Below are 114,174 nucleotides of genomic sequence, written 5' to 3'. Positions count from 1 at the left end.
AATTTTCGACGATTTATAGAAAGCAAATTCTCTAGTAGTTGACTCATTCGCCATAGGATGCGATCAGCGCGACGGTGCGCTTCGGGAGTCGGACTTTGAATGGAGATGGGGTATAGGATGGCACCTTCAGAGAAGCCAGTACAAACCACCACCGACGGGCGCTACCTGATAATCGAGGGGCGGCGGTGGAGAGCCAGTGATCCCTCGATCCCTGCGAAATTACGACAAGAGCTGGTCAACGAGCTGATGTCAGCCCGCCGGGCAGTCAAGCAAGGCGAAATCGGCGCTAGCAAGCGTGTGAATAATGCCAAGCTCGCACTGGGCGAACGTGGACAGCCGTGGTGGGAGGAGCCGGAATCGGATTCAATGGGAGAGCGAATCCGCGCGACCATTCGCAGCTTGCTGAGCCATAGGGCAAACACGTCAATCTGCCCGAGTGATGTTGCACGCATAGTGGGCGGGCCGGACGAAGGGTGGCGTAAGTACATGGGCCAAGTGCGCCAGATTGCCGCGGCATTGGCCGTGCAAGGTGAAGTCGTTGCAACTCAAAATGGCGAGCCCGTGGAAGCTGACGGTGTCAAAGGGCCAATTCGGATTAGACGCCGACACCCAGGCGAATAAAATTGCCCGATCTCTAGGGGAAGAACCGAGAATATGCTGGTACCGAGGTTTTCATGCCCGGTGAAGAGGGAGTGCTTCGGGCAAGGAGTCGACCCTCTAGACGCCGTGCTCGGTGACCTTGAGCCGGCTGTGGTCGCTAAGCTATCGACCGTAATGCTGGAGCGCTTTAAAGAGGCAGTAGCTGTCGTCTTCGCGGTCAATATCGAGCATAACTCGGTAGGGGATGAACTTTTTCGCTGAGCTCCTGGAATCCGTCCTTAAATGTTTAACTGCCGAAGTTCCAACGAAAGGAGGCAGTTGACTGAAGTGGACGCTGCGTCCCAGGTAACTTTACGTGCTGATGGTGAGCATTTCTTAATGATTTTCACGAAAAGGCGTCATTGAAAGGGAACTGGCAGGCAGAAGATCCCGGTTCGAAGGCTACGAAAGGGGAGCATCATCGCTTCATGGGTAATGCCATCACGCTTTGTGCACTTTGTTGTGGCTTAGTGGCTGTTCTGGATCCTGGTATCCGCAACCCTGGATAGAGGACCGAGGCCAACAACTAGCCCCCAGAAGAAGCCCGGTTCTGGCCCATTAGCGGTCCAACCCAACATGGGTATTGACCAGCCATGAGAATGAGCCAGGACCGCTGGGCTGAAGGGCTTACTGGCTGGCGCCCGCCGCGACGGGCGCTTCTGCGTGGCAGCGTTCTGGGAGAGGATATCGAGCCGGTGAGGTGGTTCGCGACTGCATAGCGGGGCAGGCTGGGATCTTGTGGGCGACGGCAGTGTTCTTCCAGAATTTCACACGGAACTCAGCAATGAGCTCGGTCGCCAGGCGTTCGAAGAACTCTTCCATGGTGAGTCGATCAGCGCAGGCCCTGGTGACTTTCAGTGCTGCTTGGGGGACGGTGACATGCATCATGTGCAGTTCTTCGGTTTGCGGATCGAGCATGGCCACCAGCACTGCACGGCCATGGATTGATGCCATGCCCATGGCATCGTTGAGAGATTCGGCAGGCTGCGTCATGACGATCGGCATTCCCTGCGCCCAGCCGTAGTCGGACAGGTGGGACTTGCCTTCACGGGTGGCGAGAAAATCAGCGACTCTGACTGCGGTTCGGGTTCGTGCGATTCGACCTGGCATTTTAGATACTTCCCTTTCGTGCACTGCTCATGAAAAATATCGATGTGGACGTAATTCTCCGCAGTGAGATGCGCTTCGGAAAGGTCCCGTCGTTTTGGTGGTGCCGCTCTTGGCGGGCGGCGGGTGCTGCAGATCCTAGGCCATGCTCAAATCTGCATGGGATCCATCTGATTCACTTCCCAAACTGGTAGGTTCGGACCCTAAACCAGTGGTGGGGGCCAGCGAAGGTGCGGTGGAAGGCTGATCGAGCCAATGCGCGGGGAGTCCAGCTTCGGGCGCGTGCTCTGGTGCTGCGAGCAGGCTCTCCTTGCCGGCGACGGCGAACTGCAGATTCTTCACCTCGAATCGGACACCGAGCGCTGTCTCCATCTGCGGCATGAGGGTGTCGTTGACGTATTGCATCAGCGAGGATACGTCCCGTTCACTCTTCGCGGTGCAGGCCAAATTCACGACCAGCTGCTCCGGGGACCCGGTAATGGTGCATATTGCTGAATGCACCGCGTCCCGGCTCCGACACTCTTCAGAGGCGAAGGCGGCGATCTTGTGGATTCGCGTGGTCCACGAATTGGTGTCATGCATCGTTGTTTCTACGGGAACTGCTAAGGATTCTCTCATCTTTCACTCCGGTACTGATAGCTGTTTCGTAGTAGAATATCTTTAGACAAGCTAACTATTAGATAGTTTACATGATTTTTTCTGTGTCGAGCAAGCTGGACCTCGCGAAGAAGGGTATTGGAACCCCAGGGGTTGCGGGCATGGCGTTCGCATCCGGCGGAAGGAGTTGTCATGAGTAGGTATCAAGCCAGTGGGTATTGGTACGGCGAGGGCCGTTCGGTGCCCGAGGCGGTGGATTTGTTGAATCTGATGCGCAAGTACCGTGAGGCGGAGCGCAAGATGCGAGCTGCGACCCGCGGTTCGATGGGAATGAATGAGACCGATATGTCGGCGCTGCGCTTCCTGCTCGCTGCGCACCGTAAGGGGTTGGTTCCCCGCCAGCGGGATTTTGCTGAGGAACTGGGGATCTCCAATGCTTCGGTGTCGGTATTGATCGACCGGTTATGCCGCGATGGGTATGCCGAGCGTATTGTGCATCCTGCGGATCGGCGGTCTGTGGGAATTGTGCCCACTGACTACAGTGATACGGAAGTTCGTGGAACGCTGCATCGGATGCATGAGCAGATGATGGATGCCGTAGGCACGCTCTCCGAGGCCGAGAGGGTTGCGGTTGCCAAGTTCCTGAAGGCCATGATCCGCAGCGTCGAGATCGAGGACGAGCCAAGCCAGCCTTCCAGGGGGAAATCTGAGATGGCGGAGAGCACCGCGTCTTCCCGGTAGGTGCAGAGCGCATAGCACCGCTTTATCCACGCTGGAAGATCTGACCGATACCTTAGTTAGCAGACCGACCAAGGGATAGTTGTCCGTTTAGTTTCCTTCAGTGATTTTGATTCTCCACGTGCTCTAGTTGAGTGATCGTCTGACGCGCGAGGGGCCTAGTCCCTGTGTTTCTGAAGACAGGTTTCTGAGGAAAACCTTGTGGTAGCTGTCGCAGGCAACTTGGACGCGTAAGTTAGAGGAAACCAGAAAGTATTTAGCCTTTCTAACAAGTTAGGATGATGCAAATGCCACGAAAGCACGTTGATGTAAGTGTCAGCCATGCTGAGTTCGAGGATCTGAATAACGCTCTGGAGGACCATCGAGATGGTTTCAAGAAGATGGCCGAAGAAGCGACTAATGGCTTCGGCTTAGAGCCGGCCTACTGGGAAGGACGAGCCCAGGAAGTCGAGGGTCTACGCGAGACGATTCACGAGCACAGTACTGATGAACTGGAACAGTTTGAGTCTTCCACCAGAGAAGCGGACACTGGCCCCGAGGTTGATTCGGCTCGGGATCGGGACTTTGAATCCGATTCTCGCCAGTGAGCATCCGGCGCAGGCATGCGAGAGGCACTTCTTCACACGGCAACGGTCCACCACTATTCCGTGGTGGACCGTTGCTCTGCAGGTGCAGTTAGGCACGCTTGTGCGTGAGCAATCCCCTAATGACTAGTACGATCAGCGAACCGCCAATGGCCAGGACCCAGCTGGACAGGGACCAGAACTGGTCCACGCCTTCGCCGAAGACTGCTGAGCCGATCCAGCCACCTACGATTGCGCCGACGACGCCCAGCAGCAAAGTAGCGAACCATCCGCCGCCCTGCTCTCCGGGTTTGATGGCCTTGGCAATAGCACCGGCGATCAGTCCCAAAACGATCCAACTTAAAATATCCATGGGTTCTTCTCGACTAGTTCGTATTGGGTCTTGCCCGTTGGCGGCGACACTCGCCCCTTGTCCAGCAAGCTACCCGCAGGTGCCATCCAGCAGGCGCTCAGCGAACGGCACGTGGCGGCGATAGGATTGCAAGGAGCCGCCGAGGTGTACCCGGCGGGCGGGAAGGCATAGCAAAGCAGTGGACCCAAGGATTTCATCGCGCAAGGACAGGCAGAACTTTCCTGCCGCTGCGCTGCCCTCGGGCCGCGGCCTGCCTGCCCTGAGGCAGATCCTCGGTTTCCTGCTGCGCGTGCTGAAGCTTGGGCACGTGCGCGTTTTCCGCTACCTGGCGGTGATCACCACCCTGCAGGCAGCTAATGGCTTGCTGGTCATCCCTGCGATCAAGTACCTCTTCGGCCTGGCGCTGGAAATCAGCAAGCTGAACAACGTCACCGACCGGACCTACACCGTGCTGCTGGCCCATCCGGTCTCGGTGCTGCTCCTGCTGGCCATCGCGGTGCTGGCACTGGGCGCGGTGAGCGTGCAGTTCGTGGCACTGATCGTGATGGTCAACCGCCAGCAATCCGGGAAGCCTCCCAACCTGCGGGCCGAGTGCCGCGAGACCGCCGCCTGCCTTGGCCGGATGCTGTCCTACCCCTCGCCGCTGATGATGGTGTACTTTTTCCTCGCCCTGCCGCTGGGCGGCTTGGGCCTGTCTTCGGTGCTGATCCAGGGTGTGGGGATCCCGCCCTTCGTGACCCGCGAGTACCTCAAGGCGCCGCTGAGCACGGGGATCTACCTGCTGATGATCGGGGCGATCATCTACGCAAACCTCCGCCTGGTGCTCACCTTGCCGCTGCTGGCTGTCGGGCCGAAGCGGCCGCTGGCTGCCTTGGGCACCAGCCTGAAGGCCACGCACCGCAACAGCCTGCGCTACCTGCTGCTGATCGGGATCCCGCTGGGAGTCTGCGCCCTGTGCGCCTCGCTGCTGGTCGAGGCGCTGGTGTGGACCTCGGATCTGGCCGCCAGCCTGCTCGGCGTGCAGAACTCCGCGCTGGTGGCGACCCTGTGCATCGGCGTGGGACACACGCTCGGTTTCCTGCTGATCGGAGCCGCGACCGTGGTGGCGATCCAGATTGTGGTGGCCCTGAGCCGCGAGCACCTGGCACTGCCCGTCACCCTGCAGGAGCGCTCGCAGCGGCATCGCAGCGCGCAGTCGCGCGCACTGAAGGCCACCGCCGGGACCGCGGCCGCGGCCTTGGTGCTTTCAGCGAGCTTTGCCGCATCCCCTGCCTTGGGGCAGACCGCAACGGGAGCCGGGGACGCGCAGATCCTGGCCCACCGCGGCTACTCGGCGGGCGGGGTGGAAAACACCTTGGGAGCCCTGGAAGCCGCGGCAACGCATCAGGCCGACATCGTCGAGGCCGATTTCCAGGAAACCGCGGACGGGCATTTCGTAGCCAGCCACGATACCAACCTGCTGGTGGTCGCCGGGGTGAACCGGAACATCCACGAGATGACCCTGGCCGAAGTCCGGAAGGTCACCGTGCGCGAAGGCGGCTTCGCCGACCGCATCCCCACCATGCAGGAGTACCTGGAGCACGCCGATGAGCTGGGCATCCCGGTGCTCGTGGAGCTGAAGGTCACCGGCCACGAATCCAAGGGCTACCTGGAGCGCTTCCTGGCGCAGCTGGACGCGATCGGGACCACCACGCAGAACATCTACCATTCGCTCAGCCCCCGGGCAGTCAAGGAAATCAAGGCGCAGCGCCCCGAGCTGCGGGTCGGGCTGACCGTGGCCATGAGCGTGGGCGGGCTGCCGAAGGCGAACGCCGATTTCTACACCCTGGAGCAGGCCTCCTTCACCCGCGAATTCCTGGAGCAGGCCCACGCGCTGGACCGGGAGGTGTATGCCTGGACCGTTAATGACGAGTCCACCATCCGCGAGCTGCTGGGCCTCGGCGTGGACGGCATCGTCACGGACAACGTGGAACTGGCCATCCGGGACCGCTACCTGGTGGCCAACAACCCCGCCGCGGAGTATCGGGTGGGTTCCGCGCTGGCGTACCTGGACATCTTCCGCTAGATTCCGGCGCTCAGGGCGTCTCCGGATAGGTGCCATCGCCCAAATCCGGATTTGCCAGCGACTGCAACGGATCATGCAAGAACACCCGACGCCCTTCATTGCGCAGCCGGCGCAGCCCTTCCAAGGTCATTCGCCGGGCCACATCGGTGAAGGAGAAGACCCGGGAAATATCCACGTGCACGTCTCCGTCGAAACGCGACTCGGACATGATATCGAGCAGTTCGGCAGCTGCGGTGAACTGCACGTTGCCCTGCAGCGAGAAGGTCTCGCGCGTGCCGCCGCGCTGCACGTCGATGACATCGAGCCGGCCATGGCTCGGGGCCAGCAGGTGCATGCCCATGTCCGTGGACAGCCGCTCGAAGGCCCGCCGCGCCCGCTGGCTGTTGCCGTGCGAATCCAGCCGCGGCGAGAACGCGCCGATGCCCACCTGGTCCGGCAGCACGCCCACCAGCCCGCCGGCCACCCCGCTCTTGGCGGGGATCCCGACGCGGGTCAGCCAGTCGCCGGCCCCGTCGTACATTCCGGCCACCGCCATCACCGACATCACCTGGCGGGCCGTGGCCTCGTCCATGATCCGCTCGTGCGTGCACGGCTGCACCCCGCCATTGGCCAAGGTGGCGGCCATCGCCGACAGATCCGCCACGGTGACCAGGATGGAGCACTGGCGGGTGTAGCCGGTGACCACCTCATGCGGGTCATCGTCGATGATCCCGTGCTTGCGCAGCATGTGGGCCATGGACAAATTGTGGTCCGCGGTGCCCAGCTCCGAGTTGAAGACCGCTTCGTCGATGCGCAGCCGGCGCCCGGCCAGTGCGGAGAACAAATCCAGTGCCCGGTCAACGCGCTGCTCGCCGGTGGCGTCGGCGCCGACCATCAGGCCGTGGGCGGCGATCGCACCGGCATTGATCATCGGGTTCTTCGGCCGATTGGTGCCATCCTCCAGCGACAGCTCGTTGAAGGCCTCGCCCGAAGGCTCCACCCCGATATGTTCCAGCACATGCTCCAGCCCGCGGTCCATGATGGCCGCCGCGTAGGCGAAGGGCTTGGAGATGGACTGGATGGTGAACTCGATCCCGGCATCCCCGGCGCTGTAGGTGCTGCCCATGGCGGTGGTCACGGCCAGGGCGAAGAAATCCGGATTTGCGTCGGCCAGCTCGGGAATGTAGCCGGCGCGCTGCCCGGCGGTGTCGTCGCGCAGCGCATCGAGCACTTCGTGGAGGTAATCGGGAATCGGATTCTTCATGGTGCCATTTCCTCTTGGATCTTGGGTGGATTCTGCCATTGTTCCGGTTATGGCCCACCCTATCGGCAAGAGCGCCCTATGCCGTGTACCCATGCTTACGGCCGGTTAGAAAGTGCCTGCGGAAGTTGCTGGATTTCTGGGACGTTCAGCCGCGCAGGGCTTTGCCGTGCGGCGACTTCTATGGGGACAGAAAGCTGGCCCCGATCATAAGGAGAGAGATCATGAAATGCAGGCTGATCATGCGTGCAATTTCGGATTCATCCAGCCTTCTGGCGGATTTGCCGATGCCTTCGCGCATTGCAGTGCAATTCAGAGCTTCGGATTCATGAGCGTCGAAGAAGGCCAATCAGTCGAATACAAGATTGAAGCGGGACCGCCGAAGGATGCCGTGATGGGCGATGAGGATCTGGCCGGCAACCACTCGCTGCTGAGGCTGCTCTGATTTGGATTTCACTGCCACTATCGCGCCTGGAGTCTCGGACAGGATGGCTGCTGCAGGACACTGTTGTCCTCTTGGGATTGCCGCATTCTCGCCTGTCGATAATGCGTATAGGCCCAGCCGCGTGGCACCGGGGAAACTGGCAGTAGGCCCTGTTTCTGCAGGGATGTGCTGCTTACCGAAAGGACGTCATCGTGTACTTTATTGTCGTTAAATTCAAAGTCAAGTCGGATTGCTCAGACCGCTGGCCGGATCTGGTGCGCAGTTTCACCGAGTCAACCCGTGCGGAACCAGGCAACCTTTGGTTTGATTGGTCGCGCAGCCTTGAAGACCCCAACGAATTCGTTCTGGTTGAAGCCTTCCAGGACGACGCAGCTGGAGACCACGTGGGCAGCGACCACTTCAAGCAGGCCATGATCGACATGGCGCCGGCCCTGGTTGAAACTCCGCGCATCGTCAGCCGGCAGATCGAAGGCGATACCTGGGACCGCATGGGCGAATTGGAAATCAGCTAGCAACTTTTGCGATGAACCCTGAAATTGCTGGGGCAAGGCCAGCGGCAGCTGCGACTCATATTGAAGTTCCCAGCTCACCTCGACAAGATGGGGTTATGGGATATAACGATTCACTAGCTGGCCTTGCTTCAGTTCAAAAAGCATTCGCCTTGCTGGACGTGGTGGCCGCGCATAACCGGGGTATGGCTGCCAAGGAGATCGCTGCAGAACTGCAGATGCCCTTGCCTACCGTTTATCGCCTGCTCAAGACCTTGACCCTGTCGGGCCACCTGGTCCACCTGCGCGATGAAGGGCTCTATGCCCTGGGCTACAAGCTTCACGCCCTGGATAACTCGCTGCGCCGGCAGGTAGGCACCCCGCCTTCGGTGGCGCGCTTGATCCGCGAATTGCATGTGCGGGCCGATGCCGCCGCCTACTACGCAGTGCACCGCGGAGAAGATATCGTGGTGGCCCACGTCGTTGAGTCGCCACTGCGCCCGCGCATCACCCCCATGGGCTTCGGGTTCAACAATGGTGCCCATGCGACCGCCTTCGGCAAAGTGCTGTTGGCGGCCATGGATGCCGAACGCTGCCACGCCTACCTGGACAAGCACGGCATGCCCGGGATGACCTCCGCGACCATCTGCGATCCGCAGGTCTTTGCCGCAGAACTGGACGCCGTACGCGAGACCGGCATTGCCATCGAACGCGAAGAATTCATCCGAGGCGCCTCCTGCATGGCCGCCCCGGTAACCACGGGCGCCGGGCAAGTCATCGGATCGGTGGCAGTTTCCATGGACCCGGCCGAATTCCAGACCCGCCACCGAGACGTCTCCGTCCTGCTGCGCGATGTGGCTTCGCGGGTGAGCCGCGCGCTGCGGGGCACCTCGATGCTAGGCGCAGCTTGCGCCGACTAACGAGGTGCCCGGACAGCCTACAACTTGGCCTGGGCCATTTGCTCGACGATGTACTCGGCCTGGCGGATGGCCAGCGCCACGATGGTCAAGGTCGGATTGGCCGCGGCTCCAGTGGTGAATTGCGAGCCATCGGAGATGAACAGATTCGCAACATCATGGGCCTGGCCGAAAGCGTTGACCACCCCGTCTTCAGGACGCTGGCTCATTCGCGCCGTACCGAGATTATGCGTCGACGGGTACGGGGGAGTGTGGTGCATGGACCGCGCGCCCACTGCCTCGAAGAGCAGCGAACCCTGCTGGTAGCCGTGCGTTCGCATGGCGAGGTCATTGGAGTGGTCGTCAAAATGGACATTCGGCACCGGCAGGCCCAAGCGGTCGCTCACCGTGTTGTTCAGCGTGATTCGATTGCTTTCCTGCGGCATATCCTCACCGGTAATCCACATGCCCGCAGTGTTCAAGTAGTCGTCCAGCAGCGTAGTGAATTCCGGTCCCCAGCCGCCGGGCTCCACGAAGCTGGCGAGGAACGCCGGCCCCAACGCGATGGTTTCCATGTAATAGCCACCGCAGAATCCGCGATCCGGATCATGGCGGGATTCGTCGGCAATCAGCCCGGCCATCGTCTCGCCCCGGTGCATGTTCACCGGCTGGTCGAACTTGGCATAGACGCTGCCGGTGGTGTGGCGCATGTAGTTGCGACCCAGCTGGCCCGAGGAGTTCGCCAATCCATCGGGGAACAGCGGCGAAGCTGACAGCATCAGCAAGCGAGGGGTTTCAATGGCGTTGCCGGCCACCGCCACGATGCGTGCTTTTTGGCGCTGCGGGTTCCCTTCGGAATCTATGTAGATGACTCCGTCCACCTTGCCGGCAGCAGTATGGGTAACTTGAACAGCATGCGATTCGGGACGCAAATCCAGCAGGCCGGTGCGCAGCGACTTCGGGATTTCCGAGACCATTGTGGACCATTTGGATTTGTTCTTGTCGCCCTGGAAGTTGAACCCATCCTGGATGGATGCTGGGCGGCCGTCGTAGGGTTCGGCATTGGTTGCGTAGGGCCCGGTGGCATACTGGCGGTAGCCCAGGCGCTGGGCTCCATTGGCAAAAACCTTGTAGTTGTTGTTGGCCGGCAGCGCGGGACGCCCGTGGCGGTGGGTGCTGCCCATCTTCTGCTCGGCACGGTCGTAGTACGGTGCCAAATCGTCCAGGTTGATGGGCCAGTCCAGCAGGTTGGCCCCGTCGACCCGGCCGTAGGTGCTGCGCGCCTTGAACTCATGTGCCTTGAATCGCGGGGTGGCCCCGGACCAGTGGGTGGTGGTGCCTCCGACCGCCTTGACGATCCAGGCCGGCAGATTGGGGAAGTCGCGGGCCACGCGCCATGACCCCGAGGTGGTCCGCGGATCCAGCCAAGCCATCTGGTTGAAGGCGGCCCATTCGTCCTGGTGGTAGTCCTCATTCTTCAGATACGGGCCGGCCTCCAGCATGACCACCTTGACGCCCTTGGAAACCAGCTCATGGGCCAAAGTTCCGCCGCCGGCGCCGGAGCCGATGACGACAACTACCGAGTCGTCGTCATGGTCGTGCACTGCCGATTGCTCTTCGGTGCTCATCGGGTTGTCCCTTCCTCGAGGATTCCTGAATCACCCAGGACGTTGTCCACGGGCTTGCTGCTGGTTTCCGGTGCGTAGGCTTTCACGGCGTAGGGAAGCGGGCCCTGGTCTTGTACGGGCTCTCCGCTTTCCTCGATGCGCGGTTCGGGTAACCAATTCAGATCATTGAAACCGCGGTTCACGTAGCCGCCCTTGGAGAAGGATTCGCCTTCGTAGCCCAGGGCCTGATGCACTTCGGGGTCATCGTAGAAATTGAGGACTACGGTGCGGCGGATGAAGGCGAAGAACTCCAGATCCGCGATGCGCTTGAGCACCGCCAGTGCACGGTCATCGGGAAGATCCAGGAAATGCTCTTCGCTGAGCGTATCCAGGGTCATCAAGCCCTGGGTCAAAGCCATGCGGAACCAGCTGGATTCGGCTGAAGCCTCGATGATTTTCTCTGTCATGCGCTCGTAGGGCCCATCCGGGAACTGCGGGTGCGGAAACGAAACCCGAATGATCCGGGTCAAGATCCGCCGAGCCTCATCCGAGAGCTCCAGGGCGTTGAGAGATGAATATTTTGCTGGGAACACCATTGTTGTCACCTCGATTATTAGACGGTTAGGTCAGTTCCTGCGCTGATTCTGCAGGGAAACCGGCAGTGAAGCCTTACTTGGATTATGTAGTGCACGTCACAGTGCTGCCAGCGTCGTTATCGGCTGGTGAGAATGGCCCGGCAACGCGCTCGGCGCCACGTTGCGGGCATTATCGCTCTGCGAGAACGAAGCTATCCCCGCAGCGAGCGCGGGCCCCAAGCTGGGCAGACTCGACGGGCCAAGGGGCCGCTTCAAAGTCCGAGCAGCATCTAACAGGAGGAATCACCATGGCAGGATCCATCGCAGGGGTCGCACTCATCACCGGAGCAGGACGAGGGATTGGAAGGGCCATCGCCGAGCGCCTGGCTGATGATGGGCAGGACATCATCGTTGCCGATGTCCCGGGAGCCCAGGAGAACGTGGATGAGGTCATCGCCGCCGTCCAGCAGCGCGGGCGCCGTGCGGTCGGGGTGGCCGGAGACGTGTCGAACCCCGAAGACGTGGAACGGATGATCAAGGAGGGTACCGAAGCCTTGGGTGACCTGACGGTGTTCGTGGCCAACGCCGGCATTGCGCAGGTTGACGAGATCCTGGACGTGAAACCCGAGGCGTTGGACCGCATGCTCGACGTGAACATCAAAGGCGTCTTCTATTCCTACCAGCTGGCGGCCAAGCGCTTCATTGAGCAGGGCAGCGGCGGGAAAATCATTGGCGCGGCATCCATCGTTGCTTTCCGTCCGTTTCCCATCCTCGCCTCGTATTCGGCCACCAAATGGGCGGTGCGAGGACTGACCCAAGCGGCCGCCATGGAGTTCGCCAAACACAACATCACCGTCAATTCCTATGCGCCGGGCGTGGTGGGAACCGCGATGTGGGATTTGATTGACGAGCGGCTCACGGCGCGTGAAGGAACCCCGAGGGGCAGTGCCCTGCAGGCGCAGGTGGACAACATTCTGGCTGGCCGTGTTTCCGAGCCGGAGGACGTCGCCAAGCTGGTGAGTTATTTGGCAGGGCCGGACTCGGACCACATGACTGGCCAGACTGTCTTGATCGATGGCGGCATCAACTTCTCCTGACGCATGGGCATTGACGAGGTTCGCCATGGAGCACTGTAGCTCCGCGGCGAACCTCTTCGCTGTTGGGTGAGTCGGCAAACGGCCGGCTCAGTGCCCACCGCCCAGGCATTTGCGCATCTTCAAGCAAGCGGTAGTTAGCCCTTCGACGTCCGCATTCTTGGGAGCCGTGCCTGACGATGACGAAATTCTGCGGGTCTTCGGCCTAGTTGAACTGCGTGTCCAGGTCGTTGGAAGAAGCTAAGAGCAATACGCCAGTGAGCCACGCCCGTCAGGAACCGCCGAAGACGGTAGCGCCCGAAAATAGAGCTTCTCCTTCTTGGGCGCCATGCGCCGGACCAGCGTATTTCGCGGACTTAAAAGAAGCCAATGGATCTGAACCGAAGATACAGGTTTGTTGAATCTCCGGCATAGCCGATCAGCTCGGCTGCCGGTAATCTTGTGAAATCTCTATGCAAGAGCAGGGGATTGGGCAAACAATTGTACGGTTCAACCAATTTGGCGCGCAGCATGCCGGATAATTGATGGAACACAGCAGGCCGGAGGAAGATACTCCGGTCGGAAGGGAATGATGGACGCTTCAGGCGACAGTAGATCTCATAGTTCCAACCCTCTGCCCGGAAGGCATGCCGGTCAGGCTCCACAGGTCAGGGGGTGCATGTAATTGGAATGGATCTCGCTACTCATAGCGCTTCTCCTCATTCTCGGTTGCGGATTATTCGTTGCCGCTGAATTCGCGCTGATCACGGTAAACCGGAATCAGGTCAAGCAGGCCGCCGCGAACGGCGACCGCCGTGCCTCCGGTGTTCTCAAGGGCATGGAAACATTGTCCACCCAGCTTTCGGGCGCCCAGCTGGGCATCACGTTGACCAACCTCGGCATCGGCTTCCTCGCTGAACCGGCCATCGCGGCCCTGGTCGTCGGGCCGCTGCAGGACTTCGGTCTCGACGAAACCCTGGCCCGCTCGGTCTCCATTGCCATTGCGCTGATCCTGGCCACCATCTTGACCATGGTCTTTGGCGAATTGGTTCCCAAGAACCTGGCCATTGCCAAGCCTTTCGAAACAGCCAAGGCCGTGGTGGGGTTCCAGCGCGGCTTCAGCGTCGTGACCAAGCCCTTCCTTTCATTCTTCAACGGCAACGCCAACTGGATTGTCCGCCGCTTCGGCATCGAGCCGCAAGAAGAGCTGGCCTCGACCCGTTCGGCCGAGGAACTGGTGGCCTTGGTGGGGCACTCGGCCCGCGAGGGACTGCTTCCCTCGGAAACTGCCGAAATGCTGCGCCGGACCGTGGCCTTCGGCAACCGCCGGGCCCATGATGTGATGACCGCCCGATCGCGGATGATCACCGTGACCGCCCAGGAGACGGTGCACGAAGTGCTGGAGCTTGCCGCGCGGACCGGGCATTCCCGCTTCCCGCTGGTGGACGAGGGCGGGCACCGCGTGCTGGGCATGGTGCACATCCGCGCCTTGCTCGCCATCCCCTACGCGCAGCGGCAGCAGTCCGCGGCCGGGGACAGTGCAGAAGATGCCTTCCTGGTCCCGGATACCATCGAGCTCGATGAGCTGATGGACCAGATGCGCAACGGCGGGCTGCAACTGGCGGTACTGATCGACGAGACCGGCGACGTCGCCGGGATGCTCACGCTGGAAGACCTCGTGGAGGAAATCGTCGGCGAAGTGCGCGACGAGCACGACCCGGAGGATTCCACCATCCAGGTGCTCTCCGGGAACTCCTGGCGGCTGGATGCGGCACTGCGGCCGGATGAGGCCAATGAGCTGCTGGGCTGCCAGATCCCCGAGGACTCGGACTACGAGACCTTGGCAGGACTGCTGACCGTGCAGCTGGGCAGGTTCGGCGAGGTGGGCGATGTCGTGCGCCTCGTGGTCCCGGGCGAGCCCGGTGGACCGCATAAGGAACTTGAATTCACCATCCACGCCACCGATGGGCAGCGGATCGCCAGTGTCGATGTGACGGTGTCCGAGCAGGCAGAAGGGGAGGACGCGCGATGAGCGACCTTATGGGAATTCTGGTGACGGTCGCGCTGCTGGCAGCGAACTTCTACTTTGTCGGCGCCGAATTCGCGCTGATCTCCGCACGCCGGAGCATCATCGAGCCCAAGGCCATGGAAGGCAGCCGCAGCGCCAAGATGACGCTGTGGGCCATCGAGAACGTCTCGCTGGTCATGGCCGGTGCCCAGCTGGGCATCACCGTCTGCTCGCTGGCGCTGGGCTATGTCACCAAGCCGCTGGTGAAGTACGCGGTGGCCGGGCCCTTCGAAGCCATCGGCGTTCCGGCAGGCATGATCGACGCGCTGTCCTACGCGATTGCGCTGATCGCGGTGACCTACCTGCACGTGGTGCTCGCCGAGATGGTCCCCAAGAACATGGCCTTGGCCGGACCCGAGCGCATGGCGCTGATCCTGGGCCCGAGCATGGTCATCCTGGTCAAGGTGCTGCGCCCGGTGCTGTGGCTGATGAATGCCATGGGCAACCTGGTGCTGCGGATCTTCGGCGTCGTTCCGAAGAACGAAGTGGCCAGCGCCTTTACCCGCGACGAGGTCTCTTCCATGGTGGCCGAATCCCGGGAGGGAGGCCTGCTCGATGCGCATGACGAGCAGCTGCTGCTGGGCGCCTTGCACTTCGATGCCCGGAGCATCGATTCCGTGGCGATCAGCTTCGATGAGGTGCAGACCTTGCCGGTGGATGCCACGATAGAGCAGATCGAGGCGGCGGCCGCGCATGGCTTCTCGCGCTTCCCGCTGGTGGACGCCGGCGGCACCCCGGTGGGCTATGTCCACGTCAAGGACGTGCTGGGCGCCGACGCGCAAGCCCGGGCGCGGCCGCTGCAGCCCAGCGGCATCCGCGAGTTGCCGTCCTTCGGGCAGCAGCAGAGCGTGCGCACCGCGCTGCAGGAAATGCAGCTCTCCGGAGCCCATTTGGCTCTGGTGCGTGATGGCGAAACGGGCAAGGCCACCGGCATGGTGACCTTGGAAGACATGCTCGCAGAGCTGGTCGGCCAGATCAGGGACGAGCACCGCAGCGCAAGCTAGCCGCAGCCGCGCAATGCACGGGTCGAAGCCAGGACGGGATTCCGTCCTGGCTTCGGCCCTTTCTGGCATCGGGAACTAATCCGCCGTGGCGAAGGGCGAGTTCTTGCGCGAAAGCAGCAAGGACAGCATTGCCCCGAGCAGCGCGAAGCCTGTGGTCAGCAACCAGGTGGCATTCCAGCCGCCGGTGAGTGTCGCCATGGATGCCAGCAGCATCGGGCCGGTGAAGTTGCCGATGTTGAAGATCTGCTGGGTCAAGCCCATCGAGGCAGGGGCCGAACCGCCGGGCGGAGCCAGATCGACCACCACGCGGGTCATGGTGGTCGGGATGGCCGCTCCGGCCAGCGAGAAGAAGCCAACGCAGATCATCTGGATCCACAGCAACCCAGGCGGGTAGTCGAAGGCGAAGGTGCAAAACGATGCCAGGGACATCAGCGCGAAGCCGGCTAGCAGCAGCGTGCGCCCATTGGCGCCACGCTGGAGCAGCCCTCCGCAGATGATCGCGCCCACCGCGTTCAGCCCGCCCACCACGGCCGAGGCCAAACCACCGGCCACCGGATCCAGGCCGAATTCCTCGTAGATGGTGGGCAGGAACCCCACTACTGCCATCCATTGCACCGTGTAGCAGCCGAAAATCAGGCCGCTGATCCACACGCGCGATGCCCGGGCGGTGATGGCGATGCGCCGGGCGGCCTCGCGCAGGGCCGCCGATCCGGCGGGTTCATCCGCACCCACGAACTTGAGGATCAGCGGAATCGGCAGCAGGGTGATGAACGCGAGGATGCCCCACCACAGGTGCCATGACAGGTGCTGGAGCACCATCGCCGTGGAGAAGACCCCGATGAAGGTGGCCATGCCCATGTAGGCGGCCCACCACCCCACGGCCATGTTCAGGTTCCGGATGGGGGCATGGAGGCGCACCAGCCCCGGCCCCATGACGGTAGCCATGATCACGCCCGCCCCTTCCAGGACGCGGGTGGCCAGCAGCAGCGGCGCGCTGGGGGACAAGGCGCCCAGCGTGCTGCCCAGCACCAGCAGCAGCAAGCCGAGGATCAGCGTGCGGCGCTGGGAGATGACTTCCGAAAGCAGGGAAACGGCCAGGCCGCCGGCCATGCCGGCTACCTGCACCACGCCCAGCAGCACGCCGGAGAAAATCAGCGAGAAGCCCAGTTCGTCCTGGATCACGGTCAGCGCGGGGGCGAGCTTCCAGATGTGCAGGCCGGCCACCACGCCGGAGGCCACGATGATGATCCAGGCCGCATTGGTCCGTTGCTGGACCTGTTCCATTTTGGCTTGCACTGCCGCCGATGCCTCCTCGCATAGGACGCGCCAACTGGTGCTCGGCGCTACTGTCCACTTCGGATTGTGGCACGGGCCGGGCAGCGATCCGGCATTCGTGTCATTGAACGGGAATCCCTGCCGGCGGCACTCCGGGCTGGATCAACTTGCCCAGGGCGAATTCTCCTTCGGCAGGTTGCAGGAGCGAGCTGAGAGTTCGCCGATATTTCCCGGGCGTTGCATTGCAGCACGAGTCCTCGGAGTAGTTTGGAGGCCAACCCGGCCGATCAAGCTCAGGAGGAATGATGTTCCGGCACAGTTCGTCCCGCACCCGGCAAGTGAAGGCAGCAGCGGCTCTTGGATGCGTCTTCATGGCGACAGCCTGCTTCCCAGCGGTGCCGGTGGACCCCGAAGGAACCCTGGACACGGTTCGTTCCGGGACGCTTCGGGCCGGAGTATCTCCTGCTTCGGATTTCGTGGAAATCCGGGATGGAGTACCCCAGGGCGCCGAACCAGCGCTCATAGAAGACTTTGCCCAGCATGCAGGTGCCGAAATCCAATGGACCATTGGTGGCGAAGAACAGCTAGTGAAGCAGCTGGAAGCAGGCCAGCTGGATTTGGTGGCGGGAGGCATCACCTCCAAGACGCCGTGGTCGGAAAAGGCTGGAGTCACTCGTCCCTACACGACCGCCATTGACGCCAAGGGCAAGGAAAGGAAAATAGTCCTGCTCGTGCCTCCAGGCGAAAATGCTTTCCTGTCCGAGCTGGAGTACTTCCTGGACCAGACGCAGGAGATGCCATGAAAAACGCTGCCGGAACGCACTTGCCTCCCGCGCAACGCGAACTCATGGCGCGCGCTGCGAAGCTCGAGTGGATCAGCATCGGATACACGGCGCTCACCATTACCCTTGTGGCACTAGTGGTGGGAAATTCGCAGGCCATGCGCACAGCGTGGATCGAAGACATGCTCTCAGTCCTGCCGCAGCTGGCCTTTTTGGCATCACTGCAGTTCACCCGGAGGGCTCGTCGGCGCTCGCACCCCTACGGCTACCACCGGTCCATGGGAGCCGGGCATCTGGTCGCAGGAGTGGCGTTGCTGGTCGTCGGCGCGATGCTCGCGTACGAATCGGTATCGGCTCTGGTTAAACTGGAGCACCCGACCATCGGAACCATGAACCTGCTTGGCCATACGGTATGGCAAGGATGGATCATGATGGCGGTCATGGCGCTGATCGCGGCACCGGCCGTGGTGCTGGGACGGTTGAAAATCAAGATTGCCCAACCGCTGCACAATAAGCTGCTCTACGCCGACTCCAAGATGGCCAAGGCCGACTGGCAGACCAATGCTGCTTCGATCGTCGGTGTCGCCGGAATCGGCGTTGGGTTGTGGTGGCTGGATTCCACCGCGGCGCTGGTGATCGCTGCCGGCATTCTCAAGGACGGCTGGGACAGCACGAAGTCCGCAACCTCGGATTTGCTGGATCGCCGTTCCAAAGGTGTCGACGGCACGGATCCGCACCCGCTGATCCCGGCCATGGAGGAACAGCTCCATGCCCTGGATTGGGTTCGCACTGCGGGATTGAGGGTCCGCGAACTCGGCCAGGTCCAGCACACGGAAGCGTTCATCGTTCCGGAATCCGATACCGTGACGCTTGCCCAATCCGAGGAAGCGCGAAAAGTGCTAGAGGGAACCGACTGGAAAGCGTATGACGTGGTGGTGACGATAGTTCCCGAGCTGCCTGAGTTCCTCAAGCAGGACTGAAAACCGAGGCCCGGGCCCTTCGCTTGAAGCGCAGTGGAAGCACGGCGATCCGGCGAGGAGAACCGGCGAGGCAGGGTGCTGGCGCTGGAGCTAGCAGCCCGCCTTGGCTGCCCCGCCGGACTAGCCGATATCGGTGGGTGACGTGGCTACTTGGCCAGGCCAGTCACTGCGCACGAAGCAGGGAATCTCATGGATTGCCGCGCTATGGGACCAGAAAGCGACGCGAAAGGGCATCATTTTCTCCGTGTGCTGCCGGGAGCAGAGTTCGCTGATGGTGGTTCCAGCTGGCAAATGGGGAACTTTGGGAAACAGCGGGCTGGGTACCGTGATGTGCCATAGCTGCAGGTCGTCGGTTTGGTCATCGTCAAGGACCATGAGTACAGCCCGGCCATGGACAGATACGAAGCCCATGACTTCATCCACTGGATCAGCTCGTTGCGCGAATACCACGGGCATGCCCTCCATCCAGCCGTACGCAGTGAGATGGGTTCTGGCCTCGGGGCAATGCAAAAGTTTTTCGACGCGTTGCATGGCGCGCATATGTCGTTCAGGCATGTTCATGTGATCCTCCGCTGATGGCAGCTCTCCGAAAGGTGACCGCCCACGAAGTCCTGCGGCGTTGAGCCGCGGAATTCCCCGGGTTTCGCCTTTGGCGCTCGGTGATCATCGTGGAGTGTTCTTCAAATAATACATCCCGTTTCCAACCGCCGGGCGGAGCCTCATGTTGGCAGATGCCCGAGGCGGTGCAATTCGCAGGGTTTCAAATAGCATGTCCCTGCGCAAGCCGTGGTAGAAATATGCGTTTGGTAGGACGAAATTGGCCGGATAAGTAGAGTCGAAGAATTGAATGACCAGCGAATGGGCACTTTCCTGTTTCGCCTCTTAAAGCTGTGGATCGAAGTAATTCTGCACTCAATACCCAGAGCGTTTTGGACCGCGCAGGTCCCGGAAAAAGCTCAGATGCCTGAAGCGGCGCGTATCAACGAGCCGGTCAAGTGCTTGGAAGGAATATAACTGTAGGCTATATAACCCTCGTTGGTCTCGCTTTGCTTGAAATCTTTCGTTAGTCCGGCTCCTGATCGAAGCGTTGCGTCTAGCCCGGTGTTGGTCTTGCTCTTCAGGACCGTGTCGGGTTGCTGGGTGCTGATCTTTGGCGTAAAAAGGTACGGTCGTTGCAACGCCTGATTGTTCAGGATGTTGCAACGACCGTTAGAACCCGTCGACCGCCTGCCCCGCTTTTGGGATGATCGACCTAAACGCGCTTAGCGTGCCTGGATGTCTGCAGCCTGAGGGCCCTTTGGGCCGGATTCAAGCTTGTATTCGACCGATTGTCCTTCTTCAAGATTCTTGAATCCGAAACTCTGAATTGCGCTGTAATGCGCGAAAACGTCAGCGGATCCATCAGAAGGCTCAATGAAACCGAAGCCCTTTTCGGAGTTGAACCACTTTACAGTGCCAGTAGCCATGTGTATTCCTAAATCGTAATTCGCGGCATGCCGCGATTTGAGCTTGTGCCACCGTAGCAGCACTGAAGCCATTATTTTTGTTGCATCCCGTGACACTTAATCAAGCATGAATAGCTTGGAGAGCCAGAACATCGAATTCTGAGTTCTGGGGTAAGAATTCACTGGAGACGCATGTAATAGCGGTCGAAGAGGTTCTATAGAAACGCAGTTTCAAACCGACTGCCCCACCACGGAAGTGGGGACGAATATTTCAAGTGATGCGATTCGCTCTCATGGGAAAAATTCCGAGGAAACGCTTATTAAAAATCCAAGGGAGGAACAATAGGAATTTTCAATTTTCCTTATTGGCTCTAATATCTAGACTACCATGAGGAGCTCGCTTAATCTCGCCGGTTTGCTGTGAGGGGAAGCCGAAGCCCTGCCACGGGAGCTGATTTCGTTGTTCTGTGCCTGCAGCAAGACCGTTATGGGATTCGGTATCCGGAGATCATCGGGCACTCGAAAGGATCCCGGGCCGATAGTCCGACCTTGTTCAGGTAGGTGATCACCTGCGCGTAGGATTCGCGCACGCTGGCCACGGTGTACGGGACCTGGTGCTCGTCGCAGTACTGGCGCACGATGCGCGAGACGCCGGCCAGGTTGGCGCGCGGCATGGACGGGAACAGGTGGTGCTCTACCTGGTAGTTCAATCCGCCGTAGACGTGGGAGAGCACGCGGTTTCCCCAGCTGGACTTGGCCATGACATTGCGTCCGGTGAGTACCTGGCGGGAGAAGAAGTCGATGCGGGCGTCCTGGGGAACCATCGGCATGCCCTTGTGGTTCGGGGCGAAGGACGCACCCATGTAGACGCCGAAGACTGCCAGCTGCACGCCGAGGAAGGCGAAAGCCATGCCCACCGGCAGGAAGTAGAACACGATCGCCAGGTAGATGGCGATGCGTAGTGCAATGCCGGTCATCTCGCGCTTGCGGTTCTTGACCCGGCCGGCCTTGAACAGGTACTTGATCGAATGCATATGCAGATTCAAGCCCTCAAGGGTGAGCAGCGGGAAGAACAGGTAGCCCTGGCGGTTGGTGATCCACTTGAGCAGGCCGCGCTGGCGCTTGGCGTCCTCGGTCTGGAAGGAGATGGTGTCCCACTCGATGTCCGGATCCTTGCCCACGGTATTGGGGGTGGCGTGGTGCTTGTTGTGCTTGTTCATCCACCACTGGTAGCTGATGCCCACGACGATATTGGCCAGGAACTGGCCCAGCTTGTCATTGCGCTTGTGCGAAGCCAGGATCTGGCGGTGTGCCGCCTCGTGTGCCAGGAACGCGAATTGGGTGAGCAGCAGGCCCAAGGCTGCGGCCATCAGCAACTGGAACCAGCTGTCGCCTAGGAGGATGAAACCGGTAACGGTGCCGGCTAGCAGCAGCGTCAGCACGATGCCCAACCCGAGATAGTGCCCGCGGCGGCGGCCGACCAGTCCAGCTTCGGTGACCAACTTTTTGATATGGAAGAAACTTTGAGGATCACCGGGTTTAACGGTGGGTGCTGGAACGTCCAGCAGAGAACTGCGAGGCAAATATAATCCTTGATTGAAAGAGCTCGCTGCGTCGTGAACAATAAATTACCCGACCGAGCCTATTACCCCCATTCTACTCAGGTTCACGGCCGCTCTCGCTGTTCTTCCGCTGTCAGATTCTGCTCTTTCACATATTTCTTTGAGTTCTATCCAGCTTTGAGGGCCAGTGAAGCTGCGATGCGTGTGAGCGCTTCCTCGTTGCCGATCTGCAGCAGCTCAGCGATCATCGCGACCATTGCTTCACCTAGCCGTGCAAGGATCGCCACGGCTTGCGTGTTGCCTCCTTCCAGCTCGGAGGCGATGATCAGGAAGGCTTCTCGGTCTTGGCGGACCAGTGATGTCAGTAGTGCGATACCTAGTGCTGCTTCAGGGCTGCTGCCCATGAGATATTCCCATCGATGAAGATAAATTCGGATGTTTCTTCCGTACACGCGGCGCAACGTCGGCAGCATCTTGAGCCTAGCAGGGTATTGAGGGAGCAGCTTCTCGTTATACAGCGCCTGCCAAGCGCCCAGCGCTGGAGCCCGAATAATCGATCGCAGTAGGGCCCATGGAGCAACTGTAGTAACTCTGTGAAACTTCCAGTGCCTCTGAAGTGCCCGGGCCCACTGCTTCAAAGCTGTGATATTAGTGGCTTAGGGCATGACTCTCCTTGATTAGCGAGCACGGACCTGACGACCAGTGCGGCCCTGAAAGTTCGTTATTCGAAAGTGCGAGCGAGTGATTGATGCCAAGTAATTGGTCCCTTGCTGGAGTAGCAGACGGGCCTACTCGATACTAAAGTGGCAACGCGACAACCCTAGGGAACCTGTTTTTCATCTTGGGGAAATGAACGAGCCGACACCTTGCAGTTGGGTGTGGACATGGAGCAAAAGATTCTGGACCGGGTTTGTTGTCAGAGGTGCGAGCAACTTCTGGGCGCCAGTATTGTCGGCAGTTTTACACGGCATGACCTGCTTACTTGCCAGATTGAATGTGCCAGTAAGAGTGGGCGGCGACAGGCGCTCCCTGACGACTCCGGTAAGTTCTGCCTCTAATCGGTTGCCATCATGATCCCAACCCAATCCCGGTCGCAGCTCCCACTGGCTATGGAAAAGCTGGGACAAGACATCATGTCGAGATTGGCCGGCCGACAGCCCTATGTTCCTCAGGGATAAGGTGCTGTCGAGAACATAGCTGGGGAGCACGATCAGGGGCTACCTTGGCTTTTCCTCCCAATGGTGGTTATATCCCGAGGATGCTGGCACGATCATCCTACTGCCACTATTGCTGACCGTGCGATCAGTGTGAACGAAGGAGCATCATGCATCTACCCGTACCCCGCGGAGACCTGTCCCAAGCGCTGAACAATGCGTTGCTGTGCAACCCCTCGGAGGAATACGCGGCCTATCTGGCAACGGTCGCAAGAGATCGGTTGGCTGCGGCTTCGGATGTGCTGGATGACGGGGACCTGCAGCTGAGCCTTTTCGTGCTCTACGAACTGCACTATCGGGGATTCGAAGAAGTCGATGACCGCTGGGAATGGAACCCCGGGCTCATTTCGCTTCGGGCCCGGATCGAGGAGGGTTTCGAGCAAGCGCTGCGCGAGGCTGCAGGCCCGATTCCAAGCGTGGAACCCAGCTCCGCGAAGGTGGCCCAAGCCCTGTTCGAGCTCGCTGCTGATGATGCTGGACCATCGGTCTCGAAGTTCATCCAGCGCAAGGCTACTGCCGGACAAGCACGCGAATTCCTGATACTGAAGTCGATTTACCAGCTCAAGGAAGCTGATCCGCATACCTGGGCGATCCCGAAACTCGAAGGTCGTGCAAAAGCCGCCATGGTGGAGATCCAGGCTGATGAATACGGAAATGGGCAGCTGCCGCGAATGCATAGCGAGCTGTTCAGGCAGACCATGAAGGGCCTGGGGTTGCGTGATGATTTCGGCGCGTACGTGGACCGCATTCCGGCGGTGACGCTGGCGGCAGTGAACATGATTTCGCTCTTCGGCATGCACCGGCGCCTGCGGGGAGCCATCACTGGCCACCTGGCACTGTACGAGATGACTTCCTCGATACCCCAGGCGGCTTATGCCCGCGGGTTCCGGCGCCTGGGATATGAATCCCCGGTGACCGATTACTTCGATGAGCATGTGGAAGCTGATGCGGTCCATGAGCAAATCGCCGGCCGCGACCTGGCGGGCGGACTGGCTGAAGACGAACCGGATCTGGTGCCCGACATACTCTTCGGAGCCCAAGCCGCGGCAGCTGTTGACGCGTTGGCCGGCGCAAAGTACCTGGACGCGTGGGAAGCTGGCAGATCAGCATTGCATGCCGGAGCGGGGGCAGTGGTATGAGCGAGGGGCGCAGCGCTTCGGAAGCCGCCATGATTACCGTTTGCCCGCAGGGCCCCTTGCTGCTCAGGGGAGATTTTGAAATCGTGGATGCCGAGGGGCAATCCATCGAGGCCCGGAAAGGGCCCGTCGCGCTATGCCGCTGCGGGGGCTCTGCCATCAAGCCTTTTTGCGATGGCACGCACAAGCTCATGAAGTTCGAGCGCCCGAAGTAGGGCACTGGATCCTGAAATGGGCTATTGCGCATCCGGGACCTGCAGCGTTTGATGCCGTTCGCTGAGCTGCCTGCGCGGACGCGGGAATGCGGCTATTTGGTGGATCCCGGATGGCGCGATCCCAGCCGCCTGGAATGCAGTTGCGTCAAGCCTGTCTAGGGCTTGGCAACCAAGCTGGCGCCTAGGGATTCCAAAGCGCCAGGGACGACGGAGTAGTACGCCCACACCCCGCGCTTTTCGCGGTGCAGGATTCCGGCCTCCACCAGGATTTTCAGGTGGTGCGAGACCGTCGGCTGCTTGAGGCCCAATGGTTCGGGCAGGTCGCAGACGCACGTCTCGGCCGATTCGCTGGCGGAGACGATGGACAGGATGCGCAGGCGATTGGGATCGCCCAGGGCCTTGAAGCGCAGTGCCAGCGCGTCGGCCTCTCCTGCGTTGAGGATTGCCTCGCCTTGGGATGGCGTGCAGCAGGCGTCGGCTGCCGGTGCTGGGGAAGTTCCTCCGGCAGGATTCACGGTGGCTGTGCTCACGGACCTTGGCTCTTTTCTTGGCTGGCGCCAGAGATTGACAAACGTCGATATGTTTCATCATACTCAAAACATCGACAATCGTCGATGCCTATTCTTGGAGTGATGAATCAGTGGCACCCGCGCCTGCGCTAGACACTGCCCCCGTGGCGGCAAAACTTTCCTTCCTGGACCGCTACCTGGCCCTGTGGATCCTGCTGGCCATGGGCGTCGGCTTGGGTCTGGGCCGCATCTTCCCTCAGCTGGGCGAGCTGCTGGACCGCTTCACCGTGGCCGGGGTCTCGGTACCCATCGCCATCGGCCTGCTGGTCATGATGTATCCGGTGCTGGCCAAGGTCCGCTACAACGAAACCGGCCGCGTGCTGGCCGACAAGAAGCTGATGATCACCTCGCTGGCGATCAATTGGGTCCTGGCCCCGGCGTTCATGTTCGTCCTGGCCTGGGTATTCCTGGCAGACCTGCCCGAATACCGCACCGGCCTGATCATTGTGGGCCTGGCCCGCTGCATCGCCATGGTGTTCATCTGGAATGATCTGGCCTGCGGGGACCGGGAAGCGGCCGCGGTGCTGGTGGCCATCAACTCGGTCTTCCAGGTCATCGCCTTCGGTGCCCTGGGCTGGTTCTACCTGCAGCTGCTGCCATCGTGGCTGGGGCTGGAAACCACCAGCGCCGAGTTCTCCATTGCCGCCATCACCGCCTCGGTCCTGGTCTTCCTGGGCATTCCGCTGGTGGCCGGCTACCTGACCCGCACCCTGGGCGAAAAGGCCAAGGGCCGCGACTGGTACGAGAGAAAATTCCTGCCGAAAATCGGGCCGTGGGCACTGTACGGGCTGCTGTTCACCATCGTGCTGCTCTTCGCATTGCAGGGCGATAACATCATCTCCAAGCCCCTGGATGTGCTGCGCATGGCGATCCCGCTGCTGATCTACTTCGTGGTGGTCTTCGGCGCCGGAATGCTCATCGGCCACTGGCTGAAGCTGGGCTACCCGCGCACCACCACCTTGGCGTTCACTGCCGCCGGCAACAACTTCGAGCTGGCCATCGCGGTAGCCATCGCCACCTTCGGTGCCACCAGCGGCCAGGCCTTGGCCGGGGTGGTGGGTCCGCTGATCGAGGTGCCGATCCTGGTTGCCCTGGTCTACGTGGCCCTGTGGTCCCGGAAATTCTTCCCAGCTGCCAAGGCTCCCGCTACTTCTGCCTAAGGAAAAAACTCATGACTGCTATCGAAAAGCCTTCGGTTCTCTTTGTCTGCGTGCACAACGCAGGGCGTTCCCAGATGGCCGCCGCCTTCCTCGCCCACCTCTCCGGAGGGCGCATTGAGGTCCGCTCGGCCGGTTCCGCCCCAGCCGATTCGGTCAACCCGGCCGCCGTTGAAGCCATGAAAGAAGTCGGCATCGACATGTCCGCGGAAATCCCCAAGGTGCTGACCACCGAAGCCGTGCAGGACTCCGATGTGGTGATCACTATGGGCTGCGGAGATGCCTGCCCATTCTTCCCGGGCAAGCGCTACGAAGACTGGAAGCTGGAAGACCCCGCAGGCCAGGGCGTGCACGGCGTGCGCCCAATCCGCGATGAAATCCGTGCCCGGATCGAGAACCTCATCGCAGAATTGCTGCCAGCCAGCTAGGCGCAGACCGTCTCCAGAATTCCAGCAGCCAAGGAGAAGCCCATGAGTGAGCACCTTCCAGTCATCGTCATCGGCGCCGGCCCCATCGGCCTAGCCACCGCCGCCCACCTGCGCGAACGTGGGCAGGAGGTGCTCGTCCTGGAAGTAGGAGCCAGCGCAGGCGCCGCGATTTCGCGATGGGCCCACATCAAGCTCTTCTCCCCATGGCGCTTCAATATCGATGCCGCCGCCCGCCGGCTGCTGGAAACCCCCAGCGAGGGATACGCCGGAGGCTGGGAAGCGCCGCGGATCACCAAGCTTCCCACCGGCGCGGAGTTGGTCAGCGAATATCTCCAGCCGCTGGCCGCCCACCCGGACCTGTCACCGCGCATCCGCTACGGCCACCGCGTGGCGAAGATCAGCCGCGTACTGGCCGGCGGCCGCGGTGCCGACAAGGCACGCACCGCGCACCGCGATGAAGCCCCATTCCTGGTGCGCACCGAGACTCCTGGCGGCCCGGTGGATCTTCTCGGCCGTGCCGTGGTTGATGCCAGTGGCACCTGGAACCAGCCAAGCCCGGTAGGCCGGGCCGGAATCGAAGCCATCGGTGAAGCGCAGGCGCGCGAGCGCGGCTTCATCATCTGCGGGCTTCCTGATCCGCTGGGCGCCGATGAGCAGGAGCTCGCGGGCAAGAAATTGCTGGTGCTTGGCGCCGGGCATTCGGCGGCGAATACCGTCATTGCCCTGGGCCGGTTGCAGAAGAAGTTCCCGGACACCCGGATCCTCTGGGGCCTGCGCGGGGCGGCCAACCCGATCCGGCTCTACGGCGGCGGAGCTGCTGACCAGCTCCCAGCCCGGGGCCAGCTGGGCACGTCGCTGCGCCGGCTGGTGGAGAACGGCAACGTGGAATTGCTGGAAAATGTCGCCGTCGCTTCGATGAGCGCAGGGGAGCGGCTGTCCGTATCGCTGGCTGACGGACGTGAGCTGGGCGTTGACCGCATCATCGCGGCCACCGGTTTCCGCCCGGATCTGCAGATGCTCTCCGAACTGCGCCTGGACCTGGATGAATGCGTTGAAGCCCCGCGCCAGCTCGGGCCATTGATCGACCCGGAATTCCACAGCTGCGGAACGGTCAGCGCGCACGGCGAAAAGCAATTGGCGCACCCGGAGAAGAACTTCTACATCGTTGGAATGAAGAGCTATGGACGGGCTCCGACGTTCCTGATGGCTACCGGCTACGAGCAGGTGCGCTCCATTGCCGCTGCCTTGTCCGGCGATGCCGACGGGGCAGGCCGGGTTGAACTGGATCTGCCGGAAACCGGGGTCTGCTCCACGGATCTGGGCGGTTCCTGCGACGCCCCCGCGGACGGCGACACCGCCAGGGGAACCGAGCCCGCCGAAGCTGCCAGCTGCTGCGCCTCGCCGCAGCCGGTGAGCCTGGGATTGAGCACAGGAACACTGCACGGCAACAGCGAAGTAGCCGCCCAGTAAGCCAGATTGGGCAAGGGGCGATCGCCACGGAAATTCGATGGAGCCAAGGGGCAACGCGGCATATGCCGCGTTGCCCCTTGGCTCCATTTTTCTTTTCGAGGACCGGGATAGGACCGCGTTTCAGCTCACCGGGACTGGTGTGTTCCTGGCCGCCGGATCCTGCTGGGCTGCCGTGCCTCGGGTACCGGCACGCTGCGGGGCCGGGATTCCGGCGAGCGCCACCGCGCACACGGAAGTGAGCACCAGTGCGGTAGCTGGGGCGATGGCAGTCCACGGAGCCCGCTCGACATAGCCGATGCCTTCGGCCAGCAGCAGGCCCCACTCCGGGGTGGGCGGCTGCGCGCCGAGCCCGAGGAAGCCGAGGGCGGCCAAGGCCAGTGCCACCCCGGGCAGCCGCAGCATCCCGTGCCTCAGCAGGGCCGGAAGCACCGCGGGCAGCAGATGCTGGACCCAGATCCGGCCGCGCGGCACCCCGGAGAGCGGAAGCCAGCGGATATGCGGCATGGCCCTGGCTTCGTCGAGCAGCGAGGCAGCATGCGTGGCCAGCGGAGGCCAGCTCACCCAGAGCACGGCCAGCGCCGCACCGCCGACCGAGGGGCCCAGCAGGGCCGCGATGACCACTCCGGCCAGAATCGGCGGAGTCGCGTTGGCAATCACCGCCGGACCGCGCGAGATCTCGCCTGCTGCCGCAAGCAGCAGGCCAATCAGGATTGCGCAGGCCACGATCGCCAGTGCCGGGCCTACCGTGCCCAAAGTTCCATGGGCCACGCGGGCCAGCAGATCCCGTCCGCTGGAATCGGCACCGAACGGCAAACCGGCCCCCGGGGCTTGCAGCCTCTGGAACGCAAGGGTGTAGGGGTCGCGCGGCAGGCCGAAAGCCAGGATGGCCAGCAGCGCGGTGCAGGTGATCGCCGCAGTCCAGCGCTGGATCCTGCCGTTGCCGCGCGCCTCGGGCGGGGCTGGCAGCGACCCGGCGGGCAGGGCGCCGCCGCGCAGCGCGCGCCGGGCCGCTGCGGTGAGCATTCCGATCAGCAGCGCCGATCCCGCCATCAGCAGCAGCCCGGCCTGCAAGGCGGGAATATCCTGCGCATTGGCCGCCCCGAGCAGGTAGCGGCCAAGTCCGGGCACCGCGAAGACCTGCTCCACGGCCACCGCGCCGCCGAGCAAGCCGATGAACACCAGGCCGAGCTGGTCGATGACTGCCGCGGCGGCCCGGCGCAGCACCCCGGAGAGGATGGCAGGGGCCGGAGCTCCGGCCAGGTGCCAGATCCCGGCCCAGCGTTCGGCGGCCACCGAGGCGATGGCATCGGCCAGCAGCCGGCCCAGCAATCCGCCGGCCGGGATGCCCAGGGCCAGCGCGGGCAGGATCGCGGTGTCCAGCCCGGTCCACCCGTAGGGCGGAAGCCATTGCAGCTGCACCGCCACCAGTACCAGCAGCAAGCTGGCCAGCAGGAATTCGGGCAAGGCGGTCAGCGCCACGCCCAGCGGCCCGGAACCTGAATGCTGCCGGTTGCGCAGCACGCGCAGCGCGGCGGGCAGCACCAGGGCGAAGGCCACGGCGAGCGCGATGATGGTGGCGAAGGCGGTGAGCGTGGCGGAGACCGACAGGGCCCGCCAGGCGCCGGGAGCGATTTCTGCCCCGCTGACCCAGGAGTTGCCCAGATCCCCGTGCAGCACCCCGGACCACCAGTGCAGGCTGGTGGCCAGCGGGCCCTGGTCCAGGCCCAGCTGCGCGCGCACGGAGGCCAGCGCCTGCTCGGTGGGTTCCAGTTCGGCATAGCGTGCGCGCAGCACCGCGGCGGCCGGGTCCGTGCGCGAAAGCCAGGGCAGCGCGCCGGCTACCAGCAGCAGGGCCAGCGCGCTGAGCAGGCAGGATGCGAAGGACGGCCAGGAGAGGCGCCGCGCCTTCAGGGCGAACCAGTTCATCAGCGTTGCGGCTCCTGCTCGCTGTCCAGGCGGGTCTGCGCAGTGATCAGCTCGCGTTCGCGCGGATCCTGCGCGGCGTCGCGCACGGCGGGGCCCTCGCCCTGGATCACGCGTTCGTGCAGCAGCGCGATGGCCGCGTCGGTGCCCAGGATCCGGGCTTCGGCCAGCATGATCTGCTGCTGGCGCTGTTCCCCGGCTTCGGTTTCCGAGGCTCGGGCGATCGCCTGGTCCACGTCCTTGTCGCAGAGCTGGGCGATGGCGAAGCCGCCTTCGCAGGTGAAGTCGGAGGCGAAGTACGCAACCGGGTCCCCGGAATCAAGCACGGTGGCGCGCGAGAGGATGAAGGCATCGAAGGCGCCGTCCAGTGCGTCGGCCTCGATGTACTGGTATTCGCGCACATCCTGCTTCACGATGAATCCGGCCGCTTCCAGCTGCTGCTCCAGGATCACCGCGACTTCTGGCAGTTCGGCGCGGTCGGTGAAGGTGCCCAGGGTGATTTCCACGTCCTTGACCTTGGCTGGTTCGGCACGCTGGGCCAGCAGCTGCCGGTATTCTCCAGAATCGCGCAGTCCGGCGGCGTAGGGCAGGGCCGGGCCGAGCAGGCCCTCGGCTATATCGGCGCGGTTCTCATACACCGACTCCACGATGGCCGCCCGGTCGATGGCTTCGCGGGCCGCGGCGCGCACCGCCGGGTCGGCGAACGGGCCCTTCTCGGTGTTCAGGTACAGCGTGTTGGTGCGCGGCATCGGCACTTCGGTGAGCAGCTCCTGGTCCACCGTAGCGGCCTGCCCGGCGGGGATCGCCTCGATGACATCTGCTTCCGAGGTGCGCAGCGCGGCGGCGCGGGCGGTGCCATCGGGCACGAACTTCACGTCGATGCCCGAGGCTGCGGCCTTTTCGCCCCAGTAGCCCTCGTACCGGTCCAGGGTGGCCCCGGAAATCCCGTCTACGTCCACGATCTGGAAGGGGCCGGTGCCGTGGCCGGCCGGATCCACCCCGTTGGCGGTGTAGGCTTCGGCGGCGAAGATGGCCAGCTGCGGGCTGGAGAGCCGCTGGGGCAGCAGCGGGTCGGGGTCCGCGGTGGTGATCCGCAGTCCGTGCTCCCCGCGCACCGCGACCTTCAATGCGGTTCCGTTCAGGATGCGCGGCACCGGGGTGGAGTCGATGGCCCGCTGCAAGGAGTTCGCCACCGTTTGGGCGGTCAGTGGCTGCCCGTTGTGGAAGCTGACGCCTTCGCGGATCTCGAAGTCCCAGGCAAGCTCGCCGCTGCGTTCCCAGCTGGTAGCCAATGCCGGCTGGGCGTCCCCGGACGCATCGAGATTGACCAGGGTTTCGGCGGCGGACCAGCGCGAGAGCTTGAACGCGTCGTCGCTGAGCGGGCTGAGCCCGGAGCGGGGCGGCTGCATGTGGGCTACGGAGATGCGATCGGTGCTGCCGGCCTGCTCGGCGGCCGCGGAGAAGCAGCCGCTGAGGGCAAGTGCTCCGGCCAGCGGGATGGTGAGCAAGGCCAGGGTCTTGGGGCGGGGTCGATTCATGGGTGCGAGGTCCTTGGATGATGGGTGATGGGTGATCAGTTGGAGGGCGGGTTATCGGGACGGTGGGCGGATGGCGATGGTGCGCGAGCATTGCGCGGCCAGTTGCGGGTCGTGGGTGATCAGCAGCAAGGCAATGCCCGAGTTGGCGGCGGTGGAGAGCAGCTGGCCGGCGACTGCCTGGGCGGTGTCCGGATCCAGGGCGCTGGTCGGCTCGTCCGCCACCAGCACCGAGGGGTTCACTGCCACGGCGCGGGCCAGCGCGGCCCGCTGCAACTGTCCTCCGGAGAGCTGGTGCGGGCGCCGATCCAGCAGTGCCGTGTCGAATTGCGCCAGCTCGGCAGCCCGGTCGATGCCCGTTCCGGGGCCGGCTGGGGGAGCCAGCCGGTGGATGGCCTGCTGCAGCGAGGTGCGGATGCTCCAGCGCGGCACGAAGGCGGCGGCAGGATCCTGGGGCACGCCCTGGACCAGCCGGCGGCGTGCTGGCGCGTGGCTGCGCTTCGGTGCGCTCCAGTGCTGGCCCAGCACGCGGATTTCTCCGGAGTCCGGCAGTTCCAGGCCCAGCACGATGTCGGCCAGGGTGGATTTGCCGGCGCCGGATGGCCCGGTGACGGCCACCGATTCGCCCGGGGCCAGCGTGAAGCCAAGGGGCTCCAGGACCAGGCGGCGGGCTGCGCCGTGCCCGCGCAGTGCGCTGAGCGCGGATACTTCCAACGCGGGGATGCTCAAGCCGGTACCCGTTCCAGCCGGGGTGCGGTGGTGCTGGCGATCTTCCCGGAGTCCAGGACCAGGTGCCGGGTGGCCAGCGCTTTGGCGACTGCCGCGTCGTGGGTGACCAGCACCAGGGCCTGCTGCTGGCCCAGCAGGGTGCCCAGCAGTTCCAGGATGAGATCCCGGGCGGTGTGGTCCAGGGCGCTGGTCGGTTCATCGGCAAGGATCACCGGGGCCTGGCTGAGCACGGCCAGGGCTATGGCGGCGCGCTGTGCTTGCCCTCCGGAGAGCTCTGCGGGACGTCGTGCGAGCAGCTGCGGATCGCCCAGCCCAGCGCCTTGCAGAATGCCGCGGACCTGCTGCGCGCTGGCGCCGGTGGCCTTGCGCAGCTGCCGTCCCAGCGGCAGCAACGGATGCAGGGCGTCCTGGCCGCGCTGCGGGATGTAGCCGATGCGCGTTGAGCCGGGAGTGCGGGTTCCGCTGAATTCCAGTCCGGGCGCCCAATTCCCGGTGATCATCGACAGCAGCAGCGACTTTCCTGCACCCGAGGGGCCGGTGATGACCACGCGCTCGCCGGGAAGAAGCATGAACTCCTCGACGTCGAGCAGCGGGCTGGTGGCGCCGGGCAGTCCCAGGCGCGCATTGCGCAGGCACAAAACCGGGCTGGGCGGCAGCGGGGCGCGGGGCTGGCGGGCGAGCCCGGGCTCTTCATGGTTCATAATGAGAATCATTATCACTTAAGTTTTCTTGGCAGCGCAAATCAGCCTCCGGGATCGGCAAGGCGGACGTGGCGGGCCGCGGCCGCTGGCCAAGCTGGGTGAAGTCGCATAATTTTTCGTGGCCGTACCGAACCTCGGCGCATGTGCATACCGTGGAATCAGGGTGCGGCAACAAATGGAGCAAGAGGAGAAAGCGATGATGGAGTCGTTATGGCAGGCGAAGCGTGCTTCCGGTGGCACCGACCCATTCCAGCCGGGCGCAACCTATGACGCCATTGTCGTAGGCGCGGGGCTGACCGGGCTGGCCACCGCCGTGCTGCTGAGCCGGGCCGGATTGAGCGTCACGGTACTCGAAGCCAGGTTCGCCGGGGCCGGAACAACAGGAGCGAGCACCGCGAAGCTCAGCTTGCTGCAGGGCACGGTGCTCTCCGGGATCCGGGAGCATTGTTCCCAAGAGGTTGTGGACGCCTATGTCCAGGGGAATCTCGAAGGGCAGTCGTGGTTGTTGCGCTATCTGGAGGAGCGGGATGTCGCCGTGCAACGGCGGGATGCCTACACGTACACCGAAGCCGAATCCGGACGTGCCAGTCTGGAGAAGGAAGCCGAGGCAGCCCGCAGCGCCGGGGTGGAGGCCAGCTGGTGCGGCCCGGACATCGGATTGCCGTTTCCCGTGGCCGCGGCGCTGGCCCTGCCTGGCCAGGCGCAATTCAACCCCATGGAAGTGCTCCAGGCCTTGGCCAGCGACCTGCGCTCGCGCGGGGGCAGGATCGTCGAGGGTGTCAGGGTGCGTGATGCCAGCGCCGGCGCCCTGGCCACAGTGCATACCAGCCAAGGCGAGAACCGTGCCCAGCAGGTCATCCTGGCCACGGGTATCCCCATCCTGGATCGGGGACTGTATTTCGCCAAAGTCGAGCCATCGCGCTCCTACGTGGTCGCGTATCGAATTGATGCAGCCGCCGGTGCGCTGCCCCAGGGAATGTACCTGTCCATCGACCAGCCAGCACGTTCGCTGCGGACGGTTCCTCTCGACGGGCAGGAGCTGCTGCTGGTGGGCGGCAACGGCCATCCGGTGGGCCAGCAGCTCTCCGAGCTCGGCCAGCTCAAGGACCTGGATATCTGGACCAGAAGGCATTTCCCCGGGGCCGAACTCGCCGGGCAATGGTCGGCGCAGGACTACAGATCGGCCAATATGGTTCCGTTCGTTGGCCAATTGCCCCGCGGGGGAGGGAACATCCATGTGGCCACGGGCTACAACAAGTGGGGGATGGCCAATGCGATTGCCGCTGCCCTCCAGCTCAGCGCGAACATCCTCGGCGGAAATATCGCCTGGACGCAGGCGTTGTCGCAGCGCGCGACCACCCCGGCCGACCTGGTCGCCGGGGCGAAGATCAACTCCCGGGTTGCTGGAAAACTCGTAGAGGGATGGAAACGCTCGCTGCTTGGCGAAGCAGGCAAGGGCGCCGCGCAGGATGCAGGCGGCGTGTTTGGCGAGGAGCGGACTCCGCCCGCCGAGGGCCAAGGTCTGGTGCTGCGCGAGGGCCTGCGCCCGGTCGCCGTGTCCACAATCGGCGGGGCCACCTGCCGGGTGTCCGGGATCTGCACTCATCTAGGTGGCGTGCTGTCGTGGAATGACGCGGAGAAATCCTGGGATTGCCCGCTGCACGGGTCCAGGTTCAGTCCGGCCGGGGAAGTATTGGAGGGGCCGGCGACGCAGGACCTCGCTGCTATCGACTCGGCAACTGGCACCGGCGGGGATTAGGAGACTGGGAAACACAGTTCAACGCCCGCGGGCCCGCCGAGTATTCATCTGCTGTGGCCAGGGAATGATTTCGGAAAGTGCAGGGATGATGATTCACTGGAATTTCAAGTACACCCGCCGTTCACCTTGGACCCCAGGAGAAGTTTTGCGAACCACCGGACCTGCCCGGCCACCTCTGCCTCGAACCGCCGCTTTCACCGCGATTGCCAGCATGGGCCTGGTCCTGCTGCTTTCGGGCTGCGGGTCGGACTACCCGCTGGGAGAAGAGCAGCGCAAGGCCGCTGAATCGAATAGCTCTAGCCTCCAAGGCACGCTGACCGGCGGCGGATCCACCGCGCAGAATTCCGCCATGAACGCCTGGACCACCGAATTCTCCACCATGCACCCCCAGGTCCAGGTGCAGTACGCCTCGGTGGGCTCCGGCGCCGGACGCGCCGGGCTCCTGGCAGGCGGCACCGAATTCGCCGGATCCGACGCTTACCTGAAGGAAGAGGAAGTCCAGCGCTCCATCGAGACCTGCGGCCCGCAGGGCGCGATCAATATCCCGGCGTATATTTCCCCGATCAGCATCGCCTTCAACCTGCCGGGCATCAAGGAATTGAACATGGATGCCCCAACGATCGCCAGGATCTTCTCCGGTGAGATCCGCTCCTGGCAGGACCCGGCCATCGCCCAGCTGAACCCGCAGGTGCAGCTGCCCGACCTGCCTATCACCGGGGTGGCGCGCGCCGACGATTCGGGCACGACCGAGAACTTCACCGAGTACCTGCATGCGGTTGCTCCCGAAGCTTGGCCACACGAGCCGGATGGCGGCTGGCCGGACGCCACCGGGCTGGAGAAGGCCCAGGGCAATGCCGGCGTGGTGACCACCGTGACCCGCGCCGTGGGCGCGGTTACCTATGCTGATGATTCCCTGGTGGATAAGTCGCTGGGCAAGGTGAAGCTGAAGGTCGGCGAGGAATTCGTGGCAGTCAGCGGGGAATCAGCGGCCAAGGCCGTGGCCGAATCAGAGCGGGTCCACGGCCGCGGTGAGCATGACATCGCTTTGGAACTGGACCGCAAGACCACCGCCGCCGGCGCGTACCCGATGGTGCTGGTCTCCTACCTGCTGTTCTGCAGCGGCTACGAGGATCCGCAGACCATGGAACTGGCCAAGACCTTCGGGCAGTACGTCGTCAGCGACCAGGGGCAGAAGACAGCGTCCGACTCGGCCAAGAGCGCGCCGATGCCGCAGCAGCTGGCCGAAGATGCCCGCGAAGCCATCGATTCGATCACCGCGCGTTCCTGATTCGGGCGAACAGCCCTGCTGCATCCATCCGCAGGAAGGATGCAGCAGGGCTAGCTATGCAGCAGTCTTGGCCGCCGCGCGGTACGCGCGATTTCGCGACCCGAGCAGCGCCGCGCCGATGACCGCGGCCAGCAGCGAACCGCACAGCACCCCGACCTTCACGTACTGCGCTTCCTCGCCGCCCTGGCCGAAGGCCAGCTCGCCGACCAGCAGGGAGACGGTGAAGCCGATGCCTGCCACGAAGGACAGCCCCAGCACATCAGGCCATTTGATGCTGCCATCCAGCTTGATTCCCGGGAGCCTGGTGACCAGGAAGGTGGCGGCGGTGATGCCCATCGACTTGCCCAGCACCAGGCCGGCAATGATGCCCAGGGCCACCGGGCTGGCCAGCGCTTCGCCCAGTCCGGACAGGCCGCCGACCGGAACGCCGGCGGCGAAGAAGGCGAACACCGGAATGGCGATGATGGATGAGGGAATGGACCACCGGTCCGCGAAGTGGGCGGCCAGGCCTTCGTGGATCGCTTCGCCCTGCTCGGTGCTCCCGGTGCGCACATGCGCCCGCTGGGTGGCAATTACCGGAACCATGAAGCCCAGCAGCACGCCGGCCACCGTGGCGTGGATTCCCGAGGCATGCACCAATGCCCAGACGGTGGCGCCGAGCGGGATCAGGACCCACCAGGCGCGGACCCCGCGCTGCACTGCCAGCGCGAATGCCGCCAGCGGCAGCAGCGCGAGGATCAGCGGCAGCCAGGCCAGGTCATCGGTGTAGAAAATGGCGATGATGGAAATGGCCAGCAGGTCATCGACCACCGCCAGCGTGAGCAGGAAGGTGCGCAGGGCAGGGGGCAGGAACTTGCCCACCACTGCGATCACGGCGATCGCGAAGGCGATATCAGTGGCTGCGGGGATTGCCCAGCCGTTGATGGCGGAGCTTCCCGATGCGGAGATGACAAGGACGTAGAACAGTGCCGGCAGCGCCACCCCGCCCACGGCTGCGGCCACCGGAACCAGTGCGGTGCGCGGATTGCGCAATTTGCCGACAACGAATTCTTCCTTGAGTTCCAAGCCGACAACGAAGAAGAAGATGGCGAGCAGGCCGTCAGCGGCCCAGGCTCCGACCGAGAGATTCAAGTGCAGGGACTCGGGGCCGAAACGGAAGTCGCGCAACCCCTCGTACCATGGGGCTGCAAGGGAATTGGCCAGGATCAAGGCGGCGAGGGTGGCGCAGAGAAGCAGCAGCCCGCCCATCGAGTCCTGCTTGAGGGTTTGGCGGATTCCACGCCACATGGCGTGGGGTGCTTGGCGTGATACGCCAGTTGAGGGGTATGGCAAAGTAACGGGTCTTTCTGGGATCCGGGAAAAGGGCACGAGGGTGCGCGGAATCCACTGGAGAAAAACCAGGAGTCGGGACCGCGCAACTAGTGGCGCGGTGGCGGGCAGCCGGCGATCTCGCCGTGGGCGTTGGTTCCCCAGGAACTCAACCACCCGTTGGTGCCGCTGGCTAGCTTGGTCAGCAGTTTCCCCTTGGGGAAAACGGCAGCGAGAAGCCGCTGCGCATGCGTTGAGACGACCAGAGCCATGCTTCCAGCGTACAGACCAGTGAGGCATAGGCCTAACCCGTGACGGCCCGGCCGCCTTGGGCCTGCCGCTAGTGCATCAGGCTGGCGAACATCTTCAAGCGCAGCGCCTTGGCGGTGGCCATATGGGCCTGGATGAGTCCGCAGGCCTTGGCGCTGTCGCGCTCGCGGATGTTGTCCACGATGCACTGGTGCTCATGCAGGGATTCGGTCCACCGCGAGCCAACCGAGAGCGTGGATGAAGGAGCATGGATCTGGTGGGTGGCCAGGCGCTCCAGCAGATCCTCCAGCACCGGGTTGTGCGCAGCGCGCCAGAGCGCGCGGTGGAACTCGATGTTGGTGGCCAAGCGGGTGGCGTCATCTGGGTCGGACAGCGCGCGGTCCCGGTCAACCAGGGCCTGCAAGCGCATCAGGTCCACTTCGGTGCGCACCGAGGCGGCTTCCTGGGCGGCCTGGCCTTCGAGCAGGATGCGCAGGTCGTAGACCTGCATGATCTGCTCGGGGTCGATTTCCTTGACGAAAAGACCGCGGGCGCGGCGCTCCAGCAACCCTTCATGCAGCAGGCGGGTCAGGGCTTCGCGTACCGGGGTGCGGGAAACTCCAAAGCGTTCTGCCAGGGCGACCTCGCGCAGGGCATCCCCGGGCTGGAATGCGCCTTGCAGCAAGTCGTCCTTGAGCTGGGCATGGATTGAATCCGAATCGAGCTTGGCCATGATCCCCATTCTCGTCTAAGGCTGGATGGCGGGTAAAACCATTGTTCCGCCAGTACAGGCGTACTGGCGGAACAATGGGATTTAGTACTTAGGCAAGGTTACCGGCACGCCGGCCGAAGACCACACCGGCTGCCAGGCCGGAACCGCCCGGGTAGTTGGCCGAGAACAGGCCGCCGAGCATTTCGCCGCAGACGTACAGGCCTTCGATGATCTCGCCGTTCTCGTCCAGCACCTGGCCGTCGGTGTTGCCCTTCAGGCCGCCGAAGGTGAAGGTGATGCCACAGGTGACCGGGTAGGCGTAGAACGGACCGGTCTGAAGCGGGTTGGCCCAGTTGCTCTTAGGGGGAGTTACCTTCGCGGCGCGCCCATCGAGCACGTTCGGGTCGTAGGCGATGGAGGTGTCGATGGAAGCATTGAATTCCGAGACGGTCTTGGACAGCGCCGCTGGATCCACGCCGATCTTCTGCGCCAATTCCTCAACGGTGTCGGCGATGACCTCGGAGATCTCCGGCATCTCGTACTCTTCGGCGCGCAGCATCGGACGCAGCGACGCGTCGAAGACCTGGTAGGCGATGGAGTCCGGCTGCTGCAAGATGACCTTGCCGTACTTGGCGTAGGTCAGGTTGCGGAAGTCCGCGCCCTCATCCAGGAAGCGCTCGCCGCGGTTGTTCACAATGATCCCCAGCGGGTAGGACTGGCGGGTCAGGCGATTGGTCAGCTCGCGGTTGGATTCGTTCTTCGGGGTCAGCGCGTCCCATTGGACCGAGTGGCAGGTGCTCCAGTCCCCGCCCTTGGCGGCGCCGATTTCCAGGCCGGCGGCCAGCATCTCGCCATTGTTGAAGGGGGTGCCGCGGACCTTGGCGTTCTGCCAGCCTTCGCCCAGGTGCTCCTGACGCCATTGCGGGCTGGATTCGAAGCCGCCGGCGCCGAGGATGACCGACTCGGCGCGCAATTCCTGCTCTTCGCCGTTGGCGCGGACCTTGACGCCCACCACCTTGCCCTCTTCCACGATCAGGCCGTAGACGTCCTGCTCGAAACGGACTTCGGTGCCCAGCTTCCGGGCTACTTCCAGGTGGTCCTTCATCAGGCCTTCGCCGCCGTCGACGTTGCCCACGTGCAGGCCGCCCCAGAACAGGTAGCCGCCCTCCGGGGTCTTGTAGGCCTGGCGTTCGTACATCAAGCGGTACTTCAGGCCCAGGGACTTGAGCCAGCGCAGGCCGGGAGCTGCTTCCTTGACCAGGACCTCGGTCATTTCCTTGTCGTTGCGGCCCTCGGTCACCTTGGCGATGTCGCCGGCGTAGTCGGCCTCGGAGTAGGGCGGGACTTCGGAGACCGGGTGGCGCTCATCGAATTCCACCAGATCCTGCAGGTCTTCCAGGCCGTTGTGCGCAATGCGGGTAGCGCCTGCGGTGTAGTAGCTGTTGCCGCCGAACTGGTCGCGCGGAGCCTTTTCCAGGAGCAGAACCTTGCGGCCGCGGGTCACTGCCGCGTGCGCTGCGGTGAAGGCCGCGTTGCCGCCGCCGACCACAATGACGTCTGCGGCGTTGGCAGCGGTTTCCTGAGCATGGGTTGTCATGAGATGGCCTTTCGGAAATGAAGACGTGGGAAAACGTGGATCCGGAATTAGTGTATACACTAATGTGCATTAAAAGCCAGTGTGGTGCAGGAAATTCAGCTGACCCACGAATACCGGTGCTCGGGACGGCCTGCCGAACCGTAGCGCGGACGCAGCTGGGCCTTGCCCGCCGTGACCAAAAAGTCCAGGTAGCGCCGGGCACTGACCCGGGAGATCCCGCAAATTTCGGCAACCTCCAAGGAAGACAAGGTGCCATCCGGATGGCCCGGTGCGCTGCGCAAGGCTTCTCCGACCAGTGCCATGGTGGGCGCGGTGAAGCCCTTGGGCAATCGTTCGGTCTGGGCGCCGGTGACGGCCCCGGGTGCCAGTTCGAGGACTTCGGGGATCCTGGCATCCCCTCGTCCACTGGCGGCCTGGAGCAGCTGGTCGATCTCGGCCTGGCCCAGCTCGTCGATCTGCTCCTCTGGCTGCGCCACCGCTCCGGGCTGCTCCGAAACGCGCTGGGCATAGAGCGCCAGACGCTGCTTGAACTCGTCCACGGTGAAGGGCTTGACCAGGTAATCCTCGACGCCGTGGCCCACTGCTTGGCGCACCGCATCGCGTTCATTGTTGGCGGTAATCATGATGACGTGCGCGTCGGACCCAGCTGCGCGCAGCTGGGCCAATACTTCCAGCCCGGTCAGATCCGGCAGGTGCACATCGAGCAAGACCAGATCCACCTGCCCGGATTGCACAAAGGGAACCACGCCGGAACCGCGCTCCAGCACGCCGACCACTTCAAAATGCTCCATGCCCTGCAGGTAGCGGCGATGCAGCCCGGCCACTGCGAAGTCGTCATCGACCACGAGTGTCTTAATCATTGAAGTAGTCTCCTTGCGCGGGAACGGGAATGCTCTGCTTAACCATAGGTCGCTTCGACGGAGGCCAGGCGACGATGACCTCGGCTCCGCCCAGATCACTGGACCCGAACTTCAGCACGCCACCGCGCCGGGTCCGGATGCGGTCAACCAGGGCCAAGCCGATGCCCCGTCCGTGGACTGCTCCCGGCACCCCGGTTTTGCTGCTGTAGCCAAGCTGCACCAGGCGGGCCGCGTCGCCTTCCTTGATGCCCGGGCCGGAATCGCTGACCGCGATGCGCATGCCGGTGGGCCCGGCGTTCAAGTGCAATGACACCACGCCGCCATCACCGCCGGCCTCGATGGCGTTGGCCAGCAGGTTCGAGGCGACGGTGATGGCATCGTCGTCAATCGCGGTTCCGGGCACCACCGCGGAGAACGGGTGCAGTTCCAGCCGGACCCCGGCTTCGCTGGCCACGGCCTGCTTGGCAACGAAGAGCGCTGACAGGGTGGGGTCGCCCAGGTGCGTTTCCGGATGCTCGCCGCGAGCGCCGGAGAAACGCTGGATATGCTCCTTGGCTTCTTCGTATTCGCCGATGGACATCAGCCCCGAGAGCAGGTGCAAGCGGTTGGTGAATTCGTGGGCCTGGGCGCGCAGCGTATCGGCCAAGGACCTCTGGCCGCGCAACTCGCGCAAGGTCTCTTCCAGCTCGGTATGGTCGGTCAAGGTCAGGGTGCGTCCATAGTGCTTGGGTCCCAGCATCGCCTCGCGGCGGGTGGCAATCAGCACACGCTCTCCGGAAAGCACGTTCTGCACCGATTCGGCCTCGGGGGAGTCGCTGCGCAGGAGGTCCACCAGGCTCTGGTCCAGGACCTCTTCGGCTTGCTGGCCCACAGTGTCTTCGGGAAGATCCAGCAGCCGGCGCGCTTCTCCGTTGACCAAGGTGAGCCGGCCATTGCCATCCACGCCCAGTACGCCATCGCTGACTCCGTAGAGCACCGCCTGCTGTGCCTGCTTCAGCGAATCCACTTCTTCGGGGTCAACCCGGTAGATTCTGCGGATGGCCCGTTCCACCAGCGCGGCCGCGAGGCTGCCGATGGCCACGGCCAGGATAATCCACGGCGCGAACGCCCAGACGATATCAACCAGGCTGGCGCGCACCTTGCTTTGCAGGATGCCCACGGAGATGGTGCCAACGATCTTCCCCTCCTCGAAGACCGGTTGCTTCACCCGCAGGGTGATGCCCAGGGGTCCTTCCTCCACGCCCCTGAAGGTTTCGCCGTTGCGGATGGATTCATGATCCGAGGAAACCGGCTGGCCGATGGACTCGGGGTCGGGGTGGGCCACGCGAATGCCGTTCAAATCGGCAATGGTCACATAGTCCACTCCGGAGGCCGATTCGGCCAGGTGGGCCAGCGGGGCGACGACTTCGGCTGCGTTTCCGGGATCCTCGGCCAGCGCGTGGCCAATCGGGGCCAGCTGGGCCGTTTCCTCGGCCACCAGGGCGACGCGGCTGAAAGCGCTGTCCTCCACCCGGTTGATCTCGAAGCGCATCACGATCACCGAAACTGCCAGCAGCGTGATCAGCACGATGGCTAATTGCAGGAACAGGATGCGAACCCGGAAGCGCTGGCTGTTCTTCATCCATTGCATGGTGGACCCGCTTGCTCCCGTTGTTTTTATTTTCTTAATTGCCCGTTATGACCAGAACCGCATTCCCGGTGTGTTTCGGCTCACTTTGACTGCACACTGGGAAAGGCCGCACCGGGAATCGGTGAGGTGAATCACTAACAATGAGGTTACGGAAAATGGTGAGCAAACGCATCTTGAGCCGGTCCCTGTACGGCGTTGTCGTCGTGGCGGTAGCGGGACTCGCATTCACCAACGCGGCAGCGTCGGGCGGAGAGTCCTCGGCGCGGAACAAGTTGGTCATCATGGCCCCTGCCTCGCCCGGAGGCGGCTGGGACGGCTTCGCCCGTGAAGCCCAGCAGGCACTGAAGTCCATCGGCGCAGTGAACAACGTGCAGGTCACGAACATTCCGGGAGCTGGCGGCACCATCGGCTTGAGCCAGTTCGTGCAGATGACCGGGCGCCACGACATGCTCATGGCCACCGGCGGGGTGATGATCGGCGCAATCGAGCTGGCCGACTCCGAGGCCACCATGAAGGACGTGGAGCTGGTCGCGCGCATGTCTGATGACTACGCGGTGCTGGTCGTGCCGGCCAAGTCCGAGATCAAGACCCTGGACGAGTTCATCGCGGCCTGGAAGAAGGACCCGGGGAAAACCTCGATTGCCGGCGGTTCGCTGGGTTCGATCGACCACCTGCTCACCGGTGCGGTGGCCCAGGAGGTGGGCATCGACCCGTCCAAGGCCAACTACATCGCCTACTCCGGCGGCGGCGAGGCGCTGACCTCGATGCTGGCAGGCACCACCGTTGGCGGCATGTCCGGCTACAACGAAGTAGCTGACCAGATCGAGGCCGGAAACCTGCGGGCGCTGGCCATCTCCTCCGAAGAACGGCTGCCGGGGGTCGACGTCCCGACCTTCAAGGAACAGGGAGTTGACGCGGTCATGGCCAACTGGCGCGGCTTCGTCGGTGCCCCGGGCATCACCGAAGAGGACAAGCAGGTCTTCGTGGACATGGTCCACGAAATCCATGAATCCGAGCAGTGGAAAGATGCGCTGGAGCGCAATAACTGGACCGACAGCTTCATGATCGGCAAGGAATTCGAAGACTACGTGGACAGCGAAATCGAAGTCACGGAACAAATCGTCAAGGGACTGGGACTATGAGCATTCAAGCACCCCAAGCAACAGAGGGCAACGGCACCGGCACCCGCCGTAACGCCGCCCCTGCCCAGAGCTTCTTCAGCGGGCGCAGCGAACTGGTCGTCCCGGCTCTGATGCTGGCCCTGGCGCTCTTCCTGACTTGGCAGACCGCCACCATGGAGGTACTGGGCAAGTCGGTCCCCGGCCCGCAGTTCTTCCCGACCATTGTGTGCGTGCTGCTCTACGGTGTGGTCATCGCCCACACCATCCAGATTTTCCGCTCCCCGCGCGGCGGCGCAGCCGCGCCGGCCGCGGAAGAAAAGCAGTACAAGACCCAGTCGGACTGGAAGACCATGGGCATGGTGGTGGCCGGCGTCATCGGCTTCATCCTGATCCTGCCCTACGCCGGCTGGATCCTCAGCGCGGCAGCCCTGTTCTGGGTCGTTGCCCGCGCACTGGGCAGCAAGAAGGCGTTATTCGACGTGAGCATTGCACTGCTCTTCTCCTGCGTGATCCAGTTGGCTTTCAACGCCGGACTGGGATTGAACCTGCCTGCGGGATTCCTGGAAGGACTGCTCTAGATGGAACAGCTCAATCTGCTGCTTGAGGGATTCTCAAACGCACTGACCCCCATGAACTTGCTGTGGGTGCTGCTTGGCGCCCTGCTGGGCACCGCCGTAGGCGTGCTGCCCGGCCTGGGCTCGGCAATGGCCGTGGCGCTGCTGCTGCCTATTACCTTCTCGCTGGATCCCACCGCGGCATTCATCATGTTCGCCGGCGTCTACTACGGCGGGCTGTTCGGCGACTCCACCTCGGGCATCCTGCTCAATACGCCGGGCAATTCCTCGGCGATCGCCTCGACCTTCGAAGGCCACCGGATGGCCCGCAACGGCCTGGCCGCCAAGGCCCTGGCAACTGCGGCCATGGGCGCCTTCATTGGCGGCCTGCTGGCCACCACCGTCGTGGTGTTCTTCGCCCCGACCCTGGTCAAGCTGGCCACCGCTTTCGGTCCGGCTGAATACTTCGCGCTGGCAGTCTTCGCCTTCCTTGCAATCTCCTCGGTGGTTTCCGACTCGATCGTCAAGGGCCTGATGGCCCTGGGCATCGGTTTGGTCTTGGCCATGGTCGGGGTGGATGGGCCTTCGGGAACCATCCGCTACACCCTGGGCCTGCCACAGCTCTTCGACGGCATTTCCATCGTGGTGATCACCGTGGGCCTGCTGGCCCTGGGCGAAGTGCTGCATATTGCCTCGCGCATCCACCGCGATCCGGAAGCCGTGAAGATCAAGCCGAGCGGCCGTCCGCGCCTGCACCGCCACGACATCAAGAAGGCTCTGCCGGCATGGCTGCGCGGTACCGCTTTCGGCCTGCCTTTCGGCATCATCCCTGCTGGCGGTTCCGAGGTGCCGACCTTCCTGGCCTACGGCACCGAAAAGCGCCTGGCCAAGCGCCGCGGCGATATCGAATTCGGCCAGATCGGTTCCATCCGAGGCGTGGCTGCTCCGGAAGCCGCTGGCAATGCCACCGCCGGCACCGCCATGGGAGCCTTGCTGGCCCTGGGCCTGCCCACCAGCGCTACCGCGGCCATCATGATCGCCGCCTTCCAGCAGTACGGCATGCAACCAGGCCCGCTGCTGTTCGAACGCAGCGGCCCCATGGTGTGGACCCTGCTGGCCTCGCTGTTCATTGGACTGGTGATCCTGCTGGTCATGAACATGCAGTTCGCGGTGCTGTGGGCCAAGCTGCTGCTGGTCCCGCGCCACTACCTGTACGCAGGCATTACCGTGCTCTCGGTCCTCGGCGTCTACGCCATCAGCGCCGCGCTGCTGGATCTGTGGATCCTGCTGGGTGTGGGACTGGTTGGATTCGTGATGCGTCGCTACGAGATCCCCTTGGCTCCGGTACTGATTGCAGTGATCCTGGGCCCGCTGGCCGAAACCGAGCTGCGCCGAGCACTGACCGTCTCGGAAGGCGATGCGGGCATCCTGGTTTCCAGCGGAATCACGATCACCTTGTACTCGATCCTCGCATTGACGCTGGCATTCACCGCCTACAAGCACGTGCGTGCTAGCAAGAAGGCCAAGGAAGATGCCCAGCTGATCAACGCCTGATCATCTCCTTTACAGCAAAGCACAGCACAGCACAGCACAGCAGGCCTTGCCGCCTCTACCGCGGCAAGGCCTGCCGTGCGCGTTCAAGGCGCATGGCAGCACGGCGAAGGCCCGGTTCGAATCCTGCGGCTGAATGCTTCCTGACTGCGGCTTGCCAGCGGTAGCTGCCCAGAGCACAGTGGGCTGTGGACGATGAAAGGAGCATGAATATGCCAGACCTAGCAGGCAAGAAAGTTATTGCGGCAGTTTCCAACCGCGGAGTCGAGCAGGATGAGCTGAAGAAGCCGGTGGAGCACTTGCGCCAAGCCGGTGCGGAGGTGGTGATCGCGGCCCCGGAGGCCGGCCAGGTCAAGTCGCTGGTCGGCGATTGGGATCTAGGGGAGGTCTTCGAAGCCAGTGAAGCGCTGGCAACAGTGAACGAGAAGGATTTCGATTTGCTGCTGATCCCCGGCGGAACGCTGAATGCCGACAACCTCCGCTTGGATGCCGATGCCCAGCGCATTGCCAAGTCCTTTGCCGGTTCGGGCCGGCCAATCGCTTCCATCTGCCATGGGCCATGGCTGCTGGTGGAAACCGGATTGGCCAAGGGCAAGACCTTGACCTCGTACACCTCGATCAAGACCGATGTCGTCAATGCCGGCGGCACCTGGAAGGACGAACAGGTTTTCCGCTGCCCGGCAAACGGCTTCGCGCTGATCACCTCGCGCAATCCAGGCGACCTCGATGCGTTCAACAGCGCCATTGCCGCGGAGCTCAGCTCCTAGCAATTGGCGGCCAGCCGGCCAAGCCGCCGTCGAAGCCAGCCTTCCGGACGGCGGCTTCGCTGTGCTGGGACCAAAGCCCGCCATCCAGGGCTTTGGCGATCCGAGGCACGCCACCACGTTGTGGTTGTCGCGTATTCTCCCACCTGTGGAGGCAGGAACATGGCTGCAGATTATGACGAGGTTCGTCCGGATTTCGCCGCGGCGTCCGAGAAGACGCTCAAGGACGTGCAACAAGCCGATGCCCCCGACGCGAAGAGCTTTGTGGCCGAGCTTGAAGAAACCGACCTTTCCGATGGCGTGGAGCTCCCTGGCGCCATCGTCGAGGAAGAGCTGAGCGTTGAAGTCCTTCCGCAAGCAGCGGATGAGTTCCTCTGCGCCAGCTGCTTCACTATCCGCCATCGCAGCCAAGCCGTGCAGAAGACTGGCCTAGGCGTCATCTGCCGCGACTGCGCCAGCGAACTCGCCTAGCTTCCTGGGATTCCCAGAATCCCGGCGTTCGGCGTTCGGCGTTCCAAGGCGTTGGGTATGGCGATGACGCTGAGGACTTTGCCATGGACTGCATGGACAGAGCGGGCACCCCGGCATGCCGGGGTGCCCGCCTCAGCAATTCAGCATCTGGTCAAGCCGCGTGCGGGTCCCGATGCTGTCCGGTCGCCTTGCGGGAGAGGAGCAATCCCAAGATGATCATGAGCGCACCGAGCCCCAAATGCAGCCAGTTATCGGCATCGTTCAGCGGGATGAAGTTGGCGGCGCTGTCGAAATCAATGACTAGCCCGTAGACCCACAGGGCCAGGTAGATGATTCCGCCGCCAATGAGGTAGCTGCGGGCAGCAGGCACGGTTCGCGCCATCAGGTAGCCGGCAACACCGAAAAGCAGATGCACGGCATTGTGCAGGTACGAGACCTGGAAAATTCCCAGCAGCTTGGCTTCAGAGTGGTGGCCGGCACCAGAGAGCGATTCGTAGTTGGTGGTGATTCCCGGAATAAATCCGAGGACGCCGACCAGGAAGAACACGATGCCGACCGCTAATGCGGCCTTTTGCACCAGCGGACGTGTTGCTATGACAGGATCTTTTGGATGTTCCATGATCTTGCTCCTTCATTCTGGCTGTTGCGATCGGAAGGAAACGTTGGCCAGGCATGCTGGCCGCCGTCATGCAAGCCACGCTAGGGGATTGCCGACTGGATGGCACGGGAATCTTCCAGTACCTAGGGAACGTCCAGAATCGGTGGTGCGCAGATCACTGGTGCCGCGGTGCGTGATCCTCGCTCTTCGCTTCGTCTTGCGTCTGGAGGAAGAACGCGCCGAGTGAGCCTGCCAAGGTAGCGAACACCACCACGGAGTAGCTCGCCAAGATCAGCTGCAGGGCTTTGGAGAACGTATCCGTGCTGGTGATCCCGGAGCCGGTAATCGTTGCCATGGCGGTCTCGTACAGTGCCGAAGAATAGTCGCTGGTCGATTCCATCGCGTAGAGCAGTTGGCTGGAGGCAAGGATGACCACGGCGGTCACCGCAGCCAGCCAGCCGATGCGGCCGCTGAGCAACCTGCCTGCGGAGCGCGAACCGCGGACCCCTGCCGAGAGGATGCCGCTCACCCGGGCGGCACGGCCCACCCGCAGCAGGCGGGAGGCCTGGAAAGCGCGCAGAAAACGCAAGAAAGGGAACAGCAGAAACAGCACCTGCCACCAGTTGCGGCGCCAGAAATCAGCTTGGGACCTGGCGATGATCGCCCGCAAGGCGAATTCAGCAGCGAAGATTGCCCAGAAAATCCATCCTGCGATGGCCAGCGTCCGGGTCCAGAACGCGTCGGTCACCAGCAACTGCCCGAGAACCACAAAGAGGAAGATCACGCCGAGCATCCCCATGGGACGGTCCAGGCGCGTGGCAAGCAGCTCGGCCTGTTCCCACCGGTAGATCCGGTGTCCTTTTTGCTTCGCCATGGTGCTTGCCTCCTTGGCTCCCGAATCTAACCGGGTGCGGCAATGGATTCGAGGGCAACGGCGGATACCCAGCATGCTTCCGGAAAACGGATCGGGGCGGAACCCGGCACCCGCCTGATTCCGCCCCGATCACCGCTGCGTGCAGGTTCAGCTCCTGCGCTAAGCCAGCGCGCAGGCGCTAGCGGGTTTGCCGGCCGCCTTCCCAGCCCTCGGCCTGCACCTGTTCCTTGCGCAACTGCGCTTCGAGGCGTTCTTCCTCGATGACTGTTTCCTTTTCCAGGCTGACCCGCTCAACTGGCTCAACAGTCTTCTCCACGACGGGGCGCTCCTCGTGCAAGGTCACCTCCTGCTCGTCCTCAGCCAGTTCTCCGCTGGCGCCAGCGGCTTCGGCATCCGTGAGGGGCTCGCGCTCAAGCCGCACTTCCTCATGGCTCACCGGCACGGTGGTTGCCACATTCTCGGTGACCACGTGCTTGCGCAGGCGCACCTTGCCGGTTTCCATGCTTTCGGTTCCCACATGCAGCCGCTCCTCGGAACGGATGGCAGATGCCGGGGAGGTGCCGTCCACCGGATCACGCACGTCTTCCCGCGAATACTCGGCGCGGGCATCGGTCTCCGGGATGCCGGGCTGCACGGCGGCCTGGTCAGCTTCCTGGTAGGACAGGCTGTAGTAGTGGTAGAGCTGCTGTTCCTGCTCTGGGGTGAGCTGGCCCTCCGGATCGATGTTCGGGGCGTCCTTGACGGTCTGCTTGTCATAGGGCACCGAGAGCGTATCGCCGGCGACGGTTGCCTGGCTGAGCGGAACGAAGCTCTCGGAGAGGCCGAAGAGGCCCGTGCGGACGGTCGCCCATTCCGGCTGCCCGCTGCGGTCGTCAAGGAAAATCTGGCCGAATTTGCCGATCTTCTGGCCGTCGGGGCCAATGACGGTGCCGCCAATGGCGCTGAGTTCCTGAAGTTGTTCTGTGCTGATCATGGGTCTGTCCTCCTGCTGCGTTCGACTTCGGATCAATCCGGTAATTCCAGTCCGGCTGGCCAGTGGCCGGCCGGCTGAAGCTGCGCCTCCAAGTGGGCGTGACGGCCCGCAGCTTGGCTTCTTGCAGTGCTTCGCCGAGCCGCGGTGATTAGAGCGTGGCACACTTTGCAAGCCCTTGCGCCGGGGCTTGTGCTTGCATGGCCGCAAGCTCAGTAGCAGCTGTGAAAAGCGGTCAGCAGGTGCCCGGGGCAGCTATCGGGCGTAGGGCGAGGCGGGTGCACGGGTGGCTGCGGACAGCCGCGTCCGCAGCTGCGGCGAAGCTGGAAAATCGCTGGGTTTCCTGCCGGGAACGGCCGTCCTTGGCCAGCTGCCGTCTAATGTTCAGTTCGTATTGCTGCCCAGGGAAGGCGAACCAGCATCCATGACCAGGACCTTTGGGATCGAAGAGGAATTCTTCCTCGTGGATCCGGAAACTGCCGCCCCGGTGCCGATGTCCGATGAGCTCAGCGCCCAGCTGCTTGGCCTCGATCTGCAGGGCACCACGGTCCACCGCGAACTTCTGGCCAGCCAGCTGGAAATCGTCACCGGAATCTGCACCTCTGCGCAAGAAGCCGTGGAAGCGCTGGTGCGGCGGCGCGCCGCCATTGAGCGGATATGCCGCGAACACCAGGTGCTTCCCTTTGCGTCGGGAACGGCGCTGGGGCTTCCGAGCACTACGGAGTTCACCAAGGGCCAGCGCTACGCAACCATCCACGAGTTCGTCCCGGGGATCGCCCGCGAGCATTTCATCAACGGACTGCACATCCATGTGCATGTCCCGGATGCCGCCGCCGGAGTCCGGGCGCTGAATGCCTTGCGCGGCTGGCTGCCGCTGATTGCAGGAATGGGCGCGAACTCTCCGATCTGGAACGGGGAGCCGACCGGCTTCGCCTCGTGGCGGACGGTGCACTACCGCAGATGGTCTGCGGCAGGCATCCCGCCGGCTTTTGCGACAGCGCAAGAATACCAGCAGCGCATTGAGGACATGATCACCTCCGGGGCGCTGCTTGATCCGGGGCATATCGGCTGGTTCGCCCGCTTGTCGGTGAACCATCCGACCATTGAAGTCCGGGCGGCGGACACGCAGATGGCAGCCAGCGAATCGGTGGCCCTGGCTCTGCTCATCCGGGCCATTGTGGATACCGCTTCGGAAACGGACAGCCCTGCCACCACGGCAGCGTCCGAAGTTCTCGACCTGGGCCTGTGGCAAGCGGCGAAGTCGGGAGTGGAAGGCACCTATTTCGATAGCGAAGCCAGGACTCCCGTGCCTGCCAAGGCCATGACCCAGCGGGTGCTCGATTACGCGGGCCGTCAATTGCAGCGCAATGGCGATGAACAATTCGTGGCCGATTACCTGGACTCGCTCGCGAATTTCGGCAATGGTGCCACGTGCCAACTCGAGAGCTGGAACCAGGGCGGAGTGAAGCAGGTCGTGGCTGATGCCGCCAAGCTGTTCGCGCAAGCCTGACAGGTTTTTGCAGGAGCAGCGCGAACAACCAGGGGAGCGGCGCGCATGGAGAAATACCGCGGGTTCGGCAGAGGCCTACTATCAAGGCAGGGAGTCGATCCTGCATGAACGGCCAGCACTGGGGTGCTGGGGCGGAGGAAAGTGATTCCTGCATACTCGCAACATCGAGGGGGAATCATGAGCACTCCAGCTGCAGTACCCGGGCGCATGACCAAGGAGCAGAAACGCGTCGCGGGAGCGACCATGGTGGGCACCACCGTGGAGTGGTACGAATACTTCATCTACGCCAATGCAGCGGCCCTGGTCCTGGCCCCGCAATTCTTCACTCCCGCCGAAGCGTCGCTGGGCTCCATCATCGCTTTCGCCACCGTCGGCATCAGCTTCCTCTTCCGCCCGTTGGGCGCGATCGTGATGGTCCGGGTGGGCGACAAGTACGGCCGCCGAGCGGTGCTCATCATTACCCTGGTCCTGATGGGCGTCGGCACCACATTGGTGGGCTTGCTGCCCACCTATGCGAGCATCGGCATCTGGGCTCCGATTCTCCTGATCTTCCTGCGCATCGTCCAGGGCTTCTCCGCAGGCGGCGAGTGGGGCGGTGCGGCATTGATGGCAGTGGAGCACGCGCCGGATCATGCTCGCGGCAAGTTCGGCGCCTTCCCGCAGCTCGGCGTTCCGGCGGGCATGCTGCTGGCTTCCGCGGTCAGCGCCATTATCGCCGCCGTTCTCTCCCCGGAGCAGTTCATGGCCTGGGGCTGGCACATCCCGTTCCTGCCCAGCTTCGTGCTGATCCTCATCGGCTACTACATCCGCCAGCGCGTGGAGGAATCCCCGGTCTTCGAGGAAATGGCCCGGACCAAGCAGACCGAGTCGGCCCCGCTGTCCACGCTGTTCAGCAAGCACCCCAAGAAAGTCATCCAGGCGACGCTGGTATTCATGGGCAACAACACTGCCGGGTACATGCTCACCGGCGGCTTCATCCTGGGCTATGCAACGAACAAGCTGGAACTGCAGGCTGGCGACATCCTGAACATCATCACCATCGGCTCGCTGGCCTGGCTGATCTCCACCTGGATCGGCGGGGTGGTCTCGGACCGCATTGGCCGCAAGAAGATGTTCATCATCGGCTGGGTGCTGCTGGCCTGGCTCTTCCCGCTGTTCCTGCTTATCGAGACACGAAACCTGGCCTGGGTCACCGTGTCCCTGGTGGTCTTCGGCGCTTTCATGGGCTTCTCCTACGGCCCGTTGCCGGCGCTGTATGCCGAGCTGTTCCCGGCCCGCATCCGCCTGAGCGGTTCCTCGATCAGCTACGCCCTGGGCTCGGTGATCGGTGGCGCGTTCGCCCCGACCATTGCCGCGGCGCTGGTGGGCCAGTTCAATACCACTGTGGCGGTCTCCACCTACCTGTTCATCTGGGTAGGCGCCTCGCTGATCGCAACCCTGACATTGAAAGACCGCACCGGAGCTGATCTATATCCGCAGGAGGGCATCGCCGGCGAATCGGGAGGCCACACAGAAGAAGCCGGGCCCGAGCATTTGTGAGCACTGGTGGGGAAAGGGCAAGTAGCTGCCCGTAACATCTCCGATACAAACTGCTGATAACTTGTCGCTCATGACGTTGTCCATTGAACCCGCAGACTTCGAGGATCCCTCCCTGGGAGCCTTCCTCGAAGCCCACCTTGCTGACATGGCGCCGCAGTCGCCGCTGGAGTCCCAGCATGCATTGGACCTAGGCTGCTCTACGCCAGCCAACCGTCCGGCTCTGGACAGCGCAGAAGGACCAGCGCATCGTGGGCACTTGCGCGTTGGCGGTATTGGAGCCGGGCCACGAGGAGCTCAAGAGCATGCGGACGGACCCGGACTTCCGCGGGCAAGGCGTCGCTTCCCGTTGCTGTTCCATGCTCTGGAAGATGCCGCGCAGCGCAAGCTACCGCGCATATCCCTTGAAACGGGAGCGATGGAGTTCTTCGCACCTGCACGCTCGCTGTACCGGAAGCACGGCTTCAAGCAGTGCCAGCCCTTCGGCTCCTATCGGGAGGACCCCAACAGCATCTACATAACCCGGATCCCTGAACTGAAATAGCTCTGGGGCAAATGCCATGAAGGACACCAAATTTGGTCGATTCCGGGCAAAGCAGGAGTGCCGAGGAGGTTTGGCTGCTTGGTAGGTCGTACCGGAGCGGAGCTGTGTTCGCATGACCGGGCAGGCATCGGGGATTCGGGCGAGGAAGCAGGGCCGGATCACTTGTGACTTTTCTGGTAGTACAGGTTAAACCAGAGTGGCACGACTGAATCGTTAGGGATAGGCCCGGCTGCCGGGCTCAGGACCAGATGCGGAATAGGATGGGCTGATGAATCCATCCCCGTATCTGCAAACCCGCCGCCGCCTCGTTGCCGCCGCGCCATCAGAGATCTTCGAACTGCTCAGGGATCCGGCCATGCACCCGGTCATCGACGGCTCCGGAACGGTGCGGGCCTCGAACGCGAAGGGATACAAGCTCACTCTGGGCAGCGAGTTCGGCATGCAGATGCGTCTGGGGATCCCGTACCGGATCAGCAATTCTGTGGTGGAATTCGAGCAGGATCGGCAGATCGCCTGGCGGCACTTCAGCGGGCATCGGTGGCGCTACCAGCTGGAACCTGTCGGGTCAGGGACAATGGTCAGCGAAACCTGGGACGCGAGCCGGGTGCGGCACCAATGGCTGCTGCGACTGATGGGCTTCACCCGGAGCACCGGGCCCAATATGGAACGCACCCTGGAACGGCTGGCCGCGCAGTTCCCCGGCGCTACTGAATGAGGGGCCCTTTACCCTCAGCAGCTCGTCAATGACGAGTCAATACACCGTGCAGCGCCTCAGCGACGCATGCTTGCGCAAGTTCGCCGAGCTCGTCTGCGGTCCGCTGGGAAACACCGCAATCCGGAGCGAATCAACTGGTCGTCTTCACCATCAAGTGGGTGCTGGTGCTCCTCATCGTGGTTGCCGCATTGTTGGCCGCCCCTGCCGATAACGCCTGCGGCTGTATGGCTGGGGCGGCACAAACGCCTAGACCTGGGCCTGCTATTCAAACTGGACCGCACTCTCCGGGGACCGTGAGTTCGCCGATGATCGATCCAGGGGTGCCAAGGGTCCGGCACTAACAATCGGATTCTTCAGGCGGTGTGTGCTGCCTTCGAGAGACAGCTCGTCGATGTTATCGCGTCAGGTCTCAACACCAACGAACTCCAGCACCCGATCTATTCCGCGGCTCATGGTCGTCGCGGCATAGTCGAGCCGCATGGAGATGGACTGGATGGAGAATTCTGGTTTTTGCAGGGATTATTCCGGTGCAGAGGTAAGCATGCGGAAGCACTAAGAGCGCAAACCTCTACGACAGCTAACTGACTGGATCCTTGCGCTCACGGTTCCGTTGATCCTTGTCGCATGGCTTGGTGCGCGCTTGACTCCGGGCGAATGCAGAAATGGCCGCTGATCGTCCACGCCTTCGGTGTGCGCATTGCCAGTTACTTCCTGAGCGTCATCGGACCTAATCTCTTATTTGATTCCAAAGTCGAATCCACCTTGTTGGTGATGCCCGAACCGCTCTCTCAAGAAGTTGCCGGTGCTGGTTAATTCTGCCGATGTCTGGCTGTGGCGGGTGGAATGCAGGGCCTCAGCCTGTCCAAGGAGGAGCCGAAGTTGCTCAACTAGTTCCTCATTGGGCGTTCGTCCATTTGGCTGTCGGCTTTCAAGCATGCTCGACGGTATGGCCAGAAATCCCTGAAGAACCGCCGGCAGGTAATCTTTCACCATAGCTTCCAGTTCATACTCAAATCGGGCATCGGCGGACGGCTGACGGCTTTCCGCGTCGATAACCGAGTCCAGCATGTGGCAGGTTTCCAGGATAGTTACGTAGGTGTCAGCGGGGAAGCGGTGCTTGTTCTGCTTGGCCTGCGAACTCACCCATGTCAGAGCGGTCGACAGATCACCCGACGCACCGGCGAACGAAGTTGCTTGCTCTTGGACCAAATCGTCACGGCGCGGTTTCCGTACTTTTTTAGGAAGCCAGAGATCGCGAAGCATGTAAGATCGCACGGTCGAGAAGCCCATTGCCGCTAATCCGGCAAAAGCAGCAAGGTCGCCAGAAAGGGAAAGGGCAACAATGAAGACGACACTGTAGATCGCACCTTCAATAAGCACCTTCTTGTTCTTGGCGCCCATTCCGATTAGGAGCACAAGTAAGGCGATGAGAGGAAAAAATAGGACAGCGAGCGCTACCTTGACGACGTTCCCTACAGTGAGACGCGAGACCACTACGCCCTCCGTGGGTGCGTAGTGGCGACGTCTGAGGCATGACTACGCTCTAGCTGATGTCGCGCTCGACCTATCTGACCTTCGAGAACCTGCACCGTCTGTTTCATCGACTGTGCTGCTTCGATCTTGAACCTATCGATCTCGTCCATGGCTTGGAAGACATTGTCGAATGCTTGTTGCAATTTGGCGGAGTCGATCGTGGTTTGGGCGGAATTCTTATGAATCGCCGTGCCCTGGGATCGAAGGACTTCTGAGGTTGAGACGATCAAGTCCGAGGTGGTTGAATTGAGGGCATCAATTTGCGCCAGCACAATCTTTTGCTGAGCCAAAGCCTGCGCGACTATCACCGCGACTCGAAGTGCCGCGAGAGTGGTGTCCAACGCCCGATCCACGCCCTTGATCAACTCAGAGTTGTTCTTCTTGACCACATCAAGAGCCAGATATCCTTGGACGGATACAGCCATCTGGGTCAAGAGGTCCTGGTGACGTTGGCGGACGTAGTAGAGGGCATCGGCTTCCATTGTGGTCGCGTCCTCCGATTTGCCCACATTGCGTAACTCGACAATCTTCTGCTCCAGCCCGTTTCCAAGATGACTCGCGAGCACGGCATAGTTCGCCAGTTGCCCCATCGCTGCCCAAAGAGCATCTCGTTCGGTCTGGATGGCGGCGTTATCCTGCCTCAAATCGTCCTGACCACCTTTAAGTGCCTTGGTGATCGCATCAAGCTGCTCTTGGGCTGACTCGTACCTCTGGAAGTAGCGCTGGATGGCGCTGCCACCGGGCAAGAATCGAAGAATACGCCGTGCGCCAGTCAAGTCATGTCGCTTGGGGTCTAGCTCGGTCACGATTTGTCGCAGTTCCGCCAAGGTGTTGCCGGTACGTGACGCGGGGTCCGTGCCGGTCGCCGCGAGGGCGGCCGCGGGCCGCTTCAACATGCGGTTGGATGCGCCACTGGCCTGTTGCATCGTCCCCTCGCCTAACCGGGTCAACTGAGCTAACTTGGTCTGAAACTCAGGGCTTTGGAGTGGTGTAGCCAACAGGTCATCGAGGAAAGTTTTGGCGTTCTCCGCGTGCTTCTGCTGTGCGTCGGCATCCACCAGAATCATGCCACCGACCTTCTCCGGAGCGTGAACCACTACCTCAACGATCGGCTCCGGCGGGTCCAACTCCAGTGGGTTTCCTGCCTGCGGGGACGAGGCCGAGCCGAGGTCTAGCGGGTTCAACACTATGTGCTCCTTAGGGGATTCTGAGGCAAGTTGCAGTCAACTAGGGTTTACTTGTAGGTAACAGTAATTTGTCGGAAATCACCGCTGCGATGGAATCCAAAATTACCTCATCTTGAATTCTAACGGTTGTTGCAACACCCTGATGTCTTCACTTGCTTCGGCATACCGGCCATCGCGGATCGGTCTTCAACTCCGGATTGTTGAAGTTCGCCACTCCTTCGTTAAGCGGACCAGAGAGCTGATGCGCTACAACTCTGCTGCAGCCCTCGCCATGCGGTCAGATCATCAACCCTTGGTGGCTTGCATATCCCAGGTCCTGCCTCCTGTGTCCAGCCGCTCAATAGGCCCAGTGGAAGGCCGTCTACGGTGGGTCTGCGCCGGCTGGAGGTGAAAGTTTTGGCGCTGCTGCGATAGCATATGGTGCAGTCTGCGGCCGAGTACCTCTTTAACCTCAGCCGGCCGCCCGTCTCGTGGGTCTACGGCAGGTTAATAACGATCATCCACTCGGTTCTAGGCCATCACGTAACGGACCTATTTGCTAAAAACACGCTGCGCTGGTGGACGACGCCGACATTCCAATATGAAAATTCAGGGTGGGAATCACGGAAAACTGCTCAGGCAAGAAACGCCGCCACGGTAGCTGGGCGCTCAGAGAAGTCGTCGGGTGGGAAGAGAACCCCAAGGAGGACATATGGCTGGTGGTTCCCGGCTTCATCGGACTAACGTAATCACCCCATTGAAGAAGCCCGCAGGCGGCGGGAAACTCATCGACCTTGATAAGGCGTCTAGCAAGCAGGTCGGACTGATCCGCTCTACCGTGAACGGGCCATCGCGCACCTGAAAAATGGAAGATCGTCGTATATCGTGCCAGGCTTTAAATGGTTGCCGAAGGTCATCCGTCCAGTAGCACGGCCGGAATACTTTCGGATCGACTGGTGGTCAAAACAGTCCTGAATAATGAACACAAGACCCGTCTTCCTACCGGAAAGACAGGTCTTGTGTTGTGAGCTACTTTACGGGCTTATCAAAAGTGATTGTGGTGTATTCAGTTTCGATTTGGTCGTTTAATTCCCGTATTTTGAAGCCAGTGGCCTCGGCATCTTCTGGAAGCAAGTAAACATAGCTCATGTCAGCTTTTAATCCAGGCTGCAGGCTGTCGCCGCATTGGGGATTGTTCTCCAAGTCGGAAAGGTCATCAATTTCATCAAACTCGCGATTCTGGGAGTCGATCGCCTTAGCCTCGATCATCCAATTACAGGTCAAATCCTTGGAGGCATTGCTGGTGTTCTCAACCAAGGTGTCTATCCGCAAAAACTTACCGCCCTTTTCGGGCCTCTCATGGGTAATCTTGGCTGACACGTCACCGGCTTCGTAACCCGAACGGTTCATCGGGATGGTCTCGGCGATTTCCACTTTGTTTACGGTCAATGTAATACCACCGTTGACGAGCTTTTGGCCGGCTTTTCCGTCTCTGCTGCTCCCGGCGTCGGCTACGTTCCCGGTGACTTGCGCTGCTTCGGAAGGGGCCTGAGTCGACTCGTTTGCTGGAGTTTCGGCCGCCTCAGAAACGGTCTCAGTGGCCGTAACCGTGGCAGACTCCGATGACCCACCGGATTCGCATGACGTCAATTCAAAAAGTGTCGTAATACTCAAGGCAGTGCAAGCCGCCGCGGCGACTCCGTTCTCGGGGGCTTGTGCTGCTTCGGCGGATGTCTGAGTCTTCTCCTTGACAGGCTCCGATGACTCACCGGAGGCACACGAGGTCAGTGCCAGAAGTACCGTAAGACTCAAAACAGTACTTGCCAATACGATGTTTTTCAAAAATTCCCCTGGTTATGTGCGAGATTCCGGTGCAGATTCGACAAGACTAAACTGTAGGTACGCAAAAACTGATTTGCTCCCGAAAGTTTATTCAATTCTACTGTCGGACATCGACAAGTTGGTCTCCAGAAACTCGAAAATTAGTGCACGGTGTCGAGCAGTTCATATCGGGCTAAGCACTTTGGATTGTCTTATTGGGACTTGACCGCATTTAGGTGCAGGTGAAGCGTTATTCCAAAGGCAGCAACATTGGCCGGGAAACGATCCAGACGTTCGTCGGCTCACTGCATGGCGGGTCGACGACCAAAGGCGTGCCTATCGCGATCAGAGTCTTCACCGGAATGCCATGGCTAAGCATCAGGTATCCCTACTCGCACGATTCTGGTCGACGGCAGGCGGCTTGTCTCATTCATGATCAAGTATCGGCTCGGAGTCCATAATGACAGAAGCAACGACGTCGTAGATATCGATGAGGACTTCTTCGAGTAGGCCAGCAGTGGCTAGTCGAGGGATGCTGCGACATACTCTGGAAACCAGATCTTGACCATGGCTTCGATTCTGTCGCCCTTAAGCAAAAGCCGGTCCGATGCGTCATCGAGGCTCTGCAGCAAATCCTCGAATGAAATTTGCTCAGATTTCAAACGTTTGGCGACCGTCGAAGGCCGCAATCGACCCTTTCCAGTTCTTTGTTGCGTGATCTGACCCATGCGCGTCTTGTCGGTCTTTGTCTTGATGACGCCGCTGTCGACCAAGATAGGCGGGTAGAAGTAATCATCGTCGCAGAAGAAAACGATGTCACCGCGCTTGTATTTTTCCTCGGACGAATCTAGCTGAATGGCATCGGTCCGGAAACCGGTCACTCTAGCCGAACCGGACATTATTTCAGCGATCTCCTCTTCGACCAGATCTGCCTCAACTCGAAACGCCAGATAGACCCTCCCCAGCTGCCACGGGAAGTCATGCGGTTCCTGACCGGGCTTGGTGACTCCCGTGATCTCCTGTCCCGACTTACTGTCGTTGAAGAGTTTCTTTAGGTCCTCGACCTTTTCTGGCGTGATTAAGGTTCCCATCTGCCGTATTTCGTGTTCTACGAAGGAGCGAACTTGCTTGCGTATCGCCTTATTATCCGAGACCACGACGGCTTCGGACGATTTTGCCGATGTCGTGGAGGCGTTGGCTGAGCCGACAATAGCGTGGGAGTCAGTGGCGATAACCTTGGCATGAAGACGTTCGGAGCTGTATACATCGACGCCGCGCAGTATGAACTCTTCAATTGCATAGGGATTGGTGGCGTGTGCAGCAATATTTCGCGCCCCCGCATTGACCACCAGAACATCCTTGCTCCCCAGAGGAAGAAGCTGCGGGGCATCTTGACCCAGGAAAGCAATCGCAGCGTGCGTTTTTCCGGCTCTCGAAACTAGGGCTGTAATTTCCGGCCAGACGTACTCTGCGTGAAAAATCGTTGTCATGCCTCCCATACAATCACCTGTCAAGCGGAAGGGCACCAAAGGCGGCCCAAGAGAACGGACAGTTTTCTTAATGTATTGATTACCGGGGTTGCAGTAATCACGCGACGCTGGTGTGGATGCGACCTTCGACTTGAACTACCGGGTGGCGCTGTAGAAGCAGGTAGACAAGGGAAAGGCTTGCCGGAAGACCCGAATCTAAGCGATTCGGTTGCTTCCCCGCTGCCGACGCCAGATCTGGGTTACGAACGAGCGAATCGGCTAGCTGGGTTTTCATGAGTGGCAATTCTAAATCAAGGGTGACTTGCCTTGAACTGATACTTCATACCGACTAGCACCCGTGTCGTTCGGAGTAAGATGGCGAAGACGCAGAACGTGGACACCTTTATTTTCCTCCATCTCGACGACGCAACTGAAAACCGCGGAGTATCAGGTCGCCGAAACAATTGAGGACATGATTTTTCTTATTTGGTCAGCGGACACATAATCAAATCATTAGTTCGTACGGTGTTCGGAGAATTTAAAACATATAGCTGTGTTGCCAATGGAAAGTGCGAGTGAAAGGTCGAAGATGACGCTCGAGGTTGTTGGAGGCGGCACCAGCGCTGTTGCTTCGTCGGCTCATGGGGCATGTGAGCGATTTCGGGGGACTGATCCACTAATTACCGGGATGACTCGTCGAAAGCTTGCGAAGGCAGTGGGTGCCACCGAAACGATCGGAACAATTCCGCAAGCGCGATGGATGCGTGCGATGACGTTCGAGCGGATGGTTCGCAACGAAAAATTTGCGGGACAGATTGCAACGCGCACTGTTGGTGCGCTGTCACTCGCTCGGCCGACTGAAGTCGTCACCGTGGACGCGCAGTCGAATGTTGGCCGGACGGCGCAGGTGCTTGAAGAGGCGCACGATCGTGCAATCAATACGGGCGCAGTCACTCTCATTTTTCAACTTGCGGTGCCGTTTGTGGGATTCGAGGGGACGCGTGCAACTGACGTTTTGCCCGATTTTGCTATCGTGGCGCCGGTTTTCGGTGACAAAAAATCATCCTGGCTCGTAGTGGGCGACGCAAAAGACTACGAGCGCGTACGGTCGCGCATTGATGACGAGCGCATGCTCAAAGGATTCCTGCAGGTCGCAGTTGGTGCCGAGTCGGCGAGGACCTGGTCGCGCCTGCCTAAAGACATGGGAGTCCATACCTTCGGTGTCCTTGCCGTGCCCAGAAATGCCTTCTTCCAGCCTGAACCTGTAGTGGAGAATCTGCACGACTACCAAGAAGAAATAAAATTGCGTATCGAGGAGCGCCGCCGTGAGGCTGAAGAGTCGGGCCACACGCCGGACCAGGAAGTACGCTCGCTCGTTCAGCATCTTGAAGCGACGTTCGACCCTGCGGCCTGCGCAAGCTGCACGCTATTCTCGTACTGCCGCAGCGAATTACGTCGTTCGCAAAGCCCTTCTGACCTCTTGATTGAGATTGGCATCAGCCGTGACGTGCGCGTCCATGCGCTAGGTCTCGTTGACGGTGTAACTGAGGTTGGTAATGTACCGGCATCCACGGCTGCGAATATCGCTGCAACCTTGACGGGCGTCGCGCAGTTGACGGGCCAACGCCGTGTCGACCAGGCAGGTATGCCCGGGACCATCAACGTTGTGATCGCCAAGTCGGATTCCGCACCGCTCGATGTTCACGGTATCGCGGTGCAGCGCGTCACGGGTGACGGACGGGGTGAGTGGGAATACACGACCTTCGACAACCCGCAGTCGCTTGAAACTCGCCGGCTCATTGTGAGGCGCATCGGCAACGCGCTAAACCAGGCCATGCGTGATCAACGTAAGGCTGCAGGGGCCGGAAGACCCGATTCAGTTCACCTCGTCGTCCCCGACAGTGACACGGCGGACGTACTTGTCACTATTGCCGACAACCTGGCAGGCATCGAACTGAGCCGCTTGCGTTGGCAACGAGACAAGGACCAGAGGCGTCCGGTGCTGACTTATGACGGTGAGCCAGCGACAGTTCCGCGCGCGATTTCCGAAGTGGAGCGTACAGCAATCGCGTTACTCCTTGAGGACGATCGTGGCCGGGCTTTCCAACTAAGGTCGCCCATCATTGACCTGCGTAAAGTGCTCGCGCGACGAATCGTTGCTGGCGGACCTGCCGTTAACTCAGGTCGTCTCGACTATCTCGTCGGGTGGGCGGAGGCCCGCGAAGCGGCACCGATCGAACATCGTAACTTCGCTGACCAGATCGAGGAGTCAACGCATACGCCTGGAGCCAGATTGACGAGCACGTCGTCAGATGAGATCCACAATGCGCTGGTTGGCCGTTCTGGGAAATCGAACGACGCGCCGGTCGCTGATCCCGTGCTGTATAAGAACCTTGTAACAAATGAGCTTGGGTACAAGGCAGGGATCCTCGAACGAGCACTGGACTCTCTCGATGGTTTTCAACCGTCCACGTTGCGCGCTGTGTACCGTGCGATTGAGTCCGATGCACAGGTGGTGTGGCGGAGACGCCTCACGCTGCACGCATCGGACCTGGTGCGTTTCGGTCGTACCTATCGTCCCTGGCGCAACTCGCTTGTGCCGATGATTGAGAGCGACGGAAACTGCGCTGATCAGCTGTTCGCGCTATCCAATCCACAAGCGGCACACGACCTCGCGTCCGATGCGGGCAATCGCTTCGTCTCCTTTGCTAAGGTTACGTCAGTCAACCCACTAGTGATCGACGTCGATTCACGTCGTATTACAGCAGAGTCACGCGTGGTACTCCTCACGCATAACGGTGAGGCTTGCGCTGAAATGCCTGGCGTTTCAGTCGATTCGAGTGGGCGCGGGACGTTCAAGATCAACGGTCTTGCCATCGGTCCGCTCGAATCAACCGACGAGGTCTTCCCGAAGCGACTGCGCTGGAATCCCCAAGTCGTTCCTAAGTTAGCAGCGGGCGATGAATTGGTAATTGCCGACTTTGCATGGTTCTCCGCGCTCAAAGGCAACAAGATACTTTCCGTGCAAAAACCGCAGCAAGACACTACCTCGGCGCCAAAGGACGATTGCCTGCCTGAGTCTTACGGAGACGATCCGCAGCTGCACCTGTGGTGCTGCCGTCCGCATGAGGATCGCGAGGCCGAGTTCTCGGATCTTTTGGCCGAGCGACGGGCGCGGGGCGAACTGAACCCCGAAACGTGGCCACCGGTGCGCGACGGCGATGGGTTCGAGGTCTCGGCGGACGGCGCCGCGGCAGGAAACCCCTTCGAGCTGGCACCAGTCCCTGTGCCAGAAGATCTGACACTGGATGACCTGGAGTGATCGTGGAGCATAACGAGACGAACTACTTTGCTGACCCGTTGGTAGTTGCGACGAGTGGCGTGCACCATGAGAACGCAGCGGTCCTCAACGACCGCGTTACCGATGAGGCCAGTGCCGAGTTGGCTGACATGTTGTCAGGTGCATCGCCCATGGAGCGCATGTTGCTCAAGGCCGCGGCAGGGGCGGGAAAATCATACGCGTTGAAGCGCCTCGTCGTTGAGGCAGCGCAGCATCATCGGGGCGAGCGCGTAGCGATCACCGCGTTCACAAATAAGCAGGTGCGACCGCTGGCCGTCTCACTGGGGGAATCGCTGGGGAAGGAATCAGTGGCCCTGCTGGCAAGCAAGGCTGCGTACGAGGAGATGCCGGCAGAGGTGCTGGATGCCGCAACTGTAGTGACCTCCGCGAAGGACCTTCCGGGCCCGGTGAAGGTTGTGATCGCTACCGTTGCGCGCTTTGGAGCAATGGGCGAGCTTAAGCGAATGCGGGACCACCTCGGCGCGGCGGCGAACGGAACCACTCCCTTTGGCCTGCTGTTCGTCGACGAGGCCTGGCAGATCGCACACCATCTCTTCGACAAGGTTACGAAGCTCGCACCACTCTGGGTGGGCGTGGGCGATGTCGGGCAGCTCCCGCCACTAGAAATCGGAGACAACCCGTGGCGCGGCGATCCCGGTTACAACCCATACCGCGCATGGCCGACCGACTACGACCAAGACGCCCGTACTTGGTCAAGGGAACTGCCTGCCGTATGGCGCCCGGCTGCCGGGCACCTCGCGTTGTGGCGGGCGTTTTACCCCGAGTGGACGTCACTCGACTGCGTCGCTGGGCCTGGTGATCGCGCTATCGACCTCGGCTCGATGGGTCAAGACGACGCTGCGATCTGGCGGCAGGTAGGTACAGGTGTGCCGACTCTGCTCGAAGTCGATGGGCTGCCAGAACCAGAGGCCGCCGACATTGACCTGCCCTTGATGGAATTCGTAGAGTCCCTGCTAGACGAATTCTTCGAGTCGGAGGCGTCGCTCGTCTCAGCGGTGTACGACAATGACGTACCGGGCCGACAGTCCGGACTATGGGAAACTACGAGCCTTCGCGGGGATCAAGTAGACCCGATGGTCACGATCCTCGCGACGCGGAACCAATCGGTCGACGATGCAATTGAGGCAGTGGAGCGTCTTCAAAAGAAGCACGATCTGACCGACCGGGACATTGTCGCGTCGACGGTCGACTCGTGGCAGGGCCAGACGAACGGCATCACCATCGCAGTCCACCCGCTCAACGGTGCGACCGACCTCGATGCTTTCAACTCGGCGTTCGGGCGTCTTGCGGTGGCGTGCACACGGGCGACGCACGGGCTATTGATGGTGGCGCGACCGGGGCTCGATGAGCTGTTGGCCGCGGCGCCCGCGCGCCCGGGAACACCTTTCGGCGAGCCGGGCACCAGGCAACTGCCGAGGCAAACGCACGCGCGTATCATCGCGACATTTGCGCGCAGCAGAATCTACGTGTCGGACGACGAGTGAGCATCGCCCGGCTGGGAGAATTAATCCAAATACCATTCCCGATGAAGGAGTGCCGTGTCCCGGCTAAATGACCTACTGAGGCGGCTCGAGAACAACGATCCCGCGCTCGCGAAAGACCTGAAGCGCGAGGTTGACGCCCTCTCCAACCGACGCGCATTTGGTCTGAACTTTGAGCGGCACGCGCCGGAGGCTGTCGAACTTCCAGGCCGTCCAGTGCGCCGAGGAGATAAGGTGCGTATCCTCCCTCCGCGCGGCTCAAAGACGAGCCCAAGTGACGATAGGCTGTGGCGTGTCGTCATGATTATGAAAGACTCTTTAGGTTTCCGCACTGCATCTCTCGAGCTGATCGATAATGGCGCTGAGACCGCCGAGTCCTTGGTTGAAGATCTCATCGTGGTTGCCGAATTCCGTGACCCGATTTATCCCGGCCTCTTCTCTACTGGAAAGGTGGAAAGAGGCGGCAACAAACCATTCCATACGGTCATCAACGCCGAAAACTACCACGCTCTCCAGACGCTGCTCTTCACAAACCGCGCGAAAATCGACGCGATCTACATCGATCCGCCCTATAATTCCGGCGCGAAAGACTGGAAGTACAATAACGACTACGTCGAGGGTGAAGATTTATACCGTCATTCGAAATGGCTTGCGTTCATGGAGCGGCGCCTTACGCTCGCGAAAGAGCTGCTTAAGCCCGAAAGTTCTGTGCTGATCGTGACAATCGATGAGAAGGAATACCTGCGACTGGGATTGTTGCTAGAGCAGATCTTCCCGGATGCGCGGATTCAGATGGTGTCGAGTATTATCGCGCAGAAGGGCGTTGCACGAGGAACTCAGTTCTACCGTACTGACGAGTACATCTACTTCGTTCAAATGGGTGACTCGAAAGTTATGCCCCTGGCATTGCCTGCTGATTGGGCATTGGGTAAGGGTAAGGGGACAACCGGAGCCGCACAAGGAGTTGTGTGGTCGCAGCTGCGGCGAGCCGGAACGAACTCGCTGCGAGTGGATAGACCTGGACTCTTTTACCCGATTTTCATTGATCCTGCCGGGCCTCGAATCGTTGGCGTTGGCACACCGCCACCGTTGCACGAGCAACGGGAGTCGGCTCTGTTGGTTGAGCAGGACGTTGAAGTTGTTTGGCCCCTCCGCCCCGATGGGACAGAAGCGAACTGGCAAGTGTCGCCCGAGGCACTGAGGGGGCTCGTCGGCAAAGGCTACGTTCGAGTAGGCCAGAAGAATGTGAACGGCTACCCGATCAGCTACCTGAAACGTGGCAGCATCCAGAAGATTGAAACGGGTCAGGTGGAAGTCGTAGGTCGGAATCCTGCCACAGGTCAAGTGCTCGTTGATGCAAGTGACTATGAACGGGCGTTTATTCCTGGTACGCAATGGAACATCGCGAGCCACGATGCTACTTATCATGGATCGCAACTTCTGAGCCGCTTCCTCGATTCAGCGAAGTTTCCTTTTCCGAAGTCACTTTATGCGGTTGAAGATGCCCTTCGCTTCTTCATTGCCCGTAAGCCTGACGCCATCGTTCTCGACTTCTTCTCAGGTTCCGGGACGACAGCGCACGCCGTAATGCGTCTGAATAAGCAAGATGGCGGCCGTCGTCGTTCGATCAGTGTCACGAACAACGAGGTCGGCGCCGACGAACAGAAGAAGTTGCGGACTAAGGGACTCCGTCCAGGCGACCCCGAATGGGATCAGTGGGGCATCTGCGATCACATCACGAAACCGCGAGTTGCGGCTGCGATCCTGGGATCGACGCCGAACGGCGATGCCATCAAAGGTGACTACAAGTTCACCGACGAATTCCCTATGGCTGACGGATTCGAAGAGAACGTCGAATTCTTTACCCTCACCTACGAAGCTCCATTGAGGGTCTCGTCGAATCGTGAGTTCGCGAAGATCGCACCTCTCCTATGGTTACGGGCGGGATCCGAGGGCCGCCGTATCGATGATATTTCGTCGGGTTGGGATGTCGCCGATACATACGGCGTCCTCGCCGATTTGAACCAATCGGAGGCCTTCATCAATGCCATCGCACTGCAGGATGGTATCCGGATCGCTTACATCGTGACCGACGAAGACCGTCTGTTTGAGTCTGTCGTGCGTGAACTGCCCGACCAAGTCGAGCCTGTGCGGATGTATGAGGCTTACCTGCAAAACTTTGAGATCGAGACCGGCCGGAGCACGCTATGAAATTCACCCTAAAGGACTATCAGGAAGACGCCGTCGATGACCTCTTGAGCACGCTCGAACGCGCACGTACTTCCTGGCAGCGTGACGGGGCTGAAACTTCCCTCGCACTCACTGCACCGACTGGTGCAGGCAAAACCGTCATGGCTGCTGCCGTGATCGAGGCTTTGTTCTATGGCTCAGAGAAGTTCAATATTGAGCCCGACGAAGGTGCCGTGGTGATTTGGTTCTCGGACGACCCGAACCTCAATGACCAGACGCGCATGCGCCTAATGGACGCGTCGGAGAAATTCACGTCTTCGGACCTTGTCACCATCGAGCCGCCATTCTCGAAGCCGAAATTAGACCCGGGGCGCGTGTATTTCCTCAATACGCAGAAGCTGTCGAAAAACTCGAAACTCACGCGTGGTCACGTGGTAGCCGATGAGAATCAGACTGATATCTCTTCGGTCGGGGTCCCCGACTTGCAGGGTTATACGCTCTGGGAGACGATCGCCAACACGATCCAGGACGAGGACCTCACGCTCTATCTCGTGCTCGATGAAGCACATCGCGGCTTCAACGCCACGACCAGTCGGGACAAGACGACGCTCGTGCGTCGTCTTGTCCAGGGTCACGCTGGCTACCCTGCAATCCCGATCGTGTGGGGCATCTCGGCTACGATCGAGCGTTTCAACACGGCGATGAAGGAAGCTGACGCTTCGAAGGACCGACGCGCGTTCCCCGCCGTCATGGTCGATCCCGCTCGTGTACAGGAGTCGGGACTCGTCAAGGATGTTGTCATCCTTGACATTCCCAGCGAGGCAGGTAATTTCGATACGACGCTCGTAAAGCTTGCCGCCCAGAAACTTGCTGCTTCATCCGAGCGTTGGGCTGAGTATGCGAAGACCCAGGGTCTTACCGAGCGAGTTGTACCGCTACTAGTCCTGCAAACGCCGAACACGCCTGACCATGAGCAGATCGGTCGTGCGCTCGATGCGATCGCTGAAGTCATGCCAGACCTGTACGGTGGCAACGTGAGCCACGTATTTGGCGAGCACACACGCCAACACTTCGGCCGCTGGGACGTTGAATGGATCGAGCCACAGCGCGTGCAAGAGACTCCTTCCATCCGCGTGCTCGTCGCGAAGGACGCAATTTCGACCGGGTGGGACTGCCCCCGCGCCGAGGTGATGGTTTCGTTCCGTCCGGCGAAAGACAGTACACACATCACGCAACTTCTGGGCCGCATGGTTCGCAGCCCACTGGCCCGCCGTGTTCCTGGAGACGAAGTGCTCAACTCGGTGGAGTGCATTCTGCCGTTCTTCGACCGCACCACCGCGGGCAAGGTCGTACGGTACCTGACTGGGCAACTCGAGGAGATGCCCGGAGGCGATGGGGGTAAGAAGATCCTACTTGACGGACGGGAGCTGCGGCCAAATCCGGCCATCCCCGAGGCTGTTTGGGTGGTTTGGGACACACTCCCAACACAAACCCTTCCGAAGCGCGGTGCACGCCCAGTAAAGCGAATGGTTGCTCTCGCGCAGGCCCTTGCGATGGATGGTGTCCAACACCGCGCCTTGGCCGACGCAGAGAGGGAGATGCATGCGGTGCTTGACGGTTATTCGGCCCGCTACCAACAACTGCTCGACCAACAGATCGACGACGTTTGGCGCGTCAACGTGCAGCAGATCATGGGAAATTCGGGGACTAGCAAGCTCACCTACCGTGATTTCTCGATGCGCGCTGACGATCGGGCGATCCGTTCGGCATTTGAGGAGGCGAAAAAGGCGTTCGGCGCGGATATCGCCCAGTCATATGTAAATCACCTCGCGGGTGCAGATGAGGAAGAAGACGACGGATTACGGGACGCCTACGTTAAGACTGCAGCTCTCAGCATGATCAAGGAAATTCGCGAGAAGGTCGATAACGAGGCAAGTGAACTGGTCGACCGATGGTTTGCACAGCACCGCGTCTCGATAAAGTCCCTGCCCGACGTACGTCAGCAGGACTACGAAGAGATTCGGGCTATGACAATCGAGCCGCAGAAGGGCGAACTGGGACGACCGCGTTCGAGGATGGAAGACTACAAGATTCTCGAAGCAGACGACCAAATCGCGCTTGCGCCGCTTGCGAACCTCCACCTCATGTCGGATGAAGCCGGGTTGTTCCCGCTGTCATCCCTCAACGCATGGGAGCGAAAGGTCGTGGACGTCGAGCTCAAGCGACCGGGGGCACTCGGATGGTACCGAAACCCTCCACGTTCGGCCGTGGATTCTCTCGGCATCGCCTACCGTGATCCGCGGGGTAACTGGCGCAGCATGCACCCCGACTTTGTGTTCTTCCACGAGGTCCGCGGCGAGGTGAAGGCCTCGATAGTCGACCCGCATGGCACACATCTCGACGACGCTGTAATTAAGCTGAAGGCCCTCGCGGAGTTCGCGAAAGAGTTCGGTGCCGCTTTCCACCGGATTGAGGCTGTCGCCATGGCCGGGAGCTCGATGAAGGTGCTCGACATGACGATTCCTGCCGTGAGAGACGGCGTACTCTATGAGGACAAGCCAGCTGTTGAATTCTACAGATCCGACTTTGCGGTCGAATTCGCGGACTTCATTTGAGTCATGACGAGGCGGCGGCTGCGCCGCCCCGTCATGACTTTGGGACAGCGGAGCAGATACGTCGCACGTCGCACGCCCGGCACTTGCTGCGATCGGGCTTCGGCTCGAACTCCCTGCGGCGAAGGCTGTCTATCGTCGCGATAATCTGTGTCTCAGCCTTGCCGATCGCATTCTTGTCGATCGCCACGTCATAGCGCTGCTCCGCACCGAGATCATGGATGAACGCGGCTCCGACCTCTAGACCTTCACGGCGCCCGGCTTCGGTGTAGATCTGTAGTTGGAGTGGGTCAATTTGGCCGCCCGTCGATGTTTTGTAGTCCACGATTGCGAGGCGGCCAACTTGGCCATCTTGGTAGTCGTAGATGACGTCGGCGCGGCCGGCGATTACTGCGCCGTCGAGATGCAGTTCGAATGGTCGCTCGGTCGCCCAGGTATTCAACAGATCTGTCGAATTCTCGTTCACATATCGATGCACGAGCTTGCGGGCCTTCTCACGCATCTCCTTGTGGCCGGCCTTGTTGGCATAAGGAAGGAAGAACTCGGATTCGAGCAGCTGGTTAATTTGCTTAGCCGTTGGAACGGATCCCGTCGCTTGTGTACGTTCGGCGAGCACACGCATCGTATGGTGCACGGCGTTACCGTAACCGAGCTCTTGCTGGATCGCTGGCATGAAACCGAGCTCGTTTTTCAAAAGGTAACTGCGTGGGCAAGTCTCGAACGCCGCAAGTTCGCTGTACGTTATCGCCAAATCTGCGTTGGCGGAGGATGCCTTGCTCGTAGCCGAGGTAGGGCTTCCCGCTTTCGTATAGTACTTCACGACCTCGTCGTAGTAGGGTGACGCGGCACGGTTCTTTCCGCCGTTCAGTTGGGAGTAGCTTGATAGCAACACGGCGTCTCGCGCGCGCGTGATCGCGACGTAGAACAGACGCCGCTCATCAGCATCGGTGCCCTCATAACGATGCCTATCGAAGCGGTCAAGCAGGTCTTCGGGCCACTCCTGGGCTCGTCCACTCATTATTGAGGGGAAACGTGTCTTGACGAGCGACGGCAAAAATACTACTGGCCATTCGAGGCCCTTGGCACCGTGAACGGTGCCGAGCGCGACGCCTTCGTCCAAGTGGCCCTCTTCGCCAGAGAAGTCGTCGTAGTTGCTAACGGCGTAATTCGACAGGAGAATCGCGAGGTTCTTGTAGAACCACTCGCCTCCGCTGCGGCCACCAACTTGCTCACCCGGTGCATCTCGGTCCTTGCGCGATCTCCAACTGACACCCTCATAGTCGGCGAGCACCTTCGTAAACCGCGCGATTGTTCCCAGACGGTTGCGAACCAGGTCATCTGAAACGTCCCAGTGTTGTACTCCGAGCAACTCGTTGAGTTGATAAAAGTCGCGCACGAGGCTCTCATTGAATTTGCTATCGAGAGCCTTGTCCTTCCATGACTCGAGGTGTGCCGACAACTTCTGCCGCATCGCATGGGGGAGATTGAAAGCAGCGGTGTAATTGTCGAGGAGCTGCTCGAGTGTGACCTGCTGTCTTGGAGCGTACTGTGCCTCTTTCCAAGCGATGTCACCGATCCATGCGTATGTCGCTCCAAATACCAGCGGTTCAACCTGTGTGAACAGACCAGACCGTCCGCCTGCCTGCACGGGGATCTTGGCTTTTTCAAGCGCTTGCATAAGCGAGGGGTATGCAGAGCGACCACGCACGAGGATGGCGATGTCGCGGTATGGCAGTCCCTTTGCATGGAGATCGAGAATCTGGCGTGCGATATCGTCGGCCGAGTCGTGTTCGTTGCCCGGGTCGCGGGAGAACGCAACACTAGGTCCGTCGCCGGCGCGGAACGGCAGCATTTGCTTGTCGATGCGGCCGGGGATCGATTGCGCAAACAGATTTGCGACTTCGACGATGCCGGGTCGCGAACGTCTGTTCGTGAGAAGTCTGAACTGTGAGACCCCGCGGTATCGGTCAGCGAAAGTGACGATGTTATTAACTGACGAACCGCGCCATTGATAGATAGCTTGGTCGTCGTCGCCCACGACCACGAGGTCGGCCGTGCCGTGCGGCTTCGCGAGTAGTTCGACGAGCCGCTCCTGCGCAGGGTTAACATCCTGGTACTCGTCGACGATGAGGTGACGCAGAGGAGTTGTAACTGCTTCAAGTACTGAAGGGTCATCCAGCGCTTCGACCGCGCGCACAATCTGCGTGCCAAACGACATGAACTGATGGTGGTCCAACGTTTCGTAGTACGCCTTGACCGCCGTCTTGAGACTGCCAGTTGGCAGTGTGTCGATGTTGATCAACTCGTTCTCGATCACGTCGATGCCACGCTGAAATGCTGAGATGCCCTTGAAAGTACCGTCGGTCGGCGCCAGGTCCGTGATGCCGATGATCCGGCTTTCTTTGTAGACGAAGTTCGTCAGCTGGTTTGTATCGAGCGGTGTGTAAGTTTCGTACTTGGGCACATGGGTCTGCAACATGCGGAAGCAGTACGCGTGAATTGTGCCGACAAACAGTCTCCCGAGCTGATCTGTCGCAGCGGAGCCCATACGTGCCGTCACGCGCTCGCGGATACGTTCCTTTAGCTCGGATGCTGCCTTCTCGGTGAAGGTGAACGCCACAATCGATTCGGGCGCTTCGCCATCGGCAAGCAAAGATGCCACGCGCTGTGAGACAACTTCGGTCTTGCCTGACCCGGCCGCGGCGATGATCTGGATGTGGCTGCCACGATGCGCGACGGCCTTCGCTGCGTCGCCCTCGAGCTGTGGGATATTGGCTGTGGTTGCCGCTGGTCCGCGCGTGACTGGGCCGACTACTGGTCCAAACACCACTTGAACAGGCGGCAGAACCACGTCTGGTTCAATTTTTGGCAATGCTGGCGTCGCGGTGAATGGCTTCGGAACTTGCGCAGCAGTTGTCTTTGCCGGCGACACCCACTTGAATTTCATCGTGCTCCCGCTCGTTAGGCTGGGGCAGCGAACGCACCCCTCAAACTTCATGATGCCAGAAACTTATGTATCAGGGTGGGACGGAACCATTTCATCATTGCGGGTCCAGGTCATGTACGCATGAGAACCTGTGACGTTTTCCGCTTGACTTACTCGTCGGAGCTAAAAGCGTCGGATGAATTCGAGCTGACCGACCCAGAAGGATACTTTGGTATGTTACCCAAGCTGCCGAGCACAAAACGGCGGCACGAACCCCCGAAATGGTCACATTCCAGTACCCGAAGGCCAGGAATAATCCGGTTGATTTAGAGCTTGTCGATCCAGGTGTCTTCTTCTCGGTCATCCCAGGCTGAGCGCTGTGTTTTCTCGACCCGACACACGTTTCTGTCGATGTGGCTGAGAATAGCCATCACTTCTCGAGAGAATAGTTGACGGATGTTCTCGACTTGTCGCCCGGTACTCTCCGCAATGATTTTCTGCCGCTCATCCATTGATGTAATCGCGACGCCTTCAAAAGCGGCTCGAAGATGCTCGATTTGGCGTGGATTAATCGGAGAGTCCAGGCTCGATGCGGTGTCCGGTGCGGCGGCTGGCAAATCGAAAAGTCCATCGTGCGGCAATGTGATCAGTCCTAGAATCGGGAATATGGCGTAAGGCAATATTCTACCGGTGGACCCCGCCGTCAGATTGCTTGCGCACGATGGTGTAGATCCCGTTGCTGAGGTTCATCAGAAGGCGTTCGCTTCGCGCTTGCAATCCACGCATGTAATCAATGCCCACGCCAAGCGTTCCGGAACGAGTGCCATTGGGTCGCCAGGGAGCATCGATCACTGCGCCATCCAGGGAGACCTTGACCTCGGCGTTCGAATCAGGAAAAGCATGCTTTGAAGCAGCCGGGATGCGAAGGTAGCTTCGAGTCAGATCTTTGTCGGTCACCGGTTGCGATTGGACCCACCGCTCGTCTGCAGAGGTCTCGGTGGTATTTAGTATGCTGGTAATTTGATCGACAGACCTTGCGGCAGAGTCGCTTGCCACTGCCTGCGCGGGGACTTTGTAGTTCGACAATCCGTGGCGCTTATAGATCCCTTTTGCCACATCGACATTAGCAAACGGTGCCACTCTTTCAGCGTCAAACAACTGACTGCGGTGTCCGGGATCAATGCTGGCAGCAAATGCTGCGAACATACACTGTTCACGAGTCGAGGCATCGTCGCACGCTGCGAAATGCACGTACAACTGATCAAGGCTTTCAAGAGTTCTCAGCCACCAACCACCAGCATGCGGTGTGCGAGCGCCCAACTTGGTCGAGTAGTACTGCCCAACTCGGGCGCGGATTGAAGTGCCAGCCATGCCGATGTAGAGGACTGGTTCGTTAGGGATCCAGAAGCGTCCAATCCGGTCGGCCAATTTGCTCGGAGTCGCGAGAGCGCCGTCGACAGATATCCGGGGACAGATTGACAATAGTTCGGTGTAGGCCGATGCCGAAGGAATGTAAACATCTCTGTTCACGTGTGTGGCCTCCGCATTGGCGGACCAACTGACACAGTAAACACCCGGAACGTTCGGAATGGTCAGGTCGCCCCATTTGACGACGCCGGCTGGATTTAGATCTGCAGCGGCGAATAGCTCGCGAATTGATAATGGCACGATGACAATCTATCGGAAGAGTCCAGCAGGCCTGCGGAATCTCAATCTCAATTGTCGTGGCACCAATCTCAACTGGCCGTAATAGCGCTAATGTGAAGATTCAACGCCACGGATTGCAACAACCTTGGCCGGTACTTAGATTTGGGGGAAATTGTGGAGGCATTGAACAGGGATCTTAAGAATTGGTTTCAAGCGATTGAAGGTGGTCGTCTGCGATTGCCACGTTTTCAACGATTCGAAGCCTGGTCCCATAACGAGGTATCTAGCCTTGTTGAGACAGTCCTTCGAAAGTTGCCGGCGGGAGCGCTACTGACGCTTAGCGTAGATAACGACGAGCCCTTTCTGAGTCGCGAGCTGACAACGGCACCGAAAAGTAGTCCAGGAACTCGCGTCACGGAACACCTCTTGGACGGACAACAGCGACTCACCGCCCTTTGGCGAGCATTGCATGACAATTATGAATCACGTACATATTTCATCAAGCTGGAGGAAGACGCGGACGCGGACGGTGTACTTGATGGTCCGCGTGTACTGTCACAGTACCGCTGGAATAGAAATGGTTCACGGTATCCACTCTGGTGCAACAACCCCACCGAAGTTTTGGACCGAGGGTACGTGCCTCTTCGACTCCTCAACCCGATGACGACATCCGGACGCGATGAATGGGTGCTTGCGGCCATGAACGACGACCATGCAAGGGCCTGGAAACTGAATTCTCAGATCAACGACCTGGCCCACGAGGTAGCGATCTACAACATCCCGTATTTGAGTCTTCCGGTTACAACACCCAAAGATGTAGCCCTGGACGTGTTTATCAAGATGAATACGTCGTCAGTTCGCCTGAGCGCCTACGACATCGTAGTGGCGCAGCTGGAAGAAGCAACCGGGCAATCTCTGCATGATCTTGTGCAAGATTTAGAAACTGCGGTTCCTGCGGTGACGAGGTACTTCGAAACCGGATCACTCGTACTGGATGTTGCCGCTCTGCGTTCCGATCGACCCGCGACACAACGAAGTTACTCCCTCCTCAATTACGAAACGCTTGCCGCTGAATGGCCACAGGTCGTAAACGGTATCAAGTGGGTCGTTGAATTTTTGGAGGCAGAACGGGTTTACGACAAGCAACGCCTTCCGTCTGTGACGCCGATTCCCGTCGTCGCTGCCCTCGCCGAGTACATACCCGTCTCACTGGATGAAGCGGGCAATGCAAGACGATTGTTGCGGGCCTACCTTTGGCGATCGTTCATTACACGTCGTTATGACCAATCAGCTTCGTCCCGTGCACTACAGGATTTCAGAGGCTTGCGGAAACTACTCCTGGGAGAAGAAACCGATTGGGCTTCGGTCCCGATATTTGACGAAGATATGAACCCGTTGCCGACGTTTATGGATCTCGAGTCTGCTTCATGGCCGCGCAATAGGGACGTTATTGCGAGGGGCATCCTTGCTGCTACCTTGCGCGAGGGAGCAAGGGATATAGCTGATGACCAAACAGTAAATAGCGACAATCTTGTGCATCGTGAGTACCATCATCTTTTTCCGGATTCTCTGCTGAACCAGATCGGGGCTGTTGGTCAGCAATCTTCATATCGCGCGCTGAACTGCGCCCTCATAACGTGGTCTACTAACAGAAACATCTCCAACAAGGCACCCTTGCAATATCTGAGTGACCGCGTCGACCGATCTGATGTAGGCGAGAGTGCAATACGGGACCGATTGGCGTCCCACCTGATCCCGTATGAGGAGTTGGCCTCGGCTGGGCCCTACACAGACGATGACAAAGTCAGACTCACGGACGATTACCAGCGATTCATTCGTGCTCGAGCGAAGCTCGTCCTGACCAGAGTACTAAGTCTTTGTAACGGTCAGTGACGACAGCCTCGGTGAAAAGGAGTGCATCTAGCCACGAGGTCCACTGTTGAGACCGGAGCGGTCGAGGACTATGCAAGACTGCCAAGTCCATACTGTTTCTGGACGAGTCGCAGAGCGTGCGAAATGGGGTTTGCGACAGATGACTCAGCCATCGATGCTCGGGTTGACACCGAGGGTTGATCCGGATTGGGCGGGCAAGAACGTCAGTTTCGGGCTCGACGGAGAAATCTTGCTGTAACTGAGGGCAGGCAGCGGTACCGGAACGGCGCTGCAAGGCTATATTCGCTCCTTCGATGGTCGAAGGTCACTGAGTCGAGATGAACTGAATCTTCGGACTGCCACGAATCGTCCGAGCCGTCCAGTAACCTGAAAACATGGACAAGGGTGAGGGACAAAACATGCTCGACTTGGGTGAAGGTATCTTTGAGAGTCTAATTACCGATCACTTGGCTGGGCGGTTGGAATCATTGCAAGGTTTCACGCCGTCGGTGGAGTCTGTGGAGACCGATGACGCACCTGGTGAACTCGCACGTTTTCTTGGTCGTGCAATTGAGGCTCGTCTCGGATCGCTCGAACCGGTTCAAATGGTCAGGCTGACCAATCAAATTCTTGAAATTGTCGGGCATGCCGAAGACGTCCTTCCCGGCCCCCAAAAGCTGATGAAATTGCAACGCCATGATGAGATCAGGGTTAGGTCATTAAAACGACCTCAGACCTCACTAAGCTCTGCCGCCCTGCTCACGAACAGCCGTGAAGATCCGCAACTTGCCGCCGAGCTGAGGGCCGAGTTATCTTCGGCCGATCGAGTCGATCTGCTGTGTGCCTTCATCAAATGGGAAGGTCTGCGGTTGCTTTCCGATTCGCTGGAGACACTCAAGGATTACGGCATTCCGATCCGGGTCATCACCACAACATATATGGGTGCCACCCAACGTCACGCAATCGACGAATTGGTTCGCCGTTTCGGTGCCGAAGTTCGCATTAACTACGAGACCAATGCGACCAGGCTTCACGCCAAGGCCTGGATGTTCCACCGGAATTCAGGGTTTGACACTGCATACGTTGGAAGCTCAAACCTCAGCCGACCGGCACTGCTCGACGGCCTTGAATGGAATGTCCGACTCTCTGGCGTGGCAACTCCAAGTCTGTTGCAAAAATTCTCGATGACCTTCGACAGCTATTGGGAGGACGATGCCTTCGTTCCATACGATCCCGATACTGACGCAGAGCGACTTGACGCTGCACTGAAACGGGCGGGCGGAACGACGGCGGAACGAATGCTCGGATCCACCGGGCTGGAAGTGCTCCCGCTGCTGCATCAAAAGGAAATGCTCGAAGAACTCGAAGCCGCCCGCACAAACCGCAACGAGCACCGAAACCTGGTGGTTGCTGCAACGGGGACCGGCAAGACCGTGCTCGCGGCGCTGGATTACAAGCGACTGTGCGAAGTTGCTGGCCGGGACCTTACCCTTTTGTTCGTGGCTCACCGCAAGGAGATCCTAGAGCAATCGCTCAAAACGTATCGCAAGGTACTGGGGAAGGGCTCCGTTGGCGAGATGTTCGTGGATGGACAAAAACCGGAGGCCTGGAAGCACGTCTTCGCCAGTATTCAGTCCTTAGCCGCTTTCGGACTTTCCAGGATCGACCCGCAGGCATTCGATGTGGTGGTGATCGATGAATTCCACCATGCCGAAGCATCTTCATACCGCAAGCTCATTGAGCGCCTGAAGCCCATCGAACTGCTGGGACTCACTGCAACACCCGAACGTGGCGACGGCGTCAATGTGGCGGACACCTACTTTGGCGGTCGAATTGCAGCGGAACTGCGCCTGTGGGATGCCTTGGATGCAGACCTCCTGGTTCCTTTCCACTATTTCGGTGTGGCAGACGACGTAGACCTCACTGCCATCGAATGGAAGCGTGGCTCCTACGACCTGGAGCAGCTGAGCAATGTGTACACGGGCAATGACATGCGTGCACTGAAGGTCATCAACGAACTGCGCGACAAGGTGCTCAGCACGTCTTTGATGCGTGCACTGGGCTTCTGCGTCTCGGTCCAGCACGCGCACTACATGGCCAAGGTCTTCAACGAGGCAGGAATCCCTTCGGTCGCGGTGTCGGGAAATTCAAGCACAGAGGAACGAGAGGGAGCGCTGGCCAAACTGCGTGCCCGCGAACTGAACTGCATCTTTGCCGTCGATCTCTTCAACGAAGGACTAGACGTTCCGGAGATAGACACCATCCTCCTGCTGCGTCCTACACAGAGCTCGACGATCTTCCTCCAACAACTCGGCCGCGGACTTCGGCGAGCAGATGACAAGGCAGTGCTTACGGTTTTGGACTTCATCGGCCAGCAACGTCGGGAGTTCCGCTTCGACGTGAAGTATCGTGCCTTGCTCGATGTTCCGCGCAAGAAATTGGAACGCATCATTGATGAAGGTGCACCAGGGCTCCCTTCGGGGTGCCAGCTGATGCTCGATCGGGTTACACGAACCATTGTGCTGGAAAACATTCGTTCCCAGCTAAAGCTCAATAAACCGGCGTTGGTCAGTGAAGTTAAGTCGCATGGGCTGATTGGTTTGGATGACTACCTCGCCGAGTCCGGCCGGGACGTTAAAGATGTTTATCGCAAAACGGGCGATTCGTGGACTGAATTGATTCGTCGAGCAGGATTGATCTCATCGCGTTCACCTTGGGAAGAAGAGCTGAAGCGAATTGGCGATGACCAATTAAATGAAGAACGTGAGCTTCTTAAGCGGGTTACTCGGTTCCTTCACGTTGACGACGCGGAGCGCGCTGATGCGTACTCGGCGTTGCTTTCAACAAGTGCCCCACGCTATGCAGAGTTGGAACCGCGAGTCCAAATATTTGCTCGCATGCTGTTCTATACTTTTTGGGACAACGGCGGTGGGTTTGTTACCTATGACCAGGGACTGGATTACATTCGTGCCAACGGATACTTGGTTGAAGAGCTGCGAGCTGCGTTTGCACGAGGTGTGGACCGCGGAGCTCACGCACCTAGGAGACTTCCTCTAGGACTGCAGCAGATTCCGCTGTATTCGCATTCCACATACTGGCGCTCTGAGGTCCTTGCTGCACTTGAATACGGATCTTTGGAACTTGGCAAGGGAGTCAACCATCGTGAAGGGGTTGCATGGTGTCCTCAGTCGAGTACGGACGCGCTCTTCGTGACTCTGGACAAGGATGAATCCGTTCACAATCCAAATACTCTCTACAAGGACTATGCGATCAGCCCGCAGCTATTTCACTGGGAATCACAGAACGCGACAAGTCCAACCAGCCCTACCGGTGAACGCTACTTGAACCGAAAAGAGCATGCCTCGCATATCTTGCTTTTTACCAGAGACGCCGCGAGGGACATTGACGGGCTGGTATTGCCTTTCACATGCTTGGGCACAGTCGATTATGTGAAACACGAAGGTTCCAAACCCATCGCCATCACGTGGAAGTTGCATCGAGAGATGCCGGTCAACGTATTCACATCAGCGAATGCAGTGGCTCGTTGAAAATCTGGCGGTTATTTTGATGACAGTGAGAACTACCTGAGAAGTTCTGCGCAATTAGGAAGATGGGGAAAGGCATGCCGGAAAAGCTTGTAGCCGCAGACGGAGCCGAACAACGGTCGCCGATCCGTCTTCTGATCGACAACGACACCGGAATCGACGATGCCTTGGCGCTCGCGTACCTCTGCGCCTGCGATCATGTGAAGATCGAGGCCCTCACCAGCACGCCTGGAAATGTCGACGTAGAACAAGTCGCTGCGAATAATCGTGCTCTGCTGGCGCTCTGCGGATGCCCCGAAGTTCCGGTACTCATCGGTGTAAGGGAGCCCTTGCAGATTCCTCTAGTCACCACACCGGAAACTCATGGTCCGCGAGGCGTGGGCTACGCGGCTCTTCCAGAGCCAATGTCCCCAGTGTCGATGGATCTCGATGCCATCGATTATTGGATCGAAGCAGCCCGCGCGAACCCTGGCGAATTAACCGTTCTCCTAAGCGCACCGCTGACAAACTTCGCTCTGGCGCTTCGCCGCGAACCACGTCTTCCCTGGTTGCTGCGCAAGGTAGTGATCATGGGCGGCGCCTTTTACTACCAAGGCAACACAACGCCGACGGCAGAATGGAACACTCACGTGGACCCGCACGCCGCAAAGGAAGTCTTCACTGCCTACACTGCTGCCGCGGAACAAGGATTGGATTCCTCGAAGCTGCCGATTGTCTGCTCTCTGGACACCACGGAACGCTTCGAAATGCAACCGGACTTTCTTACAAGGCTCTCCATTGAAGCTGGATGCGCTGAATCAGAAATAGTCCAGGCTAGCGACCCGGAAGGGAGGTTGAGCAAGTCGTCGAATCCGCTGGTGCGTTATCTCGCCGATGCCCTACGGTTCTACTTCGAATTCCATCGGCAGTACGACCAGGGGTACATCGCCCACGTGCACGACTACTTTGCCGCTGGTGTCGCCGCGGGGACGCTTGAGTACCGAACCCGCCCCGCAACGGTGGACGTAGAGACAGATTCACCTTTGCTCTTTGGTACCACCGTGGCCGATTTCCGCGGGCTGTGGGGGAAGCCGGTGAATGCCCACGTGGTCGTGGCAAATGACCCCGAAGCAGGGTTTGCCGAGCTAGTCCAGCGCCTCGGTGCGCTGGCAAGGAAACTCAACGAGAATTCCTGAGCGCGGGCTGGTGGGCTAGAATCGTCTACCGGGTCGAGGTGACATAGACCCGCCATTCGCGCGTTGCGGGAGCAATCCTGCGCGCAGCCAAACTCGTATCCCCAGGATTGCCTCATCATGTCACCGAACCTTCTTTTGCCCGAAGCATCAGCGACCCAGCTCCTGCGCCGCAGGGTGCTCGGAGCGGCTGGAACCCTGCTGCTCGTTGGAACCTACCTGTTCCTGGTCATCACCCAACCCGCGGGAATCGTCGAGGGCCTGGGCCAGGGAGTTGCCTTGGCAACATTCGCTGCCTACCTGATCGCTGCCGTTCTGCTGCTGCTCGCTGTGCTGCCCGATCTGCCGGTCTCCGCCCTGACCCTGATCCCAGTCGCACTGGCACTGAACATCATCCTGGGCCAATTCGTCGGGTCCGTCATGGTCCCGCTCTACCTGGATTCCATCGGTACTGTTCTCGTGGGCTTCCTGGCCGGCCGCCGTGCTGGTGCCGCCACCGGTGTGCTCAGCACGCTGATCTGGTCGCTGTTTGCCCCCACCGTCTTGCCGTTCGCTGCAGGAGCCGCGCTGGTTGGTTTCCTTGCGGGAACCGCCGCTCGCTACGGCGCCCTGCGCCGGCCATACCTTGCCCCACTCGCGGGTCTGGTTTCCGGTGTACTGGTTGGCGTAGTCTCATCCCCGGTGGCTGCCTTCGTCTATGGCGGCACCTCGGGTGTCGGCACCGGCGCAGTAGTTGCGGCCTTCCGCTCCATGGGGGATTCGCTGCTCTCCGCGGTCACCAAGCAGGCCCTGATCTCCGACCCGGGAGACAAAGCAATTGTCTTCCTCATCGCGGCGTTGCTGGTCTTCGCCTTGCCGAAGCGCTTGAGCGGTTCTTTTGAATTCATCCGCCGCTACAAGGTGCTGGGCAAGAGCGGGATCAAGTAGGCCACCTATGAAGCGCCGCATCGCTGAGTTGCATCCTTTTACCGTGCTTTGCCTAGCCGTGCTCACCGTTTCGGTGGCCACGGCTGCCAGCCGCTGGTGGCTGAGCTGCGCGGTAATAGTGCTTTGCCTGGCTATTGGCGCAGTTGCGGGCAAGGCCCGCAAACTCGCGGCGCTCAGCGGTGCCATCATGCTCCCGACCTTCCTGTCCTTGCTGATGATCCATGGACTGGCTTCACAGGATTCTTCGGCGGTGATCGCGGCATGGGGGCCAGTCAGTCTGACGTTTGGGGGAGTGGAGATCGCCATGGCACTGGCCTTGCGCACCGCCGTGCTGGTGGTGGCTGGTTTGCTTTGCGGTGTGCTGATCGACAAGCACCAGCTGGTGGCTGCTATCGACTTGTCTCCGGCTCCGCCGCAGGCGGGATACCTGTTGGCATCCACGCTGTTTCTTCTTCCGCAGATGATGGAAAAGCAGCATGCCATTGGCCAAGCCCAGGCCTTGCGGAAAACAGGAACCGGCCGGGGCTTGGCCGGTTGGCTGCAGCGACTGAAGTTGCGAGCCGTACCGCTGGTGCTCTCCTCGGTGCAAGATGCCCATGACCGTTCGGTGCATCTGGCCGCGCGCGGGTTTCCCGCCAGCGGTGAGCACAGCAGACTGCGCCACGTCGCAGACTCGCAGATCCAGAGGGGCGTCCGCTGGGTTGCCCTGCTGTGTTCGGTGCTGGTGCCGGTAGCGATTCTGGTGCCACTCGGGGGAGCCTCATGATGGCTATGGAACACCGTGCACCTGCCGGAACCACCGCGGCGCTGCACCTCAGGCTGGGAAGCTTCCGCTACTCCGAGGCGCACGCCGAGGCCTTGCGCGAGATCGAGTTGGAATTCTCCCCGGGTTCCCTGACTGTCATTGCCGGCGACTCTGGATCCGGAAAGTCCACGCTGGGCGGAGTACTCGCTGGCATGCTTCCGCGGCCAGGAGCAGACCAATGCGAGGGAACGGTCAGCCTGGCGGGGCAACGGATCGATTTTTCTCCGGAGCGTTCGCCACGAATCGACGTCGCCGGCTGGGCCAGGCACGTAGGACTGCTGCCCCAGGATGCCGGGCTCTACCTCTCGGGGATTCGCCAGACGGTTGCAGAAGAGCTGGTCTTCGCGCGGGAGAATGAAGGAATGCCCCGTGAAGAGATGGCAGACCTCATCGACGAGCTATCCACGCGGCTTTCCCTGGAACATCTGCTGGAACGCGATCCCGCTAAGCTTTCAGGAGGCCAAGAACGCCTGGTCGCACTGGCCGCGTTGTCCGCAGCTAAACCGTCCATCATTGTGCTCGATGAACCGTTGGCCGGGTTGGATTCCAAGGCAACTCAGGCCGTGACTTCGATGATCACCAGGTTGCGTGCCGAAGGCACTGCACTTGTGGTGCTGAGCCGGACGGCAGAAGCATGGGAAGCCGAAGCGGATTCACTGTGGAACATCGCGGACGGAGCTTTGCAGTGGGCAACTGCAGGCGCTGCAGCCACTGCGTTGCCTTCCAAATCAAAAAGACCATCTGTCCCCGCCGCATCCGCAAAGCCTTTGCTGGACTTTGCCGGCGTGCAACTCGGTTACAAAGACGCCAGCGCACCGGTCCTCTCCAATCTTGACCTGGAAGTCCGTGCCGGAGAATGCGTGGGACTGGCCGGCGCCAACGGAACGGGCAAGACGACACTGCTCAAAGCCGCCGCAGGGCTAATCAAGCCAACTGCAGGAAAAATGCGGGTGGCAGGTGATGCGGGGATGCTCCTGCAGAACCCTTCGGACCAGCTCTTCGAGCGTACCGTAGCCCGGGAGGTCGCCTTTGGCCTTCCCAAGAAGAGCAGCCAACGTGCCCGCGTGCCGCTGGTGCTTGAACAGCTGGGCTTGGAATCCTATGCGCAGACCCATCCTTACGAGCTGCCGGCTTCGGCCCGCCGGCTCGTTGCCTTGGCCACCGTGCTGGTGCGCGAACCGCAGTTGCTCCTCCTTGACGAACCAACCGAGGCGCTGGATTCGGCTGGGCTTCATTGCCTGCACGGGGCCATCGATTCGATTCTCGAACGCGGGGGAGCGGTGCTGTTCTCCTCCCACGATGAGCGATTCATGTCGTCCACCGCGCACAGAGTGCACCGCATGAGGAGCAGTGACTGAGCTCACCGACCTTTGATTGACGCGTCATCGACTTTCGGGATGGTTCGGAGTAGCGTCCAAGGTATGAGGCCAACGGAAATCCCGTGACCATCTTGAAACGGAAAGTGGGTCCATCATGGCTCAGTATGATCTAGCAGATCGTTCGGCAGTAGTCACCGGCGCCGGTTCGGGCATTGGACAGGCTATCGCCATCCTCTTAGCCGCTAATGGAACCAAGGTGGTTGTCCAGGACCTCAATGCGCAGGCCGCTGGCGCTACCGTGGAAACCATCAAGGCCGCAGGCGGAGAAGCCGTAGCTGTTGCAGGAGATGCCAACTCTTCGGCTGTCATAGACGAAACCATCAAGGCGGCCAACGCCATGGCTCCATTGAAGATCGGCGTCAACAACGCAGGCATCGGCGGCCGCGCCGCCAAGGTGGGCGAGCTGACCGACGAGGACTGGGACAAGGTCATCTCCGTGAACCTCAACGCCGTCTTCCGCGGAACCCGTGCCCAGGCGAACGCCATGAGCGAGAACGGGGGAGGGTCCATCGTGAACATGGCCTCGATCCTCGGCTCGGTGGGCTTCGCCGGCAGCTCCGCCTACGTTTCCACGAAGCATGCCGTGGTGGGTCTGAGCAAGACCGCCGCCGTCGAATATGCCACCTCAGGGGTACGCGTGAACAGCGTAGCCCCGGGCTTCATCGACACCCCGTTGCTGCAGCAAATGCCCAAGAAGGCCTATGATGCGCTGGTCGACAAGCACCCGATTGCCCGCTTGGGCAAGCCGGAAGAAGTGGCGGCGCTCGTGGCCTTCCTGGCCAGCGATGCCGCGTCCTTCGTGACCGGCAGCTACCATCTGGTTGACGGCGGCTACACCGCCGTATAGCCCATCGGATCAAGCGGATGCGGTGCGGAGTTGTGCCGCATCCGCTGGTTTATTGCTCCTGGCGAGCCCTCGAATCCAAGCAATGAGCGTCAGGCGATTCCAATGCTCTGGAGCCGTTAGCCAGCTCATGTTCTTAGCCGAAGCGGAATAAGTTGCTTGCGGAGGTAGTTACGCTGTGCAACTACAATTTCCAATTCAGGAGTCCCGCCCCATGGATCTGTTTTCCCCTCTCGCCCTCGGCGACCTCAAGCTCTCCAACCGCCTGGTCATGGCACCGCTCACCCGCTCGCGTTCGGGCAAGGACGGCGTGCCCAACGCAGATGTAGTCGAGTACTACCGCCAGCGCGCGTCCCTGGGCCTGATCGTCAGCGAGGGCACCTACCCGAGCTTTGCCGGCCAGGGCTTCGTCCGCCAGCCGGGCCTGGTCACCGAGGAGCAGATTGCCGGCTGGAAGAAGGTCACCGACGCGGTGCACGCCGAAGGCGGCCTCATCGTGGCCCAGGTCATGCACGCCGGCCGGGTCACCCACCCGGAAACCACCGGTGCAAACTACGTCGAGGCACCAAGCGCCATCGCGGTTGAAGGCGAGTCGCGCACCTACACCGGAAAGCACGCGTACCCGGTTCCGCATGCTCTGGGCACCGAAGAACTCCCAAGGATCATCGAGGAATTCGTTGCCGCTTCGCGCAATGCCATCGCCGCCGGATTCGACGGCGTGGAGCTTCACGGGGCCAACGGCTACCTGCTGCACGAGTTCCTGGCGCCTTCGGCCAACACCCGCACCGACAACTACGGTGGCTCCCCGGAGAACCGGGCCCGCTTCGTCATCGAGGTAGTTACCGCTGTCGCTGAAGCAATTGGCGCCGGCAAGACCGGCCTGCGCATTTCGCCGGAACACAATGTCCAGGGCGCGGTAGAAAATGATCGTGCGGATGTGCTGGCTACCTACACCGCGCTGGTCCAGGGCATCGCGCCGCTGGAGCTGGCCAACCTGAGCATCCTGCACCATGACCCAGCCGGCGAGCTGGTCCAGTCGCTGCGCAAGGCCTTTGGCGGACCGGTGCTGCTGAACACCGGCTTCGCGGAGATCACCACCTATGAGGAAGCCGCACGCGTGGCTGCCGAAGGCTGGGGAGAAGCCGTAGTCGTGGGCCGCCCTGCGATAGCCAACCCGGATCTGGTGCGCCGCTGGAAGGAAAAGCTGCCGCTGAACGAACCAGATTTCGCGACCTTCTACACCGAAGGCCCCAAGGGCTACATCGACTACCCCTTCTGGGAGAACTGATAGCGCCAACCGAATAGCGATGCCAGCGGCCTCGTCCAATCAGCATTGGGCGGGGCCGCTGGCCTATTGTCATGTTCTGGCGGCGGTCATCCGAACCAGGGCTTCTCGGCAGCCGCCAACGTCCCGTCATTCTTGGCCATGTTCAGCCACTGGTTCACGTACTCCTGGAACTCGTCATCGCCCAGCGGCAGCAGGTACGCCTTCTGGGAGAAATTGAATGGCTGATCCGGGTGCACCGCGCACAGCTCGGGGTGCTCGTTGGCCACCCACCGGGTTTCGGAGGCATCGGTGGTCATCACATCGGCACGCCCGGCAATGATCTCATCGAAGATCTTGTTGTTGTCCTCGAAACGGATGATTTCCCCTTCGGGGTAATTCGCGTCGGCGAACTTCTCGTTGGTCCCGCCAATCGGAGTGATGGAACGGACCCCGGGCTGGTTGATTTCCTTGACCGTGTCGTACTTCTCCACGTTCTCGCACAAGGTGATTGGCGTCTTGCCCTCGTCCAGGGTGGCTTCGCTGTAGTAGGCCTGCTGGGCGCGTTCCATGGAAATGGATACCCCGCCCACGGCGATATCGCATTCGGAGAGGAAGTCCGGCATCAAGTCCTTCCAGGAGGTCTGGATGAACTCGGGCTCTGCGCCCATCGACTCGGCAAGATTCTTGGCCATCGTGATGTCGATTCCCGACCATTCCCCGGTGTCCGGGTCAAAGTAGGTGAACGGCCGGTAGTCCCCGGTGGTGCAGACCTTCAGCGTTCCGGCTTCAGCTACGCTGGTCAGCCGGGTGCTCTCGGAAACTGGCTCCTGGGCGTCGCCGGAATCCGGGGCTGGAGCCGAACAGCCTGCAAGGAACAAGGCTGCGCATAGGGCCAGCAATGGCAACCGGCGGGTAATGGACGGATTCTTCTGCGAACTGTCGGTCATAGTCCATCAATCTATAAGCGCTCCAAGTCAGGGCACAAGAGTTCCGGGTTTTCTTACGCGAGCAGAAATCAGCCGGCAGCAGGAACCGCTGCGGTCAGGTCCAGCGCGGCCACGAGATCCTTGCTGTGCTGATGTTCCGCATTGCCCAGGAAATCGTTGAGCGGTCGATGCTCCACCAGCTCGCCCTCGTAGAACACGGCTACGTCGTCACTCACATAGCGGATCACGTCCATGTCGTGGGAGATGACCACGAGGCTCAGCCCCATGTGCTCGCGCAATTCAAGCAGCAGGTCGAGGATGTGGCGCTGGGCTACCGAATCCAGTGCAGAGGTGGACTCATCGCAGATCAATACCTGGGGGTCGGTCAGCAGCGCCCGCGCGATGGCCAGGCGCTGGAGCTGGCCGCCGGAGCACTGGCCGGGCCTGCGATCGAGCAATTGCTCGGCCAATCCCACCTGGGCCATGGCTTGCGCCATGCGCTCGCCGGCCTGGATTGCCGGCAGCCGGTGCACCGCCGCGCTCATTGACGTGCGGAGGGAAAGCCGGGGATCGAAGGACGAGTACGGTTCCTGGGCAATGACCTGCACTCGCGTTGCTTCGCCATTGCGGCGCGTATCGATGATCCGTCCGGTCGTTGGCTCTTCCAACCCGGCCAGCAGCCGGGCGAAGGTGCTCTTGCCCGAACCGGAGCGGCCCACCACTCCCAGGACCTGGCCGCCGTGCAGGCGCAAGCTTGTGGGATTCAATGCTGCCGGGCCTTTTGCACGGCGTGTGTAGTTCTTGCCCGCATCCACTGCTTCCAGCAAGCATGCGGAATCCTTCATTCGTGGCGTGCGCAGGGGAGGCAAGCTGGCTTCCACCAGCTCGCGTGTCTTGGAATGCCGGTCCTTGGAGAAGATGTGCGCGGTGGGGCACTGGTCCACAATTTGCCCGTCGCTGACCACCATGACGCGGTCGGCAATGTGCTGGATGCTGGCAATGTCGTGGGTGATGAACAGGACGCCCACGCCACGCTCTTGCTGCTTGCGGCGCAAGAGCTGCAGCACTTCGGCCTTGAGAATCGAGTCCAAGGATGACGTGGGTTCATCAGCCAAAATGAACTCCGGGTCAGCGGCCAAGGCGATGGCCAGCATGGCGCGTTGGGCCATCCCGCCGGAAAGCTGGTCCGGGCGCTGGCCGGCAATCTGCTGGGCAGGGGACAGGCCTACTTCTTCGAGCAAGGACAGCACCTGCTGCTCGTGCTGGCGGGCTTTGCCCCAGCCGTGGGCTCCCAGGGCTTCAAGCAGATGCGCGCGGATGGTCAGCCGCGGGTTCATCACGCGCTTGGGCTGCTGGAACAGCATGCTGATGCGCCGTCCGCGCACCGAGTCCATGGCCTTCTCGCCCAGTTGGTCAAGGCGCTGGCCATCAAGCAGGATCTGCCCCTCGGCACGCAGCTGCTGGGGCAGCAGGCCGATGATCGCCTTGGTGAGCAGCGTCTTGCCGGAACCGGAACGCCCGACAACCGCCACCAATTCGCCCGCTCGCAGGGCGCCGCGTGCCTCGGAAAGCAATCGCTGATCGCCGGAGCTGACCGAAAGGTCAATGAATTCAAGTTCTCTAGTCATGGGCTTCCGCCTTGGCCTCGGTGGCAAGCACGTCCTGCCCGCCCAGCACGTGGGTGATTCGATTGCCCAGCAAGGTGACGCAGAAGCTGACCAGGAAGATAGCTGCGCCCGGCGCAACCAGGCCCCATGGGGAGCGGATGGCATGGGGCTGGGCTTCGGCCAGCATTGAACCCCAGTCGGACTGCGGTGGCTGGACGCCGATGCCCAGATAGGACAAGGAGCCGAGCAATACCAGCAGCAGACCGAAGCGCAATGCCGCCTGGGCCAGCACCGGTCCAGCCACGAAGGGCAGCACGTGGTGGCGCAGGATGAACCAGCGCGAAGCACCGACATGCCTGGAGGCTTCGACATGGTGGGTGGATAAGGCCTGGGCCGCCATGGAACGCACCAACCGTGCGGTGGGGGTCCATGCCACCACGCCCACGGAAAGCACCATGGTGAAGAATCCGGGGCCCATGACCGCGATGATCAGCAGCGCAATCACGATTTCGGGCAGTGCGAGCAGCAAGTCGTTCACGCGCAGGAAGAGCTCATCGAGCCATCCGCCGCGCACCGCGCTGAGCAGGCCCAGTGCGGTGCCAACCAGCAGCGCGAACAGCGTGGTGATCAGCGCTACCGATAGTGAGAACCGGCCACCGTGCAGCACCCTGCTCAAGGTGTCGCGGCCCAGGGCATCGGTGCCCAGCAGATGGGACAGGCTGGGACCTTGCAACCGGTCCGCCAGGTTCTGGGCGTCGGGGTTGTAGGGGGAAATCCACGGGGCGGCGATGGTCAGGATGACCACCGCCAGCACGATGAACGCGGGAGGGGAAAACAGGATTTCCCTGGAATGATTCCTAGCCATGTCGTACACCAATCCTCACATTGGGATCGCTGATCCTGTGCACCAGGTCAACGATTCCGGTCACCAGTACGGCACAGGTGACGACCACCACCACGCCACCCTGGGCGACCGGGATATCGGCATCGACGATGGAGTCGAAGATCAGCCGGCCCATTCCGGGAATGGCAAAGATGACTTCCACGATGACCGACCCGCCCAGCAGCCCGGCAAACCAGACACCCACCATGGTCCACAGCGGCAGCAAACCGTGGGGAACCACATGGCGAACCAGCCCTTGGGTGCTGCTCAGCCCGCGGGCGCGGGCGGCCAGCACATGCTCGGAGTCCAATGCCTGGCGCACCCCCGAGCGCACCGCGACGGTGAAGAAGCTGATGGGGCGCAAGGCCAGAATGAAGACCGGCAGCACCATCGAGGCCGGGGATTCGAAACCGGCCGAGGGAAGCAGCGAGAAGCGCACCGCGAAGAGCAGGACCAGCAGCGGAGCCAGCGCGTATTCGGGGATGGCAATCAGCGCATGGGTCGCAGAGGTGATCAGCTTATCGGGCCATTTCCCGGCACGGGTGGCCGCCAGCACTCCCAGCACAATGGACACGGCGATGGCCACCACCAGCGCGCTGCCGGCCAAGGACAGGGTGACGCCAATGGCCGGCAGCACCTGGTCGGCTACCGGGGTGCCGCTGATATGCGAGATGCCCATGTCTCCGGTGGCGAACCGGCCCAGCCACCGTCCGAACTGCACCAGCATCGGGTCATGCAGGCCGAATTGCTGTGCGTAGGCCTGCACCGTTGCCTCGTCGGCGGCTCCGATATCCATGCGGGCGCGCAGCAAGGACCGCACAGGGTCCCCGGGGGAAACGAAGGGGACCAGGAATACCGCGAAGGATGAGAGCAGAACTGCTGCGCCGAGTCCAATGGCCCGGCGCAGCATGGTGGCTAGAGGCGACACGCTAGCTGGTCTTCGCCAGATCCTTGGTCAGCACGTAGCGGGTCAGCGGGTCCTGGACGTAGTCCTGGACCTTGGCTCCCACTCCGTCGATAGCCTGCTCGTTGACCAGCCAGACGTTGGCGGCGTCGTCGGCGAGCAGATCCCCTGCCTGGCGGTAGAGGTCGTGGCGCTGGGCCTCGTCCTTCTCTGCCAGTGCCTGGCCGATCAGCTGGTCGTAGTCCTTGTTGCAGTAGTGGCTCAGGTTGTAGCCGCCCTCGCAGGTGTAGTCGGACTGCAGGAAGCCGATCGGATCGGCAATGTCGATCATCCGGTTGCGCTGGCTGAGGATCATGTCGTAGTTGCCGGCCAGTACATCTGGTTCTGCGGCGCCGTAGGACTTGGTCACCACATTGGCCTGCAAGCCGATCTGCTTGAACTGCTCCTGGATGATGGCGCCCACGCCGGCGAACTCCGCGCGTTCGGTGATCGCAATGATTTCCAGGGGCTTGTCCTGCTGGTAGCCGGACGCTTCCACCAGCTTCTTGGCTTCTTCGATATTCACCTGCGGTACGGCCAGATCCGGGTTGGCCCAGGGCTCGCTCGGGGCGAAGGGGCCGGTGGCAGGCTGCGCTGCGCCTTCGTAGATGCTGGCGGCCATGGCCGGCAGATCCAGGGCCATGGTGGCGGCCTTGCGCAGCTCCCGGTTCTCGAATGGGGCACGCGAGTTGTTCAGGTACAAGGTCGAGGTGCGAGGCGAGTCGGCCTTGAGCACGCTGATCTTGCTATCGGCTTCCAAAGCCGCCAGGCTCGTGGCCGGGATGGACATGGAAATGTCCGCTTCTCCGGTCTGGACCTGGGTGGCGCGGGTGGCGCCTTCGGTGATGTAGCGGATTTCGCCGCCAGCCAGCTTCACCTCGCCGTCCCAGTAGTTCGCGTTGCGGTCCAAGGTCAGGGACTGCCCGGCTTTTTCGGAGACCGGGGCAAATGGTCCGGTGCAGTGCTTCATCGGGTCGATGCCCTTGCCGGTGTACGCGGCAGGGGAAAGCACGCCGGCGTTCACGCTGGCCATGCGGTAGGGCAGCAGCGGATCCGCGGCGGGGGTGGTGACGCGCACGGTATCAGCGTCCAGGGCCTTGACCTTCTTGATGGTCTTGGGATTCACCGCACGGGCTGGAGCGGTGGCCTTAAGGACGTGGTTCAGCGAGCCGGCAACGGCCTTGGCATCCATGGCGGTGCCATCCTGGAACAGTACGTTCTTGCGCAGCTCGAAATCCCATTCGGTATCCGAGGACTGCTTCCAGGAAGCAGCGAGCATCGGTTCAACGGTTTTGGTGCTCTGGTTGTATTTGGCCAGGGTTTCCAGGCAACCGGCGATGGAGAGCACATAGGCGTCGTCGCTTTCCAACGCCCAGTTGGATACCGGGGCGCGGAAATTGGCCACGACCACGCGGGCTTCCGAGTCCGCGGCTTGTTCCGGGGCGGAGCTCGCAGGGGTGGAGCTGCAGGCGGTCAGCGCCAGGGCAATGGCCGCAAAACTTGCGGCAGCGCTCAATCGTCCAAGTTTCATGGAAATCCTTCGGTATTACGTGATGGATTGGCATCTAATGCAATAGAGCCTCGGTAAGCGTACCCTAATTAGTTGCCTCGTTTTGCTGATTATGACCCGGCAGGGAAAGCGGAGGAGAAGCCCCCGCCGAGAGCCTGGGAAGAGTGGAAGCTGAGTAGTGCAAAGTTGGGGTGCCACGTGGAAAATCTGCGAGGGCAGCGCGTCATGTGTCGCAGGTCATGAGCTCTGGGCCGGCAGGCCTGAGCGCCGCACGAGCGACGCGCCAAGCCAGGAAGCAACGACCAGCGGAATGATGAGAACCAGCCACGGCAGGAATCCGGGGACGTGGCCCTGGCCGGCCTGGGACAAGAGCCAGCCCACCAGCAAATTCCCCAGTAGCACCGCCAGGCCGCCGCAACTGGACAGCAAGCCGAAGTAGGATCCGGTACCCCGGTGCCCGGCGAATCCGGGAACCAGCGAAAGAGCTGCAGGGTGCACGCTCATATGCCCCAAGGCCAGCAGGGTGACCGCGCACAAGATGCGTACCGCCGCGGTATTCTCGCCAAATGCAGTGGCGGGGAGAAAGGCGAGTACGCCGAACCCCAGGGCGCTGGAGAAATATCCGCAACGCAGGGTCGCCGCCAAGCCGATCCGTGCGGCGAGCCATGCGATGGGCAATTGCAAGCCCAGAGTTAGCACGGAGATCCACGCGAAAACCAGTCCCAGCCACTGGGTGGGCAGGCCGGTGCGTTCCAATTCCAGGGGAATGGCCAAATAGAGCTGGTTGTATGCCAGCAGGTCCGAGGCATGCAAGGCGCAGAAGGCCACGAATTCCCGGTCCGCCAGGCAACGGCGCAGGCTGCCAGGCTGGGCCGGCCGCTTGGCCCGGGATCCAGCATGATCCGGTGAAGTGCCTTCCTGAGCGTAGCGGCGCAATGCCGCAGCCAGGAACAGTCCGATGGCGATGAAGAAGATTGCCCCGAAACCTGCAACGGCCGCGAACCCCCAGTCCCACAGTGCCGCTCCCACCAACGGTCCGGCCACCGCGCCGATTTCTCCGGTGACGCTCAGCCAGGCAAAGAGCGTGGCCCGCTTGGCTCCCGTGGGTTGGCCCCTGTCGCGCGCGCTCTGGGCAGCGCCCACCAGAATGCTCAGGCCCGGAGAGAAAAGCGCCCCGCCGAATCCGGTGAGCAATGTACCAAGGATGAACAACCAGAGCTTCGGGTCGCCCAAGGACAGCGAGGCGGCCAGCGTGAGGAACCCGGCGGCGCGCACTGCGCAGCCAATAAGGATCATGCGCCGGGCACCGAAGCGATCGGCCAGGCTGCCTCCGGCAAGGAAGAGGCCCTGCTGGGCGAAGGTCCGGATGCCCAGGATCAGGCCCACCGCGGCGCCTGCCAGCAGGAAGTCGTTGGCCAGCACTATGGCAAGAAAGGGGACCACGGCGTAGAAGCCGATATTGAACAGCGTCTGGGTTCCCAGCAGTACCGGGACTTCGAAGCGGGACGTGCTGGTTTTCATGGACCTCGGGGAACGGGTAGGCGCTGCGGGCAGATCGGGCGGACTCTTTGATCTTAGCCAACCCCGGTGCTCTGGGACTGGTCCTGCCCGGTGAAGCCGCGCGGCAGGACCCGTGCCGGTCCGAGGAAACTTGCCGCCCTGTCTAAGACTCCATCCATCGCCTTCAGCTCGCATTCCCAGAGCGTCAGCGATTCCCAGCCAAGGGCCGCCAGGCTATCGCGATTGCGCTGGTCCCGGGCGATGTTGGCATCCAGCTTGGGGTTCCAGTACCCGGTATTGGATGCGGGGCGCCGCTGGCCCACCGGGCAGTCGTGGCCGTGCCAGAAGCAGCCGTTGACGAAGATGGCCTTGCGCCGGGCGCTGAAGACCAGATCCGGGGATCCGGGAAGCTTTCCGCCTCGCAGCGGGATGCCGGGATGCGCAGAACGCAGCTGGGCAACTTGCCGTGCGGGCAGGACGCCGTGCACGCCGTAGCGGAACCCGGCGGCATGCAGCAACCGGCGCAGGACCAGTTCCGGTCCGGTGTTCTTGCTGGAAATGGGAGACATGAGCGCCGAACGCTGCGCCGCCGACATGATGTCCATAGTCCATTGTGCGCCGCGAACAGGCCGCGCACTGCTGGCTGGGTTTTGGCTGGATGGCTTGCTGGAGCCATCGGATGAAACCTCTTGCAACGGTTCCCAAACCTTGGCTGCCGCAGTAGCTTGGAGCTGGAATGGCCGGCCGGGATCGGGCCGGTCACCGACAGGCAGAAGAATCGAGGGGGAGCCATGCGCGCAGCACGGTATTACGACCAGAAGGACATCCGGATCGAGGACATCGATGAGCCGCAGCTGAAACCGGGAACAGTGGCCATCGACGTGGCCTGGTGCGGCATTTGCGGCACCGATCTGCACGAATACCTGGAGGGCCCGATCTTCATCCCGCCGGCCGGGCATCCGCACCCGATCTCCGGGGAGAGCGCTCCGGTGACCATGGGCCATGAATTCTCCGGAACCATTACCGCCCTGGGCGAAGGCGTCACCGGCCTTGAAATCGGCGAGAACGTCGTGGTGGAACCGTACATCATCCATGAGGATGTGGACACCGGCGAAGGCCAGCAGTACCAGCTCTCCCAGGACATGAACTTCATCGGCCTGGGCGGCCGCGGCGGAGGGCTATCGGAGAAAATCGTCGTGGAACGCCGCTGGGTGCATCCCATCGGCAAGATCCCCCTGGATGAGGCCGCGCTGATCGAGCCGCTGTCGGTGGCCCACCACGCCTTCGTCCGCTCCGGGGCGAAGGCCGGGCAGGTGGCGATCGTGGGAGGTGCCGGCCCGATCGGCCTGCTGACCGCAGCGGTGCTCAAGGCCAAGGGGCTGACAGTCTACATCTCGGAACTCTCCGAGGCCCGCAAGGCCAAGGCGCGAGAAACCGGAATTGCCGACGGGATTTTCGATCCCAGGGAAGGGGACGTGGCCGAACGGGTGCGCGAAGCGACCGGCGGCCGGGGTGCGGATACCGGATTCGAGTGTTCCTCGGTCCCGGTGGTGCTGGATATGCTCCTGGACGCGGTGGCTCCCGGCGGGGTGATCGTCAACGTTTCGATTTGGGGGCATAAGCCGCAAGTGGACATGCCCAAGCTGGTCTTGAAGGAAATCGACCTGCGCGGCACCATCGGCTACGCCAATGACCATCCGGACACCATTGCCCTGGTGCAAAGCGGCAAACTGGACCTGGCCCCGTTCATCACCGGGCGCATCGGGCTCGACGAGCTGGTTTCCGAAGGGTTCGACCAGCTGATCAACAACAATGAGGAACACGTGAAGATCATTGTTGATCCGCGGGCCTAGCCTGCAGCTATCGGGGCCAGTTGGATCACTGGCACTGGCCCCCTGGCTGCGGCTAGTGGTGGTGTTCTGCCTGTTTCATCTTGCCAATGATTCCCGGGTCGATGTCTCCCGAACGATGAGCGCCGTGCTCGGAATGCGGTACCGCGAGTTCTCCAGCGGACGAAGCTGCCAACCCCAAACTGGCAACCGCCGCAACCGCAACCGAACCGGCAAACATGCTCCCGAGGACAACTAGGCTGCTGGAACGCACTGCCCGGTGCGGATAGTTCTTCCGCCGCTTGCGCTGCCACACGAAGACCGCCAGCACCGACAGCTCAAGCAGCAGCAAGGAAGCAATCGTGAGATCCAGATTCTTCGTTCCCTCCGGGAACCCCCAAAGGCCGGCAACAATGCTGGCTAAATGCACGGAGGAGACGAGCGCCAGGCAGGGGACCGCAAGCTTCACGGCAGGGGCCGCTGCCTTCAGCAGGCTGGCAACGGCGTACACCAGCGCCACCCCAGCCCAGGCTGCGGATGCTATCGCGCCGAGCCACGCCCACCACGGTGCCGGGGCGGACCCGACCCCGAATGCCGATGCCAAGCTGGCGGAGGAGGCCGCGGCCAGCGCCGCAACTCCCAGACCAGCGATCCCGGCATATAGGCCGCCGAAGGCGACGGATCCCGCAACTGCACCTCGCCCTTGAGCGGCAGGTTCGGTGGCAGCCGCCGTCGCCTCGTGGGAATTCATGACCGTGCAGTATGGGCTGCTGGCGTCCGGTCCTGGGACAGGCCTACCGACAGCAGGACAAGCGCGCTGGCTAGGTGCAGGACGTTATCCGCACCGTTCAGGGCAATGATGTTCAGCGCTGTTGAGGCCAAGAAGAGGCCGAGGATGCCAACCAGGAGGTAGACGGCGCCCACTGTGGTGTTGGCGAGCTTGGAAGCACGCACGGATCCGAGCCCAGCGATGAGCAGTGCTGCGCCGATGGCCAGATGGATGACGTTGTGAAGTGGATTGACCTCGAAAATGATCAGCTTCCCGCCCTCTGTTGCGAAGAAGTCCACGCCGGCAGTGACAAGGAACCCGAGCAGGCCGACAAGGAGGTACACGGCCCCGAAAATCGTTGCGAGCAAGCGGTTAGGCGATGTGCGCATGGCAATCAGTCCTTCCTGGGACACGGATTCTAGTCCGTGTCGAGTTCTGCGGGTTCCGGAAGGAACCCTGTAGAGGTTCTTCGGAGAAGGGCGGAAGGCGGATTGGTCTTGATTGGACTTATTTGCGGTTATCGGGCGCACCCAAGGATGCGGGTAGGCGTACAAGCTCCGGCACTCGGTGGAGAATGCTCTGGACCCTCCGGCAAGGAAGCTGATGCACTGAGACAGGGAGCCGAAGAGGCATCGGGCTGAAACAGCGAAGAGCATGTGAAGATCTTCGTGGATCCGCGGCTTCATTTTCCCGCTGCCCGATGCTTCGCGACTATGAGATGAGCTTCATCTGCTCATAGGCATCCAATGCAGCCCGCCGCGATTGCTTCAGATCCACAATGGGTTCGGTAGCCAGCGGGGCGTACTTTGCGACGTAGCTTCCCTGAGGGTCGAATTTCTTGGCCTGCAATTCCGGGTTGAAGACCCGGAAATATGGGGAAGCGTCGGCTCCGCTGCCGGCGACCCATTGCCAATTGGCAGTATTGCTGGCGAGATCCGCATCAACCAAGGTGTCCCAGAACCAGCGCTCGCCGGCTTTCCAATGCACTTGCAGGTTCTTGACCAGCAGGCTGGCTGCCACCATGCGCACCCGGTTGTGCATCCATCCGGTCTGCCAGAGCTGCTGCATGCCGGCGTCCACTAGACCGAAACCGGTGCGTCCTTGTTGCCAACAGCTCATATATTCCGCGGCCTGCGGGTCTGCCTCAGGCCAGGCCCAGTCGAAATGATCGAACTGCGCACGCAGATTCCGCTCCGGAAGCTGCGGGTGATGGTAGTACAGGTGCCAGCAGAAATCCCGCCAGGCGAGCTGGCGGCGCATCGCGGTGGCACCGTCGGAAGCCTCGGGATTTACGGCGGCCAGACGGCCCAGCGCCTCCCACATCTGGCTTGCGCTGACATGCCCCCAGCGCAAGGCGGGGGAGAGGGCAGACGTTCCGTCCAGATCGGGGCGGTCATGGTGCTCCGGGTAGTCTTCGGCGATCGATTCCAGCACCTGCTCCAGGCGCTGGCGCGCAGGCGCTTCTCCGGGTTCCCATTGCGCGGCTAGCCCGTCAATCCAGTCCAAAGCCGGCAATAATCCCAAGCTCTCCAACTCGTCGCTGGCGGGAAGATTAGTGTCCGGGAGGGATTCTTGTGCCTGTGGCGCGGGCAACGGAGGCCGGATCTCGCTGTCGCGCAACGCGTTGTAGAAGGGCGTGAAGACCTTGTAGCAGGTGTTGTTCTTGGTCAGCAGCTCCCAGGGCTCATGCAAGAGCGTCCCGCTGTAGCTGCGGGCATGGACGCCTCGCGCGTCGAGGTCCTGCTTAATCTGCATGTCGACGGCGCGTTCAGCGTGGCCGTAGCGGCGGTTCCAGTGCACGGTCTGCACGTTGCCTTCGTGCACGAGTTCGCTGATGATCCCGGCGGCCGGGCCTTGGCGCAGGATGAGCGGGATTTCCAGTTTTTCCAGCGATCGGCGAAGGTCCTCCAGCGCCTGATGCAGCCACCATTTGGCCGCGCCACCCAGCGGGCGGATGCCGGCAGATGCCTGGTCCAGGACATATACCGCGATCACCGGACCGGAAGAAAGCGCGGCATCCAACGCTGGGTGATCGCTGGTGCGCAGATCATCGCGGAACCATACCAGCTGGGCAGGCAAAGCAGGCTGAGTCATTTGGAGTTCTCCATGGACTCATCCTAGTGGTTATTTAGCTTAGCTAGCTAAATTCTTGTGGATGCCCCGCCTAGCTCGGCGGCTACCGGGCATAGCAAGAGGCTGGTGGTTCCAATCAGTGATTGCACGCACCAGCCTCTTGCCGCGCCTAGGGATCAGGAGCCGTTACCCATATCCTTGGCCGTGTCCTTTGCTTCGCTGTGCAGATGCTCGGCTTCGGAGTTGGCTTCGGATTTGACGGTCTGCACGGATTCCTGGGCGGAATCCCGCAGGTCCTCTGCGGCCTGCCGCGCAGGCTCCCGCAGGTCTTCGGCAATCTGTTTCGCCGCATCTTTGGCCTCTTCGGCCAGCGGTTCTGCCTTGTCCTTGACCCGCTGGACCAGCTCGGCTTCTTTCTGGGTCCCCGGAAGCAGCGACGAGGCCAGCAGTCCTGCCCCGAAGGCGATGATTCCGGCGGCCAGCGGATTGCCCTTGGTCTGCTCCACCACCCTGTGCGGTGCGTCCCTGACGGCTTCCGCGGCGTCTTCACCGTAGTGGTGCAGCTGGTCACTCGTTGATTCACCGGTTCCCATGACGGAGTCCTTCACCTTCCTGAATGAGTCCTTGACCTTTTCGGATTGTCGGTGGGCAATATGGCTGGGACTGACCCTGTCGGCAATCGCATCCACATCCTGTTGCATGTCGCCTCGTGTCTGGGCGATTTCCGCGCGGAGTTCTTCTGAATTCTTGCTCATGGTGCATCATCCTTCGGAGTAAAAGCTGATGGAATCCTCTTGACTGTCTCGGCCGTATTAGGCAGTCCCTTGATCTCTTGCATCTTCTTCTTGGCTGCGCTTGCCAAGACCAGACCGATCACCGCCCAGAGGGCGGCGACCACCAAGGCCGAGAAGCCGTAGCCAATCCAGAGCGACAATCCGAAGAAAGCCGCAACGGAAAGGAACAGCAAGACGAAGTGGCCGGCTACACCGGCACCGGCGTACATGCCCGCACCCTTGCCGGCGGAGCTGGCCGACTCCTTCAACTCCGTCTTTGCCAGCTCGATCTCTTGGCGAACCAGCAGCGATACATTCTGGGTCAGGTCATTGAACAGGGCGCCGAGGGAACTGCGTTCATGTTCTGCAGAATCGGGATCTGGCGTCGTGTGAGTCATCGAATGCTCCTAGCGGTAGTCGGTGCTGCGCGGATCCCCAGGAGGGTAGGAGCGCAGCGGGTCAACGTCCACCGAATCGGCATGCAGGGGGTTGCCTGCCGAATCCACGCGGGTGGTTCCTTGGAAAGACGGGTCAACCCGCACCGGACCTGGCCCGTCAACGGCCGCGGCGTTCGGTGCGCTGGTGGTGCCGGGGCGCGGTTCCTGGTCGCGGTGCCCTGTGCCTTCCTTCGGCTCGCTGGCATTTCGGGTCATGCGTCCTGCCAGCAGGCCGGCGCCCAGCGCCAGCCCCAAGAAGGCCGCAGGGCGTTTGCGTGCAAAGCTCTTGACCTCATCCAGCAAGTCGTGCGGCTCGCGCTGTTCGAGCCAATCGGCGGCCTGGCCGCTGTGATGCGAAGCCTGGTCGACCAGCATGGAGGCGGTCCCGCTCGCGCTGGACTGGTCGAGCATGGCGCGGAACTCATCGCTGATGTCGCGCAGGTTGGCCGCGACCTTCCGTTGCTGCGCGGAGGTCTGCTCCTTCAGGTCGGAGCCGAGTTCATCCCATAGGTGGGTGGCCTGGTCCTTGGCCTGCTCAGCGAGCATCGAGGCTTCCTGCTTGGCGCTGTCAAGCACGTGGGTGGCGGATTCCTGGCCCTCGCGCGCCAGATCCTGGGCTGCCTGCGCTTTACCCGAGGTATTGCCGCTTCCTGCGGACTGCAGGTCATCGGAATCATGCGTGTCGGCCGGTACCGGTTCGACAGTGCCCGACGGGAACAGGTCGGTTTGCGGCTCGGTCAACGGATCCGGATCGTTCAGGCCGTGGCGGACGGTTCCGGGTTGCGGGGTGCTGCGCGGGTCATCGGGGAATGGATTCGAACTGGTGTGATGGTTGGTGCTCATGTCTTCCCTTCCTCTGCTGCTGTCGTCAGCTGCGGGTGGCGCGGCAGGTGGCCGCGCATCCGGCTCCGCAGTCCGTGCGGAGCGCTGCTGGTTGCCTACGACGCTAGGCAAGAGCGCGCCGCAGGTCACGGATCGCGGCCAATCCGCAGGAAGCATTCAGGTTCGATGGCGACAGCTCGGAGATTCCAGGAAAGCAGGAGGCAAGCGAGTAGGATCGAGCCGGATCCCGAGCGTCCAGCGCACCACCCGGCGCAGCAGCGAGGAGTCCAGCAGCACTGCAATCCCTGCTGCGGCCCAGTCCGTGGCTTTGGAGGAACAGCGGCAGTTTCCGTGGCGAACACGCCAATACCCGAACAGTCCGGGGCATTGGCGACGAGAGCTGGAAGACTGGGCGCTAAGTGTCCAACAAGCGAATCTTCGAAGGAGCACCATGTCCACTTATGCCGTGACCAATCCCGCCACCGGCGTAGTCGAAGCAACCTACCCGACTGCCACCGATGCGCAGATCCAGGATGCCATCGCCGAGGCGCACAACGCCTACACCCAGTGGTCGGTCTCCGCGCTTCAGGAACGCGTCGCCCTGCTGGAGCGCGTGGCAGACATCTACGAGGCACGCGCCGAAGAACTGGCCGCGATCATCACCCGCGAAATGGGCAAACCCATCAAGCAATCTCTGGGGGAAATCGGCATCGTGGCGGCGATCTACCGCTACTACGCCAAGAACGGCCCGAAGTACCTGGAAGACGAAGAGCTGGAAATCGCTTCGGGCGGCAAGGCGCTGGTGCGCAAGGAAGCGGTCGGCGCGCTGCTGGGCATCATGCCGTGGAATTTCCCGTACTACCAGGTGGCACGCTTCGCCGGGCCGAACCTGATGAACGGCAACACCATCCTGCTCAAGCACGCGCCGCAGTGCCCGGAATCGGCGCTGGCCATGGAAGAGATCTTCAAGGAAGCAGGAGCCCCGCAGGGCGCGTATGTGAACATCTTCGCCACCAATGACCAGGTCGCGGACATCATCGCCGACCGCCGGGTGCAGGGAATATCCCTGACCGGTTCCGAGCGCGCCGGAGCAGCCGTGGCAGAAATTGCCGGGCGCAACCTGAAGAAGGTGGTGCTGGAGCTGGGCGGCTCGGATCCATTCGTGGTCTTCGACGACGCGGACGTGGCGCGCACCGCCAAGCTGGGCATGCGCGCCCGCTTCGGGAACACCGGCCAGGCCTGCAACGCGGCCAAGCGCTTCATTATCGATTCCTCGGTTTACGAGGACTTCTCCCAAGCGCTGGTGGAGCAGGTGGCCGGAATCAAGGTGGGCGACCCGGCCCAGCCGGAGAACTTCCTCGGCCCGCTGTCTTCGGCCGCAGCCCGCGACGGCTTGGCCGCACAGGTGCAGGATGCCATCGACAAGGGTGCCCAGGTCTTGGCCGGCGGCAAGCCGATCCAGGGCGAGGGCGCATTCTACGAGCCGACCATCCTCGCCGGGGTGACCCCCGAGATGCGCGCCTTCTCCGAGGAGCTCTTCGGCCCGGTCGCCGTGCTCTACAAGGTGGATGGCGAAGAAGAAGCAGTGGCCCTGGCCAACAACACCGAGTACGGGCTGGGAGCTTCCATCCACACTCGGGACATGGAACGCGCAGAGCGCGTTTCCGTGCAGCTGCAAAGCGGCATGGTCGCCGTCAACGAGCCTTCGGCTTCCTACCCTGAGCTGCCCTTTGGCGGCGTGAAGCGCTCGGGCATCGGCCGCGAGCTGGGCAAGTACGGCATGGACGAATTCATCAACCACAAGTTGGTGAAGATCGCCGGGCGCTGAGCCAGGGGATTGCGGCAACGGTCCTGGCTTTCCCGGAAAATTCCGGGAAAGCCAGGACCGTCAGTCGAAAATGGCCTATATTCGGTTAGCAACGAGTCGTTGAATCAGCAGCACCTGGGCGGGAACCTCCAGTCACCCGGCAGCTAGACGCGCGTCATTGCCATCGGCCGCTGTTCTTCCGGAGTGAAGACCGGCAGGGCGTTGGCAATTGCCGTGTGGGTCCAGTACCGAACCCGGAAGGCCAGCATTCCTTTTTCCTCCGCCTGCTCGAAGAGAGTGCAGATCCGGGTTTTCGCAGGAGTCTCATCGACGATCTGAAGAGCACCGTTGGGAGGCGAGACATGGATGAAACGAAGCTGGTCGCTCTGGTTGTCCAGTATCGCCACGAGTACAGCGCAATTGTGAACGGAAGCGAGGCCCATGACGTCGTCTACCGGCTCGTTGAGTTGTGCAATGATCACGGGCATTCCTTGGATCCACCCGTACTCGCTCAGATGGGAGCGACCTTCGCGCGATCCCAGAAGTTCGGCGACACGTTCAGCAGTCTTGGACCTGACTATACGTCCTGGCATTAGTACTACCTCCACTTTGTTCGTAACTCTCGAGTGCACCCCATAAGTCACGCCACTTCGCAGATTGCCGACGAGCCTGCCAGTGGGCAAGGATCGCCGTCGTTGGGAAGCGGAGTGTGTTTCAAACCTATGCCACTTCGTCTGCGACCGGGAGGGGTGGCCTAGGGCTCCCAGCTTATTGACAGGCTCAGAGGAGAGCTTTTTGAACTTATTTCCTGGCCTAGTCAGTAGTTTGTTTGGCCTGCCGCGGACTGTCCGCCGCTAGGCTCCGTATGTACGCCCGAACAGACCGCATTTCCAAGCTCCACAGCCTGACCCGAGCTTGCTGTTGCCCGCAGCTGCGGGCAGATTGTTGCCGCTTCCAGAGCTAGTTCGGATTTCATGTCCGATTCATTCTGAGTTGATGGGAAAACCATGAGAATCCATCGGGCAAGCAGATGCAGCCAGGCTACGGGATCTACTGTTTCAGAATCCGCTTTCGCGGAACGCAAGCCGCCGAGGCGGATGAAGCTGCGGCCATCCGGAAATTCGCAGCCTAGCTGAAGGGGAATTGATCATGCGGTATTCAGTTCCGCGCAAGAAGAATGTTGAGCAGTTCCCCGCTAGTTCGCATCAGGCAGACCAGGTTAGCCAGCAGTAAGTCCACACAGGCCGGTTGCTGGTCCGACGCCCTAGCAACCATATTCCGGGAGGCACGAAATGAGCACCTTTGGCATTGAAGAAGAATTCTTCATGTTCGACGCAGAAACAGGGTTGCCGGCCAGCACGGATAAAGAAGCGTTACGGCAAGCGCTGGATTCGCAACGCGATGGCGAAGTGCAGAACGAACTGCTTGCTTGCCAAATAGAACATGCCAGTGCCATCTGCGAAGACCGGGATCAGGCCCTGCATGAGCTGGGAAGTTTCCGCAGGGCTCTGGCAGGCGAAGCGGCCTCCCGCGGCCTGCTGGTCGCGGGTTTGGGGGCGGCGCCGATGATTGCCCAGCAGGCTCCGGAGCTGACCGATAATGCAAGGTACCGGGAAATCGGCAATTTCGTTTCCGGAATAGCGACAGAGCACTACATGTGCGGTTTGCACGTCCATGTGTCCATCCCTGATTCCGAAGCGGGAATTCGTGCGCTCAACTTCTTGCGCGGATGGCTGCCATTTCTTTGCGCCCTGGGCGCCAATTCTCCGTATTGGAGAGGCGTCGACAGCAACTTTTCATCGTGGAGAACCATTCATTACCGAAAGTGGTCCGTCCAGGGAATTCCGCCGTACTTCAAGGATTCGAAAGACTATGGGATTCGGCTTGCGCGAATCAATGGAACCGATGCAGTTCCCGACCCTGGCCATATCGGATGGTCCGCCCGGTTGTCGGAAAAGTACCCGACACTCGAAATTCGGGTCGCGGATTCGCAGTTGAGAGCGCAGGATTCGGTATTGCTGGCCGTGCTCATGCGAGGGCTGGTCGAGACTGCGGTGGCCGGCGAATTCGATGCGCTCGAGTATCTGCCCGAAGTCCTGGACCTGTCCCTGTGGCAAGCGGCCAAGAACGGAATCACCGGAGTGCACGTGGACACGCGAACCGGAGAGCCGGTCGCTGTGGAGGAGCTGGCCCGCAGAATGCTCCGACTCATTGAGGGCGCACTGAAAGATCATGGAGATTACGACTATGCCGTGATTTCACTCAGGAACATGCTGGAGACAGGCAATGGTGCCGTCCGCCAGCGGGCCGCATTCGAGCGTGGTGCTTTCACGCATCTGTTGGCCAATGCCCATTCCGAGATGCAGATGTAGCTTGCCGTCCAGGGATCTCCAACGCAGACTGCAGGGCGTGGCCGGGGCCGGTGAAAGCTGGCCCCGGCTCGAAGCATCCGAGCTGGTACCGGAAAGATCCGGGTGCGGAATCCTCTAGACTCCGAGGGAATCGCGAAGTCGCGCCACATGCCCCTGGGCATCCACGGAATATTCAATTTGGCGGATGCTGCCGTCTTCATCGATGACTGCGGTGGAGCGCAGGGTGCCCACGACGGTTTTCCCGCCGATGTTCTTTTCACCGTAGGAGCCGTAGGCTTTGGCAACTTCGTTGCCCGGGTCGGAAAGCAGCGGGAAATTCAGCGATTCATCGCTAGCGAAGGCAGCCAGCTCTTCCGGAGCGTCCGGGGAAATGCCCAGAACGGAGAATCCTGCCGTCTGCAGCGAATTGAGGTTGTCGCGGAAATCGCAGGCCTCGGTGGTGCAACCGGGAGTCGCGGCCTTGGGGTAGAAATACACGATCACTTTCTGCCCTGAATAATCCGAAAGCGAGATGGTCTCTCCCTTGGCATCTTGCAGGGAGAAGGCTGGCGCTGGCTGGCCGGCGGTGAGCGGAGAAGAATGGGCAGTCATCGATTCAACTTTCATATAGTGATATTTTATTTTCATTCTAATTCAGTGGATGCACTCAATGCCAGAGACTTCTGGGATATATTTCCAACGACTTCTGGAAGGCAATAACCTCGCCATGGACCATGATGCGCGCTTCCAAGGCATCAAGGAAGACTCGGTTGCTGCAAAAGCCTGCGATCCCGTTGGCAGTTCTGCCTGCTGGAGAAGCTGTCGACCGGCCAAATAATCGCCATGCGATTCCCGCAGGCCTTCAGCCACCGCGATGCACCAGGTCAATGGACACCGGGCAGAAAGCTGCCCGGCACCAACGAAAACACCGAGCCGTGCAACTGGGCAACAGCTGCGCGACCCGGTGCATCCGGGTAGCGGCCAGAACGCGGCCTGCTAGCGGTTGGCGGCCTTGGCTTCGAGGGAACGCGTCCACCGTTTGGCCATAGCCTGGATGGCAGAAGCGCTTGCCCCCGAAATCACGGCGAACGCCAGCACCTTGCCTACGGCGGCTTGTTGCTGCTTTTCGGGGTTGGCCAGCGATGGCGGTTCTTCCCCCATGGCTTTATGCCAGACCCCGGAGACGAGCTTGGCTCCGAGCCAGCCTGCACCGAGCGAAATCAGGGTTCCGAAGATCTTTATCAGCAATTTCATGTTCTGCTCCTCTGTTAGCGGTTAGTTGGAGTTTGGATCCCGGCCGGATCCGCCGGTTCCCAGCGGACCTCATCCGGTTGCTTCTCATCGCGCCAGCCGCGCCACACCGGGTGGCGCAGAAGGCGGTCCGAGGTCAGTTCGCTGTATCGGACTTCTGCCACGTATTTCGGGCTCACCCAGTGCGCATCGCTTTGATGCGCTGCCGGGATGTTCTTGGCCGGGGGAGTCTTGCGTTCGATCTTTTCAAGCCGCTCGCGGATTTCGGCCAGTTGCGCGTCGCTGAATCCGGTGCCCACCCGGCCGGCGTATTCCAAGCCGCCATTTCCCGGAATGGCCAGCAGCAGCGAGGCCAGGCTGCGGCTGCGCGACCCCTGTCCAGACCGCCAGCCAATCACCACAGCTTCCTGGTGCCGCTGGTGCTTGAGCTTCACCCAGCTGGTGCTGCGCCGGCCCAGCTCGTAGACGGAGTCGCGTTCCTTGGCCACCACGCCTTCCAGGCTCAGCGCACGGCTGGTCTCGATGGCCTGCTCCAAGGTCCCGGTGTGGGCCGGCGGCACCTGCACGTACTGGTGGTCGAGATCCAGGCCCGCAAGCCGCTGGCGGCGTTGCTCGTAGGGCAGGGCAGTCAGATCCACCAGTCCTGCATCCTTGTCATATGGCAATTGCAGCACGTCGAAGACCATGTACTGGATCCTGATGGCCGAGGCCTGCTTCGTGCGTTTCTTCCGCTGGTGGGACACCCGTTGCTGGAGCAGCGAGAAGTCAGGGCGGCCCGAAGAATCCAGGGCGACGATTTCCCCGTCCACCACGGCGCGCTCCGGCAGCAGCGAACCGAGGATTTCGAGTTCCGGGAAGTCTCCGGTCAGGTCGTGGCCGTTGCGGCTGATCAGCTTGGTTTTGGCGCCATCGACTACTGCCAACGCGCGGTAGCCGTCCCATTTCATTTCAAAGCTCCAACCCGGCTCGCCGGAGATCTCCCGAGCAGTGCCGGCAGTGGCCAGCATGGGGCGCAACGCTTGGCCCGACAGATCAGCCACGGCCTGCTTGGCGCTAGGCTCGCGAGCAGCCTCCGGTTCTCCGTCACCGGAATCAGCGGACGTTCCCGCATCGGCTCCTACCGGCTGTTCCTTGGCCAGCTGCAGCAACCAATTGTCCTTGCCGCCCATCCCTGCGGCCTGGATCAGCACGAACCGCCGGTCCACTCCGCCCAGCCCGCCCTCGCGGGAGCCGGTGAGCACTGCGATGACTTCTTTGCCTTCGCGCCACTTCTCGATGGTGCAACTGCCCGAATCCCAGATCGATACTTCCCCGGCACCGTATTGGCCCTTGGGGATGCTGCCTTCGAAGCTTGCGTAGGAGAGCGGATGGTCTTCGGTCATGACCGCCAAGCGCTGGATTCCTGGTTCCAGGGGTGGGCCTTTGGGCACCGCCCAGGAGACCAGCACTCCGTCGTGCTCCAGGCGGAAATCCCAATGCAGCGCGCGGGCGTGGTGTTCCTGGATAACAAAGGAGAAGCCGGTGCCGTCCTTTCCGCCCGGCTGCACGGACTGGGAATTCCCGGATTGCTCCGGCACCGGTTCAGGTGTCAGCGCCGCATCGCGCTTGGAGCGATAGACCGCTAGGCGATCGGGGTCCTGCTGTTGTCCCGAGGTCAGCTGCGCCAGCGGATCGATTCCATCAGCAATGCGGTCCAGCACCTCGTGGAAGTCCAGCTGCTCCAAACCCGGCGCTTCGATTTCTTCCCAGGTCCGCGGGGCCGCGACAGTGGGCCGTGCCCGGCCGCGCAGCGAATACGGACACACGGTAGTCTTCGAGGCGTTATTCTGGCTCCAGTCCACGAACACCTTGTTCTCGCGCAGCGAGCGCTTCATGCTGGCGAGAACCAGTTGCGGATGCTCCTTCTGCAAGGTGGAGGCCAATTCCTTGGCCACCTCGTTGACTTGCTCCGAGGTGTATTTGCCATCCAGTCCGGCATAGAGGTGGATGCCCTTGGAACCGGAGGTCACTGGAAAGCTGGGCAGGTCCATGCCGTCGAGAATCTCCCGGCAGATCAAGGCGACTTCAGCGCACTGCTCCAAGCCGGCGCCCGGACCGGGATCCAGATCCAGCACCAGCCGGTCCGGATTGGCAGGTTCCAGCGAGGAATCGAAGCGCCACTGGGGAACATGGATTTCCAGCGCAGCCACCTGGGCCATCCAGGCCAGCACCGCCTCGTTGTTGACCAGCGGATAGATATTGGAGTGGGTCTTGTGCTGCAACTTGGCCGAGGGAATCCAGCCTGGGGCAGAGTCCTCGAGATCCTTGCGGAAAAACACCTTGCCCGGTTCTTCGGGGGTCCCCACGCCGTCCACCCAGCGCTTGCGGGTGGCCGGGCGCCACGCGGCATGCGGAATCAGCACCGGGGCCACCTGCTGGAAGTAGTCCATGACTTCGCCCTTGGTGGTCCCGGTCTGCGGGTACAGGACCTTATCCAGATTGCTGACCTTCAGCGTGTGCCCCGCGACGGTGACGGTTTGCTCCCTGCGTGCCATGCGCTGTCCTTTGCTTTACCTTGTGAGGACCAATCTTCCCGAGCGGCGCCGGGGAATCCAGCGTTCCAAGCAAGCTTTGCGTTTCGCGCTGCCGAACCTCAGCGCTGCCTGCCAGAATCACTAGGGCAGTGACACACTGGCTAGAAAGATGCTTCACTATGCCCATGCGAGCTATCTGGACTGGATCAATTGCCTTCGGCCTGGTGAACGTGCCGGTCAAGGCCTACGGCGCCACCGAGGACCACGACATCGACCTGCACCAGGTCCATGACAAGGACGGCGGACGGATCCGCTACGAGCGCCGATGCGAAGTGTGCGGGAAGAAAATCGCCTACAAGGATCTGGACAAGGCCTATGAGGACGGAGAACGGACCATTGTGCTCACCGATGAGGACATGGACGCGTTGCCTGCGGAGAAGAGCCGCGAGATCGAGGTGGTCCAGTTCGTCCCGGCCAGCCAAGTAGATCCCCTGATGCTGGAGAAGAGCTACTATCTCCAGGCGGACTCCAAATCGCCCAAGGCCTACGAGCTATTGCGCCGAACGCTTCAGGACACCGAGAAGCTGGCAGTGGTGCGCTTCGCCCTGCGCCAGAAGACCCGGCTGGGCATCTTGCGTGTCCGATCCAAGGTGATGGTGCTGCAAGCGGTCATGTGGGCGGACGAGCTGCGCGATGCCGAGGCAGTGGCACCGGAGAAATCACCGCGGATCAGCGAGCAGGAACTGAAGATGTCTGCAGCCCTCGTAGACCAGTACAGCAGTGATTTCACGCCGCACGAGTTCCAGGATGACTACCAGGTCCAGCTGCAGGCGCTGATCGAAGCGAAAATCGAGCAGGGCGAGGACCTGGATACCGAGGCGACCTTCGGTTCCCCGGACCAGAGCAGCGAGTCCGGGGAGGTCATCGATCTGATGGAGGCGCTCAAGCGCAGCATCGACGGGCGCAAGGCCAAGGCCCCGGCCAAGGCAGCCAAGGATGGGAAGGCCTCTGCGGCGAAGAAGCCAGCGGCGAAGAAACCTGCGAAGAAAGCGGCGGCAGCCACGAAACCAGCCACGAAGAAGGCAACGGCAAAGGAGGCCTCCTCCTCGCCACACAAGAAGAAGGCCTCCGGTTCCGGGAAGAAAAGCGCCTAGCCGCTAGGGTTTGAGCACCACCTTGATGCACGCATCCTGCTTCTTCTGGAAGGTCTCGTACATCTGCGGGCCGTTCGAGAGCGGCTGCTCGTGCGTGACCAAGTCGTCCAGGCCCAGCGGGTCGGCTGCATCCTCGGCCAGCGGCAGCAGCTTCTGGGTCCATGAGCGCACATTGCATTGGCCCTGGCGGATCTGGATCTGCTTGTCGAACAGCTTCACCATCGGCATCGGGGTGGCGGCCCCGGCATAGACGCCGCTGATCGACAGGGTGCCGCCGCGGCGCACGGCATCAATGGCCGAATCCAGCACGCTGGTGCGGTCCGCGGAAACGTTCTCCATGGCCAGCTGCGCGGCCTTGTCCGGCAGCAACCCGGTGGCTTGCTGGAACATCGAGGAGACCGGGGAACCATGGGCTTCCATGCCCACCGCATCGAGCACGGCATCGGGGCCGCGCCCGGTGCGCCCGCGCAATTCGCCCACGGTGTCCTTGGTGAAGTCCAGGGTCTGGATGCCGTGGCGCTCGGCCATGGCGCGGCGTTCTGCCACCGGGTCGATGCCCAGCACCTCATAGCCCAGGTGCCGGCCGATGCGCGCGGCGAGCTGGCCCACCGGCCCGAGGCCGTAGACCGCGAGGGTTCCGCCGTCGGGGACATTGGCGTAGTGCACGCCCTGCCACGCAGTGGGCAGGATATCGGAGAGGAAAAGGTAGCGGTGGTCGGGCAGCTGGTCGCCTACTTTCACCGCACCGTAATCGGCATGGGGCACGCGCAGGTATTCGGCTTGGCCGCCGGGCACCTGTCCGTAGAGTTCGGAGTACCCGAAGAATTGGGCGCCCTTGCCGTGCTTGCGCACCTGGGTGGTCTCGCACTGCGACTGCAGGTCGTGCTGGCACATCCAGCAGTGGCCGCAGGATATGTTGAACGGGATCACCACCCGGTCGCCTACCGACAGCTTGGTAATGCCGCTGCCAACTTCTTGGACGATGCCCATGGTTTCGTGGCCCAGTACGTCGCCCGCATGCATGTAGGGGCCCAGCAGCTCATAGAGATGCAGGTCCGAACCGCAGATTGCAGTGGAAGTGACCTTGATGATGACGTCCCCGGGATCCTGGATCACCGGATCCGGGACATCGCTGAAACCGATCTTTCGCTTACCTTGCCATGTCAATGCTTTCAAGAGGTTGTCTCCTAGTCATATCGTTGCCGGCGGAACACAAGCGCGGATCAGTCGGTATTGAACTGGTCGGTATCCACCTGGTCCGGGTCCTGCTCCTCGGCTGGCTGCTCGAACGCGTCTTCGTGGTCCCCGACAGAATTCTGTTTTTCCTCCGCGGGCTCATCGGGAGTTGGAGTGGTCCCCGGGTGCCGCTCTTCTTCTGGCTGGTTGGATTCCATGGACTGTCCTTTCTTCATCAGAGGGGCGATGGCACCGACCATTCCACACCGGGCAGCAGGGAACAAGGCAAGTTTGATGGGCATTGCCTGTGAGTCGGGGATCCCCGGAATTCCGGGGATCAAGCGTGCACTGCCGGTGCCGGTTCCTGCAAGGTTGCTGAACGGCACTGCAGGCCCGGGCGCGACTTCCTAGTGTGTGCTGTGGGAGCGGGCCAAGCTGCTGCCCTGAGAGCTGCGAGGTGCTGATGAGCGTGCAAGAGCCCGAGAAGCGCACGGTGGGATTAATTGCCGACCCTGGCATAGCCGACGCGATGGCCAATCGGATCGCTGCCCGGCTGGAAGGGGTCATGGAGAAGCTGCAGGAGCACGAGCAGCAATGGGACGTGCAGGTAGCTCCCTTTTCCCTGCCCTTGGGGGAGAGCGGACGGGTCGCGCTGAGCGACAAGGTGCCCAGGCTGCGGGAGAAGCATGGCTGGGACTTCATCATCTACCTGACCGATGCACCGCACTATGTGCAGAACCGGCCGGTGCGTTCGGTGATTTCCGTCGAGGATGCCTCGGCCGTGCTTTCCATGCCCAGCCTCGGGTTGGCCCGGCCGCGCACCGTGGCACGGGAACTGGCCGAACTGGTCAGGGAATTGGCTACCGGCAAGCAGCCGGCTCCGCCTCCGACCCCGCTGGGACGGGCGATGAGCGTGCACGCCAGCCGGCAGGACGGGCAGAACGAGCAGAACCGCATCTCGAGCATCGAGGGTTTGCGCGGGCGGTTGCTGCTGATTGCCGGGATGGTGCGCAGCAACCAGCCGTGGAAACTGGTGCCGCGGCTTTCCTCCGCGATGGCAGGTGCGGTGGCCACCGGTGCCTTCGGCGTGTTCTACACGAGCATTTGGTCCATGGCCGACTACCTGCCTGTCGGGCGGCTTTCGCTGATCACGGTCTCAAGCATCCTGATCCTCACGCTCTGGCTGCTGCTGCACAACCGGTTGTGGGAGAGGCCCAAGGGCAACCGCCGCCGTGAGCGGATGGTCGTCTACAACGCGGCCACCGTGCTGACGGTCGGGTTTGCCGCGACGGCCATGTACTTGCTCTTGTTCCTTGCCCTGCTGGCAGGCTCGCTGATTGTCATTGACCAGGAATACCTCGCCTACCAGCTGCGCCATGATGTCACGATGGCCGAATACATCAATCTTGCATGGCTGGCATCCTCGCTGGGAACCATGGGCGGGGCCATCGGCTCCAGCTTTGACGAGGTCAAGGAAGTCCAGCGCGCTACCTTCAGCCAGCGCGAATACGAGCGGAGGAACATGGAATTCACCATCAGCAAGGATGACGTGGATTGATCCCCGGGCGCTATCGCCCGGGGACCGGTTCACGGCCCTACGGCTGGTTCTTGCCGCCGTTCACATGCACCGTGGAACCGACCACATATGAAGCCTCATCGCTGGCCAGGAACACATAGGCCGGGGCCACTTCCACCGGCTGGCCGGCCCGGCCAAGCCAGGTATCGTGGCCGAACTCAGGCAGCGCCTCGATCGGCTGGCCATCCGAAGGCTGCAACGGAGTCCAGATAGGGCCGGGAGCCACGGCATTGACCCTGATGCCCTTCTTCGCGGCCTGGGAAGCCAGCGACTTGGTGAAGTTGCTGATCGCGCCCTTGGTGGCGGCATAGTCCATCAGGTGATCCGAGGGATCGAAGGCCTGGATGGAGGTGGTGTTGATGATGGAGCCGCTTTCGGGAAGCACCTGCAGGGCTGCGCGGCTCAAGGCGAACATCGCGAAAATGTTCACATCGAAGGTGGCTTCGACCTGCTCGTCGCTCAGCTCTTCCAGGGACTCGACGCTGATCTGCTTGCCGGCGTTGTTCACCAGGATGTCCAAGCCATCCAGCGCGGTCACCGCCTCGTCGATCAATGAATCGCGGTAATTGCGGTCCCGCAGGTCCCCGGGCAGCAGGTGGACTTCGACTCCCGCATCTTCCAAGACCCCGGCGATGGCGTCGGCGTCAGGCTGTTCGGCGGGCAGATAGGCCAAGGCGACCTTGGCCCCCTCGCGGGCAAAGGCGATGGCCACCGCCGCGCCGATGCCGGAGTCGCCGCCGGTGATCAAAGCGCGCTTTCCAGACAGCCGGTCCCGGCCCTTGTAGCTACGCTCGCCGTGATCCGCCTTGGGCTTCAGATCCCGGTCCAGGCCGGGTTCCTCCTGGCGCTGTTCGGGCGGGCTGATCTTTTCCTTGCCGGCGCGGTCTTCGCTTTCGGTACCGAGCGGCTCAGAGCGGTCCTGGGGATTCTTCTCGGGCATGGGATTTCCTCCTGCTGTTGCGGCAGGACGCCGGCGCGGTGCGCTCAGCGGCGTCCGGGTTCACATCCAGTGTGCTCCGGGCCTTCCGCTGCGCGAGGGTCCCCTCCACCTTCGGCGGCAACAGCCAGACTTTTTTCTGCGAAGATCCAGTTTGGCACACCGCTGCATGAATTGTGCTACCGCTGAAGTCTGGGATTCAGCGCAAAGTCCGTCAGGGGCACTGTCCCCTGATCAGCGAAGTGGCTAGCGTGGAACGCACAGTGCTGGCACTGCAAGGAGCCAGCTGGCGAAGCGTACGAGGGAGGAAACCCATGGCAGGCAAGAGCCGGATCAAGGATGAAGAACTCTACGAGGAGCTGCGCGAGGAGGGGAACTCCAAGCAGAAGTCGGCGCGCATCGCCAATGCCGCCGCCCGCGACGGCCGGTCAGCAGTGGGCAAGCGCGGAGGCAAAGCCGGAGACTACGAGGACTGGACGGTCGGGGAGCTGCAGGACCGGGCCAAGGAAATCGGCATTGATGGCCGTTCGAAAATGCGCAAGGCCGAACTCATCGAAGCCCTGCGCAATTCATAGCAGACCGCCACGGAAGGAGACACAATGAGTGAACGCGAGAAGCCCGAGAATCCGGCTCGCACCACCCAACCGGATGAGGATGCCCAGCCAGGGGACGAACGCGTGGTTCGCCGCGGCAGCATCAACGAGAACACCGAAGATGAATCCGAGGAAAGGGAAGAACGCTATGACGCGGGCTGAACTTTCCCTCCAGCGAAGGGAAAAGCCATGACTGGCAAAGCAGCGGACAGCCCCCGCAAACATCGCGCTGGCCTGTGGCTGGCGATTATCGGCGGGCTCGTGGCCGTAGGATTCGCCATCTATGCGCTGCTCGCAGCGCCTGACAGCACCTCAGGGCCGCTATGGATCGTGGCCGGCTGGGGCGCATTGGTCTTCATCTACGGCCTGTACCGCGTGATCCGGGGACCGAGCTCCTTGGACGATCCGCGGGGAGGCACAGACGCCAACGGACGGTGACGGCGTTCCCGCCAGGAGAATCGCATGAGAACAAGGGCAGAGCGTCCGGGAAAACCATGGTTTTCCCGGACGCTCTGCGTTGCGGTCCGGCTGGGCTGGGAGATCCTAGTCCTGGGAAATCCCTTCGACCAGGTTGCCGGTGCTCTGCTCGTCGTAGTAGCGGGCGACGTCTGCTTGGGCGAGCATGCCGACTAGCGAATGCCCGTCGATGACCGGAAGCCTGCGCACCTGGTGTTCCTGCATGGTGCGGATGGCTTCTTCGACCGAGTCGTCTGCTCCGATGGTGACCGGCTTGCCCTGGGCGTAATCGGCCACCTTGGTGCTGGAAGTCACGACGCCGTCAGCAACGCAGTTGATGACAATGTCGCGGTCGGTGATCGTGCCGGCCAGGCGGTTGTCTTTGCCGCAGATCGGCAGCATGCCGACCCCGAGGTCCTTCATCATCTGGGCGGCGACTTGAATCGAGTCCTGCTCCTTGACGCATTTGGCAGGCGAGGTCATTAGTTCCTTGACTGCAACCATGATCGTGCTCCTTTCGCGTATTCCTGTGGGACACCCTCCACGCTCCAGCACAACAAGCAGGTCTTCAACCATTGCCAGCGAGCTTGCAGATGTGCCCCCTCGACTCTGGCAACAGCCGATTAATCATGTACTTGTGCCGCCAATAGCTGGTAGTTGGTAGAGAACCGGGAAACGCAACGTGAGGAGAATGACCATGGGATTCATCGACAAAGCCAAAGATGCCATTTCGCATGCTGCCGACAGATTCAAGGATCCCGACAAGGACCTGGTTGAGAATCTCTGGCCGCTGGGGCAACCCGACGACGAACACCTGCCAGCCGACTCCGGGCAACCATCAGAAGAGGACCTGGAGCAGCCCGGGAATCACCTGCCTCCTGTCCAAGGAGCCGACCCCGACCTCGACGATTCCCCGGAAGACCAGTATTCCGAAGGCGAAGGGGACCGCTAGCTGTTCCATGGCCAATCCGAGTTCAGGAGGCAATCCATGCAGACCTGCGATATCTGCGGCAATGCAAGCGAAATGGTGTTCACGCTCAGCCGGAACGGGCGCTCTGGCC

General features: G+C 61.4%; 103 protein-coding genes. 50 read left to right on the top strand and 53 right to left on the bottom strand.

The genetic code is table 11. From position 1 onward, the window contains the following. The first annotated feature begins 99 nt into the window (after window positions 1-99). On the top strand, window positions 100-621 hold the full coding sequence (locus ACWICV_RS10100) for a DUF3253 domain-containing protein (protein ID WP_454152487.1): 522 nt from the start codon (window positions 100-102) through the stop codon (window positions 619-621). Window positions 622-1,266: 645 nt separating this feature from the next. On the opposite strand, the gene ACWICV_RS10095 is transcribed toward ACWICV_RS10100, so the two are convergent. Both ACWICV_RS10095 and ACWICV_RS10090 read right to left on the bottom strand, forming a co-directional pair. Beyond that, window positions 1,267-1,749, bottom strand: a complete 483-nt coding sequence (locus ACWICV_RS10095) for a hypothetical protein (protein WP_105658938.1) — start codon at window positions 1,747-1,749, stop codon at window positions 1,267-1,269. A gap of 135 nt (window positions 1,750-1,884) precedes the next feature. Then, window positions 1,885-2,328, bottom strand: a complete 444-nt coding sequence (locus ACWICV_RS10090) for a hypothetical protein (RefSeq protein ID WP_454090270.1) — start codon at window positions 2,326-2,328, stop codon at window positions 1,885-1,887. Window positions 2,329-2,535: 207 nt separating this feature from the next. Here ACWICV_RS10090 and ACWICV_RS10085 point away from each other — a divergent pair, with 207 nt between their 5' ends. Beyond that, window positions 2,536-3,084 (top strand): MarR family winged helix-turn-helix transcriptional regulator, encoded by a 549-nt coding sequence (locus ACWICV_RS10085; protein ID WP_402471599.1) that lies wholly within the window; start codon window positions 2,536-2,538, stop codon window positions 3,082-3,084. Window positions 3,085-3,368: 284 nt separating this feature from the next. Beyond that, window positions 3,369-3,668, top strand: coding sequence for a hypothetical protein (locus ACWICV_RS10080; RefSeq protein WP_133833959.1), 300 nt, complete (start codon window positions 3,369-3,371; stop codon window positions 3,666-3,668). Window positions 3,669-3,756: 88 nt separating this feature from the next. On the opposite strand, the gene ACWICV_RS10075 is transcribed toward ACWICV_RS10080, so the two are convergent. Next, a complete protein-coding gene (locus ACWICV_RS10075) occupies window positions 3,757-4,017 on the bottom strand; it encodes a GlsB/YeaQ/YmgE family stress response membrane protein (RefSeq protein ID WP_454090271.1) in 261 nt (86 codons plus the stop codon). Window positions 4,018-4,195: 178 nt separating this feature from the next. On the opposite strand from ACWICV_RS10075, the gene ACWICV_RS10070 reads away from it, so the two are divergent. Beyond that, entirely contained in the window at window positions 4,196-6,082 is a 1,887-nt protein-coding gene (locus ACWICV_RS10070; RefSeq protein WP_454090272.1) for a glycerophosphoryl diester phosphodiesterase membrane domain-containing protein, read from the top strand. 10 nt (window positions 6,083-6,092) lie between these two features. Here ACWICV_RS10070 and ACWICV_RS10065 read toward each other — a convergent pair whose 3' ends face one another. Then, window positions 6,093-7,325, bottom strand: coding sequence for a glutaminase (locus ACWICV_RS10065; protein WP_454090273.1), 1,233 nt, complete (start codon window positions 7,323-7,325; stop codon window positions 6,093-6,095). A gap of 112 nt (window positions 7,326-7,437) precedes the next feature. Here ACWICV_RS10065 and ACWICV_RS10060 point away from each other — a divergent pair, with 112 nt between their 5' ends. From ACWICV_RS10060 to ACWICV_RS10050, 3 genes are all read left to right on the top strand, one after another. Beyond that, window positions 7,438-7,767: a cold shock domain-containing protein gene (locus ACWICV_RS10060; protein WP_402471589.1), complete on the top strand. Its 330-nt coding sequence runs from the start codon at window positions 7,438-7,440 to the stop codon at window positions 7,765-7,767. A gap of 191 nt (window positions 7,768-7,958) precedes the next feature. Next, a complete protein-coding gene (locus ACWICV_RS10055; RefSeq protein WP_454090274.1) occupies window positions 7,959-8,279 on the top strand; it encodes a putative quinol monooxygenase in 321 nt (106 codons plus the stop codon). A 95-nt stretch (window positions 8,280-8,374) separates the two neighbouring features. After that, window positions 8,375-9,175 (top strand): IclR family transcriptional regulator, encoded by an 801-nt coding sequence (locus ACWICV_RS10050; protein WP_105658947.1) that lies wholly within the window; start codon window positions 8,375-8,377, stop codon window positions 9,173-9,175. 17 nt (window positions 9,176-9,192) lie between these two features. Here ACWICV_RS10050 and ACWICV_RS10045 read toward each other — a convergent pair whose 3' ends face one another. Together ACWICV_RS10045 and ACWICV_RS10040 are read right to left on the bottom strand one after the other, a co-directional pair. Further along, window positions 9,193-10,779, bottom strand: a complete 1,587-nt coding sequence (locus ACWICV_RS10045; protein ID WP_454090275.1) for a GMC family oxidoreductase — start codon at window positions 10,777-10,779, stop codon at window positions 9,193-9,195. After that, window positions 10,776-11,354 (bottom strand): gluconate 2-dehydrogenase subunit 3 family protein, encoded by a 579-nt coding sequence (locus ACWICV_RS10040; RefSeq protein ID WP_105662355.1) that lies wholly within the window; start codon window positions 11,352-11,354, stop codon window positions 10,776-10,778. The genes ACWICV_RS10045 and ACWICV_RS10040 overlap by 4 nt, the downstream gene beginning before the upstream one ends. A 287-nt stretch (window positions 11,355-11,641) precedes the next feature. Here ACWICV_RS10040 and ACWICV_RS10035 point away from each other — a divergent pair, with 287 nt between their 5' ends. The 3 genes from ACWICV_RS10035 (at window position 11,642) to ACWICV_RS10025 (ending at window position 15,478) form a co-directional block, all read left to right on the top strand. Continuing rightward, entirely contained in the window at window positions 11,642-12,430 is a 789-nt protein-coding gene (locus ACWICV_RS10035; protein WP_454090276.1) for an SDR family NAD(P)-dependent oxidoreductase, read from the top strand. 661 nt (window positions 12,431-13,091) lie between these two features. Continuing rightward, on the top strand, window positions 13,092-14,438 hold the full coding sequence (locus ACWICV_RS10030; RefSeq protein ID WP_454090277.1) for a hemolysin family protein: 1,347 nt from the start codon (window positions 13,092-13,094) through the stop codon (window positions 14,436-14,438). Continuing rightward, window positions 14,435-15,478 (top strand): hemolysin family protein, encoded by a 1,044-nt coding sequence (locus ACWICV_RS10025; RefSeq protein WP_454090278.1) that lies wholly within the window; start codon window positions 14,435-14,437, stop codon window positions 15,476-15,478. Before ACWICV_RS10030 ends, ACWICV_RS10025 begins: the two co-directional genes overlap by 4 nt. A gap of 75 nt (window positions 15,479-15,553) precedes the next feature. On the opposite strand, the gene ACWICV_RS10020 is transcribed toward ACWICV_RS10025, so the two are convergent. Then, window positions 15,554-16,774 (bottom strand): MFS transporter, encoded by a 1,221-nt coding sequence (locus ACWICV_RS10020; protein ID WP_454090279.1) that lies wholly within the window; start codon window positions 16,772-16,774, stop codon window positions 15,554-15,556. A gap of 350 nt (window positions 16,775-17,124) precedes the next feature. On the opposite strand from ACWICV_RS10020, the gene ACWICV_RS10015 reads away from it, so the two are divergent. Together ACWICV_RS10015 and ACWICV_RS10010 are read left to right on the top strand one after the other, a co-directional pair. Beyond that, complete coding sequence (locus tag ACWICV_RS10015; protein WP_332727624.1) at window positions 17,125-17,556, top strand: transporter substrate-binding domain-containing protein; 432 nt, start codon at window positions 17,125-17,127, stop codon at window positions 17,554-17,556. Then, a complete protein-coding gene (locus tag ACWICV_RS10010) occupies window positions 17,553-18,515 on the top strand; it encodes a cation diffusion facilitator family transporter (RefSeq protein WP_454090280.1) in 963 nt (320 codons plus the stop codon). The genes ACWICV_RS10015 and ACWICV_RS10010 overlap by 4 nt, the downstream gene beginning before the upstream one ends. Window positions 18,516-18,635: 120 nt before the next feature. On the opposite strand, the gene ACWICV_RS10005 is transcribed toward ACWICV_RS10010, so the two are convergent. The 4 genes from ACWICV_RS10005 to ACWICV_RS09990 all read right to left on the bottom strand — a co-directional run bounded on the left by ACWICV_RS10005 (window position 18,636) and on the right by ACWICV_RS09990 (window position 21,926). Beyond that, the gene (locus tag ACWICV_RS10005) at window positions 18,636-19,070 is read right to left on the bottom strand and encodes a hypothetical protein (protein WP_400290076.1); all 435 of its coding nucleotides are present in this window, start codon (window positions 19,068-19,070) and stop codon (window positions 18,636-18,638) included. Between the two features lie 707 nt (window positions 19,071-19,777). Then, window positions 19,778-19,981 carry a cold-shock protein gene (locus tag ACWICV_RS10000; protein ID WP_105658961.1) on the bottom strand — a complete coding sequence of 68 codons (204 nt, stop codon included), beginning with the start codon at window positions 19,979-19,981 and terminating at the stop codon, window positions 19,778-19,780. Window positions 19,982-20,445: 464 nt separating this feature from the next. Continuing rightward, window positions 20,446-21,543: a fatty acid desaturase family protein gene (locus ACWICV_RS09995; protein WP_454090281.1), complete on the bottom strand. Its 1,098-nt coding sequence runs from the start codon at window positions 21,541-21,543 to the stop codon at window positions 20,446-20,448. A 146-nt stretch (window positions 21,544-21,689) separates the two neighbouring features. Continuing rightward, window positions 21,690-21,926, bottom strand: a complete 237-nt coding sequence (locus tag ACWICV_RS09990; RefSeq protein ID WP_454090282.1) for a hypothetical protein — start codon at window positions 21,924-21,926, stop codon at window positions 21,690-21,692. 920 nt (window positions 21,927-22,846) lie between these two features. On the opposite strand from ACWICV_RS09990, the gene ACWICV_RS09985 reads away from it, so the two are divergent. Both ACWICV_RS09985 and ACWICV_RS09980 read left to right on the top strand, forming a co-directional pair. Beyond that, the gene (locus ACWICV_RS09985) at window positions 22,847-23,875 is read left to right on the top strand and encodes an iron-containing redox enzyme family protein (RefSeq protein ID WP_402471569.1); all 1,029 of its coding nucleotides are present in this window, start codon (window positions 22,847-22,849) and stop codon (window positions 23,873-23,875) included. Continuing rightward, on the top strand, window positions 23,872-24,087 hold the full coding sequence (locus ACWICV_RS09980; RefSeq protein ID WP_105662146.1) for a CDGSH iron-sulfur domain-containing protein: 216 nt from the start codon (window positions 23,872-23,874) through the stop codon (window positions 24,085-24,087). Before ACWICV_RS09985 ends, ACWICV_RS09980 begins: the two co-directional genes overlap by 4 nt. A 155-nt stretch (window positions 24,088-24,242) precedes the next feature. On the opposite strand, the gene ACWICV_RS09975 is transcribed toward ACWICV_RS09980, so the two are convergent. Beyond that, complete coding sequence (locus ACWICV_RS09975) at window positions 24,243-24,617, bottom strand: ArsR/SmtB family transcription factor (protein ID WP_454090283.1); 375 nt, start codon at window positions 24,615-24,617, stop codon at window positions 24,243-24,245. Window positions 24,618-24,760: 143 nt separating this feature from the next. Between ACWICV_RS09975 and arsB the strand changes: the two genes are divergently transcribed. From arsB to ACWICV_RS09960, 3 genes are read left to right on the top strand one after another with little or no spacing between them, the layout of a single operon-like run. Further along, window positions 24,761-25,816, top strand: coding sequence for an ACR3 family arsenite efflux transporter (gene arsB, locus ACWICV_RS09970; RefSeq protein ID WP_402471561.1), 1,056 nt, complete (start codon window positions 24,761-24,763; stop codon window positions 25,814-25,816). 11 nt (window positions 25,817-25,827) lie between these two features. After that, window positions 25,828-26,241 carry an arsenate reductase ArsC gene (locus tag ACWICV_RS09965; protein ID WP_365945437.1) on the top strand — a complete coding sequence of 138 codons (414 nt, stop codon included), beginning with the start codon at window positions 25,828-25,830 and terminating at the stop codon, window positions 26,239-26,241. 42 nt (window positions 26,242-26,283) lie between these two features. Beyond that, window positions 26,284-27,711, top strand: a complete 1,428-nt coding sequence (locus tag ACWICV_RS09960; RefSeq protein WP_454090284.1) for an FAD-dependent oxidoreductase — start codon at window positions 26,284-26,286, stop codon at window positions 27,709-27,711. 120 nt (window positions 27,712-27,831) lie between these two features. On the opposite strand, the gene ACWICV_RS09955 is transcribed toward ACWICV_RS09960, so the two are convergent. From ACWICV_RS09955 to ACWICV_RS09940, 4 genes are read right to left on the bottom strand one after another with little or no spacing between them, the layout of a single operon-like run. Further along, complete coding sequence (locus ACWICV_RS09955) at window positions 27,832-29,637, bottom strand: ABC transporter permease subunit (RefSeq protein WP_454090285.1); 1,806 nt, start codon at window positions 29,635-29,637, stop codon at window positions 27,832-27,834. Then, window positions 29,637-31,172, bottom strand: coding sequence for an ABC transporter substrate-binding protein (locus ACWICV_RS09950; RefSeq protein WP_454090286.1), 1,536 nt, complete (start codon window positions 31,170-31,172; stop codon window positions 29,637-29,639). Before ACWICV_RS09950 ends, ACWICV_RS09955 begins: the two co-directional genes overlap by 1 nt. 51 nt (window positions 31,173-31,223) lie before the next feature. After that, a complete protein-coding gene (locus ACWICV_RS09945; protein WP_105658744.1) occupies window positions 31,224-31,898 on the bottom strand; it encodes an ATP-binding cassette domain-containing protein in 675 nt (224 codons plus the stop codon). Then, window positions 31,895-32,599: an ATP-binding cassette domain-containing protein gene (locus tag ACWICV_RS09940; protein ID WP_454090287.1), complete on the bottom strand. Its 705-nt coding sequence runs from the start codon at window positions 32,597-32,599 to the stop codon at window positions 31,895-31,897. Before ACWICV_RS09940 ends, ACWICV_RS09945 begins: the two co-directional genes overlap by 4 nt. 196 nt (window positions 32,600-32,795) lie before the next feature. On the opposite strand from ACWICV_RS09940, the gene ACWICV_RS09935 reads away from it, so the two are divergent. Both ACWICV_RS09935 and pstS read left to right on the top strand, forming a co-directional pair. After that, on the top strand, window positions 32,796-34,358 hold the full coding sequence (locus ACWICV_RS09935) for an FAD-dependent oxidoreductase (RefSeq protein WP_454090288.1): 1,563 nt from the start codon (window positions 32,796-32,798) through the stop codon (window positions 34,356-34,358). Between the two features lie 211 nt (window positions 34,359-34,569). Continuing rightward, window positions 34,570-35,646, top strand: coding sequence for a phosphate ABC transporter substrate-binding protein PstS (gene pstS, locus ACWICV_RS09930; RefSeq protein WP_286134369.1), 1,077 nt, complete (start codon window positions 34,570-34,572; stop codon window positions 35,644-35,646). Window positions 35,647-35,700: 54 nt separating this feature from the next. Here pstS and nhaA read toward each other — a convergent pair whose 3' ends face one another. The 6 genes from nhaA to ACWICV_RS09900 form a co-directional block, all read right to left on the bottom strand. Beyond that, complete coding sequence (nhaA, locus tag ACWICV_RS09925) at window positions 35,701-36,933, bottom strand: Na+/H+ antiporter NhaA (protein ID WP_454090289.1); 1,233 nt, start codon at window positions 36,931-36,933, stop codon at window positions 35,701-35,703. 131 nt (window positions 36,934-37,064) lie between these two features. After that, a complete protein-coding gene (locus ACWICV_RS09920; RefSeq protein ID WP_166650850.1) occupies window positions 37,065-37,226 on the bottom strand; it encodes a hypothetical protein in 162 nt (53 codons plus the stop codon). 68 nt (window positions 37,227-37,294) lie between these two features. After that, window positions 37,295-37,936 carry a GntR family transcriptional regulator gene (locus ACWICV_RS09915; RefSeq protein ID WP_454090290.1) on the bottom strand — a complete coding sequence of 214 codons (642 nt, stop codon included), beginning with the start codon at window positions 37,934-37,936 and terminating at the stop codon, window positions 37,295-37,297. Window positions 37,937-38,024: 88 nt separating this feature from the next. Further along, window positions 38,025-39,512: an FAD-dependent tricarballylate dehydrogenase TcuA gene (tcuA, locus tag ACWICV_RS09910; RefSeq protein ID WP_365945427.1), complete on the bottom strand. Its 1,488-nt coding sequence runs from the start codon at window positions 39,510-39,512 to the stop codon at window positions 38,025-38,027. A 95-nt stretch (window positions 39,513-39,607) separates the two neighbouring features. After that, entirely contained in the window at window positions 39,608-40,372 is a 765-nt protein-coding gene (locus ACWICV_RS09905; protein ID WP_332595332.1) for a response regulator, read from the bottom strand. Beyond that, on the bottom strand, window positions 40,365-41,993 hold the full coding sequence (locus ACWICV_RS09900) for an ATP-binding protein (protein WP_454090291.1): 1,629 nt from the start codon (window positions 41,991-41,993) through the stop codon (window positions 40,365-40,367). The genes ACWICV_RS09905 and ACWICV_RS09900 overlap by 8 nt, the downstream gene beginning before the upstream one ends. Window positions 41,994-42,157: 164 nt before the next feature. On the opposite strand from ACWICV_RS09900, the gene ACWICV_RS09895 reads away from it, so the two are divergent. The 5 genes from ACWICV_RS09895 (at window position 42,158) to ACWICV_RS09875 (ending at window position 46,463) form a co-directional block, all read left to right on the top strand. Continuing rightward, complete coding sequence (locus ACWICV_RS09895; protein ID WP_454090292.1) at window positions 42,158-43,144, top strand: Bug family tripartite tricarboxylate transporter substrate binding protein; 987 nt, start codon at window positions 42,158-42,160, stop codon at window positions 43,142-43,144. Beyond that, complete coding sequence (locus ACWICV_RS09890; RefSeq protein ID WP_454090293.1) at window positions 43,141-43,701, top strand: tripartite tricarboxylate transporter TctB family protein; 561 nt, start codon at window positions 43,141-43,143, stop codon at window positions 43,699-43,701. Before ACWICV_RS09895 ends, ACWICV_RS09890 begins: the two co-directional genes overlap by 4 nt. Continuing rightward, complete coding sequence (locus ACWICV_RS09885) at window positions 43,702-45,231, top strand: tripartite tricarboxylate transporter permease (protein ID WP_454090294.1); 1,530 nt, start codon at window positions 43,702-43,704, stop codon at window positions 45,229-45,231. 209 nt (window positions 45,232-45,440) lie between these two features. Further along, complete coding sequence (locus tag ACWICV_RS09880; protein ID WP_454090295.1) at window positions 45,441-45,995, top strand: type 1 glutamine amidotransferase domain-containing protein; 555 nt, start codon at window positions 45,441-45,443, stop codon at window positions 45,993-45,995. Window positions 45,996-46,154: 159 nt separating this feature from the next. Then, entirely contained in the window at window positions 46,155-46,463 is a 309-nt protein-coding gene (locus tag ACWICV_RS09875) for a DUF4193 family protein (protein WP_454090296.1), read from the top strand. Window positions 46,464-46,614: 151 nt separating this feature from the next. On the opposite strand, the gene ACWICV_RS09870 is transcribed toward ACWICV_RS09875, so the two are convergent. The 3 genes from ACWICV_RS09870 to ACWICV_RS09860 all read right to left on the bottom strand — a co-directional run bounded on the left by ACWICV_RS09870 (window position 46,615) and on the right by ACWICV_RS09860 (window position 48,908). Next, on the bottom strand, window positions 46,615-47,082 hold the full coding sequence (locus ACWICV_RS09870) for a DUF4383 domain-containing protein (protein WP_105658756.1): 468 nt from the start codon (window positions 47,080-47,082) through the stop codon (window positions 46,615-46,617). Between the two features lie 154 nt (window positions 47,083-47,236). Then, complete coding sequence (locus ACWICV_RS09865; RefSeq protein ID WP_454090297.1) at window positions 47,237-47,935, bottom strand: hypothetical protein; 699 nt, start codon at window positions 47,933-47,935, stop codon at window positions 47,237-47,239. Window positions 47,936-48,113: 178 nt separating this feature from the next. Further along, window positions 48,114-48,908 carry a YsnF/AvaK domain-containing protein gene (locus ACWICV_RS09860; protein WP_454090298.1) on the bottom strand — a complete coding sequence of 265 codons (795 nt, stop codon included), beginning with the start codon at window positions 48,906-48,908 and terminating at the stop codon, window positions 48,114-48,116. 421 nt (window positions 48,909-49,329) lie between these two features. Between ACWICV_RS09860 and ACWICV_RS09855 the strand changes: the two genes are divergently transcribed. From ACWICV_RS09855 to ACWICV_RS09840, 4 genes are all read left to right on the top strand, one after another. Then, window positions 49,330-50,415: a carboxylate-amine ligase gene (locus ACWICV_RS09855; RefSeq protein WP_454090299.1), complete on the top strand. Its 1,086-nt coding sequence runs from the start codon at window positions 49,330-49,332 to the stop codon at window positions 50,413-50,415. 177 nt (window positions 50,416-50,592) lie between these two features. Beyond that, the gene (locus ACWICV_RS09850) at window positions 50,593-51,954 is read left to right on the top strand and encodes an MFS transporter (RefSeq protein WP_454090300.1); all 1,362 of its coding nucleotides are present in this window, start codon (window positions 50,593-50,595) and stop codon (window positions 51,952-51,954) included. Window positions 51,955-52,024: 70 nt separating this feature from the next. Then, window positions 52,025-52,495: a GNAT family N-acetyltransferase gene (locus ACWICV_RS09845; protein WP_454090301.1), complete on the top strand. Its 471-nt coding sequence runs from the start codon at window positions 52,025-52,027 to the stop codon at window positions 52,493-52,495. A gap of 268 nt (window positions 52,496-52,763) precedes the next feature. Further along, the gene (locus ACWICV_RS09840) at window positions 52,764-53,210 is read left to right on the top strand and encodes an SRPBCC family protein (protein ID WP_454090302.1); all 447 of its coding nucleotides are present in this window, start codon (window positions 52,764-52,766) and stop codon (window positions 53,208-53,210) included. Between the two features lie 735 nt (window positions 53,211-53,945). Here ACWICV_RS09840 and ACWICV_RS09835 read toward each other — a convergent pair. From ACWICV_RS09835 to ACWICV_RS09825, 3 genes are all read right to left on the bottom strand, one after another. Beyond that, entirely contained in the window at window positions 53,946-54,611 is a 666-nt protein-coding gene (locus ACWICV_RS09835; RefSeq protein ID WP_454090303.1) for a hypothetical protein, read from the bottom strand. A 92-nt stretch (window positions 54,612-54,703) separates the two neighbouring features. Next, entirely contained in the window at window positions 54,704-55,930 is a 1,227-nt protein-coding gene (locus ACWICV_RS09830) for a toxic anion resistance protein (protein WP_454090304.1), read from the bottom strand. Between the two features lie 1,008 nt (window positions 55,931-56,938). Continuing rightward, window positions 56,939-57,751 carry a DUF4352 domain-containing protein gene (locus ACWICV_RS09825; protein WP_454090305.1) on the bottom strand — a complete coding sequence of 271 codons (813 nt, stop codon included), beginning with the start codon at window positions 57,749-57,751 and terminating at the stop codon, window positions 56,939-56,941. A 215-nt stretch (window positions 57,752-57,966) separates the two neighbouring features. Here ACWICV_RS09825 and ACWICV_RS09820 point away from each other — a divergent pair, with 215 nt between their 5' ends. Then, window positions 57,967-58,191, top strand: coding sequence for a restriction endonuclease (locus ACWICV_RS09820; RefSeq protein ID WP_454152486.1), 225 nt, complete (start codon window positions 57,967-57,969; stop codon window positions 58,189-58,191). Between the two features lie 60 nt (window positions 58,192-58,251). Here ACWICV_RS09820 and ACWICV_RS09815 read toward each other — a convergent pair whose 3' ends face one another. After that, window positions 58,252-59,220, bottom strand: coding sequence for a phospholipase D family protein (locus ACWICV_RS09815; protein WP_454090307.1), 969 nt, complete (start codon window positions 59,218-59,220; stop codon window positions 58,252-58,254). A gap of 667 nt (window positions 59,221-59,887) precedes the next feature. Between ACWICV_RS09815 and ACWICV_RS09810 the strand changes: the two genes are divergently transcribed. Genes ACWICV_RS09810 through ACWICV_RS09795 form a run of 4 tightly spaced genes read left to right on the top strand, consistent with a single transcriptional unit; the run spans window position 59,888 to window position 68,846 of the window. Next, a complete protein-coding gene (locus ACWICV_RS09810) occupies window positions 59,888-62,521 on the top strand; it encodes a hypothetical protein (RefSeq protein WP_454090308.1) in 2,634 nt (877 codons plus the stop codon). Between the two features lie 2 nt (window positions 62,522-62,523). Continuing rightward, window positions 62,524-64,044 (top strand): AAA family ATPase, encoded by a 1,521-nt coding sequence (locus ACWICV_RS09805; protein WP_454090309.1) that lies wholly within the window; start codon window positions 62,524-62,526, stop codon window positions 64,042-64,044. A 54-nt stretch (window positions 64,045-64,098) separates the two neighbouring features. Next, window positions 64,099-66,252, top strand: coding sequence for a site-specific DNA-methyltransferase (locus ACWICV_RS09800; RefSeq protein WP_454090310.1), 2,154 nt, complete (start codon window positions 64,099-64,101; stop codon window positions 66,250-66,252). Continuing rightward, on the top strand, window positions 66,249-68,846 hold the full coding sequence (locus ACWICV_RS09795) for a DEAD/DEAH box helicase (protein WP_454090311.1): 2,598 nt from the start codon (window positions 66,249-66,251) through the stop codon (window positions 68,844-68,846). Before ACWICV_RS09800 ends, ACWICV_RS09795 begins: the two co-directional genes overlap by 4 nt. Before the next feature lie 31 nt (window positions 68,847-68,877). Here ACWICV_RS09795 and ACWICV_RS09790 read toward each other — a convergent pair whose 3' ends face one another. The 3 genes from ACWICV_RS09790 to ACWICV_RS09780 form a co-directional block, all read right to left on the bottom strand. Further along, complete coding sequence (locus tag ACWICV_RS09790; protein ID WP_454090312.1) at window positions 68,878-71,790, bottom strand: ATP-dependent helicase; 2,913 nt, start codon at window positions 71,788-71,790, stop codon at window positions 68,878-68,880. A 305-nt stretch (window positions 71,791-72,095) separates the two neighbouring features. Further along, a complete protein-coding gene (locus ACWICV_RS09785) occupies window positions 72,096-72,410 on the bottom strand; it encodes a hypothetical protein (RefSeq protein ID WP_454090313.1) in 315 nt (104 codons plus the stop codon). Between the two features lie 43 nt (window positions 72,411-72,453). Beyond that, a complete protein-coding gene (locus ACWICV_RS09780; protein ID WP_454090314.1) occupies window positions 72,454-73,437 on the bottom strand; it encodes a hypothetical protein in 984 nt (327 codons plus the stop codon). Window positions 73,438-73,590: 153 nt separating this feature from the next. On the opposite strand from ACWICV_RS09780, the gene ACWICV_RS09775 reads away from it, so the two are divergent. From ACWICV_RS09775 to ACWICV_RS09740, 8 genes are all read left to right on the top strand, one after another. Next, window positions 73,591-75,309: a GmrSD restriction endonuclease domain-containing protein gene (locus ACWICV_RS09775; protein ID WP_441688264.1), complete on the top strand. Its 1,719-nt coding sequence runs from the start codon at window positions 73,591-73,593 to the stop codon at window positions 75,307-75,309. Between the two features lie 374 nt (window positions 75,310-75,683). Further along, window positions 75,684-78,836, top strand: a complete 3,153-nt coding sequence (locus ACWICV_RS09770; RefSeq protein WP_454090315.1) for a DUF3427 domain-containing protein — start codon at window positions 75,684-75,686, stop codon at window positions 78,834-78,836. A gap of 74 nt (window positions 78,837-78,910) precedes the next feature. After that, window positions 78,911-80,008, top strand: coding sequence for a nucleoside hydrolase (locus tag ACWICV_RS09765; RefSeq protein ID WP_454090316.1), 1,098 nt, complete (start codon window positions 78,911-78,913; stop codon window positions 80,006-80,008). Window positions 80,009-80,125: 117 nt separating this feature from the next. After that, window positions 80,126-80,932, top strand: a complete 807-nt coding sequence (locus ACWICV_RS09760; protein WP_454090317.1) for an ECF transporter S component — start codon at window positions 80,126-80,128, stop codon at window positions 80,930-80,932. Window positions 80,933-80,939: 7 nt separating this feature from the next. Next, window positions 80,940-81,698, top strand: a complete 759-nt coding sequence (locus ACWICV_RS09755; protein ID WP_454090318.1) for an energy-coupling factor transporter transmembrane component T family protein — start codon at window positions 80,940-80,942, stop codon at window positions 81,696-81,698. After that, window positions 81,695-83,095 carry an ABC transporter ATP-binding protein gene (locus ACWICV_RS09750; protein WP_454090319.1) on the top strand — a complete coding sequence of 467 codons (1,401 nt, stop codon included), beginning with the start codon at window positions 81,695-81,697 and terminating at the stop codon, window positions 83,093-83,095. Before ACWICV_RS09755 ends, ACWICV_RS09750 begins: the two co-directional genes overlap by 4 nt. Window positions 83,096-83,210: 115 nt before the next feature. After that, complete coding sequence (locus ACWICV_RS09745; protein WP_454090320.1) at window positions 83,211-83,963, top strand: SDR family NAD(P)-dependent oxidoreductase; 753 nt, start codon at window positions 83,211-83,213, stop codon at window positions 83,961-83,963. Window positions 83,964-84,174: 211 nt separating this feature from the next. Further along, the gene (locus tag ACWICV_RS09740; protein WP_454090321.1) at window positions 84,175-85,248 is read left to right on the top strand and encodes an alkene reductase; all 1,074 of its coding nucleotides are present in this window, start codon (window positions 84,175-84,177) and stop codon (window positions 85,246-85,248) included. A gap of 86 nt (window positions 85,249-85,334) precedes the next feature. On the opposite strand, the gene ACWICV_RS09735 is transcribed toward ACWICV_RS09740, so the two are convergent. From ACWICV_RS09735 to ACWICV_RS09705, 7 genes are all read right to left on the bottom strand, one after another. After that, complete coding sequence (locus ACWICV_RS09735) at window positions 85,335-86,174, bottom strand: transporter substrate-binding domain-containing protein (RefSeq protein WP_454090322.1); 840 nt, start codon at window positions 86,172-86,174, stop codon at window positions 85,335-85,337. A gap of 68 nt (window positions 86,175-86,242) precedes the next feature. After that, on the bottom strand, window positions 86,243-87,781 hold the full coding sequence (locus tag ACWICV_RS09730; protein ID WP_454090323.1) for an ABC transporter ATP-binding protein: 1,539 nt from the start codon (window positions 87,779-87,781) through the stop codon (window positions 86,243-86,245). Continuing rightward, window positions 87,774-88,625: an ABC transporter permease gene (locus ACWICV_RS09725; RefSeq protein ID WP_454090324.1), complete on the bottom strand. Its 852-nt coding sequence runs from the start codon at window positions 88,623-88,625 to the stop codon at window positions 87,774-87,776. The genes ACWICV_RS09730 and ACWICV_RS09725 overlap by 8 nt, the downstream gene beginning before the upstream one ends. After that, on the bottom strand, window positions 88,618-89,571 hold the full coding sequence (locus ACWICV_RS09720; RefSeq protein ID WP_454090325.1) for an ABC transporter permease: 954 nt from the start codon (window positions 89,569-89,571) through the stop codon (window positions 88,618-88,620). Before ACWICV_RS09720 ends, ACWICV_RS09725 begins: the two co-directional genes overlap by 8 nt. A 1-nt stretch (window position 89,572) precedes the next feature. Then, window positions 89,573-91,117, bottom strand: coding sequence for an ABC transporter substrate-binding protein (locus ACWICV_RS09715; protein WP_454090326.1), 1,545 nt, complete (start codon window positions 91,115-91,117; stop codon window positions 89,573-89,575). 216 nt (window positions 91,118-91,333) lie between these two features. Then, complete coding sequence (locus ACWICV_RS09710; protein ID WP_454090327.1) at window positions 91,334-92,617, bottom strand: MFS transporter; 1,284 nt, start codon at window positions 92,615-92,617, stop codon at window positions 91,334-91,336. Between the two features lie 53 nt (window positions 92,618-92,670). Continuing rightward, window positions 92,671-93,201, bottom strand: coding sequence for a very short patch repair endonuclease (locus ACWICV_RS09705; protein WP_454090328.1), 531 nt, complete (start codon window positions 93,199-93,201; stop codon window positions 92,671-92,673). A gap of 186 nt (window positions 93,202-93,387) precedes the next feature. Between ACWICV_RS09705 and ACWICV_RS09700 the strand changes: the two genes are divergently transcribed. Then, window positions 93,388-94,449 carry a 2,3-butanediol dehydrogenase gene (locus ACWICV_RS09700; protein WP_365946096.1) on the top strand — a complete coding sequence of 354 codons (1,062 nt, stop codon included), beginning with the start codon at window positions 93,388-93,390 and terminating at the stop codon, window positions 94,447-94,449. 52 nt (window positions 94,450-94,501) lie between these two features. Here ACWICV_RS09700 and ACWICV_RS09695 read toward each other — a convergent pair whose 3' ends face one another. From ACWICV_RS09695 to ACWICV_RS09670, 6 genes are all read right to left on the bottom strand, one after another. Beyond that, window positions 94,502-95,176 (bottom strand): hypothetical protein, encoded by a 675-nt coding sequence (locus ACWICV_RS09695; protein WP_454090329.1) that lies wholly within the window; start codon window positions 95,174-95,176, stop codon window positions 94,502-94,504. Then, window positions 95,173-95,583, bottom strand: a complete 411-nt coding sequence (locus ACWICV_RS09690; RefSeq protein WP_332489345.1) for a DUF4383 domain-containing protein — start codon at window positions 95,581-95,583, stop codon at window positions 95,173-95,175. Before ACWICV_RS09690 ends, ACWICV_RS09695 begins: the two co-directional genes overlap by 4 nt. 322 nt (window positions 95,584-95,905) lie before the next feature. Then, window positions 95,906-97,288, bottom strand: a complete 1,383-nt coding sequence (locus ACWICV_RS09685; RefSeq protein WP_454090330.1) for a cryptochrome/photolyase family protein — start codon at window positions 97,286-97,288, stop codon at window positions 95,906-95,908. Between the two features lie 155 nt (window positions 97,289-97,443). Further along, complete coding sequence (locus tag ACWICV_RS09680; RefSeq protein WP_402471469.1) at window positions 97,444-98,022, bottom strand: DUF3618 domain-containing protein; 579 nt, start codon at window positions 98,020-98,022, stop codon at window positions 97,444-97,446. After that, a complete protein-coding gene (locus ACWICV_RS09675) occupies window positions 98,019-98,438 on the bottom strand; it encodes a phage holin family protein (RefSeq protein ID WP_066142299.1) in 420 nt (139 codons plus the stop codon). The genes ACWICV_RS09680 and ACWICV_RS09675 overlap by 4 nt, the downstream gene beginning before the upstream one ends. 9 nt (window positions 98,439-98,447) lie before the next feature. After that, complete coding sequence (locus ACWICV_RS09670) at window positions 98,448-99,320, bottom strand: hypothetical protein (protein WP_454090331.1); 873 nt, start codon at window positions 99,318-99,320, stop codon at window positions 98,448-98,450. A gap of 430 nt (window positions 99,321-99,750) precedes the next feature. Between ACWICV_RS09670 and ACWICV_RS09665 the strand changes: the two genes are divergently transcribed. Beyond that, complete coding sequence (locus tag ACWICV_RS09665; protein ID WP_454090332.1) at window positions 99,751-101,127, top strand: NAD-dependent succinate-semialdehyde dehydrogenase; 1,377 nt, start codon at window positions 99,751-99,753, stop codon at window positions 101,125-101,127. A 143-nt stretch (window positions 101,128-101,270) separates the two neighbouring features. Here the strand turns inward: ACWICV_RS09665 and ACWICV_RS09660 are convergent, their stop codons facing one another. Beyond that, window positions 101,271-101,588: a hypothetical protein gene (locus ACWICV_RS09660; protein WP_454090333.1), complete on the bottom strand. Its 318-nt coding sequence runs from the start codon at window positions 101,586-101,588 to the stop codon at window positions 101,271-101,273. A gap of 810 nt (window positions 101,589-102,398) precedes the next feature. On the opposite strand from ACWICV_RS09660, the gene ACWICV_RS09655 reads away from it, so the two are divergent. Next, window positions 102,399-103,478, top strand: a complete 1,080-nt coding sequence (locus ACWICV_RS09655) for a carboxylate-amine ligase (protein WP_365942839.1) — start codon at window positions 102,399-102,401, stop codon at window positions 103,476-103,478. Between the two features lie 114 nt (window positions 103,479-103,592). Here ACWICV_RS09655 and bcp read toward each other — a convergent pair whose 3' ends face one another. From bcp to ACWICV_RS09640, 3 genes are all read right to left on the bottom strand, one after another. Then, window positions 103,593-104,069: a thioredoxin-dependent thiol peroxidase gene (bcp, locus tag ACWICV_RS09650; protein WP_454090334.1), complete on the bottom strand. Its 477-nt coding sequence runs from the start codon at window positions 104,067-104,069 to the stop codon at window positions 103,593-103,595. A gap of 384 nt (window positions 104,070-104,453) precedes the next feature. Next, entirely contained in the window at window positions 104,454-104,711 is a 258-nt protein-coding gene (locus ACWICV_RS09645) for a DUF4235 domain-containing protein (protein ID WP_365942837.1), read from the bottom strand. 14 nt (window positions 104,712-104,725) lie between these two features. Next, window positions 104,726-107,242 carry an ATP-dependent DNA ligase gene (locus tag ACWICV_RS09640; protein WP_365942836.1) on the bottom strand — a complete coding sequence of 839 codons (2,517 nt, stop codon included), beginning with the start codon at window positions 107,240-107,242 and terminating at the stop codon, window positions 104,726-104,728. Between the two features lie 164 nt (window positions 107,243-107,406). Between ACWICV_RS09640 and ku the strand changes: the two genes are divergently transcribed. After that, window positions 107,407-108,375, top strand: coding sequence for a non-homologous end joining protein Ku (gene ku / locus ACWICV_RS09635; protein ID WP_454090335.1), 969 nt, complete (start codon window positions 107,407-107,409; stop codon window positions 108,373-108,375). Between the two features lie 3 nt (window positions 108,376-108,378). Here the strand turns inward: ku and ACWICV_RS09630 are convergent, their stop codons facing one another. Then, a complete protein-coding gene (locus ACWICV_RS09630) occupies window positions 108,379-109,551 on the bottom strand; it encodes an alcohol dehydrogenase catalytic domain-containing protein (protein ID WP_365942834.1) in 1,173 nt (390 codons plus the stop codon). 47 nt (window positions 109,552-109,598) lie between these two features. Further along, window positions 109,599-109,769, bottom strand: a complete 171-nt coding sequence (locus ACWICV_RS09625; RefSeq protein WP_365942833.1) for a hypothetical protein — start codon at window positions 109,767-109,769, stop codon at window positions 109,599-109,601. Between the two features lie 245 nt (window positions 109,770-110,014). On the opposite strand from ACWICV_RS09625, the gene ACWICV_RS09620 reads away from it, so the two are divergent. Beyond that, window positions 110,015-111,109: a hypothetical protein gene (locus ACWICV_RS09620; protein ID WP_365942832.1), complete on the top strand. Its 1,095-nt coding sequence runs from the start codon at window positions 110,015-110,017 to the stop codon at window positions 111,107-111,109. A 37-nt stretch (window positions 111,110-111,146) separates the two neighbouring features. Here the strand turns inward: ACWICV_RS09620 and ACWICV_RS09615 are convergent, their stop codons facing one another. Further along, window positions 111,147-112,067, bottom strand: a complete 921-nt coding sequence (locus ACWICV_RS09615) for an SDR family oxidoreductase (RefSeq protein ID WP_454090336.1) — start codon at window positions 112,065-112,067, stop codon at window positions 111,147-111,149. A gap of 311 nt (window positions 112,068-112,378) precedes the next feature. On the opposite strand from ACWICV_RS09615, the gene ACWICV_RS09610 reads away from it, so the two are divergent. Genes ACWICV_RS09610 through ACWICV_RS09600 form a run of 3 tightly spaced genes read left to right on the top strand, consistent with a single transcriptional unit; the run spans window position 112,379 to window position 113,095 of the window. Next, window positions 112,379-112,639, top strand: a complete 261-nt coding sequence (locus ACWICV_RS09610; RefSeq protein WP_332499151.1) for a DUF7218 family protein — start codon at window positions 112,379-112,381, stop codon at window positions 112,637-112,639. Between the two features lie 24 nt (window positions 112,640-112,663). Next, on the top strand, window positions 112,664-112,819 hold the full coding sequence (locus ACWICV_RS09605) for a hypothetical protein (protein ID WP_181149051.1): 156 nt from the start codon (window positions 112,664-112,666) through the stop codon (window positions 112,817-112,819). A gap of 27 nt (window positions 112,820-112,846) precedes the next feature. Further along, window positions 112,847-113,095, top strand: coding sequence for a hypothetical protein (locus tag ACWICV_RS09600; protein WP_454090337.1), 249 nt, complete (start codon window positions 112,847-112,849; stop codon window positions 113,093-113,095). Window positions 113,096-113,200: 105 nt separating this feature from the next. Here the strand turns inward: ACWICV_RS09600 and ACWICV_RS09595 are convergent, their stop codons facing one another. Then, entirely contained in the window at window positions 113,201-113,617 is a 417-nt protein-coding gene (locus ACWICV_RS09595) for a CBS domain-containing protein (RefSeq protein WP_133834808.1), read from the bottom strand. A 193-nt stretch (window positions 113,618-113,810) separates the two neighbouring features. Here ACWICV_RS09595 and ACWICV_RS09590 point away from each other — a divergent pair, with 193 nt between their 5' ends. After that, entirely contained in the window at window positions 113,811-114,065 is a 255-nt protein-coding gene (locus ACWICV_RS09590) for a hypothetical protein (RefSeq protein WP_133834809.1), read from the top strand. The last annotated feature ends 109 nt before the right edge of the window (window positions 114,066-114,174 follow it).

The organism is Glutamicibacter sp. NPDC055354, assembly GCF_053644955.1.
This window is presented reverse-complemented; position numbering and strand designations above follow the sequence as displayed.

Bases quoted from the DNA above. Each gene is read 5' to 3' on its own strand.
- ACWICV_RS09810 (WP_454090308.1), top strand. From the start codon at position 59,888: ATGACTCGTCGAAAGCTTGCGAAGGCAGTGGGTGCCACCGAAACGATC.
- ACWICV_RS09675 (WP_066142299.1), bottom strand. From the start codon at position 98,438: ATGACTCACACGACGCCAGATCCCGATTCTGCAGAACATGAACGCAGT.
- ACWICV_RS09735 (WP_454090322.1), bottom strand. From the start codon at position 86,174: ATGACCGACAGTTCGCAGAAGAATCCGTCCATTACCCGCCGGTTGCCA.
- tcuA (WP_365945427.1), bottom strand. From the start codon at position 39,512: ATGACAACCCATGCTCAGGAAACCGCTGCCAACGCCGCAGACGTCATT.
- ACWICV_RS10015 (WP_332727624.1), top strand. From the start codon at position 17,125: ATGGCGACAGCCTGCTTCCCAGCGGTGCCGGTGGACCCCGAAGGAACC.
- ACWICV_RS09955 (WP_454090285.1), bottom strand. From the start codon at position 29,637: ATGAACTGGTTCGCCCTGAAGGCGCGGCGCCTCTCCTGGCCGTCCTTC.
- ACWICV_RS09605 (WP_181149051.1), top strand. From the start codon at position 112,664: ATGAGTGAACGCGAGAAGCCCGAGAATCCGGCTCGCACCACCCAACCG.
- ACWICV_RS09920 (WP_166650850.1), bottom strand. From the start codon at position 37,226: ATGGCTCTGGTCGTCTCAACGCATGCGCAGCGGCTTCTCGCTGCCGTT.
- ACWICV_RS09685 (WP_454090330.1), bottom strand. From the start codon at position 97,288: ATGACTCAGCCTGCTTTGCCTGCCCAGCTGGTATGGTTCCGCGATGAT.
- ACWICV_RS10095 (WP_105658938.1), bottom strand. From the start codon at position 1,749: ATGCCAGGTCGAATCGCACGAACCCGAACCGCAGTCAGAGTCGCTGAT.
- ACWICV_RS10080 (WP_133833959.1), top strand. From the start codon at position 3,369: ATGCCACGAAAGCACGTTGATGTAAGTGTCAGCCATGCTGAGTTCGAG.
- ACWICV_RS09655 (WP_365942839.1), top strand. From the start codon at position 102,399: ATGAGCACCTTTGGCATTGAAGAAGAATTCTTCATGTTCGACGCAGAA.
- ACWICV_RS09950 (WP_454090286.1), bottom strand. From the start codon at position 31,172: ATGAATCGACCCCGCCCCAAGACCCTGGCCTTGCTCACCATCCCGCTG.
- ACWICV_RS09795 (WP_454090311.1), top strand. From the start codon at position 66,249: ATGAAATTCACCCTAAAGGACTATCAGGAAGACGCCGTCGATGACCTC.
- ACWICV_RS10005 (WP_400290076.1), bottom strand. From the start codon at position 19,070: ATGCCTGAACGACATATGCGCGCCATGCAACGCGTCGAAAAACTTTTG.
- ACWICV_RS09855 (WP_454090299.1), top strand. From the start codon at position 49,330: ATGACCAGGACCTTTGGGATCGAAGAGGAATTCTTCCTCGTGGATCCG.
- ACWICV_RS09615 (WP_454090336.1), bottom strand. From the start codon at position 112,067: ATGCCCGAGAAGAATCCCCAGGACCGCTCTGAGCCGCTCGGTACCGAA.
- ACWICV_RS09900 (WP_454090291.1), bottom strand. From the start codon at position 41,993: ATGAAGAACAGCCAGCGCTTCCGGGTTCGCATCCTGTTCCTGCAATTA.
- ACWICV_RS10040 (WP_105662355.1), bottom strand. From the start codon at position 11,354: ATGGTGTTCCCAGCAAAATATTCATCTCTCAACGCCCTGGAGCTCTCG.
- ACWICV_RS10050 (WP_105658947.1), top strand. From the start codon at position 8,375: ATGGGATATAACGATTCACTAGCTGGCCTTGCTTCAGTTCAAAAAGCA.
- ACWICV_RS09865 (WP_454090297.1), bottom strand. From the start codon at position 47,935: ATGGCGAAGCAAAAAGGACACCGGATCTACCGGTGGGAACAGGCCGAG.
- ACWICV_RS09895 (WP_454090292.1), top strand. From the start codon at position 42,158: ATGGTGAGCAAACGCATCTTGAGCCGGTCCCTGTACGGCGTTGTCGTC.
- ACWICV_RS09860 (WP_454090298.1), bottom strand. From the start codon at position 48,908: ATGATCAGCACAGAACAACTTCAGGAACTCAGCGCCATTGGCGGCACC.
- ACWICV_RS09965 (WP_365945437.1), top strand. From the start codon at position 25,828: ATGACTGCTATCGAAAAGCCTTCGGTTCTCTTTGTCTGCGTGCACAAC.
- pstS (WP_286134369.1), top strand. From the start codon at position 34,570: ATGGGCCTGGTCCTGCTGCTTTCGGGCTGCGGGTCGGACTACCCGCTG.
- ku (WP_454090335.1), top strand. From the start codon at position 107,407: ATGCGAGCTATCTGGACTGGATCAATTGCCTTCGGCCTGGTGAACGTG.
- ACWICV_RS10090 (WP_454090270.1), bottom strand. From the start codon at position 2,328: ATGCATGACACCAATTCGTGGACCACGCGAATCCACAAGATCGCCGCC.
- nhaA (WP_454090289.1), bottom strand. From the start codon at position 36,933: ATGTGGCGTGGAATCCGCCAAACCCTCAAGCAGGACTCGATGGGCGGG.
- ACWICV_RS09985 (WP_402471569.1), top strand. From the start codon at position 22,847: ATGCATCTACCCGTACCCCGCGGAGACCTGTCCCAAGCGCTGAACAAT.
- bcp (WP_454090334.1), bottom strand. From the start codon at position 104,069: ATGACTGCCCATTCTTCTCCGCTCACCGCCGGCCAGCCAGCGCCAGCC.
- ACWICV_RS09590 (WP_133834809.1), top strand. From the start codon at position 113,811: ATGGGATTCATCGACAAAGCCAAAGATGCCATTTCGCATGCTGCCGAC.
- ACWICV_RS10045 (WP_454090275.1), bottom strand. From the start codon at position 10,779: ATGAGCACCGAAGAGCAATCGGCAGTGCACGACCATGACGACGACTCG.
- ACWICV_RS09915 (WP_454090290.1), bottom strand. From the start codon at position 37,936: ATGGCCAAGCTCGATTCGGATTCAATCCATGCCCAGCTCAAGGACGAC.
- ACWICV_RS09600 (WP_454090337.1), top strand. From the start codon at position 112,847: ATGACTGGCAAAGCAGCGGACAGCCCCCGCAAACATCGCGCTGGCCTG.
- ACWICV_RS09750 (WP_454090319.1), top strand. From the start codon at position 81,695: ATGATGGCTATGGAACACCGTGCACCTGCCGGAACCACCGCGGCGCTG.
- ACWICV_RS10085 (WP_402471599.1), top strand. From the start codon at position 2,536: ATGAGTAGGTATCAAGCCAGTGGGTATTGGTACGGCGAGGGCCGTTCG.
- ACWICV_RS09990 (WP_454090282.1), bottom strand. From the start codon at position 21,926: ATGGGCAGCAGCCCTGAAGCAGCACTAGGTATCGCACTACTGACATCA.
- ACWICV_RS10100 (WP_454152487.1), top strand. From the start codon at position 100: ATGGAGATGGGGTATAGGATGGCACCTTCAGAGAAGCCAGTACAAACC.
- ACWICV_RS09700 (WP_365946096.1), top strand. From the start codon at position 93,388: ATGCGCGCAGCACGGTATTACGACCAGAAGGACATCCGGATCGAGGAC.
- ACWICV_RS09905 (WP_332595332.1), bottom strand. From the start codon at position 40,372: ATGATTAAGACACTCGTGGTCGATGACGACTTCGCAGTGGCCGGGCTG.
- ACWICV_RS09880 (WP_454090295.1), top strand. From the start codon at position 45,441: ATGCCAGACCTAGCAGGCAAGAAAGTTATTGCGGCAGTTTCCAACCGC.
- ACWICV_RS10000 (WP_105658961.1), bottom strand. From the start codon at position 19,981: ATGGCTACTGGCACTGTAAAGTGGTTCAACTCCGAAAAGGGCTTCGGT.
- ACWICV_RS10025 (WP_454090278.1), top strand. From the start codon at position 14,435: ATGAGCGACCTTATGGGAATTCTGGTGACGGTCGCGCTGCTGGCAGCG.
- ACWICV_RS09935 (WP_454090288.1), top strand. From the start codon at position 32,796: ATGATGGAGTCGTTATGGCAGGCGAAGCGTGCTTCCGGTGGCACCGAC.
- ACWICV_RS09710 (WP_454090327.1), bottom strand. From the start codon at position 92,617: ATGAAAACCAGCACGTCCCGCTTCGAAGTCCCGGTACTGCTGGGAACC.
- ACWICV_RS09690 (WP_332489345.1), bottom strand. From the start codon at position 95,583: ATGCGCACATCGCCTAACCGCTTGCTCGCAACGATTTTCGGGGCCGTG.
- ACWICV_RS09940 (WP_454090287.1), bottom strand. From the start codon at position 32,599: ATGAACCATGAAGAGCCCGGGCTCGCCCGCCAGCCCCGCGCCCCGCTG.
- ACWICV_RS09670 (WP_454090331.1), bottom strand. From the start codon at position 99,320: ATGAGCACCAACCATCACACCAGTTCGAATCCATTCCCCGATGACCCG.
- ACWICV_RS09680 (WP_402471469.1), bottom strand. From the start codon at position 98,022: ATGAGCAAGAATTCAGAAGAACTCCGCGCGGAAATCGCCCAGACACGA.
- ACWICV_RS09740 (WP_454090321.1), top strand. From the start codon at position 84,175: ATGGATCTGTTTTCCCCTCTCGCCCTCGGCGACCTCAAGCTCTCCAAC.
- ACWICV_RS09645 (WP_365942837.1), bottom strand. From the start codon at position 104,711: ATGAAATTGCTGATAAAGATCTTCGGAACCCTGATTTCGCTCGGTGCA.
- ACWICV_RS10075 (WP_454090271.1), bottom strand. From the start codon at position 4,017: ATGGATATTTTAAGTTGGATCGTTTTGGGACTGATCGCCGGTGCTATT.
- ACWICV_RS09640 (WP_365942836.1), bottom strand. From the start codon at position 107,242: ATGGCACGCAGGGAGCAAACCGTCACCGTCGCGGGGCACACGCTGAAG.
- ACWICV_RS10065 (WP_454090273.1), bottom strand. From the start codon at position 7,325: ATGAAGAATCCGATTCCCGATTACCTCCACGAAGTGCTCGATGCGCTG.
- ACWICV_RS09840 (WP_454090302.1), top strand. From the start codon at position 52,764: ATGAATCCATCCCCGTATCTGCAAACCCGCCGCCGCCTCGTTGCCGCC.
- ACWICV_RS09850 (WP_454090300.1), top strand. From the start codon at position 50,593: ATGAGCACTCCAGCTGCAGTACCCGGGCGCATGACCAAGGAGCAGAAA.
- ACWICV_RS09960 (WP_454090284.1), top strand. From the start codon at position 26,284: ATGAGTGAGCACCTTCCAGTCATCGTCATCGGCGCCGGCCCCATCGGC.
- ACWICV_RS09610 (WP_332499151.1), top strand. From the start codon at position 112,379: ATGGCAGGCAAGAGCCGGATCAAGGATGAAGAACTCTACGAGGAGCTG.
- ACWICV_RS09765 (WP_454090316.1), top strand. From the start codon at position 78,911: ATGCCGGAAAAGCTTGTAGCCGCAGACGGAGCCGAACAACGGTCGCCG.
- ACWICV_RS09695 (WP_454090329.1), bottom strand. From the start codon at position 95,176: ATGAATTCCCACGAGGCGACGGCGGCTGCCACCGAACCTGCCGCTCAA.
- ACWICV_RS09870 (WP_105658756.1), bottom strand. From the start codon at position 47,082: ATGGAACATCCAAAAGATCCTGTCATAGCAACACGTCCGCTGGTGCAA.
- ACWICV_RS09745 (WP_454090320.1), top strand. From the start codon at position 83,211: ATGGCTCAGTATGATCTAGCAGATCGTTCGGCAGTAGTCACCGGCGCC.
- ACWICV_RS10035 (WP_454090276.1), top strand. From the start codon at position 11,642: ATGGCAGGATCCATCGCAGGGGTCGCACTCATCACCGGAGCAGGACGA.
- ACWICV_RS09980 (WP_105662146.1), top strand. From the start codon at position 23,872: ATGAGCGAGGGGCGCAGCGCTTCGGAAGCCGCCATGATTACCGTTTGC.
- ACWICV_RS09705 (WP_454090328.1), bottom strand. From the start codon at position 93,201: ATGGACATCATGTCGGCGGCGCAGCGTTCGGCGCTCATGTCTCCCATT.
- ACWICV_RS09665 (WP_454090332.1), top strand. From the start codon at position 99,751: ATGTCCACTTATGCCGTGACCAATCCCGCCACCGGCGTAGTCGAAGCA.
- ACWICV_RS09725 (WP_454090324.1), bottom strand. From the start codon at position 88,625: ATGGCTAGGAATCATTCCAGGGAAATCCTGTTTTCCCCTCCCGCGTTC.
- ACWICV_RS09770 (WP_454090315.1), top strand. From the start codon at position 75,684: ATGGACAAGGGTGAGGGACAAAACATGCTCGACTTGGGTGAAGGTATC.
- ACWICV_RS09755 (WP_454090318.1), top strand. From the start codon at position 80,940: ATGAAGCGCCGCATCGCTGAGTTGCATCCTTTTACCGTGCTTTGCCTA.
- ACWICV_RS09885 (WP_454090294.1), top strand. From the start codon at position 43,702: ATGGAACAGCTCAATCTGCTGCTTGAGGGATTCTCAAACGCACTGACC.
- ACWICV_RS09845 (WP_454090301.1), top strand. From the start codon at position 52,025: ATGACGTTGTCCATTGAACCCGCAGACTTCGAGGATCCCTCCCTGGGA.
- ACWICV_RS09715 (WP_454090326.1), bottom strand. From the start codon at position 91,117: ATGAAACTTGGACGATTGAGCGCTGCCGCAAGTTTTGCGGCCATTGCC.
- ACWICV_RS10010 (WP_454090280.1), top strand. From the start codon at position 17,553: ATGAAAAACGCTGCCGGAACGCACTTGCCTCCCGCGCAACGCGAACTC.
- ACWICV_RS09625 (WP_365942833.1), bottom strand. From the start codon at position 109,769: ATGGAATCCAACCAGCCAGAAGAAGAGCGGCACCCGGGGACCACTCCA.
- ACWICV_RS09595 (WP_133834808.1), bottom strand. From the start codon at position 113,617: ATGGTTGCAGTCAAGGAACTAATGACCTCGCCTGCCAAATGCGTCAAG.
- ACWICV_RS09875 (WP_454090296.1), top strand. From the start codon at position 46,155: ATGGCTGCAGATTATGACGAGGTTCGTCCGGATTTCGCCGCGGCGTCC.
- ACWICV_RS09620 (WP_365942832.1), top strand. From the start codon at position 110,015: ATGAGCGTGCAAGAGCCCGAGAAGCGCACGGTGGGATTAATTGCCGAC.
- ACWICV_RS09730 (WP_454090323.1), bottom strand. From the start codon at position 87,781: ATGACTAGAGAACTTGAATTCATTGACCTTTCGGTCAGCTCCGGCGAT.
- ACWICV_RS09815 (WP_454090307.1), bottom strand. From the start codon at position 59,220: ATGACAACGATTTTTCACGCAGAGTACGTCTGGCCGGAAATTACAGCC.
- ACWICV_RS09760 (WP_454090317.1), top strand. From the start codon at position 80,126: ATGTCACCGAACCTTCTTTTGCCCGAAGCATCAGCGACCCAGCTCCTG.
- ACWICV_RS09835 (WP_454090303.1), bottom strand. From the start codon at position 54,611: ATGGGCGCCAAGAACAAGAAGGTGCTTATTGAAGGTGCGATCTACAGT.
- ACWICV_RS09790 (WP_454090312.1), bottom strand. From the start codon at position 71,790: ATGAAATTCAAGTGGGTGTCGCCGGCAAAGACAACTGCTGCGCAAGTT.
- ACWICV_RS09890 (WP_454090293.1), top strand. From the start codon at position 43,141: ATGAGCATTCAAGCACCCCAAGCAACAGAGGGCAACGGCACCGGCACC.